Annotated in this window: 110 protein-coding genes, 1 tRNA gene and 8 pseudogenes (2 of these 119 running past the window's edge); 54 read left to right on the top strand and 65 right to left on the bottom strand. The window is 58.7% G+C overall.

Annotated elements, in window-relative coordinates; all coding sequences use genetic code 11:
- Positions 1–768: the 3' portion of a glutathione S-transferase C-terminal domain-containing protein gene (locus tag ACZ1HM_RS16380; RefSeq protein ID WP_472743727.1), read on the top strand. It extends 264 nt beyond the left edge of the window; only the last 768 of its 1,032 coding nucleotides appear in the window; its start codon lies off the left edge, out of view; its stop codon occupies positions 766–768.
- Between the two features lie 3 nt (positions 769–771).
- Here the strand turns inward: ACZ1HM_RS16380 and ACZ1HM_RS16375 are convergent, their stop codons facing one another.
- Positions 772–1,173: a GFA family protein gene (locus ACZ1HM_RS16375; protein WP_472743726.1), complete on the bottom strand. Its 402-nt coding sequence runs from the start codon at positions 1,171–1,173 to the stop codon at positions 772–774.
- Between the two features lie 57 nt (positions 1,174–1,230).
- Between ACZ1HM_RS16375 and ACZ1HM_RS16370 the strand changes: the two genes are divergently transcribed.
- On the top strand, positions 1,231–1,905 hold the full coding sequence (locus ACZ1HM_RS16370; RefSeq protein ID WP_472743725.1) for a DUF2461 domain-containing protein: 675 nt from the start codon (positions 1,231–1,233) through the stop codon (positions 1,903–1,905).
- Here ACZ1HM_RS16370 and nagA read toward each other — a convergent pair.
- The 3 genes from nagA to ACZ1HM_RS16355 are packed head-to-tail and all read right to left on the bottom strand — an operon-like array spanning position 1,891 to position 4,496.
- Entirely contained in the window at positions 1,891–3,045 is a 1,155-nt protein-coding gene (gene nagA, locus ACZ1HM_RS16365) for an N-acetylglucosamine-6-phosphate deacetylase (RefSeq protein WP_472743724.1), read from the bottom strand. The genes ACZ1HM_RS16370 and nagA overlap by 15 nt on opposite strands.
- Positions 3,042–3,914 (bottom strand): glucosamine kinase nucleotide-binding domain-containing protein, encoded by an 873-nt coding sequence (locus ACZ1HM_RS16360; RefSeq protein WP_472743723.1) that lies wholly within the window; start codon positions 3,912–3,914, stop codon positions 3,042–3,044. Before ACZ1HM_RS16360 ends, nagA begins: the two co-directional genes overlap by 4 nt.
- 54 nt (positions 3,915–3,968) lie before the next feature.
- A complete protein-coding gene (locus tag ACZ1HM_RS16355; RefSeq protein ID WP_472743722.1) occupies positions 3,969–4,496 on the bottom strand; it encodes a winged helix DNA-binding protein in 528 nt (175 codons plus the stop codon).
- 250 nt (positions 4,497–4,746) lie between these two features.
- Here ACZ1HM_RS16355 and ACZ1HM_RS16350 point away from each other — a divergent pair, with 250 nt between their 5' ends.
- Entirely contained in the window at positions 4,747–5,823 is a 1,077-nt protein-coding gene (locus tag ACZ1HM_RS16350; RefSeq protein WP_472743721.1) for a Hint domain-containing protein, read from the top strand.
- A gap of 58 nt (positions 5,824–5,881) precedes the next feature.
- Here ACZ1HM_RS16350 and ACZ1HM_RS16345 read toward each other — a convergent pair whose 3' ends face one another.
- Positions 5,882–6,451: a TlpA family protein disulfide reductase gene (locus ACZ1HM_RS16345; protein ID WP_472743720.1), complete on the bottom strand. Its 570-nt coding sequence runs from the start codon at positions 6,449–6,451 to the stop codon at positions 5,882–5,884.
- 22 nt (positions 6,452–6,473) lie between these two features.
- On the opposite strand from ACZ1HM_RS16345, the gene argH reads away from it, so the two are divergent.
- From argH to ACZ1HM_RS16320, 5 genes and pseudogenes are all read left to right on the top strand, one after another.
- Complete coding sequence (gene argH / locus ACZ1HM_RS16340) at positions 6,474–7,865, top strand: argininosuccinate lyase (RefSeq protein WP_472743719.1); 1,392 nt, start codon at positions 6,474–6,476, stop codon at positions 7,863–7,865.
- The gene (locus ACZ1HM_RS16335; protein WP_472743718.1) at positions 7,862–8,041 is read left to right on the top strand and encodes a hypothetical protein; all 180 of its coding nucleotides are present in this window, start codon (positions 7,862–7,864) and stop codon (positions 8,039–8,041) included. The genes argH and ACZ1HM_RS16335 overlap by 4 nt, the downstream gene beginning before the upstream one ends.
- Before the next feature lie 168 nt (positions 8,042–8,209).
- The gene (locus ACZ1HM_RS16330) at positions 8,210–8,527 is read left to right on the top strand and encodes a DUF2834 domain-containing protein (RefSeq protein ID WP_472743717.1); all 318 of its coding nucleotides are present in this window, start codon (positions 8,210–8,212) and stop codon (positions 8,525–8,527) included.
- A 32-nt stretch (positions 8,528–8,559) separates the two neighbouring features.
- On the top strand, positions 8,560–9,825 hold the full coding sequence (lysA, locus tag ACZ1HM_RS16325) for a diaminopimelate decarboxylase (RefSeq protein ID WP_472743716.1): 1,266 nt from the start codon (positions 8,560–8,562) through the stop codon (positions 9,823–9,825).
- A gap of 36 nt (positions 9,826–9,861) precedes the next feature.
- Positions 9,862–12,468 (top strand): annotated as a pseudogene (locus ACZ1HM_RS16320) (TIGR02302 family protein).
- 72 nt (positions 12,469–12,540) lie between these two features.
- Here the strand turns inward: ACZ1HM_RS16320 and ACZ1HM_RS16315 are convergent.
- Positions 12,541–13,395: a zinc-ribbon domain-containing protein gene (locus ACZ1HM_RS16315; protein WP_472743715.1), complete on the bottom strand. Its 855-nt coding sequence runs from the start codon at positions 13,393–13,395 to the stop codon at positions 12,541–12,543.
- A gap of 163 nt (positions 13,396–13,558) precedes the next feature.
- On the opposite strand from ACZ1HM_RS16315, the gene ACZ1HM_RS16310 reads away from it, so the two are divergent.
- From ACZ1HM_RS16310 to ACZ1HM_RS16290, 5 genes and pseudogenes are all read left to right on the top strand, one after another.
- Positions 13,559–14,236, top strand: a complete 678-nt coding sequence (locus ACZ1HM_RS16310; protein ID WP_472743714.1) for a cell division ATP-binding protein FtsE — start codon at positions 13,559–13,561, stop codon at positions 14,234–14,236.
- Positions 14,233–15,137 (top strand): annotated as a pseudogene (locus ACZ1HM_RS16305) (cell division protein FtsX). The gene ACZ1HM_RS16310 and the pseudogene ACZ1HM_RS16305 overlap by 4 nt, the downstream one beginning before the upstream one ends.
- The gene (locus ACZ1HM_RS16300; RefSeq protein ID WP_472743713.1) at positions 15,137–15,862 is read left to right on the top strand and encodes a lysophospholipid acyltransferase family protein; all 726 of its coding nucleotides are present in this window, start codon (positions 15,137–15,139) and stop codon (positions 15,860–15,862) included. The pseudogene ACZ1HM_RS16305 and the gene ACZ1HM_RS16300 overlap by 1 nt, the downstream one beginning before the upstream one ends.
- Complete coding sequence (locus tag ACZ1HM_RS16295) at positions 15,855–16,460, top strand: pyridoxamine 5'-phosphate oxidase family protein (RefSeq protein WP_472743712.1); 606 nt, start codon at positions 15,855–15,857, stop codon at positions 16,458–16,460. The genes ACZ1HM_RS16300 and ACZ1HM_RS16295 overlap by 8 nt, the downstream gene beginning before the upstream one ends.
- An 85-nt stretch (positions 16,461–16,545) precedes the next feature.
- Positions 16,546–17,589 (top strand): sterol desaturase family protein, encoded by a 1,044-nt coding sequence (locus ACZ1HM_RS16290; RefSeq protein ID WP_472743711.1) that lies wholly within the window; start codon positions 16,546–16,548, stop codon positions 17,587–17,589.
- A 2-nt stretch (positions 17,590–17,591) separates the two neighbouring features.
- Here the strand turns inward: ACZ1HM_RS16290 and lpdA are convergent.
- The 14 genes and pseudogenes from lpdA to ACZ1HM_RS16220 all read right to left on the bottom strand — a co-directional run bounded on the left by lpdA (position 17,592) and on the right by ACZ1HM_RS16220 (position 31,248).
- Positions 17,592–18,981: pseudogene (lpdA, locus tag ACZ1HM_RS16285) on the bottom strand (dihydrolipoyl dehydrogenase).
- 102 nt (positions 18,982–19,083) lie between these two features.
- Positions 19,084–19,470: an MAPEG family protein gene (locus ACZ1HM_RS16280; protein ID WP_472743710.1), complete on the bottom strand. Its 387-nt coding sequence runs from the start codon at positions 19,468–19,470 to the stop codon at positions 19,084–19,086.
- 50 nt (positions 19,471–19,520) lie between these two features.
- Positions 19,521–21,035, bottom strand: coding sequence for a 2-oxoglutarate dehydrogenase complex dihydrolipoyllysine-residue succinyltransferase (gene odhB, locus ACZ1HM_RS16275; protein WP_472743709.1), 1,515 nt, complete (start codon positions 21,033–21,035; stop codon positions 19,521–19,523).
- A complete protein-coding gene (locus ACZ1HM_RS16270; protein ID WP_472743708.1) occupies positions 21,032–23,998 on the bottom strand; it encodes a 2-oxoglutarate dehydrogenase E1 component in 2,967 nt (988 codons plus the stop codon). The genes odhB and ACZ1HM_RS16270 overlap by 4 nt, the downstream gene beginning before the upstream one ends.
- Positions 23,999–24,006: 8 nt before the next feature.
- Positions 24,007–24,486, bottom strand: coding sequence for a DUF805 domain-containing protein (locus ACZ1HM_RS16265; protein WP_472743707.1), 480 nt, complete (start codon positions 24,484–24,486; stop codon positions 24,007–24,009).
- Positions 24,487–24,534: 48 nt separating this feature from the next.
- Positions 24,535–25,422: a succinate--CoA ligase subunit alpha gene (sucD, locus tag ACZ1HM_RS16260; protein ID WP_472743706.1), complete on the bottom strand. Its 888-nt coding sequence runs from the start codon at positions 25,420–25,422 to the stop codon at positions 24,535–24,537.
- Between the two features lie 9 nt (positions 25,423–25,431).
- Positions 25,432–25,905 (bottom strand): succinyl-CoA synthetase subunit beta, encoded by a 474-nt coding sequence (locus tag ACZ1HM_RS16255; RefSeq protein ID WP_472743705.1) that lies wholly within the window; start codon positions 25,903–25,905, stop codon positions 25,432–25,434.
- 56 nt (positions 25,906–25,961) lie between these two features.
- Complete coding sequence (locus tag ACZ1HM_RS16250) at positions 25,962–26,492, bottom strand: hypothetical protein (RefSeq protein ID WP_472743704.1); 531 nt, start codon at positions 26,490–26,492, stop codon at positions 25,962–25,964.
- 100 nt (positions 26,493–26,592) lie between these two features.
- Positions 26,593–27,786 carry an ADP-forming succinate--CoA ligase subunit beta gene (gene sucC / locus ACZ1HM_RS16245; RefSeq protein ID WP_472743703.1) on the bottom strand — a complete coding sequence of 398 codons (1,194 nt, stop codon included), beginning with the start codon at positions 27,784–27,786 and terminating at the stop codon, positions 26,593–26,595.
- 241 nt (positions 27,787–28,027) lie between these two features.
- Positions 28,028–28,468: a universal stress protein gene (locus tag ACZ1HM_RS16240; protein WP_472743702.1), complete on the bottom strand. Its 441-nt coding sequence runs from the start codon at positions 28,466–28,468 to the stop codon at positions 28,028–28,030.
- A 114-nt stretch (positions 28,469–28,582) separates the two neighbouring features.
- Positions 28,583–29,614: a MaoC family dehydratase gene (locus ACZ1HM_RS16235; protein WP_472743701.1), complete on the bottom strand. Its 1,032-nt coding sequence runs from the start codon at positions 29,612–29,614 to the stop codon at positions 28,583–28,585.
- Positions 29,614–29,817: a DUF1737 domain-containing protein gene (locus ACZ1HM_RS16230; protein ID WP_472743700.1), complete on the bottom strand. Its 204-nt coding sequence runs from the start codon at positions 29,815–29,817 to the stop codon at positions 29,614–29,616. Before ACZ1HM_RS16230 ends, ACZ1HM_RS16235 begins: the two co-directional genes overlap by 1 nt.
- 11 nt (positions 29,818–29,828) lie before the next feature.
- A complete protein-coding gene (locus ACZ1HM_RS16225) occupies positions 29,829–30,386 on the bottom strand; it encodes an NnrU family protein (RefSeq protein ID WP_472743699.1) in 558 nt (185 codons plus the stop codon).
- A 1-nt stretch (position 30,387) separates the two neighbouring features.
- Positions 30,388–31,248 carry an HpcH/HpaI aldolase/citrate lyase family protein gene (locus ACZ1HM_RS16220; protein ID WP_472743698.1) on the bottom strand — a complete coding sequence of 287 codons (861 nt, stop codon included), beginning with the start codon at positions 31,246–31,248 and terminating at the stop codon, positions 30,388–30,390.
- A 317-nt stretch (positions 31,249–31,565) separates the two neighbouring features.
- Here ACZ1HM_RS16220 and ACZ1HM_RS16215 point away from each other — a divergent pair, with 317 nt between their 5' ends.
- Positions 31,566–31,895, top strand: coding sequence for a hypothetical protein (locus ACZ1HM_RS16215; RefSeq protein WP_472743697.1), 330 nt, complete (start codon positions 31,566–31,568; stop codon positions 31,893–31,895).
- Between the two features lie 90 nt (positions 31,896–31,985).
- Here ACZ1HM_RS16215 and ACZ1HM_RS16210 read toward each other — a convergent pair whose 3' ends face one another.
- On the bottom strand, positions 31,986–32,696 hold the full coding sequence (locus tag ACZ1HM_RS16210) for a sulfite exporter TauE/SafE family protein (RefSeq protein WP_472743696.1): 711 nt from the start codon (positions 32,694–32,696) through the stop codon (positions 31,986–31,988).
- Positions 32,697–32,903: 207 nt separating this feature from the next.
- Here ACZ1HM_RS16210 and mdh point away from each other — a divergent pair, with 207 nt between their 5' ends.
- The 11 genes and pseudogenes from mdh (at position 32,904) to ACZ1HM_RS16155 (ending at position 42,495) form a co-directional block, all read left to right on the top strand.
- Entirely contained in the window at positions 32,904–33,866 is a 963-nt protein-coding gene (mdh, locus tag ACZ1HM_RS16205) for a malate dehydrogenase (RefSeq protein ID WP_472743695.1), read from the top strand.
- A gap of 156 nt (positions 33,867–34,022) precedes the next feature.
- Positions 34,023–34,661 (top strand): DUF1194 domain-containing protein, encoded by a 639-nt coding sequence (locus ACZ1HM_RS16200; protein ID WP_472743694.1) that lies wholly within the window; start codon positions 34,023–34,025, stop codon positions 34,659–34,661.
- 190 nt (positions 34,662–34,851) lie between these two features.
- Positions 34,852–35,235 (top strand): succinate dehydrogenase, cytochrome b556 subunit, encoded by a 384-nt coding sequence (gene sdhC, locus ACZ1HM_RS16195; RefSeq protein ID WP_472743693.1) that lies wholly within the window; start codon positions 34,852–34,854, stop codon positions 35,233–35,235.
- A 10-nt stretch (positions 35,236–35,245) separates the two neighbouring features.
- Positions 35,246–35,620 carry a succinate dehydrogenase, hydrophobic membrane anchor protein gene (locus ACZ1HM_RS16190; protein WP_472743692.1) on the top strand — a complete coding sequence of 125 codons (375 nt, stop codon included), beginning with the start codon at positions 35,246–35,248 and terminating at the stop codon, positions 35,618–35,620.
- Positions 35,621–35,649: 29 nt separating this feature from the next.
- Positions 35,650–37,455, top strand: a complete 1,806-nt coding sequence (gene sdhA / locus ACZ1HM_RS16185; RefSeq protein WP_472743691.1) for a succinate dehydrogenase flavoprotein subunit — start codon at positions 35,650–35,652, stop codon at positions 37,453–37,455.
- Positions 37,455–37,907 carry a hypothetical protein gene (locus ACZ1HM_RS16180; RefSeq protein WP_472743690.1) on the top strand — a complete coding sequence of 151 codons (453 nt, stop codon included), beginning with the start codon at positions 37,455–37,457 and terminating at the stop codon, positions 37,905–37,907. Before sdhA ends, ACZ1HM_RS16180 begins: the two co-directional genes overlap by 1 nt.
- A 16-nt stretch (positions 37,908–37,923) precedes the next feature.
- Positions 37,924–38,250, top strand: a complete 327-nt coding sequence (locus ACZ1HM_RS16175; RefSeq protein WP_472743689.1) for a hypothetical protein — start codon at positions 37,924–37,926, stop codon at positions 38,248–38,250.
- A 36-nt stretch (positions 38,251–38,286) separates the two neighbouring features.
- Complete coding sequence (locus ACZ1HM_RS16170) at positions 38,287–39,060, top strand: FkbM family methyltransferase (protein WP_472743688.1); 774 nt, start codon at positions 38,287–38,289, stop codon at positions 39,058–39,060.
- A 41-nt stretch (positions 39,061–39,101) separates the two neighbouring features.
- The gene (locus ACZ1HM_RS16165; protein ID WP_472743687.1) at positions 39,102–39,881 is read left to right on the top strand and encodes a succinate dehydrogenase iron-sulfur subunit; all 780 of its coding nucleotides are present in this window, start codon (positions 39,102–39,104) and stop codon (positions 39,879–39,881) included.
- 110 nt (positions 39,882–39,991) lie between these two features.
- Positions 39,992–41,640 (top strand): annotated as a pseudogene (locus ACZ1HM_RS16160) (FAD-binding dehydrogenase).
- Between the two features lie 9 nt (positions 41,641–41,649).
- The gene (locus ACZ1HM_RS16155) at positions 41,650–42,495 is read left to right on the top strand and encodes an urea carboxylase-associated family protein (protein ID WP_472743686.1); all 846 of its coding nucleotides are present in this window, start codon (positions 41,650–41,652) and stop codon (positions 42,493–42,495) included.
- 6 nt (positions 42,496–42,501) lie between these two features.
- On the opposite strand, the gene deoD is transcribed toward ACZ1HM_RS16155, so the two are convergent.
- The 3 genes from deoD to ACZ1HM_RS16140 form a co-directional block, all read right to left on the bottom strand.
- A complete protein-coding gene (gene deoD / locus ACZ1HM_RS16150) occupies positions 42,502–43,206 on the bottom strand; it encodes a purine-nucleoside phosphorylase (protein WP_472743685.1) in 705 nt (234 codons plus the stop codon).
- A gap of 308 nt (positions 43,207–43,514) precedes the next feature.
- On the bottom strand, positions 43,515–43,859 hold the full coding sequence (locus tag ACZ1HM_RS16145; RefSeq protein ID WP_472743684.1) for an H-NS histone family protein: 345 nt from the start codon (positions 43,857–43,859) through the stop codon (positions 43,515–43,517).
- An 83-nt stretch (positions 43,860–43,942) separates the two neighbouring features.
- Positions 43,943–45,910 (bottom strand): methylmalonyl-CoA mutase family protein, encoded by a 1,968-nt coding sequence (locus ACZ1HM_RS16140; RefSeq protein ID WP_472743683.1) that lies wholly within the window; start codon positions 45,908–45,910, stop codon positions 43,943–43,945.
- 268 nt (positions 45,911–46,178) lie between these two features.
- Here ACZ1HM_RS16140 and ACZ1HM_RS16135 point away from each other — a divergent pair, with 268 nt between their 5' ends.
- From ACZ1HM_RS16135 to ACZ1HM_RS16105, 7 genes are all read left to right on the top strand, one after another.
- A complete protein-coding gene (locus ACZ1HM_RS16135) occupies positions 46,179–47,549 on the top strand; it encodes a 1-acyl-sn-glycerol-3-phosphate acyltransferase (RefSeq protein WP_472743682.1) in 1,371 nt (456 codons plus the stop codon).
- A 140-nt stretch (positions 47,550–47,689) separates the two neighbouring features.
- Positions 47,690–48,970 (top strand): crotonyl-CoA carboxylase/reductase, encoded by a 1,281-nt coding sequence (gene ccrA / locus ACZ1HM_RS16130; protein WP_472743681.1) that lies wholly within the window; start codon positions 47,690–47,692, stop codon positions 48,968–48,970.
- A 215-nt stretch (positions 48,971–49,185) separates the two neighbouring features.
- On the top strand, positions 49,186–49,392 hold the full coding sequence (locus ACZ1HM_RS16125) for a hypothetical protein (protein WP_472743680.1): 207 nt from the start codon (positions 49,186–49,188) through the stop codon (positions 49,390–49,392).
- The gene (locus ACZ1HM_RS16120; protein ID WP_472743679.1) at positions 49,340–50,059 is read left to right on the top strand and encodes a helix-turn-helix transcriptional regulator; all 720 of its coding nucleotides are present in this window, start codon (positions 49,340–49,342) and stop codon (positions 50,057–50,059) included. Before ACZ1HM_RS16125 ends, ACZ1HM_RS16120 begins: the two co-directional genes overlap by 53 nt.
- Before the next feature lie 194 nt (positions 50,060–50,253).
- Positions 50,254–50,889, top strand: a complete 636-nt coding sequence (locus tag ACZ1HM_RS16115) for an acyl-homoserine-lactone synthase (protein ID WP_472743678.1) — start codon at positions 50,254–50,256, stop codon at positions 50,887–50,889.
- Positions 50,890–51,042: 153 nt separating this feature from the next.
- Positions 51,043–52,578, top strand: coding sequence for an ATP-dependent DNA helicase (locus ACZ1HM_RS16110; RefSeq protein WP_472743677.1), 1,536 nt, complete (start codon positions 51,043–51,045; stop codon positions 52,576–52,578).
- Positions 52,575–53,273: an SDR family oxidoreductase gene (locus tag ACZ1HM_RS16105; RefSeq protein ID WP_472743676.1), complete on the top strand. Its 699-nt coding sequence runs from the start codon at positions 52,575–52,577 to the stop codon at positions 53,271–53,273. Before ACZ1HM_RS16110 ends, ACZ1HM_RS16105 begins: the two co-directional genes overlap by 4 nt.
- Positions 53,274–53,277: 4 nt before the next feature.
- On the opposite strand, the gene ACZ1HM_RS16100 is transcribed toward ACZ1HM_RS16105, so the two are convergent.
- The gene (locus ACZ1HM_RS16100; protein WP_472743675.1) at positions 53,278–54,030 is read right to left on the bottom strand and encodes a helix-turn-helix domain-containing protein; all 753 of its coding nucleotides are present in this window, start codon (positions 54,028–54,030) and stop codon (positions 53,278–53,280) included.
- A gap of 104 nt (positions 54,031–54,134) precedes the next feature.
- Between ACZ1HM_RS16100 and ACZ1HM_RS16095 the strand changes: the two genes are divergently transcribed.
- Positions 54,135–54,581, top strand: coding sequence for a hypothetical protein (locus tag ACZ1HM_RS16095; protein ID WP_472743674.1), 447 nt, complete (start codon positions 54,135–54,137; stop codon positions 54,579–54,581).
- Entirely contained in the window at positions 54,581–54,925 is a 345-nt protein-coding gene (locus ACZ1HM_RS16090) for a hypothetical protein (RefSeq protein WP_472743673.1), read from the top strand. Before ACZ1HM_RS16095 ends, ACZ1HM_RS16090 begins: the two co-directional genes overlap by 1 nt.
- A 10-nt stretch (positions 54,926–54,935) precedes the next feature.
- Here ACZ1HM_RS16090 and ACZ1HM_RS16085 read toward each other — a convergent pair whose 3' ends face one another.
- The 13 genes and pseudogenes from ACZ1HM_RS16085 to ACZ1HM_RS16025 all read right to left on the bottom strand — a co-directional run bounded on the left by ACZ1HM_RS16085 (position 54,936) and on the right by ACZ1HM_RS16025 (position 65,673).
- Positions 54,936–55,694, bottom strand: a complete 759-nt coding sequence (locus ACZ1HM_RS16085; RefSeq protein ID WP_472743672.1) for a TIGR02186 family protein — start codon at positions 55,692–55,694, stop codon at positions 54,936–54,938.
- Positions 55,694–56,608, bottom strand: a complete 915-nt coding sequence (locus tag ACZ1HM_RS16080; RefSeq protein WP_472743671.1) for a sulfite exporter TauE/SafE family protein — start codon at positions 56,606–56,608, stop codon at positions 55,694–55,696. Before ACZ1HM_RS16080 ends, ACZ1HM_RS16085 begins: the two co-directional genes overlap by 1 nt.
- 87 nt (positions 56,609–56,695) lie before the next feature.
- A pseudogene (locus ACZ1HM_RS16075) lies at positions 56,696–57,665 on the bottom strand (ABC transporter permease).
- Complete coding sequence (locus ACZ1HM_RS16070) at positions 57,665–58,774, bottom strand: ABC transporter permease (RefSeq protein ID WP_472743670.1); 1,110 nt, start codon at positions 58,772–58,774, stop codon at positions 57,665–57,667. The pseudogene ACZ1HM_RS16075 and the gene ACZ1HM_RS16070 overlap by 1 nt, the downstream one beginning before the upstream one ends.
- Before the next feature lie 141 nt (positions 58,775–58,915).
- A complete protein-coding gene (locus ACZ1HM_RS16065) occupies positions 58,916–60,502 on the bottom strand; it encodes an ABC transporter ATP-binding protein (RefSeq protein WP_472743669.1) in 1,587 nt (528 codons plus the stop codon).
- The gene (locus ACZ1HM_RS16060; protein ID WP_472743668.1) at positions 60,503–61,507 is read right to left on the bottom strand and encodes a BMP family lipoprotein; all 1,005 of its coding nucleotides are present in this window, start codon (positions 61,505–61,507) and stop codon (positions 60,503–60,505) included.
- A 132-nt stretch (positions 61,508–61,639) separates the two neighbouring features.
- Positions 61,640–62,071 carry a ribosomal protein S18-alanine N-acetyltransferase gene (gene rimI / locus ACZ1HM_RS16055; RefSeq protein ID WP_472743667.1) on the bottom strand — a complete coding sequence of 144 codons (432 nt, stop codon included), beginning with the start codon at positions 62,069–62,071 and terminating at the stop codon, positions 61,640–61,642.
- Positions 62,072–62,110: 39 nt separating this feature from the next.
- On the bottom strand, positions 62,111–62,734 hold the full coding sequence (gene tsaB, locus ACZ1HM_RS16050) for a tRNA (adenosine(37)-N6)-threonylcarbamoyltransferase complex dimerization subunit type 1 TsaB (RefSeq protein WP_472743666.1): 624 nt from the start codon (positions 62,732–62,734) through the stop codon (positions 62,111–62,113).
- Positions 62,731–63,021 (bottom strand): DUF6958 family protein, encoded by a 291-nt coding sequence (locus tag ACZ1HM_RS16045; protein ID WP_472743665.1) that lies wholly within the window; start codon positions 63,019–63,021, stop codon positions 62,731–62,733. The genes tsaB and ACZ1HM_RS16045 overlap by 4 nt, the downstream gene beginning before the upstream one ends.
- Before the next feature lie 121 nt (positions 63,022–63,142).
- A complete protein-coding gene (locus tag ACZ1HM_RS16040; protein WP_472743664.1) occupies positions 63,143–63,703 on the bottom strand; it encodes a NifU family protein in 561 nt (186 codons plus the stop codon).
- 104 nt (positions 63,704–63,807) lie between these two features.
- Positions 63,808–64,266 (bottom strand): universal stress protein, encoded by a 459-nt coding sequence (locus tag ACZ1HM_RS16035; protein WP_472743663.1) that lies wholly within the window; start codon positions 64,264–64,266, stop codon positions 63,808–63,810.
- A 292-nt stretch (positions 64,267–64,558) separates the two neighbouring features.
- Positions 64,559–65,432 (bottom strand): annotated as a pseudogene (locus tag ACZ1HM_RS16030) (branched-chain amino acid aminotransferase).
- A gap of 1 nt (position 65,433) precedes the next feature.
- Positions 65,434–65,673, bottom strand: a complete 240-nt coding sequence (locus ACZ1HM_RS16025) for a hypothetical protein (RefSeq protein WP_472743662.1) — start codon at positions 65,671–65,673, stop codon at positions 65,434–65,436.
- A 124-nt stretch (positions 65,674–65,797) separates the two neighbouring features.
- On the opposite strand from ACZ1HM_RS16025, the gene ACZ1HM_RS16020 reads away from it, so the two are divergent.
- Positions 65,798–66,499: a M48 family metallopeptidase gene (locus tag ACZ1HM_RS16020; RefSeq protein WP_472743661.1), complete on the top strand. Its 702-nt coding sequence runs from the start codon at positions 65,798–65,800 to the stop codon at positions 66,497–66,499.
- Between the two features lie 95 nt (positions 66,500–66,594).
- Here ACZ1HM_RS16020 and ACZ1HM_RS16015 read toward each other — a convergent pair whose 3' ends face one another.
- Entirely contained in the window at positions 66,595–66,882 is a 288-nt protein-coding gene (locus ACZ1HM_RS16015; RefSeq protein WP_472743660.1) for a CBU_0592 family membrane protein, read from the bottom strand.
- A 114-nt stretch (positions 66,883–66,996) separates the two neighbouring features.
- Here ACZ1HM_RS16015 and lfb1 point away from each other — a divergent pair, with 114 nt between their 5' ends.
- Positions 66,997–67,350 carry an LIC10280 family protein gene (lfb1, locus tag ACZ1HM_RS16010; protein WP_472743659.1) on the top strand — a complete coding sequence of 118 codons (354 nt, stop codon included), beginning with the start codon at positions 66,997–66,999 and terminating at the stop codon, positions 67,348–67,350.
- A 15-nt stretch (positions 67,351–67,365) separates the two neighbouring features.
- Positions 67,366–67,728, top strand: a complete 363-nt coding sequence (locus tag ACZ1HM_RS16005) for a YigZ family protein (protein ID WP_472744643.1) — start codon at positions 67,366–67,368, stop codon at positions 67,726–67,728.
- Here the strand turns inward: ACZ1HM_RS16005 and ACZ1HM_RS16000 are convergent.
- The 3 genes from ACZ1HM_RS16000 to rimO all read right to left on the bottom strand — a co-directional run bounded on the left by ACZ1HM_RS16000 (position 67,725) and on the right by rimO (position 70,196).
- Positions 67,725–68,099, bottom strand: coding sequence for a thiol-disulfide oxidoreductase DCC family protein (locus ACZ1HM_RS16000; protein WP_472743658.1), 375 nt, complete (start codon positions 68,097–68,099; stop codon positions 67,725–67,727). The genes ACZ1HM_RS16005 and ACZ1HM_RS16000 overlap by 4 nt on opposite strands.
- An 88-nt stretch (positions 68,100–68,187) precedes the next feature.
- Entirely contained in the window at positions 68,188–68,544 is a 357-nt protein-coding gene (locus tag ACZ1HM_RS15995) for a hypothetical protein (protein ID WP_472743657.1), read from the bottom strand.
- A 281-nt stretch (positions 68,545–68,825) separates the two neighbouring features.
- On the bottom strand, positions 68,826–70,196 hold the full coding sequence (rimO, locus tag ACZ1HM_RS15990; protein ID WP_472744642.1) for a 30S ribosomal protein S12 methylthiotransferase RimO: 1,371 nt from the start codon (positions 70,194–70,196) through the stop codon (positions 68,826–68,828).
- Between the two features lie 55 nt (positions 70,197–70,251).
- On the opposite strand from rimO, the gene ACZ1HM_RS15985 reads away from it, so the two are divergent.
- Both ACZ1HM_RS15985 and trpB read left to right on the top strand, forming a co-directional pair.
- Positions 70,252–72,189, top strand: a complete 1,938-nt coding sequence (locus ACZ1HM_RS15985; RefSeq protein WP_472743656.1) for an AsmA family protein — start codon at positions 70,252–70,254, stop codon at positions 72,187–72,189.
- 136 nt (positions 72,190–72,325) lie between these two features.
- Positions 72,326–73,558, top strand: a complete 1,233-nt coding sequence (trpB, locus tag ACZ1HM_RS15980) for a tryptophan synthase subunit beta (protein ID WP_472743655.1) — start codon at positions 72,326–72,328, stop codon at positions 73,556–73,558.
- A 230-nt stretch (positions 73,559–73,788) separates the two neighbouring features.
- Here trpB and ACZ1HM_RS15975 read toward each other — a convergent pair whose 3' ends face one another.
- The 4 genes from ACZ1HM_RS15975 to pth form a co-directional block, all read right to left on the bottom strand.
- A complete protein-coding gene (locus ACZ1HM_RS15975; RefSeq protein ID WP_472743654.1) occupies positions 73,789–74,157 on the bottom strand; it encodes a DUF2237 family protein in 369 nt (122 codons plus the stop codon).
- A 3-nt stretch (positions 74,158–74,160) separates the two neighbouring features.
- Positions 74,161–75,324 (bottom strand): serine hydrolase domain-containing protein, encoded by a 1,164-nt coding sequence (locus ACZ1HM_RS15970; RefSeq protein WP_472743653.1) that lies wholly within the window; start codon positions 75,322–75,324, stop codon positions 74,161–74,163.
- Positions 75,325–75,390: 66 nt separating this feature from the next.
- Positions 75,391–76,434, bottom strand: a complete 1,044-nt coding sequence (locus ACZ1HM_RS15965) for a DUF2332 domain-containing protein (protein ID WP_472743652.1) — start codon at positions 76,432–76,434, stop codon at positions 75,391–75,393.
- Positions 76,431–77,150 (bottom strand): aminoacyl-tRNA hydrolase, encoded by a 720-nt coding sequence (gene pth, locus ACZ1HM_RS15960; RefSeq protein WP_472743651.1) that lies wholly within the window; start codon positions 77,148–77,150, stop codon positions 76,431–76,433. Before pth ends, ACZ1HM_RS15965 begins: the two co-directional genes overlap by 4 nt.
- Positions 77,151–77,399: 249 nt before the next feature.
- Here pth and ACZ1HM_RS15955 point away from each other — a divergent pair, with 249 nt between their 5' ends.
- A complete protein-coding gene (locus ACZ1HM_RS15955) occupies positions 77,400–78,767 on the top strand; it encodes a DUF4214 domain-containing protein (protein ID WP_472743650.1) in 1,368 nt (455 codons plus the stop codon).
- Positions 78,768–78,843: 76 nt separating this feature from the next.
- Here ACZ1HM_RS15955 and ACZ1HM_RS15950 read toward each other — a convergent pair whose 3' ends face one another.
- Positions 78,844–79,491: a 50S ribosomal protein L25/general stress protein Ctc gene (locus ACZ1HM_RS15950; RefSeq protein ID WP_472743649.1), complete on the bottom strand. Its 648-nt coding sequence runs from the start codon at positions 79,489–79,491 to the stop codon at positions 78,844–78,846.
- A gap of 105 nt (positions 79,492–79,596) precedes the next feature.
- Between ACZ1HM_RS15950 and ACZ1HM_RS15945 the strand changes: the two genes are divergently transcribed.
- Positions 79,597–80,787 carry an MFS transporter gene (locus tag ACZ1HM_RS15945; protein ID WP_472743648.1) on the top strand — a complete coding sequence of 397 codons (1,191 nt, stop codon included), beginning with the start codon at positions 79,597–79,599 and terminating at the stop codon, positions 80,785–80,787.
- Here the strand turns inward: ACZ1HM_RS15945 and ACZ1HM_RS15940 are convergent.
- The 3 genes from ACZ1HM_RS15940 to ACZ1HM_RS15930 are packed head-to-tail and all read right to left on the bottom strand — an operon-like array spanning position 80,777 to position 82,578.
- Positions 80,777–80,998 (bottom strand): hypothetical protein, encoded by a 222-nt coding sequence (locus tag ACZ1HM_RS15940; RefSeq protein WP_472743647.1) that lies wholly within the window; start codon positions 80,996–80,998, stop codon positions 80,777–80,779. The two genes, ACZ1HM_RS15945 and ACZ1HM_RS15940, sit on opposite strands and share 11 nt — an antisense overlap.
- Positions 80,999–81,015: 17 nt before the next feature.
- Positions 81,016–81,387 carry a hypothetical protein gene (locus ACZ1HM_RS15935; protein WP_472743646.1) on the bottom strand — a complete coding sequence of 124 codons (372 nt, stop codon included), beginning with the start codon at positions 81,385–81,387 and terminating at the stop codon, positions 81,016–81,018.
- A 24-nt stretch (positions 81,388–81,411) separates the two neighbouring features.
- Positions 81,412–82,578, bottom strand: coding sequence for an alpha-hydroxy acid oxidase (locus tag ACZ1HM_RS15930; protein ID WP_472743645.1), 1,167 nt, complete (start codon positions 82,576–82,578; stop codon positions 81,412–81,414).
- Positions 82,579–82,724: 146 nt separating this feature from the next.
- Between ACZ1HM_RS15930 and ACZ1HM_RS15925 the strand changes: the two genes are divergently transcribed.
- Together ACZ1HM_RS15925 and ACZ1HM_RS15920 are read left to right on the top strand one after the other, a co-directional pair.
- A complete protein-coding gene (locus ACZ1HM_RS15925) occupies positions 82,725–83,837 on the top strand; it encodes an Acg family FMN-binding oxidoreductase (RefSeq protein ID WP_472743644.1) in 1,113 nt (370 codons plus the stop codon).
- Entirely contained in the window at positions 83,824–84,276 is a 453-nt protein-coding gene (locus tag ACZ1HM_RS15920) for a MarR family winged helix-turn-helix transcriptional regulator (protein WP_472743643.1), read from the top strand. The genes ACZ1HM_RS15925 and ACZ1HM_RS15920 overlap by 14 nt, the downstream gene beginning before the upstream one ends.
- Before the next feature lie 26 nt (positions 84,277–84,302).
- On the opposite strand, the gene trpA is transcribed toward ACZ1HM_RS15920, so the two are convergent.
- Positions 84,303–85,094, bottom strand: coding sequence for a tryptophan synthase subunit alpha (gene trpA, locus ACZ1HM_RS15915; RefSeq protein ID WP_472743642.1), 792 nt, complete (start codon positions 85,092–85,094; stop codon positions 84,303–84,305).
- 204 nt (positions 85,095–85,298) lie between these two features.
- Between trpA and ychF the strand changes: the two genes are divergently transcribed.
- Positions 85,299–86,396: a redox-regulated ATPase YchF gene (gene ychF / locus ACZ1HM_RS15910; protein ID WP_472743641.1), complete on the top strand. Its 1,098-nt coding sequence runs from the start codon at positions 85,299–85,301 to the stop codon at positions 86,394–86,396.
- A 35-nt stretch (positions 86,397–86,431) separates the two neighbouring features.
- On the opposite strand, the gene ACZ1HM_RS15905 is transcribed toward ychF, so the two are convergent.
- Positions 86,432–86,662, bottom strand: a complete 231-nt coding sequence (locus tag ACZ1HM_RS15905) for a hypothetical protein (RefSeq protein WP_472743640.1) — start codon at positions 86,660–86,662, stop codon at positions 86,432–86,434.
- A 278-nt stretch (positions 86,663–86,940) separates the two neighbouring features.
- Between ACZ1HM_RS15905 and ACZ1HM_RS15900 the strand changes: the two genes are divergently transcribed.
- The 9 genes from ACZ1HM_RS15900 (at position 86,941) to ACZ1HM_RS15860 (ending at position 95,836) form a co-directional block, all read left to right on the top strand.
- Positions 86,941–87,030: transfer RNA gene (locus ACZ1HM_RS15900), tRNA-Ser, on the top strand.
- A 206-nt stretch (positions 87,031–87,236) separates the two neighbouring features.
- A complete protein-coding gene (locus ACZ1HM_RS15895) occupies positions 87,237–88,268 on the top strand; it encodes a LacI family DNA-binding transcriptional regulator (RefSeq protein ID WP_472743639.1) in 1,032 nt (343 codons plus the stop codon).
- A 110-nt stretch (positions 88,269–88,378) separates the two neighbouring features.
- Entirely contained in the window at positions 88,379–89,662 is a 1,284-nt protein-coding gene (locus ACZ1HM_RS15890) for an ABC transporter substrate-binding protein (protein ID WP_472743638.1), read from the top strand.
- A 117-nt stretch (positions 89,663–89,779) separates the two neighbouring features.
- A complete protein-coding gene (locus ACZ1HM_RS15885) occupies positions 89,780–90,718 on the top strand; it encodes a carbohydrate ABC transporter permease (protein ID WP_472743637.1) in 939 nt (312 codons plus the stop codon).
- A gap of 3 nt (positions 90,719–90,721) precedes the next feature.
- Positions 90,722–91,555, top strand: a complete 834-nt coding sequence (locus ACZ1HM_RS15880) for a carbohydrate ABC transporter permease (protein ID WP_472743636.1) — start codon at positions 90,722–90,724, stop codon at positions 91,553–91,555.
- A gap of 10 nt (positions 91,556–91,565) precedes the next feature.
- Positions 91,566–92,570 carry an ABC transporter ATP-binding protein gene (locus ACZ1HM_RS15875; protein ID WP_472743635.1) on the top strand — a complete coding sequence of 335 codons (1,005 nt, stop codon included), beginning with the start codon at positions 91,566–91,568 and terminating at the stop codon, positions 92,568–92,570.
- Positions 92,567–93,334 (top strand): L-iditol 2-dehydrogenase, encoded by a 768-nt coding sequence (locus ACZ1HM_RS15870; protein ID WP_472743634.1) that lies wholly within the window; start codon positions 92,567–92,569, stop codon positions 93,332–93,334. Before ACZ1HM_RS15875 ends, ACZ1HM_RS15870 begins: the two co-directional genes overlap by 4 nt.
- On the top strand, positions 93,334–94,830 hold the full coding sequence (locus ACZ1HM_RS15865; RefSeq protein ID WP_472743633.1) for a mannitol dehydrogenase family protein: 1,497 nt from the start codon (positions 93,334–93,336) through the stop codon (positions 94,828–94,830). Before ACZ1HM_RS15870 ends, ACZ1HM_RS15865 begins: the two co-directional genes overlap by 1 nt.
- Positions 94,831–94,900: 70 nt before the next feature.
- On the top strand, positions 94,901–95,836 hold the full coding sequence (locus ACZ1HM_RS15860) for a carbohydrate kinase family protein (RefSeq protein WP_472743632.1): 936 nt from the start codon (positions 94,901–94,903) through the stop codon (positions 95,834–95,836).
- A 30-nt stretch (positions 95,837–95,866) separates the two neighbouring features.
- Here ACZ1HM_RS15860 and ACZ1HM_RS15855 read toward each other — a convergent pair.
- The 13 genes and pseudogenes from ACZ1HM_RS15855 to ACZ1HM_RS15795 form a co-directional block, all read right to left on the bottom strand.
- Positions 95,867–97,097, bottom strand: a pseudogene (locus ACZ1HM_RS15855) (aminopeptidase P family protein).
- 274 nt (positions 97,098–97,371) lie between these two features.
- The gene (locus ACZ1HM_RS15850; RefSeq protein WP_472743631.1) at positions 97,372–98,514 is read right to left on the bottom strand and encodes a Gfo/Idh/MocA family protein; all 1,143 of its coding nucleotides are present in this window, start codon (positions 98,512–98,514) and stop codon (positions 97,372–97,374) included.
- Positions 98,511–99,139 (bottom strand): annotated as a pseudogene (locus ACZ1HM_RS15845) (sugar phosphate isomerase/epimerase family protein); the annotation flags it as partial. The gene ACZ1HM_RS15850 and the pseudogene ACZ1HM_RS15845, both read right to left, overlap by 4 nt.
- A complete protein-coding gene (locus ACZ1HM_RS15840) occupies positions 99,140–99,931 on the bottom strand; it encodes a crotonase/enoyl-CoA hydratase family protein (RefSeq protein WP_472743630.1) in 792 nt (263 codons plus the stop codon).
- A gap of 180 nt (positions 99,932–100,111) precedes the next feature.
- The gene (gene mdoH, locus ACZ1HM_RS15835; RefSeq protein ID WP_472743629.1) at positions 100,112–101,479 is read right to left on the bottom strand and encodes a glucans biosynthesis glucosyltransferase MdoH; all 1,368 of its coding nucleotides are present in this window, start codon (positions 101,477–101,479) and stop codon (positions 100,112–100,114) included.
- On the bottom strand, positions 101,476–101,973 hold the full coding sequence (locus tag ACZ1HM_RS15830) for a hypothetical protein (protein WP_472743628.1): 498 nt from the start codon (positions 101,971–101,973) through the stop codon (positions 101,476–101,478). The genes mdoH and ACZ1HM_RS15830 overlap by 4 nt, the downstream gene beginning before the upstream one ends.
- The gene (locus ACZ1HM_RS15825; RefSeq protein WP_472743627.1) at positions 101,970–103,499 is read right to left on the bottom strand and encodes an OpgD/OpgG family glucan biosynthesis protein; all 1,530 of its coding nucleotides are present in this window, start codon (positions 103,497–103,499) and stop codon (positions 101,970–101,972) included. Before ACZ1HM_RS15825 ends, ACZ1HM_RS15830 begins: the two co-directional genes overlap by 4 nt.
- A complete protein-coding gene (locus tag ACZ1HM_RS15820) occupies positions 103,496–104,737 on the bottom strand; it encodes an OpgC family protein (protein ID WP_472743626.1) in 1,242 nt (413 codons plus the stop codon). The genes ACZ1HM_RS15825 and ACZ1HM_RS15820 overlap by 4 nt, the downstream gene beginning before the upstream one ends.
- A gap of 22 nt (positions 104,738–104,759) precedes the next feature.
- Entirely contained in the window at positions 104,760–106,109 is a 1,350-nt protein-coding gene (locus tag ACZ1HM_RS15815; RefSeq protein ID WP_472743625.1) for a tetratricopeptide repeat protein, read from the bottom strand.
- A gap of 176 nt (positions 106,110–106,285) precedes the next feature.
- A complete protein-coding gene (locus ACZ1HM_RS15810; RefSeq protein WP_472743624.1) occupies positions 106,286–107,494 on the bottom strand; it encodes a CaiB/BaiF CoA transferase family protein in 1,209 nt (402 codons plus the stop codon).
- A complete protein-coding gene (locus tag ACZ1HM_RS15805) occupies positions 107,481–109,097 on the bottom strand; it encodes a thiamine pyrophosphate-binding protein (RefSeq protein WP_472743623.1) in 1,617 nt (538 codons plus the stop codon). The genes ACZ1HM_RS15810 and ACZ1HM_RS15805 overlap by 14 nt, the downstream gene beginning before the upstream one ends.
- 208 nt (positions 109,098–109,305) lie before the next feature.
- Positions 109,306–109,881 carry a GcrA family cell cycle regulator gene (locus tag ACZ1HM_RS15800; RefSeq protein WP_472743622.1) on the bottom strand — a complete coding sequence of 192 codons (576 nt, stop codon included), beginning with the start codon at positions 109,879–109,881 and terminating at the stop codon, positions 109,306–109,308.
- Between the two features lie 99 nt (positions 109,882–109,980).
- Positions 109,981–110,883, bottom strand: a complete 903-nt coding sequence (locus tag ACZ1HM_RS15795) for a DMT family transporter (protein WP_472743621.1) — start codon at positions 110,881–110,883, stop codon at positions 109,981–109,983.
- 257 nt (positions 110,884–111,140) lie between these two features.
- Between ACZ1HM_RS15795 and ACZ1HM_RS15790 the strand changes: the two genes are divergently transcribed.
- Positions 111,141–111,673, top strand: the beginning of a protein-coding gene (locus ACZ1HM_RS15790; protein WP_472743620.1) for an acetylornithine transaminase. Its footprint extends 643 nt past the window's final position; the window shows 533 of its 1,176 coding nt (coding positions 1–533); the start codon lies at positions 111,141–111,143; the stop codon falls past the right edge of the window.

Here is a 111,673-nt window from a genome sequence, read left to right as displayed (position 1 = left end):
GATGGCCCCAACTTATGGGAATTTGCCCCGGCACGCATCGCCACGCTGACCAATGCGCCGCTGGCTGAGTGCACGGCAGAGACTGCGACGGGCAAAGGCCTGCGCCTGGTGCGCGACATCTACCGCGCGGAAGGGTCAGACGAGAAATCGGTGCCAGTGCTTTTTGACAAAAAGTCCATGCGCATCGTGACCAATGAAAGCGCCGAGATTGTGCGCATGTTGAACGCGCAAGCGGATGCCCTTGGATCAACCATACCTCAGCACGCGCGGCCTGATCTTTACCCCACTGGTTTGCGCGATGAGATTGATGAGCTGAACGCGCAGATCTACACCGCGATCAACAACGGGGCATATAAGGCGGGGTTTTCCTCTGATCAGCAGGTCTATGCCGCCGCCTATCGCGGGTACTTCGACATGCTTGATCGGTTGGAGCGGCTGCTGGCCTCTGATGGGCGCCCTTTTCTGACGGGCGACGGGTTTATTGAGGCTGATTTGCGTCTGTTTCCAACGCTTTACAGGCATGACCCTGTTTATTTTATGCGCATGAAGTTGAATGCCGCGCGGATTGTGGATTACCCCAGCCTTTGGGCTTGGCTTTGCCGGGTCTACGCGCTGCCTGGTGTCGCTGAAAGCGGCTCCCTTCTGCATTGCCGTCAGGGCTATTTCGGACGGTCGTGGAACGGCACGGTGCCTCTTGGGCCGGAAAAGCCGATGCTCTATCCCGATGCTTATTCTCATCCTGAATTGGCTCTTAAGAACGACCGCTAGACGCTACTCCTCGGCTGAGCCGGGGTGTTTGGGTAAATCATCAACTATGGTCAGCCAGGGCACCCGCTCTGCATAGTGGTAATGTGCTTCGGGCTTGAAGGTTGTGGGATCATCAAGGGTTGCGGCGTAAAGGTGCGTTTCATCCGGCCAAGCCGTGTTTTGATAGGTCAATTGTGTGCCGCAAGCCGCGCAAAACGACCGGCTTACCCGGCCGGCTGATGTGGTGATGCTGGCCAAATCGCCAGACCAGGTCATGCTATCGCGCAACACGCCTAAAAACGAGGTGACCGGAGAGGCGGTTGCCCGCCGACAGCTTTCGCAATGGCAATGCCCGGCCCAAAGTATGGGCGACGTACTTTCCCATCGCACCGCTCCACATAGGCATTTGCCGCTGAGTTGTTTCATGTGAATGCTCCTGCGCTATAGTTCTTATGGCACGCAAGATGCGGAAAGGAATGCAGTGTGGCAACCGACGGCTTTACCCAGATGATCGATGACAGCAACGCGTTCTTTGCTGAGCTGCGGCAAAACAACACCAAAGAATGGTTCGCGCCGCGCAAAGATCACTACACCGAAAACATCAAGAAACCGGCTGAATTCTTCTCTCAACTGCTGGCTGAGGATCTCAGCCGCATGGCGTCGTGTCCGATGAAGCCCAAGCTTTTTCGCATTTACCGCGACGTTCGGTTTTCCAAAGATAAGACGCCACTGAACGCGCATCTGCACATTTTGTGGTCCCCGGTGACGGAGAACCCTTTTGCGCCGTTCTATTTCTTTGGCTCAGAGCCGGGGGATATGTCCGTCGGGTTTGGTCTGCCCAGCATGAAAGGGGAAACTCTGACCCGGTTTCGTGCGTTTGTTGATAAATGGGGTGACCCGCTGGAAGCGGCGATTGAAGAGACGGGGATGGCTTTTTCAACCTGGGGGGCTGAGCCGCTTAAACGTGTGCCCAAACCCTATGCGCCGGATCACCCGCATGCTGAGATGCTCAAACGCAAGAGCATGATCTTGCATGCCAAGATGGATGAGGGTTGGCGAACGGCGGAAGGTGGATTGGTCAGCGCGGTGCGGGCTGAGTTTGCGCGGGCAGAGCCATTACGCGCGCTGTTGGCTGAGAAACTGTCAGCGGATGGTTGAGCGCGCGATCAATGTGCTGGCGCTTTGCACCTCGAAATCTGGTGTCAGATAGATCAAATCGTCCAGTTTTTCGGGCCAGCCCCCAGCCCCCATCGGGGTCTTCAGAAGTTGAGCGGGAATGGATGTCGCGCGCGCCAAGGCTTGGGCTGCGCTGTCACCGACGTCCTCCATCATGACCTGCAACGCCCGCGCCATGCTCAGATGCGCACCGGCCAACGTACCATCTGCCAAGGTCAGCTTGTCCTCTGAGCGTCGGATCTGGCGGTCATTTAAGGTGAACTCTGTGATGTCGGACCCTGCTGTGGCCATGGCATCGGTGACCAAAAATATCTGACCGGGCCCGCGTTTCGCGGCCAGCGCGGCGCGGATGGTGGCGGGGTGGACGTGGATGCCGTCGGCGATCAACCCGCATGAGACGGCCCGGCTGTCCAACGCGGCCCCCACGACACCGGGCGCGCGGCTGGTCAGAGGGCTCATCGCGTTGAAAAGATGCGTGCAAAACTGTGCACCGGCCTCAAAATAGGCGCAGGCCGTTTCGAAATCACTGTCGCTATGGCCCAAGGAAACACACACGCCTGCGGCGGCCAAGGTGCTGATCTGATCGCGCGTCACATTCTCGGGGGCGAGCGTCACCAGAAGATTTGGCAGCTGCCGTGCTGCCGTGAGCAGAGTGTTCAGATCATCGTCCGTCATGGCGCGGATCAAGGAACCTGCGTGGGCCCCTTTGCGCGCCGGATCCAGATGCGGGCCTTCCAGGTGCAGTCCGACGACACCCGGCACACCCGCTTCAATGGCCTTTGCAACCACCGCGATGGCGTTTTGGGTGGCTGTTGGTGTGTCCGTGATCAGCGTGGGCAGAAACGCGCGTGTCCCCAAGCCAGCATGTGCTTGGGACATGGTTCTTAGCGTATCGAGGCTTGGCCGGTCGTTAAACATAACCCCACCGCCGCCGTTGACCTGCAGGTCGACAAACCCAGGCATCAAAATGCCGCTGCTAAGCTCAATCGTAGCCGTCCCTGCTGGGATGTCGGGAGGGGCGATGATGCTGGGCTGATCCTCTGACACCAGAACCGCGCGCCCGCTTAGCAGCGTTTTTCCGTCAAAGACCTGCGCGCCTCGAAAGGCGACAGGGCGTTTCACAGCGCCGCCTTGGCGTGATCGGCGGCCATGGCAAAGGCCCCATCAAGAGCTGTGCCCTTGGGTGTGATCAGGTTGGCCGTGAACGCCGTGGGAAGGTATGGCGCGTAGTGGGGGCCGACCCCACCGGCAAGGGCGAGTGTGTCGCCCGCTTTCATGCCCAGCGTTCCAAGCCCTTTGGCCAGAAAATCCGCCCCTCCTTGCATCAGTTCAAGGGCGATGGGATCCCCTTTGTCTGCCGCTGGCACCACGTCGCGGGCCAATGGGGCGAAGTCGCCAGGTGCCGCCTCAGACGCAAAGTGGATTATGGCCACCAGGCCGTTCATGCGCTCCAGGATGGATTTGCTCAGCGGGGAATGTGCGCGCATGCCGTCTTCGGCCATCACGATCTCTTGCAACAACCGGCGCCCCAACCATGCGCCTGAGGCTTGGTCAGATAGATCAAAACCCCAGCCGCCCACGGTTGTCATCTGCAAAGCCTGCTGACGGGCAACAATGGTACCGGTGCCCAGAGCAATCACATAGCCGTCCTCAGCCCCCAAAGCCCCCCGAACCGAAGTGGCCCGATCGCCTGTCACCGTGGCGGCACCATAGGGCAGGGCCTGTGCGACAGTGGTCATTTCATCGGATGAATGCGCCCCGGCGACGCCGAAATGCGCAGTGATCTGCGTCAGCGGCGTATCTGAAAGGCCAGCATCGGCAAGTGCCGCACCAATCGCGCCGTTCAGATTGGCCAATGCGCCGTCAAAATCACTGTGCACGTTGCCCGGCCCGCCGCGCGCCTCGCCCAGGATGCCCCGGGCAAGGGTGCCCGCTGCGGCCCTGCAGCCGGTGCCACCCCCATCGGCGGCAACAATGACTTTATCGTTCATGTCTTTCATGGGCTCTGTATTAGCGACAGGGGATCGTGATGCACAGAGGGTTTGTTACAATGACGCGGCCGCGCGGCTGGCTTGGTCGTATTGTCCAGACATCGCCCGCAAACCGGCCGCGATTTCGCGCAGATCATCCCCGCTGGTGTCCATGCGGTTCAGACCGTCCAGAAAACAAGACTTGCGGATCTCGCGGTAAGCCTCGCACAGCGCGCTGCCCTCGGCTGAGGTTCTGTAAAACACTTCCTTGCCGCGCTTTTCGGCCTCCAGCAGTCCTGATTTCAGCAATTTGCGCAGGGCATAGTTCACTGTGTGAGTGTCTTCGATGTTCAGCAGAAAACAGATGTCCGCCAGCCGCTTTTCCCGCGAGCGGTGGTTGGTGTTGTGCAGCACCAGGATTTCAAGCGGCGTGAGGTCCGCATTGCCAGCCGCCGACATGCAGCGCGACATCCAGCGAGTGAACGCGTTGTAGGCAATGATCATGCCGTATTCGAGCTCTGACGCTTCCCAGCCTTCGCCCTCGGCAAGATGACGCGAAGAGACAATGCGGCGATTGGGAAGGGATTTAGGGCGATCAGACATCTAAAACTCCTTTGGAAGGGCCTTTGACGCTAGCAAAACGCAAGTGATTTGCAAGTAAAAGACGGCCCTGGGGCGCTGACGGCTGTCGTTGGGTAAATGCGGTCAGCCGCATATCCCTCTGCATTTGTTGCGTATTTCCCACAAGCATCACAATTTGGAGAAGCAGCAAAGATGAAACGAAAATGCACTTTGCGGGCGAATCCGGATTTGTTAACCTTTTCTAAAATAACAAAGGCAGGCAGAGCGGATAATGAAGACGGGCTATCGCGGCACGTTTGTCATCAGCTGGTCGCAGACAGAAATAGACGGTTTGGAAGCCGCCCCCGTACATTCGCTGAAGGTGGGGGCAGCATGGGCATGGCGCGGAGACGCCATCCGTGTGGACGGCCCAAATGATATTTTGCGATTGGATGAAGCGGACGGAGCTGAAAATCTTCGCAAAAGGGCGGCGCGTATGGTGCACCGCCTGGTGGGGGCGGCACTGGAACGTGAAGCCCCCAAGATGTCTGAAGCGGACAAAGAGGCGTTGGATGAGACGCCTTTGATGGACAACAGCTTTGTCATCACGGATGGCGGCACCAGCTATACAGTCACCTTGATTGAGGTTGGTGGCGGCAGCCAGCCCTTGCTGATGTTCCTTGACGAAATCCCACCCCGAGAGTGCGAGTTGTGGATCGTGCATCATACTTTGGGTGCCGCGCCACATGAGGCCCATGGCGTGGGCAGCGGCGGCGTGATCTGCTTTACGCCGGGCACGCGGATCATGACGCCCACTGGGCTGAGCTTGATCGAAGACTTGCGGGAAGGCGACCTGGTTCAAACCAAGGACAATGGCGCGCAGCCCGTGCGCTGGATCGGCAGCCGCCGGATGACCGGTGCCCGGCTTTTTGCGATGCCAAACTTGCGACCCGTGCGGATTAGCGCCGGACTTTTTGGGGCAGACCGCCCCGATGAGGACCTGATCGTCTCGCCGGAACATCGCATTCTGATCAAAGGCGCTGTTGCGCAGGATTTGTTCAACACACCCGAGGTGCTTGTCGCCGCAAAAGATCTGCTGAACGGCAGTTCGGTATCGATCGATCTAAAGCTGCGTGAGGTCACTTACGTGCATCTGCTGCTCGACCGGCACCAGGTGATGTGGGCCAATGGCGTGGAGACCGAGAGCTTTCATCCCGCGTCGGCGGCGTTAAGCACGCTGAGCGATGGCGATCGGCGCAGGTTGCTTGCCGCGCATCCTGAGTTGGAGTTTGATCCGCATACCTATGGCGGTTTTGCGCGGCGCAGCCTGTCGTCTTCTGAAGCGGCGATTTTGCAGCACGCGGCTTAAATTCCGTTAAAGGAATTTCGCCGGGCGATTTAGATTGTCCGGCCCCTATCGCAGCTGTTCAGCCTTCTGTGCGGCTGTCGATCAACGCTTTGACGATGGCCTTGGCGCTCTCGCTGTCCCACACCGCGTCACCACGCAGCCGCGCGATTTCGCGGCCCTCTGGATCAATCAGCACTGTGATGGGCAGGCCAAAGATCCCCATTTGTGCGGCCAGTTGTTGGCGCGGGTCTTGGTGGCGCGGCAGGCTGTCCACGCCGGCCTCTTTAAAGAACTTCTGGATGCCTTGGGGCGAATTCCGGCCCGTGGCGATGGTGACAACCTCGAAATGCGCGCCCCCGAATTCCTTTTGCAGGGTGTTGAGCTGGGGCATTTCCTTGCGGCAGGGGGCACACCAGGTGGCCCAGAAGTTCACCAGGATGTATTTGCCACGATAGTCTGCCAGCGTGCTGGTGCCTGCGTCATCCGCCAGATTGAAAGGGGCGTTTGACACCGCCTCAGGTGTGTCGTGGATGATCAGTTTCTTCATGTCGCCCGTGCGCAGGGGGGCGATGTCTGGCCCCGCAGCGGCTGCGATGTTTGCACCTGCCAGAAGGGCCGTATACATCAGGCCAAACACGAATTTTCTCATCTCATCCCTCCGAGGGTTTCTCATGACTGATCAGGCTTCCAACAAAATGTGGGGCGGACGCTTTGCCGCCGGTCCCGATGCGATCATGGAGGCAATTAATGCCTCGATCGGATTTGACCAACGTATGGCCGCCCAAGACATTGCTGGCAGCCGCGCGCACGCCGCGATGTTGGCCGCGACCGGTATCATTACTGATAAAGATGCCGAAGCCATCCGGGAAGGCTTGCTCACGATCTTGTCAGAGATCGAAGCGGGCGACTTTGCCTTTTCGACAGCCTTGGAAGACATTCACATGAATGTTGAGGCGCGGCTGAAAGAGATCATTGGCGCGCCTGCAGGCCGTCTGCACACGGGCCGGTCGCGGAATGATCAGGTGGCGACGGATTTCAAACTGTGGGTGCGCGACCAATTGGATGCCTTTGAGGGTGGTTTGCTGGCGCTGATTCAGGCGCTTCTGGGGCAGGCTGAAACCGGGGCGGATTGGGTCATGCCCGGCTTTACCCATTTGCAGACCGCGCAGCCGGTGACCTGGGGCCATCACATGATGGCCTATGTTGAGATGTTTGGCCGCGATCTGAGCCGGGTGCGCGATGCGCGGCGGCGGATGAATGAAAGCCCGCTTGGGGCTGCAGCCCTGGCGGGGACGTCATTCCCGATTGATCGGGACATGACCGCAAAGGCGCTGGGCTTTGACCGGCCTGCGGCGAATTCACTGGATGCGGTCAGCGACCGGGATTTTGCGTTGGAATTTCTATCCTGTGCCTCCATCTGTGCCATGCATTTGAGCCGGTTTGCAGAAGAGCTGGTGATATGGTCCTCCGCCCAGTTCCGCTTTGTCGCCCTGTCTGACCGGTTTTCGACCGGATCCAGCATCATGCCACAAAAGAAAAACCCCGATGCGGCTGAGCTGATCCGGGCCAAGGTGGGGCGCATCTTTGGGGCCAATACGGCGCTGATGATGGTGATGAAAGGCCTGCCGCTGACCTATTCCAAAGACATGCAGGAAGACAAAGAGCAGGTCTTTGATGCCGCAGACAACCTGATGCTGGCGCTGGCCGCCATGGAGGGCATGGTCCGCGATATGACCGGTCAGCAAGAAAACCTTGCCGCTGCAGCGGGCTCAGGTTTTTCCACCGCGACAGACTTGGCGGATTGGCTGGTGCGTGTGCTGGGGCTGCCCTTCCGCGATGCGCATCATATCACAGGCGCGCTTGTGGCCATGGCAGAAGGGCAGGGATGCGACCTGCCGGATTTGACCTTGGAGCAGATGCAATCGGTGCATGCTGAGATCACCCAAAGTGTATTCGATGTGTTGGGCGTGCAAAATTCGGTGAATTCGCGTATGTCTTACGGCGGTACGGCACCCGAACAGGTGCGTGCGCAAATCGCCCGTTGGAAAGAGGTTTTGGCATGAGAACGGCAATCCTTGTACTTTCGTTGTTGGCGGTGGCGGGCTGTGGTGCGGATGGTGAGCCGGTTCAGCCGACGCGGGATGCAACCATCACGCTCACGGATGCGGGCCTGTCTGGGACGGCCCGGTTAGGAATCACACAGGGGCCTCTTACCGTGTCCATTGGGGCGGGGCTGTGAGAGCGCTATTGCTGCTTGTTCTCATAGGCTTGACCGCCAGTTGCGGGCCGCCAAACTTGGACGGTGATCCGGCAGGGCGCTCAGATACGCGCCAGCAGCCTAGCAATTATCAACCTGGGGTCCATATCTCTGGTCACGCCAATGTCGGCGTGGTTCGGAGTTTCTGATATGTCGCCACTCAGACTGATCTACCTTGCCCTTGCGATCTGGGGGGCGATCCACCCGATGTATTATTTCATCTCTTGGTTTAACGAAAATGGCTATGACATCATGGCGATGGTGGATGCCTGGCATGTCAACACTGCGGGCAGTGGCTTGGTCTGGGATCTAACCATTGCGGCGGTGACGCTGACGGTTTGGATCATCGCCGAAGTTGCCGTGCGGCGGAATTGGACCGCGCTGATTGCCATTCCGGCCACGTTCTGTATTGGGGTGTCTTGCGGCCTGCCATTGTACCTCTTTCTGAGGTCTGCGCCTGTCCGCTAGGGCGGAATTGAGTTTTATTGGAAAGATGAAGCATGGACCATTTCCTTTATCGTGATGGCGCGCTTTTTGCTGAGGATGTCGCAATTTCTGAGATTGCCGCCGCGGTAGGGACGCCGTTCTATGTTTATTCCACGGCAACGCTGTTGCGGCATTTCCGGCTTTTTGATGAGGCGCTGGAGGGCATGGATCATTTGGTCTGTTATGCGATGAAGGCCAATTCCAACCAGGCGGTTTTGCAGACCCTGGCCCAGGCGGGCGCGGGCATGGATGTGGTGTCGGGTGGTGAGTATCGCCGTGCGCGGGCCGCGGGCGTGCCGGGTGAAAGGATTGTGTTTTCTGGCGTGGGCAAGACCCGCGACGAGATTCGCTTGGCCCTCGAAGGGGGGATCCGACAGTTTAATGTGGAGAGCGAGCCTGAGATGGCTGTGCTGGATGCCACGGCGCGGGAGATGGGCGTTGTCGCCCCGATCACCGTGCGGGTGAACCCGGATGTGGATGCCAAGACCCATGCCAAGATCGCGACAGGTAAGTCTGAGAATAAGTTTGGTATTCCGATTGCCCGGGCGCATGAGGTGTACCGCATGGCCTCTGAGATGGCCGGGCTGAAGGTGATTGGCATTGATGTGCACATCGGCTCTCAGCTCACTGATTTGGCCCCCTACGAATTGGCCTATCAAAAGGTTGCGGAGTTGACGCAAGCCTTGCGGGCAGAAGGGCATGAGATCACGCGGCTGGATTTGGGCGGTGGCTTGGGCATTCCTTATGAGCGGAGCAATGCCGATCCGCCATTGCCGTCGGATTATGGCGCGTTGGTCAAGCGTACCTTGGGGCATCTGGGGTGTGAGATTGAGATTGAACCGGGGCGGCTGATTGCGGGCAATGCGGGGCTGATGATCAGCGAAGTGATCTATGTGAAATCTGGTGAGGGGCGGGATTTTCTGATCTTGGATGGGGCGATGAACGATCTGATCCGCCCGGCCATGTATGACGCTCATCATGACATTGTGCCTGTGATTGAACCGTCCCCCGGGACAGAGATGCAGCCAATGGACATCGTGGGGCCGGTTTGCGAATCTGGCGATACCTTTGCCAAGCAGCGGCCCATGCCGCCCTTGCAGGCCGGTGATCTGGTCGCGTTCCGCTCAGCCGGGGCATACGGCGCGGTGATGAGCAGTGAATACAACTCTCGCCCGCTTATTCCGGAAGTTCTGGTGAAAGACGATCAATTTGCGGTTATTCGCGCACGTCCAACCTTTGACGAAATGATAAATCGCGATACCATCCCTGAGTGGCTTTGAGGCTATTGTGCCCAGGCCCCTGAGGGAGCACGGCACATGACCAGTTTCACCCCTAATGATTTGCGCAAAGGGATGGCTCAGCTGCGTTGGCCGTTGCGCTTGACCCGGTTGGGCATGTTGGCCGAACGCCTTGCACGCGCGCTGTGGCCGTTGATGACGGTTGTGTTGCTGGTTTTGGCGGCGTTGATGCTGGGGTTGCAGGACTGGGTCGCGATTGAGGCGGTGTGGGCCATTGCGGTGGCCGCCGTCCTGGCAGCAGGTGGGGCGCTGATTTATGCGCTCAGGCGTTTTCGCATCCCCTCACGCGGCGAGGTGCTGGCCCGATTGGATGCCAGTTTGCCAGGCCGTCCCATTCAGGCGCTGATGGATGATGCCGCGATCGGCGGCAGTGATGACGCGTCGATGGCCGTTTGGCGTGCGCATAAACAGCGTATGGCTGCCCGTGCCGCAGCGGCAAAGCCTGTGGCAGCTGATTTGCGTGTGTCAGATCGTGACCCTTATGCGTTGCGCTACGTGGCCGTGGTGGCCTTTGCGGTGGCGTTGCTTTTCGGGTCCATCTGGCGCGTGGGGTCGGTGGCGGGCATGGCACCGGGGGGGACGGTTTGGCCAATGGGCCCATCTGGGAAGGCTGGGCAGAGCCGCCGCGCTATACCGGCTTGCCGACCCTCTATTTGAATGACCAATCCGCCGGGACGCTTGATTTGCCCGAAGGTACGTTGATTACCCTGCGTTTTTACGGCGAAGTTGGGGCACTGACCCTGGCCGAGACCGTGTCTGGACGCACGGACAATGTGCCCGCAGCCTCTGATCCGGTACAGGATTTCACGGTTTTACAAGAAGGCCAGTTGGCCGTTGAAGGGCCGGGTGGGCGCGTCTGGGCCGTCACGGTGCGGCCAGATGATCCGCCACAGGTTGAGATTTTGGGCGCGCCAGAGGTTGCGGCCCTGGGTGAGATGCGCCTGCCTTTCGGAGCGCAGGATGACTATGGCGTTGAGGTGGGTGAGGCGCGGATCACCTTGGATCTCGCCTCAGTTGATCGCCGGTACGGCTTGGCGCTGGCCCCTGATCCGCGTGCGGAGATCACGGTTGCCTTGCCCACGCCCATTGCCGGCAACAGGCGGTCCTTTGAAGAAAACATGATTGAGGATTTCTCCAAGCATCCCTGGGCGAACCTGCCGGTGGTGTTGCAGTTAAATGTGCTCGACGCCGCTGAGCAAAGCGGCATGTCAGACCCGGTTGAGATGATGTTGCCGGGGCGGCGGTTTTTCAATCCTGCGGCGGCGGCCCTGATCGAAATGCGGCGCGACCTGTTGTGGTCTCGGGACAACGCTCCACGCATGGCACAGGTATTGCGGACGGTGGCCTACCGCGGGGAAGACATTTTGCGGAGTGAGACCAACAGCCTCAGGCTGCGTCAGTTGATTGGCCGCTTGGAACTGCGGGCGCGCTACGGCGTGGATGAGGAGTTCCAAAATGAGCTTGCGGAGGATCTTTGGGGGTTTGCGCTGGAGCTTGAAGAAGGCGTGTTGGCCGATGCCCTTGAGCGGTTGCGCCGTGCGCAAGAGCGGCTGCAAGAAGCGATGCGCAATGGGGCGTCGGATGAGGAAATCGCCGAGTTGATGGATGAATTGCGCCGCGCGACCGAGGAATATTTGCGCCAGTTGCAGCGTCAGCAAGCCCAGGAAAACGGAGAGCAGCGCAACCAAAACGAAGGCCAGCAGGGCCAAGACCAAGGCATGCAGATGACCCAGGATGATCTGCAGCGCATGATGGACCGTATCCAAGAGCTGATGGAGCAAGGCCGCATGGCCGAGGCTGCTGAGGCATTGCAGCAGTTGCAGGAAATGATGGAGAACATGCGCGTGACCGAAAGCCAGCAAGGCCAGGGTCAGCAGTCGGCGGGTGAACAGGCGATGGAAGGGCTGGCCGATACGCTGCGCGAACAGCAGGGACTAAGCGATCAGGCCTTCCGCGACCTGCAAGAGCAGTTCAATCCGGGCGCGCAAGCGGGCGAAAGCCAGGGCAATGAGGGCCGCAATGGTGGCGAGGGCCGCGGCCAAAGCCATGAGGGCCAAAATGGCCAGTGGTCAGGGCAGTGGCGACCAGCAGGGGGAAGGCCAGCAGGGCCAATCCGCTGAGGATAACATGGCAGAAGGTTTGGCCGACCGTCAGCAGGCGCTTCGTGATGAGCTTAGCCGCCAGCAGGGACGGTTGCCCGGTCAGGGCACGCCCGAAGGGGATGCCGCGCGCGATGCGCTGGACCGTGCCGGTCGCGCGATGGATCAGGCGGAGCAGGCCCTGCGCAATCAGGATTTGGCCGAAGCGATCGACAACCAGTCACAAGCGATGGAGGCCTTGCGCGAGGGGATGCGGTCCTTGGGTGAGGCGTTGGCGCAGGAACAGCAAAACCAGCAACCCGGACAGGGCAACGCGGAATCTGATCGGCGCGCTGACAACCGTGACCCCTTGGGCCGTGAGCAAGGCAGCAACGGCGCGAACAGCGGCGAAGGACCACTGGCGTTAGGCCAGAATGATGCCGGAAGGGCACGAGAGCTGCTGGATGAAATCCGTCGCCGTTCGGGTGAAACGGCCCGTCCTGAGGTGGAGCGGGATTACCTTAACCGGCTGCTTGATCGGTTTTGATGGCAAATGAGAATGAGGGTTAGGTGGCCACGGATAGGCCACGGCCCGCATACCGTGGAGCGATAAAACGCGTCAGCCCCCGGTCTGCGTTGCCATGTTGTCGAGCCAGCCCAGTAGGGCATTGACCTGCGTGGCCAAAGTAAGGCGCATGTTATCGACCCAGACCACATAGCTGTTCAGGAATGAATCCGCTTGGGGCACCGCCTGCGAGATGTCTGGCGCGAAAACGTAGATCAGTGACAAAACTGAGATGATGGCGAGCGTAAAGATGAACCCGCGCCGGAACCCGCCACGTTGTTTTTTGGCACCGCCCCCGGCCCCAAGTTCCGCCCGGGCATCCGCATCCACACCGCTTGGGCTGTTATCGCTGCGCAGGGTGGAGTTGATCTCTTCAATATCAGGCAAAAGCTCCCGCCGGGATGACATGGCGGCTGCTGTTGCGGCCGCCTCTGCGGCAGGCTCCGGTTCACCGCGCATGCGAGCCATGCGCCGCTTGGCATCCAGGGCGCGCTGTTCAGCTTCCTCTTCCGAAGGGCCTTTTGGCGGTGCGGGCGGCGGCGTTTCGTCTACCGTCTCAAGCCCCAAATCAGGCTGACTTTCTAGAACGTCGGCTTTGCGGCGCTGGCGGGCTTCAAATTCGGCCTCAGCCTCCTGTCGCAGGATGTCAGCCACGGCTGGATCAAGCTGGCGGCGTTCGGGTTCAGGTGCAGGCGGTGGGGCGGGCGGTGGCGGTGGTGCCACTTCTTCGTCGTCGGCAGGGGCCTCTGGGGCAAGCGTCAGATCGTCGGCTTCAACCGGTGAGTGATCCGGGTGATGCTGAAACCAGGTTTGTCCGCAATTTGAACACTGAACATCCCGTCCAGAGGTCGGAACGACCTCATCGGGCACTTCATACCGTGCGTCACAATTTGGGCAGGTCAGCCGCATATGGTATTTCGCCAATCATTAATCGCAAGATTTGCGCACTTTGCCCTAGCATATGGTCAACACGCGCGTGGGAAAAGTGCTATCTGATGACAAAGCGCGGAACTGCTGGATTGAATCCGCAGCGGTGCTGAGGCACAACAGGGCCAACAAGAAGGGTGCGTGTGTGATCGAGCTGGACAATGTGGCCTACAGCTATGGCGGCGGCGAATTGCTGTCGGACATTTCGCTTAAATTGGCACCGGGCTCGTTCCACTTTCTCACCGGGCCGTCCGGATCGGGCAAGACGACATTGATGAAACTGTGCTACGGCGCGCTGCTGCCAACCGCGGGGCATGTGCGTCTGTTTGAAGCGGATGTGCGCAGCTTTACCCGTGATGACATTGCCGTGGTGCGCAGGCGTGTGGGCGTGGTGCACCAGGATGTGCAGTTTCTGGACCATTTGTCAGTGACCGATAACGTCGCATTGCCGTTGACCGTATCGGGTCGCCATGCCGAAGCTGCCGGCAGTGATCTGACGGAATTGATGACCTGGGTGGGTCTGACTAACCGCGCCGATGCCATGCCGCCTGAGTTGTCGGGTGGTGAGCGCCAGCGCGCCGCATTGGCCCGTGCGGTGATCATGTCACCTGACGTCATCCTTGCAGATGAGCCGACGGGCAATATTGATTGGGAAATGTCGCAGCGGCTGCTGCGGTTGCTCATTGAGCTGAACAAGATGGGCAAAACTGTGCTGATCGCGACCCATGACTTAAGCCTGATACGCGCCACCAAAAGCCACGTGCAGGCCCGCGTGTTGCGGATTACCAACCGGCGCATTCAGCTGGCGGGAGCGGATCTGTGACCGGTGCGCTGGCGTCGCTTCGGGCCGTTTTCGTCAGTGACGGCTATTCTGACCGGGTGGTGCCGCCCTCGGGTTTTACCGCGCGCCTGACCGTATTGGCCGCCGCAGCGATGGCGTTTTTAGCAGTTTTTGCCATGGCGCTGTCTTTGGCGGCGGGCCGTTTGTCAGACCGTTGGGGCGAAGAGCTGGCGCGGTCGGCGACCATTCGGATTGTGGCCCCGCTGGATCAACGTGCGGCGCAAACTGACGCGGCCCTGCGGATCCTGGAAACCACGCGGGGCGTCGTCTCTGCCCGCGCGCTGAGTGATGCTGAACAGCAGGCCTTGCTGGCCCCGTGGTTTGGCGCAGAGCTTGCCCTGGACGCGCTGCCGGTTCCACGGCTGATCGAAGTGAATGAGACATCTGAGGGGATCGACGCGGCGGGGCTGCGGCTGAGGCTTGCGGCCGAAGTGCCGGGGGCGGTTCTGGATGATCACAGCCGTTGGCGCGAACCGCTGGTCAAAGCCGCCTCTCGGTTGCGGCTGTTGGGCTGGACGTCGCTGGTGTTGATCGCGGTCGCTGTGGCGGTGATGATCACCCTGGCGGCCCAAGCGGCCTTGGCGGCCAACGCTCAGGTGATTGCGGTGCTGCGCTTGGTGGGGGCCACGGATGACTATATCGCACAGGCCTTTGTGCGGCGCTTTCGCTGCGCGCGCTTTCTGGGGCGGCAAGCGGGACGTTGGTTGGATTGCTCGCTCTTGCGGCGTTGCCAGCGGCGTCGGATACGGGGGGCTTTTTGACGGGGCTTGGGTTACAAGGGCTGGATTGGTTTTGGCCCGTTTTCATACCGGTTTTGGCAGGTGTGGTCGCCTTTGTCGCCACTGCGGCGGCAGCGCGGCGCGCCTTGGGGGAGTTGGCGTGATGCTGCAGTGGATACGCTCCATCATCTATATCGTGCAGGCAACCGTGGCGATGCCGATATTTGGCTTGTTGTTTGCGCCATGGGCCATGTTTTCAAAAACGGGGGCCTACACTGCCTGCCGCAGCTATGCGGCCTGGTGCATGTGGAGTGCCAGATGGCTGATCGGTCTGCGCTGCGAAGTGCGCGGTGAGGTGCCAACAGGAGAAGTGTTGGTGGCAGCCAAACACCAGTCTTTCCTGGATATCATGATGATTTTCCACATCCTGCCACGGGCGAAGTTCATCATGAAGAAACAGATCCTGTGGACCCCCGTGATTGGCCAATACACCAAGCGGATGCAGATGATTTCGGTTGATCGCGGCAAACGGGGACAGGCGATCACCAAGATGATGGAAGACGTTCAGTCGGGCCGTGTCGACCCTGGACAGATCGTGATTTATTCCCAAGGCACGCGCGTGGCCCCCGGGGCCAAGGTCCCCTACAAGGTGGGCACCGCTGTGCTCTATGAACAGCTTGGTCAGCCTTGCGTGCCTGTTGCGACCAATGCCGGCTATTTCTGGCCGCGTCGCGGGCTTTACCGTCGTCCGGGGTTGGCCGTGGTGGAGTTTTTGTCCCCCATTGCGCCGGGGTTGCGAAAGGATGCTTTCATGGCGCAGTTGGAAGAAACGGTTGAGACGGCTTCTGACAAGCTGTTGGTCGAAGCAGGCTGGCGGCCAGATGCGTAAGATCCAAGATATTCCGGCGCTAGAGGCGCTTTACGGCACGCCCGGCACGCCTGCGCTTCGGAAAGTGGCGCAGCAGATGACCCCGCTGTATCGCAAATGGATCATGTCCTCTAAGCTTTGTGTGCTCAGCACCGTGGGCCCTTTGGGCACGGATGGCAGCCCGCGGGGGGATGATGGCCCCGTGGTGCTGGAGCTTGATACCAAAACCCTCGCCATGCCCGACTGGCGCGGCAACAATCGTTTGGACAGTCTGCGCAATATCGTTGAGGACGGGCGCGTGTCGCTCATGTTCATCGTGCCGGGATCGAACAATGTTGTCCGTCTGAACGGGACCGCCTTTTTGACCGATGATGCCGATCTGCGGGGGCGGTTCGAAAAGAAGGGGCGCCAGCCCGCGACGGTGATCGTCATCACCATCGCCGAGATCTATACCCAATGCGCCCGCGCGCTGATGCGGTCCGGCACCTGGGCGGGCGTTGATGAAAGCGCGGGCCTGCCATCAGCAGGCGAAATCCTGGCCGAGATGACCAGCGGTGAAGAGTGCGGCGAGGCCTATGACAAGGCTTGGGCACCTCGTGCAGCCAAGACGATGTGGTAACACGCCGCTAAAAACTGTCGGTTCGACTAAATCTCGCCACTTTTGACCCTTAATTCAGGATCAAAAGAGCAGCGAGGGAACCGGAATGCAGACAGGTTATGAGTTTCTAGACCGTTTTATTGAGAACGCGCGCGAGGTGATGCTGTATCCGTTCGACGCGGATCAACGCATCTATGTGACCTATTTGGCGACATCCGCGATCATCGCCTTTGTCATTTACCAGATTGCGCGACGGCGCGGGGAAGAGACCGAAGGCAGCTTTTTGCGCTTTCTGTTCCCTAAACGGGTGTGGAGCCATCCGTCAGCATGGCTCGACCTGCGGTATTTCTTTTTTCACCGGATCACGGGGCATTTTCTGGTGATGCTGGCCGGTGGTGGCACAAGCGTGCTGATCTACCGTTGGATAACTGGCATTGAAAATCCGGTCGCTTTGGCCGCGGACAACATTCTGCCCCCAGTGAGCGAGTTGGGGATCTCAGTGATCTTCATGTGCGTTTCGCTGGTCGTGATCGACTTTATCGCTTGGCTGGCCCACTATCTTCAGCATAAGTCGGTGTTCTTGTGGCAGTTTCACAAGGTGCACCACAGCGCCGAGGTGATGCATCCGGTCTCCAATTTCCGCGAACACCCCGTTGATAACTTGCTTTATGTCGTGATGACGGGTGTAGGTTATGGCGCGATCTTTGGCATCGCGACGAACTGGGTGGGCTTCACCCCAAGCGTGCCAAGCCTGTTGGGCGTGCCAATCTTCCATCTGCTGTTTAACGTGGCCGGGTACAATTTGCGGCATTCGCACATCTGGCTGCGCTGGCCGGGAAAGCTGTCGATGGTGTTTCCTTCACCGGCCCACCACCATGTGCATCACAGCTGCCATCCTGATCACATCGACAAGAACTTTGCCTTCATGCTGCCGGTCTGGGACGTGATTTTCAGAACCTACCACATGCCGGACGATAATCGGGATGTGAAGTTTGGCATCGGCAAAGAAGATAAGGGTGAATTTACCAGTTGCGCGCGGCTCTACTGGGTGCCTGTGCGCGACGCTTACCGGGTGGTGAAACGTCGGTTGGTCAAGAAAAAGGCCACGCCCCAGAAAGAGGCGCGGCCATCGCAAATTCCTGCTGAGTAGCGCTACATGTGGATCGGCCCATCGCCACAGGCAAGGGCCGCTTCACGCACCGCCTCAGAGTAGGTCGGATGCGCATGGCAGGTCATTGCCAGATCCTGGGCTGAGGCACCAAACTCCATCGCCACGCAGACCTCATGGATCAGATCACCCGCCGATGGGCCGATGATGTGGCACCCTAAAATGCGGTCAGTCTCCTGATCCGCCAGGATTTTCACAAAGCCATCAGCGGCAAAGTTTGCCTTTGCCCGGCCGTTCCCCATGAAGGAGAACTTGCCGACCTTGTAGGCGCGCCCGGCCTCTTTCAAAGACGCTTCGGTTTCGCCTACGTTGGCCACCTCAGGATGCGTGTAGATCACGCACTGGGATCACGCCGTAGTTCACATGCCCGTGCTGACCGGCAATGACCTCAGCCGCGGCCATGCCTTCGTCTTCTGCCTTGTGGGCGAGCATCGGGCCTTCGATCACGTCCCCAATGGCATAGATGCCCGGCACGGACGTCCGCCACTGCGCGTCAACTGCGATCTGGCCCCGTTCGGTCATCTTGATGCCAAGCGCGTCGTGGCCCAGGCCATCATGGAATGGTTTGCGCCCTGTGGCGACCAGCACCACATCGGCATCCAGCACATGTTCGCTGTCGTCTTTGCGCAGCTTGTAATGCACCTTGGCTTTCGTTTTGGTTGCTTCGGTCTTTTGGACGGCCGCCCCCATGATAAAGTTCAGGCCTTGCTTTTTGAGTGTGCGCTGGAAGGTTTTTTGAACCTCCGGATCCATGCCGGGAGTGATCACGTCAAGGAATTCGACCACAGTGACCTCAGCGCCCAGCCGGGCATATACGCTGCCCAGCTCAAGCCCGATCACACCCGCGCCGATGACGACCATCTTCTTTGGGACTTTGCCAAGCTCCAATGCACCGGTTGAGGTGACAACGACCTTTTCGTCCACTTCAACGCCGGGCAAAGACGACGGCTCAGAGCCGGTTGCGATGATGATGCTCTTGGCGTCGTGCACCTCATCGCCGACCTTGACCTTGCCAGCCTCAGGGATGGAGCCCCACCCCTTGAGCCAGTCGATCTTGTTCTTTTTGAACAGAAACTCGATGCCGCTGGTGTTGCTTTCGATGGTTTTGCCTTTGTAGGTCAGCATCTGCTTCCAATCCACGGAAGGCGATTTGCCCTTAAGACCCATTTCAGCGAAGTTATGTTCGGCCTCATGCAGCATGTGACTGGCATGCAAAAGCGCCTTGGACGGGATACAGCCGACGTTCAAGCAGGTGCCGCCCAAGGTGTCGCGCCCTTCGACGCAGGCGGTTTTCAGGCCAAGCTGTGCACAGCGGATGGCGGCGACATAACCGCCGGGGCCGGAGCCGATCACAATGACATCATAGCTGGACATGGCAGTCTCCTTTGGAGCGATTTTTCATGTTGAGAGAACGGTAGGGGGCGCTGCCCCGCGGCGCAAGCGCCGCCCCCCGGAATTGTAATTGGAAAGATGAAGTCACCAAAGCGGGAGCGTCATCAGGGCCAAACCGGCCAAAGACACGAACCAGGCGATGGACCGCACAAGCGGCAAGCCGGAGGCGTAGCAGGGCACATAGGCGACGCGGGCCCAGAAATAGAGCGCGGCACCCATGGCCGTCGTCTCAGTTCCTAGCCCCGTGATGGCCAAGATCGCCGCCAGCGCAACGAAGGCTGGCAGAGTTTCAACGTAGTTGCGCAAAGCCCGCTGCACCCGTCCTGCAATAACGCTTTGGTCGCGTGCGTCGTCTTGGGGGCCAAGCGCCCAACCGATGCCTTTGGACAGGTCCGACAGGGTGGCCTGTATCAGGCAGTGCGCAACCAGCAGCACTGCGGCATAAAACAGATAGGTAAGTTCGGCGGGCATTACATCGTCTCCTGCAGTGGGTCAGGCAAGGGGCCTGACCCAAGCGTGATTTAGATATCCATCAACAGACGGCGTGGATCTTCCATCATCTCTTTGACGCGTACCAGGAAGGTCACAGCGCCCTTGCCGTCGATCAAACGGTGATCATAGCTGAGCGAGATGTACATCATGGGCCGGATCACGACCTCACCGTTCAGGGCCACGGGGCGGTCCTGGATCTTGGCCAGGCCAAGGATGCCGGACTGTGGCGGGTTGAGGATCGGCGCGGTCATGAGTGAGCCGTAAACACCGCCATTGGAGATGGTGAAAGTGCCGCCGGTCATGTCGCCCATGGTCAGCTTGCCATCGCGGGCTTTCTTGCCCGGGCGGCCCACCTCTTTCTCGATCTCAGCGAAGGACATGCTGTCGGCGTCTTTGATCACGGGCACCACGAGGCCCGTTGGTGTGCCTGCGGCCATACCCATGTGCACGTAGTTTTTGTAGATCACATCGGTGCCGTCGATTTCGGCATTCACCTCGGGGATCTCTTTCAGAGCGTGGCAGCAGGCCTTGGTGAAGAAGGACATAAAGCCCATGCGCACGCCGTGCTTCTTTTCGAAATCAGCCTTATAGGCGTTACGGATGGCCATCACCTCTGTCATGTCGACCTCATTAAAGGTCGTCAGGATGGCAGCGGTGTTCTGCGCCTCTTTCAGGCGGCGGGCCATGGTTTGTTTCAGGCGTGTCATGCGCACACGTTCTTCGCGGGCCGCATCATCTGCGGCAGAAGGCGCGCGTGCGGCGGGTGCTGCGGCAGCTGCGGGGGCGGCGCTGGTGCCTGCGGCGATGGCTTTGGCGACATCCTCTTTCATCACGCGGCCATCGCGGCCTGTGCCAGTGACCTGATCGGCACTCAATCCGGCCTCGGCCATCGCTTTCTTCGCGGAAGGTGCGTTTTCAACGTCCTTGCCAGATGACGTGGCAGTGGGGGCCGCTGCAGGGGCTGGGGCGCTTGCTGCTGGGGCCGCTACGGCTCCGGCACCTGAGGCGATGACGGCAAGTTTGCCGTTGGCCTCAACTGTGCTGCCTTCGGGGGCGATGATTTCTGTCAATGTGCCTGCCGCAGGGGAGGGCACTTCAACCGAGACCTTATCTGTCTCCAGCTCACAAAGCATTTCGTCCTGCGCCACGCTGTCGCCGACGGCCTTGAACCAGGTCGAAACGGTGGCCTCTGTTACGCTTTCGCCCAAGGTTGGGACCATGACATCCACAGCGCTGCCTGAGGATGCCGCCGGGGCTTCAGCAGCAGCGGCGGCTGGGGCTGGATCATCTGCTGGGGCGGCAGCGCTTGCACCTTCGGTGATGTTGGCCAAAAGCGCGTTGACGCCCACGGTTTCCCCTTCGCCAGCCACGATATCAGCCAGCGTGCCAGCGACCGGGCTGGGGACCTCAACTGTTACCTTGTCTGTTTCCAACTCACAGAGCATTTCATCCACCGCGACGCTGTCGCCGGGTTTCTTGAACCATGTTGCAACTGTCGCTTCCGTTACGGATTCGCCCAAAGTGGGGACGCGTACTTCAGTCATTTCTTTGATCCTTTGAGTGTCAGCGCATCATTCACGAGGGCTGCTTGTTGGGCTTTGTGGGCTGAGGCAAGGCCCGTCGCAGGTGAGGCGGCGGCGGCGCGCCCTGCATAGGTGGGCCTTGTGTATTTGGCTTTGATCCGGGTCAGAACCCATTCGATGTTAGGCTCAATAAACGACCACGCCCCCTGGTTTTTGGGCTCTTCCTGGCACCAGACCATTTCCGCGTTTTTGAACCGCTCCAGTTCCTTCACGGCGGATTGGGCCGGGAAGGGATAGAACTGCTCAAACCGCATCAGATAGATGTCGTCGATGCCGCGGGCGTCGCGTTCTTCCAGCAGATCAAAGTAGACCTTGCCTGAGCACATCACCACGCGCTTGATCTTATCATCGGCGACCAGCTTGGTGTCGGAGTTGCCGTGTTGTGCGTCATCCCACAGCACCCGGTGAAAGGAGGAACCTGTGGTGAACTCATCGGCGGTGCTGACGGCCAACTTGTGGCGCAAGAGCGATTTGGGCGTCATCAACATCAGCGGTTTGCGGTAGCTGCGGTGCAGCTGGCGGCGCAGGATGTGGAAGTAGTTCGCAGGCGTCGTGCAATTGGCAACGATCCAGTTATCGCCGCCACACATGGTCAGGAAACGTTCCAGACGTGCTGAGGAGTGCTCAGGCCCCTGTCCCTCAAACCCATGCGGCATCAGGCAAACGAGGCCTGACATACGCAGCCATTTGCTTTCGCCTGAGCTGATGAATTGGTCGAACATGATTTGCGCGCCATTGGCAAAATCGCCAAACTGGGCTTCCCAAAGCGTCAGCGCGTTTGGCTCCGCCAGTGAATAGCCGTACTCAAACCCAAGCACCGCATATTCTGACAGCATTGAGTCGATCACTTCGTACTCAGCCTGACCTTCGCGGATGTGGTTCAGAGGGTAATAACGCTCTTCTGTTTCCTGGTTCACGATACCTGAGTGGCGCTGTGAGAAGGTGCCGCGGGTCGAATCTTGTCCCGCCAGGCGCACTTTGTACCCTTCGGTCAGCAATGAGCCAAAAGCGAGCGCCTCAGCCGTGGCCCAGTCAAAGCCTTTGCCGTCGGCCAGCATCTTTGACTTTGCATCCAAAAGACGCCCCACCGTTTTGTGCAGCGGGAACCCTTCGGGCACGGTGACAAGGGCCTTGCCGACCTCAGCCAGCGTTTCCTCTTTGATCGCGGTCTGGCCGCGTTGATATTTTTCTTGCTGCGTGTCCAAGCCGGACCATTTGCCATCCAGCCAATCGGCTTTGTTGGGGCGGTATTCTTTGCCGGCCTCAAACTCATCGTTCATGCGCTTTTGGAAGTCGGCCTTCATGTCCTCAATCTCGCCCTCAGGCACCAGACCGTCTTTGACCAAACGTTCAGAATAAAGGCTGAGCGTTGTTTTGTGGCCTTTGATCTTTTTGTACATGACCGGGTTGGTAAACATCGGCTCGTCGCCTTCGTTATGGCCAAACCGGCGGTAGCAGATCAGGTCGATGACCACATCTTTGCGGAACTTCTGACGGAATTCCGTGGCCACACGGGCGGCGTGCACCACCGCCTCGGGGTCATCCCCGTTGACGTGGAAGATCGGCGCTTCGACCACCAAGGCGTTATCCGTGGGATAGGGCGAAGAGCGCGAGAAATGCGGCGCGGTGGTAAAGCCGATTTGGTTGTTCACCACGATGTGCATCGTGCCGCCCGCCTTGTGGCCCTTCAGACCAGAGAGCGCGAAGCATTCCGCCACCACGCCTTGTCCGGCAAAGGCCGCATCGCCATGCAGCAACAGCGGCATGACAGATGTTCGGGTATCATCGTTAAGCTGATCTTGCTTGGCACGGGCCTTGCCCAGCACCACGGGGTTCACTGCCTCTAGGTGGGAAGGGTTGGCCGTCAGCGACAGGTGCACAGAGTTGCCATCAAAATCGCGGTCAGAGGAGGCCCCAAGGTGGTATTTCACGTCACCAGAGCCATCGACATCCTCAGGTTTAAAGCTGCCGCCTTGGAATTCGTTAAAGATCGCTTTGTAGGGCTTCTGCATCACATTCGCGAGCACAGAGAGGCGGCCCCGGTGGGGCATGCCGATCACGATCTCTTTCAGCCCCAACTGGCCGCCACGTTTGATGATCTGTTCCATCGCGGGCACAAGGCTTTCGCCGCCATCAAGGCCGAAACGCTTGGTGCCCATGTATTTTACGTGCAAGAACTTCTCAAAGCCTTCGGCCTCAACCAATTTGGACAGGATCGCTTTGCGCCCGTTCTTGGTGAAAGCGATCTCTTTGCCGTAGCCTTCGATGCGTTCTTTCAGCCAACCGGCTTCTTCTGGGTTGGAAATATGCATGTATTGCAGGGCAAAAGTGCCGCAATAGGTGGCTTTGACGATCTGAACGATCTGCTTCATCGTCGCCACTTCGAGGCCCAGAACATTGTCGATAAAGATCGGGCGATCCATGTCGGCATCCGTAAACCCGTAGGCTTTCGGATCAAGTTCGGGGTAGTCGCCCATGTCGCGCATGCCCAGCGGATCCAGATCAGCGGCCAGATGCCCCCGGATGCGGTAGGCGCGGATCAGCATCAAGGCGCGGATGGAATCCAGGACGGCTTGTTTGATTTGATCATCGCTGACCTCAACGCCTTTTTCGGCGGCTTTGGCTTTGATTTTATCGCCTGCGGCGTTTTCCTCCACCGGCTCCGGCCAAATGCCGGTCAGTGCGCCCATCGTGTCCCCAGTGGGTGACGGTGGCCAATCACGCCGCGCCCAAGACGGGCCAGCCGCTTCGGCTTCGACCGCGGCACGCTCATCGCCCATCGCTTTGAAAAACACGTGCCAGGCTTCATCCACCGCCGACGGATCAGAGGCATATTTGGCGTAGAGTTGTTCAAGATAGGCCGCATTATCCCCTTCCATGAACGAGGACGCGTGGAAGTGATCGTTGGTGGGTTGTTCTGTCATTATGTCACCTATGTGAGCAGGCGTTTGGGATTAGGCAGAAGCGCCTGGGGTGGGCCGTAGGCGTTTGGCCCGGGATCGCTGGGGCGGGTGAGCCACCAGATATAGAGAAGAAACACTGCCAGGCTGATCAGGCTGAGAATGCCGCCGAAGGCCATCGCACCAAAGCTTGGCAATTGTCCGCTGGCCATCGCTTCTTCGCTTGGCATGTCGGGGGACAGCAACGTGCTGATCAAACTCAGCGCAAAGGGAATGGCGATGTACCATCCGGGGCGGCCTGTATCCTGAAGCCGTCGCCAGCCAACGGCAAGCGACGGGCAAAGGATGGCAAGAGAAAACACCAAGGCCAGGGGCCACCAGATCAACTGCGTTACAACAGACCCGATCACGATGGCCAAAACGAACCACCAATATTCGGAGCGCGCGGCACGGCCTTGGAAACTTGCGTATTTCTGGGTCAGGCAGGTGCGAACGGCTGTTTGAAAGTCCATGCTATCCTCTGTCTTAGTCATAGGCCGGCGCGAGGGCCGGCCAGTTGGTTATCCTTTTGCGATCGCTTCTTGCACCGCCTCGCCCAAGGTGGCTGGGCTGTCTGCCACGACGATGCCGGCACTGCGCATGGCTTCGATCTTGTCCTCAGCACCGCCTTTGCCGCCTGCAACAATCGCACCGGCATGGCCCATGCGACGTCCGGGAGGCGCGGTGCGTCCGGCAATGAAGCCCGCTGTTGGCTTCCAGCGGCCCTTTTTCTTTTCATCTGCGAGGAATTGTGCGGCTTCTTCCTCGGCGGAGCCGCCGATTTCACCAATCATGATGATGGATTGCGTTTCGTCGTCGGCCAGGAACATCTCCAAGACATCAATATGCTCGGTCCCTTTGATCGGGTCACCGCCGATGCCCACGGCAGAAGACTGGCCATAGCCCAGATCAGAGGTCTGCTTGACCGCTTCATAAGTCAGCGTGCCGGATCGGGATACAACACCGCAAGAGCCACGTTTGTGGATGTGGCCCGGCATGATCCCGATCTTGCAGGCGTCTGGTGTGATCACGCCAGGGCAGTTGGGGCCGATGAGGCGGCTTGTGGAGCTTTCCAGCGCGCGCTGGACGCGCATCATGTCAAGCACGGGGATGCCTTCGGTGATGCAAACAATCAGAGGCATTTCAGCGTCAATGGCTTCAAGGATCGAATCCGCCGCGAAGGGGGGCGGGACATAGATCACAGAGGCATTGGCTTCGGTCACGTGCATGGCTTCGTGCACGGAGTTGAAGACAGGCAGGTCAAGGTGCGTTTGGCCGCCTTTGCCGGGTGTCACGCCGCCGACCATCTTGGTGCCATAGGCGATGGCTTGTTCTGTGTGAAAGGTGCCTTGGGAGCCGGTCAGGCCCTGGCAGATCACCTTGGTGTTTTCGTCTACAAGTACAGCCATGTCTGTCCCTCAGTTATTGTCGTTGGTGGGCGTCAGCCGCTCCACCAGCATGAAAGTTTCGGTGCCCTGTGCGGTTTGGCGGGTCCCCACATGGACGATGGCGGTGCGGCGCGGGTTCAGTTGGCGCGCTGCAAGAAGGGTTGTGCCGCTGTGTGCTGCAAAGGATGCAGGCAGGGCGGCGGGGGTGGTGATCCCTTCGCTGTCGAGTGCGGCCTGTGCGGCTGTGGTCGCGCGTGCCGCGTAATCGCCAGCAAAGGCGATTTCGCAACGGCGATCCGTTCCGGCTGTTACCGCGCGCTTTTGGGCGGGCGATGGCGCAGCACTTGAGAAAGGATCAAGGTCATAAAAATCATACCGCGCGCCGCTAAGCGCGAAGGTCTGGCGCGCCTTTTCGGCGGTCATGAAAGGGGAGAAGCAGTTTTGTGCAAATAGTTCGATGGCCGCACGCGCGGTCGCCTTCTCGCCACCAGCATGTGCGGGCATGCTCCACATTGATGCCAAGCAAATCACCATCCCCAGGTGTTTTAGAAAACGGCGCATCATTCCGAGGTCCCCCGGAAGACCAGTGCGGAATAGACGAAAACGCCACCGTCCGCTTTGCGTTCCGTCGCGATAATCGCAGCACCGCCGTCATTAACGGCCCATCCGCGTTCGATATGCCGCGACAGCTGACGCGGCTCAACAGATCTGGCGTTAGGAAATTCGCTTGCCACGAACCGCTCAAACCGCTCCGTTTGACCGCTGCGCGCTTTTGCTCGCACCAAGCAATTGCCGGGGCCTACGGCAACCAGTGGGCGCGCATCATCGACAACATAGGCGCGTCTTTTTGCATCGCGCCAATTCGGGATGGGGACATATCCCGCCCGGCGAAGTTTGGGTTCAATCGCTGCGCGACCGGAACTGCCACCTAGGCAAAACGTCTTGAATGCCCGCACAAAGGCCGCAGGGCTGCTGCGTGGCACCTTGTTCCATTCCCGCATATTGGCAAGCTCAGCTTGATCGGCCCCAATATTTTCGGTCGTGCAGGCGGCCACGCCAAGGGCCAGCGCTGCGAGGGTCGATGTGGCCATGCCAACAGATCGACCCGCCCTTTGCCTAGGGGCGCAAAAGACCGTGACGCAGGTGCCAAAGGCTGGCGAGGAATGAACGCTTCAGCGCAGCTCATGGCGTTTAGCCCTTCACAGCCTTCACGATTTTCTGTGCGCCGTCTTTCAGATCATCCGCGGCGATCACGTCCAGACCGGAGTTGTTGATGATGTCCTTGCCCTGCTGCACGTTGGTGCCTTCCAGGCGGACGACCAATGGCACTTTCAGGCCCACTTCTTTCACCGCAGCCACCACGCCTTCCGCGATCACGTCGCAGCGCATGATGCCGCCGAAGATGTTCACCAAGATGCCTTTGACGTTGTCGTCAGAGGTGATGATCTTGAACGCCTCGGTCACCTTTTCCTTGGTCGCACCGCCGCCCACGTCGAGGAAGTTGGCAGGTTCCGCGCCGTAAAGCTTGATGATGTCCATGGTGGCCATCGCCAGGCCCGCACCGTTCACCATGCAGCCGATTTCACCATCCAAAGCGATGTAGTTGAGGTCATATTTGGATGCCTCAAGCTCTTTGGGGTCTTCTTCTGTGGTATCGCGCAGCTCAGCGATGTCAGCATGGCGGTAGATCGCATTGCCGTCAAACGCGACTTTGGCGTCGAGCACTTTCAAATCGCCGCCATCGGTGACGATCAGCGGATTGATCTCCAGCATCTCCATGTCTTTTTCCATGAAGGCTTTGTAGAGCAGCCCCATCAGGCCCACGCATTGCTTGACCTGTTTGCCTTCAAGGCCAAGCGCAAAGGCGATGCGCCGACCGTGGAAGGCCTGATAGCCGGTCGCTGGATCAACAGAGAAGCTCAGGATTTTTTCCGGTGTGCTCGCCGCGACCTCTTCGATGTCCATGCCGCCTTCGGTGGAGCAGACGAAAGACACGCGGGATGTTTGGCGATCAACCAACAAGGCTAGGTAAAGCTCTGTTTCGATGCCGGAGCCGTCTTCGATGTAGATGCGGTTCACTTGCTTGCCGACAGGGCCAGTCTGGTGGGTCACCAGGGTGCGGCCCAGCATTTTCTTGGCTTCCTCAGACGCTTCTTCAACAGATTTGGCAAGGCGCACACCACCAGCGTCGCCTGCATCGGCTTCCTTGAACTTGCCCTTGCCGCGCCCACCTGCGTGGATCTGCGCTTTGACCACCCACAATGGGCCATCAAGCTCGCCTGCGGCGGCCTTGGCATCTTCTGCCTTAAGCACAACGCGGCCATCAGAGACAGGGGCGCCAAAACTGCGCAAAAGGGCTTTCGCCTGGTATTCGTGGATGTTCATGGAAAACGGTCCCGCTATGGTTCAAGTCACCGGTGGCTGGCCGGTGAGTCTTATCTTGATGCCAACAGTTCCCCATGAAGAATCATAAAGCTAGTCAAAAGCGACATTTGTGATCACACTTGAAAAACGTGTGATCACAAATTTATGTTTTTTAACTGATTTGAGCGTGTTGGCCTGTTGGTCAAGCCTCAAAACCATTCAAATCGGATCAGATTTCTTCGCGTTTGGGCAATTTGTTCGGTCATACCACGGTTAAACAGGCGCATTGCGCCTCATGTGCGACGGCTTGGCTGACGGACCCCAACGCAAAAGCCCCGATGGCACCAAGCCCGCGCCGGCCCATCACAATCAGGTCTGCATCAATCTTGTTTGCCGTCGATAAGATCACGTTCGCAGGCAGGCCTTTGCCAAGGTGCACCTCAGTGATCTCTACCCCAAGCGCTTTGGCCTCAGATGTCGCCTGCTCGGTCACGAATTGCCCAGCTTGTGCGATCTCATCCTGTGTTGGCGGAGTGCCGATCTGGCTGACGAAAGATCCAATGACAATGGGGGGCGTATCCATTTGCGGGATGTGTACCAGGTGCAGGTGCGATGCACCTTTCTCAACCATCGTTGCAACGGCCTTCAAGGCGTTTTGCGCGTGATCGGAACCGTCATAGGCCAAAAGGATTGTCTTAAACATATCTCCACCTCCAATATTGGGATGACCCAACACTAAAGGTTGCAGGCAGTGGGGGCCTTGACCGGCGTCAAGGCCGTGCTTTGCAGTGCGTGGTAGGATACGGGGGGACGTGCGTCAGAGGGGCATCAGCGCCCAATAATCCAAGTCCAGCAGAACTTCGGGCAGGTATTTGCCATCCTCGCCGCGCAAGGCAAAAGGCGTTGTTCCCTTTGTTGCAACAAGTCGGAGACGAATGGCACCGACGCCGGGGGCGTTGGTTTCTGCTTTGTCCAGAACTTCAGACCAGGCGCGCACCGTGTCGCCAGACAGACAGGGGTTCGCATGTGCACCACCGTTCAGCCCCACGACCATCTGCGCATTGGCCAACCCGTTGAACGACAGCGTCCGCGCCATTGAGATGACGTGACCGCCATAGATCAACCGCGTGCCATCTGGCCGGGCAGAGGTATCAAAATGCACTTTGGCGGTGTTCTGCCAAAGCCGGGTGGCCATCATATGTTCGGCTTCTTCTATAGTGACGCCATCAACGTGGTCGATGGTCTCGCCGACCGAATAGTCTCCCCAGCGGTGGGTTTCACCGGCCAGCGTGAAATCGTAATTGGTGAAATCCAGACCTTGCGGAATGACAAGTTCAGATGCTTCAACCGCCTTGGGCAGGTCGGGCACCACCGTATCAGGGGCCGGGGCATCCAGATCGCGTTTGCGCACCATCACCCAACGGACGTATTCCAGCACCGCTTCGTCCCGCTGGTTCAGACCGGTTGTCCGGACATAGACCACACCCGTTTTGCCATTAGAGTTCTGCTTAAGGCCGATCACTTCGGATTGGCTGCGCAGCGTGTCACCGGGCCAAACCGGAGCCAACCAACGCCCTTGCGCGTAGCCAAGGTTTGCGACCGCATTCAGTGAGACGTCCGGCACGGTTTTGCCAAAGACGATATGAAACGCGACCATGTCATCAAGCGGGCTGCTTGGCAGACCACAGGCCTGGGCAAACTGATCTGAGGAGTAGAGCGCATGCCGTGCGGGATAGAGCATGTGGTAAAGCGCGCGTTCACCCAAGTTAACGGTCCGTGGCACGGCGTGATGGATGGTTTCACCAACAGCGTAATCTTCGAAAAAGCGTCCAGGGTTCGTTTTGGCCATCAGTGCTCTCCCAGTTTTGTGTCAGGCGTGTAGGTGCCTGGGACCTCTTTTGTGACGGCCTGACCACAGCGCATGATGCCGGCGGCATGATCCCAGGTTTGCGTCGGCGCGCCGTAAAGCTCCCATCCCTTGTTCAAAGCGTCAGTGACCTTGTGGCAGAATGCTGAGGTGTCTTCTTCGGATAAGAAGCGATAAAGTTTCATGGTCGCAGTTCCTAGGACGGGAAGGGCCAGACGCCGAGCCACGTGTGAATGCCGGTGACGATGGCCACCAAAACGACGGTGATCACGGCAAGACGGATGTAGGTAGGTGCGCCCGCCGGGGCAGGGGCCACCCATTGAGGTTCGGCACGGTTGATCAGGATGACGGTCACAACGGCCCAGCCCAAAAGCCCACCAAAGAGCAGGATAGAGGCCACATCACCGTTGACCAGCAAATGTGCAAGGGCCCATATTTTGAAGCCCAACAGTTGTGGATGGCGGGTCTTATACGCTGGCCAGGCTTTGGCCCCCTTGGCCGCGGATGACCCGTAAACCCAAAACGCGAGGATCATCAGCAGGTTATTGACGTGGATCATAAAGCTGGGCGGTGTCCAGACAGGAATGAACGCGGCTGCACGGTAGCCAAGAACCATCAACACGACGCTGCCAATCAGCAATACCGCAACAAGACCTTTGCCGGGATCGCCCAGTTTGCCGCGCGCGTCTGGCGCAAAGCGTTTGAACCAATGGGCAAGGCACCAGATCAGCAGGCCAAGGATCAGCAGTGTCATATCAGTTCCCTCCGTTCATCGCGGCAATGGCATCCAGTTTGGCCAGTGTTTCGCGTGCCGTTTCTACATGCAGGTTTTCGACGATCTTGCCATCGACAACCGCAACGCCCTGACCTGCGGCCTCAACTTCTTCCAGGGCGGCGATTTGGCGGCGGGCCAGGTCGATCTCAGCGTCCGAGGGGGAGAAGGCCGTGTTCGCGACATCCAGCTGCGCGGGATGGATCAGTGTTTTGCCGTCAAAGCCCATGTCGCGGCCCTGATCACACTCCAGCTTGAGGCCTTCGTCGTCTTTGAAGGCGTTATACACCCCGTCAATGATGACACAGCCGTTGGCCTTTGCCGCCAAGACGCAATGCCCAAGCCCCGCCATCAAAGGCAGGCGATCGGGACGAAAGCGGGTTTGCAGGTCTTTGGCCAGGTCATTTGTGCCCATCACCATACCCTCCAGCCGCGGATGTGCTGCGATGGCGGCGGCGTTCAACATGCCCGCTGGGGTCTCCATCATCGCCCACAAGGGTTTGCCATTTGTAAGCGCCGCTACGGCGTCCAAGTCGGCTGGGCTGTTTACCTTGGGCAGCAAAATCGCGTCTGCTGCCGTATCTGCGGCGGCGATGGCATCTTGGCGGCCCCATTCGGTGTCCAGCCCGTTGATGCGGATGACGCGGTAGCGTCCGCCGTACCCGCCTTCGGCCAAAGCCTCAGCCAAGGTGCCACGCGCGGTCTCTTTTTCGTCAGGCGTTACGGCGTCTTCCAGGTCAAAGATGACCGCGTCACACGCCAGCGTTCTGGCCTTATCAAGCGCGCGGGGCTTGGAGCCGGGGATATAGAGGACAGACCGGAGCGGGCGGGACAGTTTTGGCATGGCTGGCTTTCGGCGTTAGATAGTTGCGCGCAAAGGGCCATTAATTTCGAAAAAGTTCAAGCTCAATTGCGCCGCAGTGCAGCACGTTGCAAAAAACCTGCGGGTATCGGACGCAACGTTAATCACTCCTTCAACCCTCATGCACAATCTTTGCCTATCGCATGCCTATGGGGAGAGCCGCCTTGGCCATTTGGTTTGAGCGGGTTGTTTAGGCAGTGCCAGTCAATGGAATATCACGGCTGCGCAGGTCCCGCCGGGAAAACCCGGAGCTGGTCCGAGGACGTCAGGACGCAGCCTTCAGAACGAAGGCAAGAGACATGAACAAACGCATGAAACTGTTTAACCTTGGCGTGCTGACTGCGGCTGCCGCCCTTTATCTGCTGTCTACCTCTGACATCGCCGCGCAAAGCCGAAATTGCGCGCCCCGAGATGCTGTGGTTGAACGTTTGGCCGAAGGCTATGGCGAAACACGTCAATCGGTGGGGCTTGGGGCCAACAACGCTGTGGTCGAAACCTTTGCCTCCGCCGAAACGGGCAGCTGGACCATCACGGTCACCATGCCTGGCGGGCTGACCTGTCTGGTGGCCTCTGGGCAATCTTATGAGAGCGTGAAGGAGGCTAAGCCCGCCAAGGGGAGTGATGCCTAGCGTGGCAATGCACTCCATAAAACGCGCAGCCCTGCCAGACACTTCTGATGTCAGGCAGGGCCCAATTTGCCGAGTATCTTCAGGGCGGTGCTAGGTCAGCCCATCCCAGATTAGCTTGCCACCGGTCACCAGCAGCAGGACATATGTGAGCGCAAAGAACAGCTGTTCTGGGACCAGGCGGTGCGCTTTTACACCCAGCCAGGTCCCCAAGAGGGCAAAGGGTGCCAAGGCGATGTTGGCAATGAAAGTCTGCGCCGTAAACATGCCCAAAGCAGCGTAGGGAAAGAACTTGGCGATGTTCAGCACCCAAAACAGCAAGACCGTGCTGGCCTGATACTCGGTCTTGTTCAGGCCCTTACTAAGCAGGAATACCGCAGCCGGGGGGCCGCCTGCATGGCTGACAAAGGTGGTAAAACCGGTGATCACCCCAAACCCAAGCCCGGCCCAATCCGGCATTTTCTTTTGGCCCAACTGCAAAAGCCCGGATTTCAAAGCCAGTTGCCAGATTACAAACCCCACCGCGATCCCGCCGATCAGCAGCCGGAACACATCGGGCGAGGCGACTTGGTACAGCATTGCCCCCGCCACAACACCCGGTAGCCCGCCTAACACCAACAAAGTGACATCCGGCGTGCTCCATTTGCGCCAATAGGGTTTGAGAGAGCTGACGTCGATCAGCATCAGCAAGGGCAACATCACGCCCAACGCCAGACCAGGCTCCACCACCAGCGCAAGAATCGTCGCGGATGCAAAGGCTGCCCCCGACCCAAAGCCCGCTTTTGAAATGCCGGCAAAGATCACTGCTGGCCCAGCAACCAGGAAAAGAAAAGATCAAGGGTCAGCAATTTGAGGGGCCTTTAAGGGCTAAGTGCAAGCGGTGACACCAGTTTAAGGGCTTTGATGTCACTGCCTAGACGAAAGGTTAATGTTGCAGCGCAGCATCCTGCCTTGCGAGCAGAGGTGCATTTCGCTATCCCGGCGCAAACATCATCTATCGGAGATATACCTATGGCCAGACCCAAAATCGCGTTGATCGGTGCGGGACAGATCGGCGGCACGCTGGCGCATCTTGCAGCTCTTAAGGAACTTGGCGACGTCGTTTTGTTCGATATCGCGGAAGGCATCCCAGAAGGCAAAGCGCTGGACATCGCGGAATCTGGACCAGCGGGCAAGTTTGATGCCACGCTTTCCGGCACCCAGGATTATGCGGACATTGCTGGCGCAGACGTTTGCATCGTCACCGCTGGTGTCGCCCGCAAACCGGGGATGAGCCGCGACGATCTGTTGGGCATCAACCTGAAAGTCATGAAATCCGTTGGCGAAGGCATCGCGGCCCACGCCCCGGATGCCTTTGTGATCTGCATCACCAACCCGCTGGATGCGATGGTTTGGGCGCTGCGTGAATTCTCAGGCCTGCCGCATGAAAAAGTTTGCGGCATGGCTGGCGTACTTGATTCTGCACGGTTCCGCCATTTCCTGGCGACCGAATTCAACGTTTCCATGAAAGACGTCACAGCCTTCGTGCTGGGCGGGCATGGCGATACGATGGTGCCGCTGGTGCGCTATTCCACAGTTGGTGGTATCCCGCTCCCGGATCTGGTGGAAATGGGCTGGACCTCACAGGAAAAGCTCGACGCGATTGTGCAGCGTACCCGTGACGGCGGCGCTGAGATCGTTGGTCTGCTAAAAACCGGCTCTGCGTTTTATGCGCCTGCGACCTCTGCGATTGAGATGGCGGAAAGCTATCTGAAAGACCAAAAGCGTGTGCTGCCTTGCGCGGCTTATGTGGACGGCGCTTACGGGCTGAAAGGCTTTTATGTCGGCGTGCCAACGGTGATTGGTGCAGGCGGTGTTGAGCGTGTCGTCGAGATTTCGATGAACAAGGACGAACAGGCCATGTTCGACAATTCCGTCAATGCTGTGAAAGGCTTGGTTGAGGCCTGCAAAGGTATCGACGAAACACTCGCCTAAGCGGCTAGAGACTTTCTGACAAAGGCGCGTCATGATGTGGCGCGCCTTTTCTTATGGCCGGGTCCATTTCAGTGGCTGAGGCAATTGTGAGATGCATGATCACACTGCCGTCGCTAAGCTGGAACCATGCGATGTCTTTTTCTTAGTATTCTCCTGATGCTGTCCCGCCCCGTTCTGGCCTGTGATTTGGCCTTGGTGCTTGCGGTTGATGTTTCCGGTTCAGTGGACGGGCAAGAATATCGCACGCAAATGGATGGGCTGGCCACCGCGCTGCGCGACGGGATTGTGCAGGATGCGCTGGTTGATGCAGCCGCGCAGGTTTCGCTGGTGCAATGGACGGGCGCGTCGCGTCAGGCGCAAACCATTGCCTGGACGGCTGTGAACAGCATCGCCGATGTTGAGGGATTGGCGCAGCGGATTGAGGATGACCCGCGCAAATGGCGCAACTTTTCCACCGCGATTGGTGAGGCGGTTGAACTGTCAGCGGGGTTGTTTGCCCAGGTCCCGCAATGCCGCCGCAAAGTAATCGATGTCTCTGGGGATGGCATTTCCAACGAAGGGATTGAACCGCGTGATGTGCTGGGGGCCTTGAAACAACAGGGCATTGTGGTGAACGCGCTAGCGATTGAAACGGATGAGACGGACCTGACCGCATATTTCTTTGAAAACCTAATCGTCGGGGAGGGGGCGTTTGTGATCACTGCAAACGGCTTTGAAGACTATCCAGAGCAAATCCGGCGAAAGCTGCAGCGTGAAACAACCCGTCAATTGAGTCGTTTTGAACACAGCAGATGAATTTGTGATCACAGTGACAAACTGTGTGATCACTAAATGACCTTGCTGGTTAAATATCAGCTAAATGCGCTTGGTTTTTGCAAAAAAGCCTGCGGCATATTTGCTCGGAGGCGTGACATGGGCCAGTTTTCTGGTAAATATCGCGACAGCCAACTATTGAAATACTAGCCACACGCGAAGGACCCGTCCGATGGCCGATGTCAATCGGGGCGCGCGCCCCCTCTCTCCGCACCTGCAAATCTACAGACCGCAATTGACCTCCATGTCCTCCATTCTGGTGAGGATCACGGGGATTGGCTGTTTGCTGCCGTCGGCTTTGATTGTTTGGTGGTTCCTTGCCGCAGCAACATCGCCAGAGGCGTTCGCGGGGATCGACGGGTTTATGCGCAGCTGGTTTGGCGATCTGGTGATGTTCGCCTCTGTCTGGGGCATCACCTATCACATGCTGGGGCGTCTGCGGCACGTGATCTGGGATTTTGGCCACTGCCTGGATGTTCAAACGTCTGAAAAGCTGGCTTTGGGAATGTTCGGGGTCTCAACCGTCGCCGCCCTCTTCGTCGCCATCGCGTTTTAAGGAGCATCCCATGCAGAGATTTCTGACAGACCGCAAACGCGCAAATGGCCTGGGTTCAGGCCGGCAGGGCACCCACCACCATTGGCAGATGATGGTGACATCCATCCTGCTGGTGATCCTGGTGCCCGCCTTCATTATTACCTTCGCGATTGGGCTGGGGGGCACGCATGGTGACGTTGTGACCTACTACAGCAAACCCTTGCCTGCGCTTATTGCGATCCTGACCATCGCTGTCGTGATCTTTCATTTGATGAATGAAACGCTGGTCGCGGTTGAGGATTACGTACACGGGCTGGCGGGCAAGCTGACAATCGTTGGCGTCAGCGCCGTGAGCTATACACTTATTGTCGCGGGGATTTTCGCTGTCGCGAAAATCGCACTTTAACCGCATCTGCCACTAGGAAAGGTTCTCAGATGGCTGCATACGATTATGAAACCCACGAATACGACGTTGTTGTTGTAGGCGCGGGCGGCGCGGGCCTTCGGGCGACGCTCGGCATGGCGGAGCAGGGCTTTCGCACGGCTTGTATCTCCAAGGTTTTCCCGACCCGTTCGCATACGGTCGCAGCCCAAGGGGGCATTGCGGCATCGCTGAGCAACATGGGCCCCGACAACTGGCAGTGGCACATGTATGACACTGTGAAAGGGTCTGACTGGTTGGGGGATACCGATGCGATGGAATACCTCGCACGGGAGGCTCCGAAAGCGGTTTACGAGCTTGAGCACTATGGCGTGCCCTTTAGCCGGACGGAAGAGGGCAAGATTTATCAGCGGCCCTTTGGCGGGCACACCACCGAATTTGGCGAAGGCCCCCCGGTGCAGCGGACCTGCGCGGCGGCTGACCGGACCGGCCACGCGATTTTGCACACGCTTTACGGCCAATCGCTGAAGAACAACGCTGAGTTCTATATTGAATACTTCGCGATTGACCTGATCATGTCTGAGGATGGCGTCTGCCAAGGCGTGCTGTGCTGGAAGCTGGACGACGGCACCATGCATCTTTTCTCTGCTAAAATGGTTGTGCTGGCGACGGGCGGCTATGGCCGGGCCTATTTCTCGGCCACGTCTGCGCATACCTGCACGGGCGATGGCGGCGGGATGACGGCCCGGGCGGGCCTGCCACTGCAGGATATGGAGTTTGTGCAATTCCACCCCACCGGCATCTATGGCGCGGGCTGTTTGATCACCGAAGGCGCGCGCGGGGAAGGCGGGTATCTTACCAACTCCGAGGGCGAGCGTTTCATGGAGCGCTATGCGCCAACCTACAAGGATCTCGCGTCGCGCGACGTGGTATCGCGCTGCATGACCATGGAGATCCGCGAAGGCCGCGGTGTGGGCGAAAACGGGGATCACATCCACCTGCACCTCAACCACCTGCCGCCAGAAACGCTGGACCTGCGTCTGCCAGGTATCTCCGAATCCGCACGCATCTTTGCTGGCGTGGACCTGACCAAAGAGCCGATCCCAGTGTTGCCTACCGTGCACTACAACATGGGCGGTATCCCCACGAACTATTGGGGTGAGGTGCTGGCACCGACGAAAGACAACCCTGACAACGTGTCGCCTGGTCTGATGGCTGTGGGTGAAGCGGGCTGTGCATCAGTGCACGGGGCCAATCGGCTTGGCTCGAACTCTCTCATTGACCTTGTGGTCTTTGGCCGCGCGGCAGCGATCCGCGCAAAAGAGGTTGTCGATGCCGATGCCCCGGTTCCAACGCCGAACCAACGGTCGGTTGAGGCGGCGTTCAGCCGGTTTGACGGGCTGCGCTATGCCAAGGGCCACGTGCCAACAGCTGATTTGCGGTTGGAAATGCAGAAAACCATGCAGGCAGATGCCGCAGTTTTCCGCACGGACAAAACCTTGGAAGAGGGCCGTCAGAAGATGGAAGGCGTGTCAGAAAAGATGTCCGACCTGCATGTGACGGACAAGTCGCTGGTTTGGAACTCTGACCTGATGGAGACATTGGAGCTGACCAACCTGATGCCCAACGCTGTGGCCACCATCACCGCAGCGGCGGCCCGCAAGGAAAGCCGTGGTGCCCATGCGCATGAAGATTACCCAGACCGCGATGATGAAAACTGGCGCAAGCACAGCCTGATCTGGTTCAAAGGCAATGAGGCATCTTTGGGTTTACGGGGCGTGCATCTGAAACCGCTGACGAGCCACAATGAGGGCGGGATCGATCTGAAAAAGATCGCCCCGAAAGCGCGGGTTTACTGATGCGGGTGGTAAGTAAAGCACTTGGTATCTCGGCTGCTGTGGCTCTGTTGGCCTTTGCCGCCCCCCTAGCTGCGCAAACCAAACCTTCGGCTGAGGCGCAGCGGCAAGCAATCTTTGCCTGCAAAAACGCGGCAGGCATTGGCGGGAACGCACAGCTGCGGACCTCCTGGGTTCAGGGGCAGGGCACAACCATTCAGATCCAGCCCTTTGATCAGGTAACCGCTGGCGCTGCAGCGCAGATCAATGCCTGCGCGGCGCGCTCACTTGGCCTGCCTGCACCTGAAGGGATGGTGGCCACGAACGCGGTTGCCGATCACGCACATGGTGGCACGATCACGGGTGTGGGTGTGCCCCGCGGGACGATGAACCTATCGGTGCCGACATGCCCGCCAAACTACGTTGGCATGTTTCGCGGCACATTGTTCTGCATGAACGGAAAGGTCGTTCGGTAACGGACGGGCAGGCTTTATGCGCCTCTTGGCAACGCTTTCATTGCTGCTGCTTGCGTCATGCGCCACGGTCGAACAGGCCGTGGACAATACTGCGCGTCAGGGGGCCAAGGGCGTTGTAACTGAAACGCTGGCCACACGGTTCCCGCAGGTCCCGAAAGAGCTGATCACGCCTTTCACCGATTGCATCATCGACAACGCGGACGCAGGTGAAATTGGCACCTTTGCGAAAGCCGCCGTTGTTGGCGTGGATGACGAAACGGTTGCTACTGTGCGCACTGTGCTGGCCCGGCCTGAAACCATCAGCTGCCTGCAAAGCAAAGCTGTGGCAACGGGGTTGATCTAGGCGATGTATCAGGTGACCTCACAGGGCGATATTAGCATGACTACGGACGCGTTGCGGGCCGTTTTCAAAACCGCCGACCAAGCGGCGCGCCAGCAGCTGGTGCCGATCCTACCCCCTGAGGTGGTCGAATTTGCCGGGGTCAAAATGTACGTCGATCCCCGCGACAATTACACAGACCGCATGATCTGGCGTGATGGCCTGCCGCCTGAAATTAAATCGCTGACGGCGCTGACCGAGCTTGTTCAAGACCGCAACGCGTTCATTCTTGATATCGGGGCCAACACCGGCGTCTTTGCTGTCCCCCTTGCACTGGCAGCGGGGAAAGGAAGCCGGGTGATTGCCTTTGAACCCGCGCCTGAAATGATTGGCCGTCTGGGGCATAACATTCGCTTGAACAACCTGGGCGAAGTGGTTCGGATCGAAGGATGTGCCCTTGGGGACAAAGCGGGAGAGGCCCTGCTGAATTTCCGCAAGCGTAACTACGGCCAGGCCTCCTTGTTGCCGATCAAACCGGGTATTCGCGACGGTGGCACACTGGTGCCCGTGCGGCCCCTGTTGGATTTCATCGGTGAAGCGGAGGGGCACGACGTTGCCATCCTGAAAATTGACGTTGAAGGGGCCGAGCCCGCCGTGCTGGGCCCGCTGTTGGCGCAGAACGCATGGTTGCCCGATGCGATGCTGGTGGAAACGGACCATTCAGATGCATGGGAAAGTGATCTGGTGGGGCAGATCAAGGAATTGGGCTTTGAGGTGACACTTGAAGCAGAACAAAACACGCTGTTCGTCCGCAAGGACGCGGCATTTGGATAAGATAACCGGGCAAGCCTCTGCCCAGAGATAGGAGACGCCACATGGTTCAGCTGACACTGCCAAAGAACTCCCGGATGACCAAGGGCAAGACCTGGCCGCGCCCGGAGGGTGCGACCAATGTGAAAGAATTCCAGATCTACCGCTGGTCGCCGGATGATGACGCAAATCCGGCGATCGACACGTATTTCGTCGATATGGATACCTGCGGGCCAATGATTTTGGACGCGCTCATCAAGATCAAGAATGAGATTGACCCTACGCTTACGTTCCGGCGCTCCTGCCGCGAAGGCATTTGTGGGTCTTGCGCAATGAACATTGACGGGATCAACACCCTGGCGTGCACCTACGGCGTGGCCGAGGTGAACGGCGCTGTGAAAATCTACCCACTGCCGCATATGCCAGTGGTCAAAGATCTGATCCCGGACCTTACGCATTTCTACGCCCAACACGCCAGCATCCAACCCTGGTTGGAGACGGAAACACCTGAGCCTGCGAAAGAGTGGAAGCAGTCCATTGAGGATCGTGAAAAGTTGGACGGGCTTTATGAGTGCATCATGTGCGCATGCTGTTCCACGTCCTGCCCCAGCTATTGGTGGAACGGTGATCGGTATCTTGGGCCAGCAGCGCTTTTGCATGCTTACCGTTGGATCATCGATTCACGTGATGAAGCCACAGGGGAGCGGTTGGATAACCTCGAAGACCCCTTCAAGCTTTATCGGTGTCACACCATCATGAACTGCGCCAAGACTTGCCCCAAGGGTCTGAACCCAGCGGCAGCGATTGCGAAGATCAAAAAACTGATGGTGGAACGGACGGTCTAAGACCCTTCCTTTCCTGATTTTCTGAACGCCGTGCACCTTTGGTGACACGGCGTTTTTCTCGACAACCCCAGAGGCTTGGCGATAGTCTGGCCCAAGCCAAGGGGACAGTAATGACAGATTTCAAAGCAGACGTAATTGTTGTGGGGGCGGGGCTTGCCGGGATGGTGGCGGCCCACGAAGCGGTGCTGCGGGGACGCAAGGTGCTTTTGTTGGATCAAGAGGCACCGCAGTCCTTAGGAGGGCAGGCGTTTTGGTCGCTTGGCGGCTTGTTCATGGTGAACTCACCTGAGCAGCAGCGCATGGGGATCAAGGACAGTCGAGAACTGGCGTTGAACGATTGGATGGGCTCGGCCCAGTTTGACCGGCCTGAGGATGCCAACCCCCGGCTTTATGCTGAACAGTTCATTGACTGGGCCGCAGGTGGCATGCGCCGTTGGTGTTTCAGCCTTGGCATGCGCTGGTTCCCTGTTGTGGGCTGGGCGGAACGCGGTGGCGAACAGGCCCACGGGCATGGCAATTCAGTCCCGCGGTTTCACATCACCTGGGGCACAGGCACCGGCGTTGTGAAACCCTTTGCCGATCTGATGGTCAAACACGCCGCCGAAGGCAAAATGAAGCTGGCCTTTCGCCACCGAGTAACGGAGCTGGTTACCACAAACGGTGCTGTCACGGGGGCCAGAGGCGATATTCTGGAAGCCAGTACCGCGCTGCGGGGGAAAGCACCTCTCGGGTCGTGACGGGATCTTTTGAGGTGGGAGGCGAAGCCGTTGTGCTGACCACGGGTGGCATTGGCGGCAACCATGAGATGGTGCGCAAGCATTGGCCGACGGGCAGGCTTGGCGCTGTGCCAGACAAGATGGTCGCCGGTGTGCCGGATTACGTGGACGGCAAAATGCACGGGATTGCCGCCAAGGCGGGCGCGGGGCTGATCAACGAAGATCGCATGTGGCATTATTGCGAAGGCGTGCAAAACTGGAACCCGATCTGGCCCAACCACGGCATTCGTATTCTGCCGGGACCATCCTCCATGTGGTTTGACGCCAAGGGCGACAGGATGGAGGCCCCGAACCTGCCGGGCTTTGACACGCTGAAATCGCTTAAGCGTATCCTGTCAGCGGGCGGGCATTCTTGGTTCATCCTGACCCAGAAGATCATCGAAAAGGAATTTGCCCTGTCGGGATCAGAACAGAACCCTGACCTGACCGAAGGCAAATGGATCGACGTCATCAAAGAGCGGCTTGGCAGCAAAGGTGCGACCCGCGCTGTTGAGGCCTTTAAGGAGAACGGTGAGGATTTTGTCGTTGCCGATGATCTGGAAAGCCTAGTTGCTGGCATGAACAAGATCACCCCAGATCAGCCATTAGATCTGGAGCATATCCGCAGCCAAATCCGCGCCCGTGACTTGCAGATCAAAAACCCGTTTTCAAAAGATGCGCAAGTTACCGCAATACGCGGGGCACGCAGCTATCGCGGGGATCGTTTGATCCGCACGGCCAAGCCGCATGAGTTCCTGAACAAGTCGAATGGGCCTTTGATTGCGGTGCGGCTGAATGTGCTGACCCGCAAATCGCTGGGTGGGTTGCACACGGATATTCAGGGCCGGGTGCTGACCCCAGGCGGCGACGTGCTGCCCGGGCTTTTTGCTGCTGGCGAGGTGTGCGGCTTTGGCGGCGGTGGCTATCACGGGTACAACGCCTTGGAAGGCACATTCCTTGGCGGGTGTTTGTTCTCTGGCCGGCTGGCCGGTCAAAACGCGTAGGATCCCCAGATGGTAGACACCCCAAAAGACGCAGACGCGCGCCGTGCGATCCGCCCGGTCATTTGCTATCCGCCCGAAACCCTGCCGCCTGCGCCCATGGCGCTATATGCCGAGGCGCGCGCCGACATGGAGAAAACCGATGAGGTGCTTGTTCCACCGCGGGATGCACGGTGTTTTGAGGTGCCAGCCGGGCATTTCTTTCGGATCACTTCTGTGCAGGGTTCCCAAGTTGGGGATCTGAACCTGTGGAATGCGGATGACCTGAAGGAGCGGTTCTATTCCGGTAAAACCCGCGCATTGCACGGCACGCACATCACCACCGGCCAGCGGATGTGGAGCAGCTTTCCCGGCATGCGCGCGATGGCGACGCTGACGCACGACAGCCTTGGTTGGTACGGCATCGACGCCTTTGGCGGTTCGGTCCATGACGTGATTGGCACGCGGTGCGATCCCTATACCCACAACCTGCTGAAGGGAGGGCAGTATCATTATTGCTGCCACTCCAACCTGACACGCGCTTTGGCAGATCACACAGGCATGCCCCTGCTTGAGGCTGAGCCGCATGTCCATGATGTTTTGAACGTCTTTATGTGCACTGGGTTCACGCGGGATACGGGGCAGTATTTCATGAAGGCCAGCCCCGTCAGGCCCGGCGACACGCTGGAGTTTTTTGCTGAAATGAACCTGCTGGGCGGCCTAAGTGCGTGTCCCGGCGGCGATTGCTCGGCGGAGCATTCCTCAGATCAGGCGCAGTGTTATCCTTTGTTGGTTGAGGTTTTCAAACCTTCCATGGATGTGCTGGCCCAAAGGGGCGAGAACCCTCTGAACGGATATGACAGAAGCCACGGCCGGTAACAGGGTTTACGCAAAAGCGGCTTCAAGCGCGATTTCGACCATGTCACCAAAACTGCGTTCGCGGTCTTCGGAAGGCAATGCCTCACCTGTTTGCAGATGGTCCGACACCGTCAGAACCGCCAGGGCGCGCCGTCCATGCCGCGCAGCTAGCGTGTAAAGCTCAGCCGCTTCCATTTCGACACCCAAGATGCCGTGGCGTACCATCTGTTCATCCAGATCCGGGCGTTCAGCATAAAATACGTCTGAGGAATAGATGCCGCCCACATGCGTCTTGCAGTCTTTCGCCTCAGCCGCCGCAACAGCGGCGCGCAGCAGGGACCAATCGGCACAGGGTGCGAAATTCAGCTCTTTCAGAATACCGGTGGAGGGCGATGTGATCGTGCTCGCTGTCATCGCGATGATGACATCACGAATGCCGACATGGGCCTGCATCCCGCCACAAGACCCGATGCGGATCAGCGTTTGTGCGTCATACGCGGTGATCAATTCATTTGCGTAGATCGACAAAGAGGGCATGCCCATGCCCGATCCGTGAATGGTGACCCGGTTGCCTTTCCAGGTGCCGGTAAAGCCCAGCATGCCGCGTACCTCGTTGACCAACTTGGCGTCTGTGAGAAACGTCTCGGCTGCCCACTTTGCGCGATAAGGATCGCCAGGCATCAAAACGGTTTCGGCGATGTCACCAGGTTTGGCACCGATGTGAACAGTCATAAAGGCCTCCTATTGTTCCTGCTCTTATAGCGCAGATACTTGGTGCCGAACACTGATCTCAGCAAAGAAAGATCATCCCCCGCCCGCAATCTGATGGGGTGAAAGGAGATAGGGCAAGGCCTGCCACCGCAACAAAAAAAGGGGAAACGAATGTTTCCCCTTCATTACATTTCAATTTACCAGAGCGGGACTTGTTATCCAAATCTACACGCCATTGGTGAAATTAGAATCGCAACTCAGTTGTTTTGATTTGAAAATTGGAGCGTTAGCGTTTTGCCAATCCCACACAAATCTAAGCTGAGTGGTAATTAGATTGCCATTGAGTCTGGGGATTTCCCACTTTCAACCGCTGCGCGATACCAATTCGGCTGCCGCCCTTTTCCCGTCCACGTTTGGCTTGGATCTGCTGGATTGGCGAAACGCGGTTTTGCTTTGGGGCCCGGCGCTTTTGCCTTTTTTCTTGGTGCTTTAGCAACGGCCTTTTGTTCTTCGGCCAAATCTTCCAGAGAAAAGCCAAATTCCGCGGCTGCTTTTTCCGCTGCCTTTTTGGCCTGGCGCCGATCCCGCGCTTGCACACTGGCAAGTGCCTTTTTCACATCCTTAAGATGTTTTTCCAACTCTTTACGCGACATAGATTTCAAATCGATCGACATCATTTTCTCCTGTCTCGTGATTTCAATACGAGACAGTGGTTAATGAATTAGAAACGAAGTTGAAATGATCTTTTTGTAACCGTCTATTCGGCGGCCACGGCGGCAGGGTCCGCCAGTGTTACAATATCCTGCATGATCATGTTCAATTCAAAATCCTTGGGCGTATAGACGCGGGACACGCCCATTGCCTTCAGCCTGGCTGCATCATCATCGGGAATAATGCCGCCTACAATGACAGGAATATGACCCATTCCGGCCTCCCGCATTTGTGCCATCAAATCCTCAACAAGCGGGATATGAGAGCCTGACAGAATGGAAAGCCCCACAACATGCGCTTCGTCATTTCGAGCTGCTTCAACAATTTCAGAGGGCGTGAGACGGATGCCTTCATAGGCGATATCCATGCCGCAATCCCGTGCGCGCACGGCAATTTGCTCAGCTCCATTTGAATGACCATCCAAGCCCGGTTTGCCGACAAGGAATTTCAGCCGGCGCCCCAATTTGTCGCTGACTGCATCCACGGCGCTGCGCAAATCATCCAGCCCTTCGGTTTTGTTGGATTGGCCTTTGGCCACACCAGTTGGCCCGCGGTATTCGCCGTGCACGGCCCGCATCTGCGCGGCCCATTCGCCGGTTGTCACACCCGCCTTTGCCGCAGCAACTGAGGCTGGCATGATATTGCGTCCCTCCGCTGCGGCTGCGCGCAGGTCGGCCAGGGCAGCTTTGACGGCGGCGTCGTCCCGATCTGCGCGCCAGGCGTTCAGGCGGTCGATTTGTTCAGCCTCAACCGCTGGGTCGACAACCATGATGCCACCATCGCCGGTCATCAGGGGCGAAGGTTCACCCTGCTGCCATTTGTTCACGCCCACCACGACGGTTTCACCCGCTTCAATTCGGCCAAGGCGATCCGAATTGCTCTCAACCAGGCGGCCTTTCATGTAATCAATTGCTGAAATTGCGCCGCCCATGTCATCAAGCAACGCCAATTCAGCGCGCGCACCGTCTTTCAACTCTTCGACTTTGCGATCGACAGCTGGGTTGCCCTCAAACAGATCGTCGAATTCCAAAAGGTCGGTTTCATAGGCCAGGATTTGCTGCATCCGCATCGACCACTGCTGGTCCCATGGGCGCGGCAGGCCAAGCGCTTCGTTCCAGGCGGGCAATTGCACCGCGCGGGCGCGGGCCTTTTTGCTGAGTGTCACGGCCAGCATTTCGATTAGAATACGGTAGACGTTGTTTTCGGGCTGCTGTTCAGTCAGCCCCAAAGAATTCACCTGAACGCCATAGCGGAAACGGCGGTATTTCGGATTTTCCACGCCATAGCGCGTTTCAAGAATTTCATCCCACAAATCGACGAAGGCGCGCATTTTGCACATTTCAGTGACAAAGCGGATACCGGCGTTCACGAAAAACGAAATGCGGCCTGCCAATGCCGGGAAATCCTCTTCGGGGACCCGAGGTTTGAGGGCATCCAGCACCGCTGTCGCTGTTGCCAAAGCGAAAGCAAGCTCCTGTTCAGGTGTCGCGCCAGCCTCTTGCAGGTGATAGGAACACACGTTCATCGGGTTCCACTTTGGCACGTTGGTGTAGCAGTATTCGGCCACATCAGCGATCATTTTTAGCGACGGGGCAGGGGGACAAATATAGGTGCCGCGGGACAGGTATTCTTTGATCAGATCATTCTGCACGGTGCCCTGCAGCTTGGATACATCGGCACCTTGCTCTTCTGCCACAGCGATATAGAGCGACAAAAGCCAGGGGGCTGTCGCATTGATCGTCATAGAGGTGTTCATTTGCTCAAGGGGGATGTCATCAAAAAGCGTGCGCATGTCGCCCAGATGGCTGACGGGCACACCCACTTTGCCAACCTCGCCCCGTGACAACACATGATCGCTGTCATAGCCCGTCTGCGTCGGCAGATCGAATGCTACAGAAAGACCCGTCTGCCCCTTGGCCAGGTTCGAACGGTAAAGCGCGTTGGAGGCTTTCGCGGTGGAGTGCCCGGCATAGGTGCGGATCAGCCACGGACGGTCTTTGGTTTGCTCGGTCATCAGGCGCTCCTTGAATCATTCAGCAACATTCTTGCGTTGATGGCTACATATGAGACATTTTCTGATAATGTCAATTCGCCGCGTCGCAGCATCATGCGGGGGCAGTGCAGCAAGTTCAAGCGATGAGCGAAGCGTTTAGGAACGAGAGTGGGCGGCGGTCCATTGCGACTTGAAAAGCCTGAGAGCGCTTTGATCCGCTTGAGGGTTTGAGCCTTGCCGCGATATTGTCCTTGACGCCCGCCTGAACAAGACGGCAAGGGAAAGGTTCATGACGCAGACGGTTGAACTTCCCCTTTGGCTTTTTGTGCTGATTGTCCTTTTTGCGGCAGTCACAGCGCTGAGCCATTTTTTGCTGCCTTCGGTTCGTTGGTTTTTCCGTAGAAGGCTGGAACGTGCGGTAAAGCGGTTGAACACCCGGCTGAAGCGTCCGATTGAGCCTTTCAAGCTGGCCAGACGCTATGACATGATCCAACGTCTGCTGTATGACCCCGAAGTGACGGCAGAGATTGTCAATTACGCTCAGGAAAACGGGGTGCCAGAAAACGTCGCTTTTGAAAAAGCGCGCGTTTACGCCCGCGAGATTGTGCCAAGCTTTTCAGCCTTCGCCTATTTCAGTTTCGCCATACGGCTGACCCGGCTATTGGCGACATCGGTTTACCGGATTGAGGCGTCAGATAAGAACAGCGAGATTTTCGATTCAATTCCAAAAGACGCGACAGTGGTTTTTGTGATGAACCACCGCTCAAACATGGACTACGTTTTGGTCACCTATCTGGCGGCGCGGGATTCCGCCCTGTCTTATGCGGTTGGTGAATGGGCGCGGGTCTGGCCGCTCAGCTGGTTGATTAAGTCGCTGGGTGCTTACTTTATTCGCCGCCGGTCGCGCGGCGCGCTCTACCGCAAGGTGCTGGCGCGGTATGTTCAGTTGGCCACCGCAGGAGGTGTCAATCAGGCGTTTTATCCCGAAGGCGGGCTTAGCCTGACGGGCAAGCTGCAAATGCCCAAAATGGGGCTGATGTCCTATCTGGTCGAAGGGTTTGACCCAGCCGGTCCGCGAGACGTGGTGTTTGTGCCGGTGGCCATCAATTATGACCGTGTCCTGGAAGATCGGGTGCTGATTGCCGCGAATAAGCGTGGCGATCGCCGGTTTGGCGCGCGCATTACCGTGATTGTCGGGTTCATCCTGCGCAAGCTTTGGCAACGGCTGACCCGGCAAGAGACACGGTTTGGCACGGCAGCGGTCGCTTTCGGTGAGCCCCTATCCCTAAGGGAGGCGGGCCAGTGCAGCGCATCTGAGACGCTGTTGCAGGATCTGATGGGGCGGATCGAAAACGTGATGCCGGTTCCGATCGTGCCCCTGATCGCGCAAGCGTTTTTGAAAAACCCTGAGCTGTCTCAAGATGATCTGCTGGGGCAAGTGCGCGCGCTGTTGATGAGCGTGCCGGAAGCCAACCGCGTTGTTGACCCAACAGATCTGGAGATGGCGCTGTCACGCGCGCTTAAAGAGTTGCAGCATCGCGCGTTGGTCCAAGAGGACGGCAAGATGTGGCGCATGGCGCAAGACCAGGAGCATATGTTCGTCTTCTACGCAAACTCCGTAATGCACTTGCTGCCCGAGGTTTCTGCGCCAGCAAAGTAATTTTCTGCACTCGCTCGGTCATAAAATTACAAAATCACGCGTTCAGAGGTTGCTTTGTTGCGTAATGCCCCATATTTCACCCTGCAAGCGGGGCGATTCTGCGTCGCGGCACGAAACACTGATCAACACAGGAGGCCGGAATGGCACTTGATTCATCCATCGCCCATTACGACGCACCGCAGAAAGACCTTTACGAGGTTGGTGAAATGCCACCCATGGGCCATGTGCCAAAGCAGATGTACGCTTGGGCCATCCGTCGTGAACGCCACGGTGAGCCAAACACAGCCATGCTGCAAGAGGTGGTCGATGTGCCTGAGCTGGACAGCCAGGATGTTCTTGTCCTCGTGATGGCGGCGGGTGTGAACTACAACGGTGTTTGGGCCGCTCTGGGTCAGCCGATCAGCCCCTTTGACGGGCACAAGCAGCCCTATCACATTGCAGGTTCTGATGCCTCTGGGATCGTTTGGGCCGTTGGGGACAAGGTCACGCGCTGGAAGGTTGGCGATGAAGTGGTCATCCACTGCAACCAAGACGATGGCGATGATGAAGAATGCAACGGCGGCGATCCGATGTATTCCCCCTCTCAGCGGATCTGGGGTTATGAGACACCTGATGGGTCTTTCAGCCAGTTCACACGCGTTCAGTCCCAGCAGCTGATGCCCCGTCCCAAGCACCTGACCTGGGAAGAAGCGGCTTGCTATACCCTGACGCTCGCCACGGCGTACCGGATGCTCTTTGGGCATGAACCACATGACCTGAAGCCTGGTCAGAACGTTCTGGTGTGGGGCGCCTCTGGCGGCTTGGGTTCTTATGCCATCCAGCTGATTAACACCGCGGGGGCAAACGCCATCGGTGTGATCTCGGACGAGAGCAAGCGCGACTTTGTGATGGATCTGGGTGCCAAAGGCGTTTTGAACCGCAAAGACTTTAACTGCTGGGGTCAGCTGCCCACGGTCAACACGCCGGAATATGCAGAATGGTTTAAAGAAGCCCGCAAGTTCGGCAAGGCCATCTGGGACATCACCGGTAAGGGCAACAACGTCGACATGGTCTTTGAACACCCCGGCGAAAGCACGTTCCCTGTCTCCACGTTCGTGGTGAAAAAGGGCGGGATGGTTGTGATCTGCGCTGGTACCACCGGGTTCAACTGTACGTTTGACGTGCGCTACATGTGGATGCACCAGAAGCGTTTGCAGGGCAGCCACTTTGCGCACCTCAAGCAGGCCGCTTCTGCCAACAAGCTGATGCTGGAGCGCCGTCTTGATCCGTGCATGTCTGAGGTCTTTACCTGGAACGACCTGCCCGAAGCGCACATGAAGATGATGCGCAACGAGCATAAGCCGGGCAACATGTCGGTCTTGGTGCAATCACCAACGACAGGCCTGCGCACGTTGGAAGACGCACTGGACGCGCGGAAGTAAGGCTTCCAGCGCCAGAAACGCGAAACATTTGCCCCGCGAATCGGATGCCGGTTCGCGGGGTTTTCTTTGCGCCAAACGCTGCCCAATCATTTCAATACGTTGAAAACCTGGGCCTCACCATTTCTGGGGAGGGGGATTCAGCGAATTTATTGCAAAAGTAAACACATGTTATGGTTGTGTTAATGCTCTGTTAACTTTTTGGAGGCGAGGCTGGAATGCGAAGTGATTGGATTTTGGATGTGCTCGCTGATCTGAAGGCGTATGCGCTGTCTGCCGATATGCAGGTTCTGGCCGAGCAGTTGGACGACACGGCGCTTGTTGCTTTGTCAGAGATCGCATCCCGTGAGCAGAGGATGCAAACGCAGCCCCATGGGACAAAGCCGCCAACTGGAGAGCATCCTGAGGAACTTGGCGCACGCTGACACGCTTGACGGCCTGCAGCGCGCAACAGAAGCGCTGTGCTCAGAACTGAAGATTGATCACATCGCCTACCACTGGGTAGATTCCGCCGGGGATCAATACGGCTGCGGCACCTATTCGCTGGCCTGGCAGAAACGCTATATCGCGCAAGACTATCAGCGCATTGATCCGGTTGTTCTTGGGTGTTTTCAAAGGTTTCACCCTGTTGACTGGAAAGAGCTTGATTGGTCGTCCAAAGCGGCCCGCGCCTTTCAGGCAGAGGCGCTTACCTACGGCATCGGCAACCAGGGTTTCTCCATCCCGGTGCGCGGGCCAAACGGGCAGTTTGCGCTGTTTACCGCAAACCACAGCTGTGATGATGCGGCCTGGGCGGCCTTCATCGAACGCTACCGGCATGAGCTTTTGTTGATTGCGCACTACCTCAACGAAAAAGCATTAGAGCTTGAGCCCAGCCGCACCCCTGATCTGGCGCAATCCCTCTCGCCCAGAGAGGTGGATGCGATGACCCTGCTCGCCATCGGATACAGCCGCGCACAGGTGGCCGATAAACTGTCCATCTCAGAGCATACTGTGCGGGTCTATATCGAAAGCGCACGGTTCAAGCTGGGGGCGCTAAACACAACCCATGCGGTTGCACGCGCGCTCAGCCGGGGGCTGATCGTTGTCTGAAAGGTCCCTTGAACGCCAGTGTTTTGATCGCTGGAGGCAGGCAGCGTTTCGCGCCGCCTCTTGGCATTCAAACAGTGCCCACAGGCCAACTCAGCCGTTCAGCGTTGCGTGGGCAACGCCTTTGACCGCGCGCCAAGGCAAAGCTGAGTAAACCTTTCACAAATACCCCATCCTGACCTTTTTCGGAGTTTGCTATGCTGCGTTTTTTGTACGCTGACCAACTGCACCACTATCCAAAACTTGCCCGGTCCATGTTCCGCGACCGCGCTGACCAATTCAAAACCCGCCTGGGATGGGCCGTTCAGGTCGACGCGACGGGCGAAGAGCGTGATCGCTATGACAGCCTGAACCCGCTTTACGTCATCTGGGAAAACCCCGATGGGTCGCACGGCGGATCTATGCGATTTTTGCCAACGACTGGCCCCGTTATGGTGAACGATCACTTCGCAGATCTGACTACGGGCCCCATTCGCAGTCCGCTGATCTGGGAATGCACGCGCTTTTGTCTCCAACGCGGGGCGGGTGCACATGTGGCGGCGGGCCTGATGCTGGGCGGTGGGCGCGTGATGCAGGGGTTTGGGATCAAACACTTTGTTGGCGTGTTTGATGCCCGGATGATCCGCATCTACCGCTTAACCGGAGCCTCGCCCGAGGTTTTGGGCACCAAGGGCAAAGGCCGTGCTGCGGTTTCGGTGGGTCTTTGGGATTTCTCCGAAGAGGCGCAGACCCAACTTGCTTTGCGTGCAGGTGTTACAGTTCGGGGTGCGCAGATGTGGTTTGATGACGCCTTTGGGCGCAGCTGTCCGGAACCTTTGGCCAAATCTGCTTAAGGCGATCTGCATTTGCTTTCTTGCTGGCAACATCACGCAACCCTCTGAAATGGCGAACGTCTGATAGGGTTGCGTGACACATGTCTGTTGAAAATGACCTTGGTTCTATGCAAACCCGCTGGCCCCTTTGGCACTGCTTGCGTAGACAGGGGCATGACCACAGCGCTCACTTATTCAGACGATCAAGCGGCAGCCTTTGACGGCGTGACCGAGTTGCTGCGCAGCGCGGGCATTGATCTGAACGACAGCCTGCTGATGCCGCCTCCGGGCAGCACGGATCAGGTGATGGCCATCACGGGCAAGGCGGGGTCGGGCAAGACACTTCTTCTGGCCGAACTCTACAAAGCGCTTGAAGAAGCTGGTGTTGAGGTGGTGTCGGGCGATTACGAAAGCCGGAAACGCAAAGACAAACGCACCCTCGCCATTCTGGCCCCCACCAACAAAGCAGCAAGCGTTTTGCGCCTGCGCGGGGTGCCTGCAACGACGATCCACCGCATTCTTTATACGCCGGTCTATGACCCCGAATATGAGCGTATCGCCGAATGGTTGGCAGGCTCAGGTGAGCGGCCAGAGGTCGAGGGGCTAACAGATCAGGCGCTCGACCGCGCCGCTGCGTTTTATGCCACCAACAAATCCATTCCCGGCGCGCTTGCAGCAGCGGGGTTGCGTGGGTCCGATTTTATCACCGGTTGGAAACGGCGCGAAGAACCGCTGGACATCGGTTTTGTTGATGAAGCGTCCATGCTGGATGACAAGCAATACGAAGATCTGCGCGAGATCTTTCCAACCCTTCTGTTGTTTGGTGATCCCGCCCAGCTTGCGCCGGTCAACCAATCTGGCGCGATGGTTTTTGACAAGTTGCCGGAAAAGCGGGTGATGCATCTGAACCGGATTTACCGGCAAGAGGCGGACAACCCGATCCTTGATCTGGCCCATGCGTTGGCTGATCCCAGCCTTGCGTTCGAAGACTTTGAGCGCATGATCGAAGACAAGGCGCGCCAGGATGAGCGTGTTGTTTGGGGCCAGCGGGTGGAGGTGGACCTGATGGCCCGGTCCCCTGTCCTGGTCTGGCGCAACGCCACACGCATTCGTCTCATCAACGCCTTTCGCAGCGTGCATGGCGCGCCCGAAGACGCGCTTCTGGCAGGTGAGCCGCTGATCTGCGACGGGATTGAGCTGCCGCTGAAGCACCGCAAGAAACGTCTTGATCTGGAAGCGCGGGGGCTGATCAAAGGCGCGCAAGTCATCTTTTTGGGGGACGGACGCAAACCGGGGTTCAGCCGGTTGCACGTCATGGGGGCCGAAGACCCGCGCGTCTCAGCCGCTTCCATCGTGAAAATTGAAAAGCCGGACGAAGAAGAACCCTTCATCCCCTTTGCAGCCCGAATGGGGGCTACGTTTTTGCATGGGGCTGCGGTGACCATTCATAAGGCGCAAGGGTCGCAGTGGGATACCGTGCAGGTTTTCGCACCTGATCTTTATGCAGCCGCCCGGATGGGGCGGACAGAAGCCGGGCAGCCTTTGTGGAAACGGCTGGCCTATGTGGCCATCACGCGCGCGCAGGACCGGCTGATTTGGGTGATCCGCAACAGGCTGTCCAAACCTTCGGGGCCATTGGCCGTGGATGATCTGCGCAGTGTGCCCGCCGCCCCTCTTACCCTTGATCCAACGACGGAGGACATTCAATGACATCTGCCATTATCACCGGCGCAAGCTCGGGCATTGGGCGGGCCGTGGCCGAGCTGTTTTTGGCCGAAGGCTGGCGTGTGGGCCTGATCGCACGGCGCAAAGACCGTCTGGAGGAGATGGCCGCAGCGCACCAGAACGCGGTGGCCTTGCCCGCAGACGTCACCGATGCCGCCGCACTTGAGGCCGCGTTCGACAGCTTTGGCCAGGTTGATGTGCTTTTTAACAACGCAGGCATGTTTGGCCCTGCCGCTCCAATTGACGAAATCGCAGTTGCGGAGTGGGAACAGGTGATGATGGTCAACCTACATGGCATGTTTCTGGCCGCCCGTCTGGCCTTTGCTGCGATGCGCAAACAAGGAAGCGGCGGGCGTATCATCAACAACGGCTCCATTTCCGCCCATACCCCCAGGCCCGGGTCCGTCTGCTATACCACGACAAAACACGCGATCACCGGTATGACCAAATCTCTGTCCCTGGATGGTAGGCCTTTTGATATTGCCTGCGGGCAGATCGACATTGGCAATGCAGAAACGGACATGGTTGCCAATCTGAAAAAGCTGGCACCTCAGACGGAAACGATGGGGGTTGAAAACGCTGCAAATGCCGTACTGCACATGGCCAAACTACCGCTTGAGGCCAATGTTCAGTTTATGACCGTCATGGCAACCAAGATGCCCTACATCGGGCGCGGATGATCAGTTAGCTTTTGGCTATCGCTTCAAAGGCTGCCGCTGTTGGATCATCCATCGGGTAATAAAGCTCAATCTTCAGGTCATCGAGGGTCAGGTCCTCGGGTGTTCCAAACTGGGCGATGGTGGCAAACATCGACAGACGCATCTCTCCCTGGCGCAATATGGTCGGAATGACGGGCTGTGCTGGATTGGCGGCGGCCCCTTCAACGGCTGAAAGCTTGGCCACAGCCTCATCCAGATTTGCCACACCGCCCTGTGCTGCGCTTTCAGAGCGCAAGCGCGCGGCTGCGTGATGCGCCACCTGCGGCCAGTTCTCCACGATATCTTCCAACCGGCCTGACAAAAGCAGGTCAATCATGCTGTCACCCACCTGCATGCCCAAACCGGCAAAGAGCCGTTCCGCCGTAACATTGACCTGTTCAATCCGCCACATCCGGTCCAGAGCCAGACCGGGGTAGGGCATATGCTGGGTCAGCATCCGGTCCACTGCTTGCCTGATCGGGCGCATGTCCGCGTCAGACCAGTTCCGCTCTCCGTAGCGCGCGGCAAAGCCTGCTTGGGTCAGCATTTGGTTGTGCGCATCAAGTGGCAGACGCAAGGCGGCACCCAAACGCATCACCATGTCCCGGCTGGGCCGTGCCCGGCCTGTTTCAAGAAAGGACAGATGCCTGCCAGAGATGTCCGCCTCAAGCGCAAGGTCCAACTGGCTGTAGCGCCGCGCCTGCCGCCAGGATTTGAGGGTTTGGGAAAATTCCACCATGCCGATCCTTATCATGAAATGGGCAGTGTTTCACTTACCTCTGAGGTAATTGATTGCATGACAGACCTCGGGCTAAGCCGCTGGCATTGGGCTTGGAGAATAAGATGTCGACACATGCAACACATAAGTTCTGGCTGAAGATCTCAGCGCTTGTCATTGGCGGCTTTGGCCCGATCCTGACACTTGGGACCATGCCCATGTTCAACGAACCCGCGCGCTGGGGCCTTGATGTGCTGACCTGGCCAATTGATGGGTTTCCCTCATATCAAGCGCCAGAGATGTGGTTTCTGTCTGCTCTGACGGGCGGATTTTTGGTTGGGTGGGGCGTGATGGTTTGGTGCCTTTCCCTTTGGGTATATGACGCTGCACCAGAGGCTGTCCGCCGGACCCTGATGATCAGCGGCTTGTGCTGGTTCACGTTCGATAGTTTCGGCTCCATCGCATCAGGTCATTGGCCAAACGCACTTTGGAATGTGTTGTTCCTGCTTTTTGCGATTGGCCCAATGTGGTGGCCTGCCACACCTGAAACAGCGCAAAAAGGAGACTGCTGATGTCACAGTTTCGCGTCCTACTCATCGGCCTGACAGCGGTGATTTTTTTAATGACACTTGCCGCCGTTGTGACCGAAGGGATCAACCTGGTGACACCTTTCCTCAGCCCAATCTTTGCGCTGAGTTGGCAAGGGCAGTTCAATGTGGACTTTGCCTGCTATCTGATCCTGTCAGGGGTCTGGATGGCCTGGCGGGGCGGGTTCTCGCGTGCCAGCACCACCCTTGGTATTGCCATGCCGGCACTGGGTATGCTGTTTTTCGCGCCCTACCTGATATATTTGATCGCGCAGAGCGGAGGGGACGTGAAAAGCGTATTGCTTGGGGTGCACGCGCCGGACGCGTAAGCGCGCAGGCTTAGCGGCGGAAGGCGCTGAACACGGCAGAGGCGCTCCAGCCCGCAGCGATTGCGATGGCCAGGGACATCAAGCCGTAAAGGAAGGCATTTTCACGCGACAGTGTGAACAACCAGCGCTCCAGTCCCACTTTGCGGACGTAGATGCTGGTTTCATACATGGATACCACTTCCCCCCCGCGTGTGAGGAAAATGCGGGTGTCATAGTCACCTTCGGTCAATGCGGCAGGCAGCTCAATCGCGGTGCGAAACAGAGTTTGTTCGTCAACGCTGACGGTGCCTTCGTTCAACTGGTACTGACCGGCATCTTTCTTGATGCGGATCAGCGCCTCAGTAAAGCTTTCGCTGTCGCTGATGTTCATCGGCGCGCCGATGGAGCGGATGGCCTGCGGTATTGAAATCTCATGCCGCTGATCTTCGGTCTCAGTAAGGGCCAGCCCAAGGACGGTGCTGCTGGATACCGCATAAAAACTTGGGGCGGCATCAACTTCAACCGCATCGGTGTTCACCCAGATGCCAAAGCGTTTTTCTTTGCGCCGCACCATCACAGGCTCTGACGGGCCCGCCACGGTGACAATCACCTGCAAGCGGGGGTCATCGGGGATTTCCTGTTCCCTTTTGACCGCGCCAAAAATCAGGATCTCAGATCCGTCAAAGCTGGTATCAATTGACACCTGATCGCTGGACATGCCCAGCACGATGTCTTCGGCCAGGGCAGGCAGGGCAAGCAATGCTGTCAGAACAAAGGCCAGCGCGCGCATCAGTGACCCCCCGCCGCACCAAGCGAATAAAGCTCAGCCGGTTGCAACAGCAGATCAAGCGCCAGCTTGCCGCAGACGGCAAGTACCATGATTGCCAGCAGGATGCGCAATTGCTCTGCCTTCATCTTGACCCCGATCCGTGTGCCCACCTGGGCACCGATCACACCGCCCACCAAAAGCAGCACCGCCAGAACCACGTCCACCGTATAGTTAGTGGTGGCGTGCAACATGGTGGTGAAGGCTGTCACGAAAATGATCTGGAAGAGAGAGGTGCCAACAACAACCTTGGTAGGCATGCCCAAAAGGTAGATCATCGCAGGCACCATGATAAAGCCGCCGCCCACACCCATGATCGCCGCAAGGATGCCAACCGTGATGCCCACCAGAACCGGCGGGATCACTGAAATATAAAGGCCCGACACCCGAAAGCGCATCTTGAAGGGCAGGCCGTGGATCCAGTTGTGCTTTTTGCGCTTGGGGGCGGCACCCTTTTTAGTGTTCCGTATCGCCCGCAGCGATTCCATGAACATCAGGCCGCCGATCACGCCCAGAAAGACCACATAGCAAAGCCGCACCAGCAAATCGACCTGGCCCAAAGCTTTGAGATAGTTGAACACCACAACGCCCAGGGCGGCCCCGATCAGCCCCCCTATGAGCAGCACGGTGCCCATTCGGAGATCCACCGTCTTTCTCTTAAAATGCGCCAAAACCCCTGAAAAAGAGGAGGCAACGATCTGGTTTGCTTCGGTTGCAACAGCGACAGCAGGTGGGATGCCGATGAAGAACAAAAGCGGCGTCATAAGAAAGCCGCCGCCGACGCCGAACATGCCTGAAAGCACGCCCACAAGCCCGCCAAGGCCCAAAAGCAAAAAGGCATTAACCGAAACTTCAGCGATGGGGAGGTAGATCTGCATGGCCTCCCTTATCTTGGCCGAAAGGCCAAATCAACGCTCTATGCGGCTTTGCAGCATTTAGGACCGATTTAGCCCTAAAATCTGGACCTATCTTTCTTTGACATAAGCCTCGCCGCCCGCGCGGGGTGGGATGGCTTTGCCGACAAACCCTGCCAGGATGATCACGGTCATCACATAAGGCAGCGCACCCAGCAGCTGACCTTGGATCTTCATGCCGACGATGGCTTCAATCACGTCAGGCCGCGTCTCCAACGCGCCAAAGAGACCAAAAAGCAAGGTGGCCCAGAGCGCATACCAGGGCCGCCATTTGGCAAATATCAAAGCAGCCAGCGCGATAAAGCCACGCCCCGCCGACATGTCTTTTACAAAGCCCGCCTGCAATGCGGTGGACAGGTATGCCCCAGCAATCCCGCATAGCACACCGCAAATCGCCACCGCCGCATAGCGCAGACCCACAACAGAGACCCCTGCGGTGTCCACCGCAGCGGGGTTTTCGCCGACCGCACGCAGGCGCAGACCAAAGCGCGTGCGGTAGAGCAACCACCATGTCAGCGGCACGGCGGCCAAAGCCATATAGACCAAGATCGAGTGGCCTGAAATCAGCTCACTGTACAACGGGCCGATGAAGGGCACATCGGCTATCGCCTCGGCCCCCGGTAGGGTAATGCCCTCAAACCGTGCGCCGCCCACTAATGAGGGTGTGCGCCCGCCTTGTTGGAACCAGTCTTGCGCGATCAGAACTGTCATGCCCGCCGCAAGAAAGTTGATTGCCACGCCGGAGATCAGCTGGTTGCCGCGAAAGGTGATGGAGGCGACGCCATGCAGTGCGCTGAGCGCCATGGAGGCCCCGATGCCCGCCAGCAGCCCCACCCAGACCGATCCGCTGACCGCGGCAATCGCAGCAGAGAAAAAGGCCGCCGCCAGCATCTTGCCTTCCAGGCCAATGTCGAAAATGCCCGCGCGTTCACTAAAAAGCCCGGCCAGGCAGGCCAGTAGGAGCGGTGTTGCCAGACGTACAGTCGAGATCCAGCAGTTGGATGAGCGTCATGTAGTCCATTATTCAGCTGGCCCCGCTTGCTTGCGCCGCCGGGCGGCCAGGAAAATCCGCTCCAGCGGCATGCGGACCATGTTATCAAGCGCGCCGGTGAACAGGATCACGAGGGCCTGAATGACCACGATGAGCTCACGTGGGATCGACGTCCAAAGCGCAAGCTCGGCGCCGCCTTGGTAGAGAAAGCCAAACAGCAGTGCGGCGATGAAGACACCCAAGGGGTGGGATCGGCCCATCAGAGCCACGGCGATGCCGATAAAGCCTGCGCCCTCGGTGGCGTTCAGCACCAGCCGTTCAGCTTCACCCATCACGTTGTTGATGGCCATCATGCCCGCCAGCGCGCCAGAGATGATCATTGCGATCATGGTGATTTTCACAGGCGAAATGCCCGCATATTTGGCCGCTGATTCCGAATGGCCATAGGCGCGGATTTCATACCCCAGACGGGTTCGCCAGATCAGCACCCAAAGGCCGACGCAGGCCAGCATGGCCACCAGTAGCGATACATTGGCCGGTGCCGCCTTGGAAAAGGCGATGCCGAAGGGGGCCAGAAGATCATGCAGGGTTGGCAGATGGGTTGCCTCTGGAAAGGGGGCTGTTGAGGGATCCATGCTGCCTGCGGGGCGCAGTTGGTTGACCAGCACGTAGTTTAGCAGGGCCGCTGCGATAAAGTTGAACATGATCGTTGTGATCACGATGTGGCTGCCCCGTTTGGCCTGCAGATAGGCGGGGATCGCGGCCCAGGCAGCGCCAAAGAGTGCTGCAATCACCGCCACACCAACCAGCGCCACTGTCCAATGGGGCCAGGGGATAAAGAGACAGGCCAACGCCACGCCGAGGCCCCCCAACATCGCCTGACCTTCGCCACCAATGTTAAAAAGCCGTGCGTGAAAGGCGATGGCGACCGCCAAACCGGTGAACATAAAGTTTGTGGCGTAATAGAGCGTATAGCCCCAGCCATAGGTTGACCCCAGCGCGCCGGTGACCATCAGGTTGACCGCCGCCACCGGATCTTCGCCGATGGCGAGGATCACCAGCGCCGAAATGATCGCGGCAAGGATCAGAGAAATGAGCGGCACGAGGATGACCTCGGCCCATTTGGGCATCACATCCATGGCGCGGCCTCATGCGTTGCGTGCAAACCCGAAGCCGCCGCGTGTGCTGACAGGTCTGGACCGGGGGTTTCACACCCCCGGACCCCTGTGGAGGTGTAGTGGAAAGATGAAGCCCGTAGCCTGCCGTGCCGTTGACGCATCTTACGCTTCCTCACTGGAGGGGGTGTCGGTGATGCCTGCCATCAGCAGCCCCAGTTCTTTTTCGTCGGTTTGATCGGGTTGGCGTTCGCCCATGATCCGGCCGTCAAACATCACGGCGACCCGATCGGAGAGGGCCAGAATTTCCTCTAGCTCAACAGAGACCAGCAGGATCGCTTTGCCCTGATCGCGCAGGGCCACGATTTGCTGGTGGATGAACTCAATTGCGCCGATGTCCACGCCGCGGGTGGGCTGGCCGATCAGCAGCAGGTCTGGGTTGCGCTCAATCTCACGCGCGAGAACGATCTTTTGCTGGTTGCCGCCTGAGAAATTCTTGGCCGCAAGTTTGGGATTGGGCGGACGGACGTCAAAACGGCCCATCTTGTCGGCGGTGTCTTCGCGGATGGCGGCGTTGTTCAGCAACAGGCCCGACCGGTAGGCCGGGTCATGGTGATAGCCGAAGGCGGTGTTTTCCCAGGCCATGTAATCCATGATCAGGCCTTCGCGCTGGCGGTCTTCTGGCACATGGGCGATGCCACGGTTGCGCCGCGACTGGCCGTCAGACAATCGGCCCGTCAGATCCAGAGGCTGGCCGTTCAGGGTGACCTGCCCGGTGCCATCGGCATAGCCGCCCAACAATTCGAGAAGTTCGGATTGGCCGTTGCCTGCCACGCCCGCGATGCCGACGATTTCGCCAGCGCGCACGTTCAGGTCAATGCCGCGCAGCCGTTCAACTCCTTTGTCGTCGATGACTTTGAGGCCCTTGACGTCCAAAATGACATCGCCGGGTGTGGCGGGTTTTTTGTCGACGCGCAGCAGCACCTTGCGGCCCACCATTAGCTCAGCCAACTCGGGTGGTGAGGTTTCTGCCGTTTTCACGGTCGCCGTCATCTCGCCCCGGCGCATCACGCTGACGGTGTCGGTGGTTTCCATGATCTCGCGCAGTTTGTGGGTGATCAGGATGATTGTTTTGCCTTCAGAGCGCAGGCGCCCCAGGATGCGAAAGAGCTGATCGGCCTCAGCAGGGGTCAGCACGCCAGTGGGTTCATCCAGAATCAGGATATCGGCTTGGCGGTAGAGCGCTTTGAGGATCTCCACCCTTTGTTGCATGCCGACGCCGATGTCCTGGACCAGGGCATCGGGATCCACGTTCAGACCGTAATCATCGGCCAGCTCAATCAAAGAACGGCGGGCTTTGGCAAGCGAGGTGTTCAGCTGCCAGCCGTCTTCGGCCCCGAGGATGATGTTTTCGAGGACGGTAAAATTCTCAACCAGTTTGAAGTGCTGGAACACCATGCCAATGCCAGCGGCAATGGCGGCTTGGCTGTCTGGGATCTCGGTTCGGGTGCCGTTGATCCAGATCTCGCCTTTGTCGGCTTTGTAAAAGCCATAGAGGATCGACATCAGTGTCGATTTGCCCGCGCCGTTTTCGCCGATGATCCCGTGGATCGTGCCGGGCATGACGCGGATGGATATGTCTTTATTGGCCTGCACCGGGCCGAAGGCCTTGGAGATGCCTTTCAGTTCAATGGCAGGCGCAGGAGAAGGAGCGGCAGTGGCCTGCCGCTCCGTTGTCGTTTGATCGCTCACTTAGAAGTCCAGCGCTGGGCAGCTGTCGTTTGCGTAATAAGCCACCACTTCGATGTCGCCCGCGATGATTTTGCTGCGGGCCTCTTCAACGGCTGCTTTCATGTCATCGCTGACAAGTGGCGCGTTGTTTTCATCAAACGCCACGCCCACACCGTCTTCGGCCAGGCCGAGGACTTGGCCAACGCCGGTTTCGATCTCTGTACCCGCTTTCATGGAGTTATAGACGGCCACGTCCACACGCTTGAGCATGGATGTCAGAACCTTGCCGGGGTGCAGGTAGTTCTGGTTGCTGTCCACGCCGATGGACAGGATGCCTTCATCAGCGGCTGTTTGCAGAACGCCCACGCCTGTGCCACCCGCGGCGGCATAGACAACGTCAGCACCTTGGCTGATCTGCGCTTTGGTCAGCTCAGAACCCTTTACGGGGTCATTCCAGGCAGATGGCGTTGTGCCGGTCATGTTGGCAATCACTTCTACATCCGGGTTCACCGCCTTGGCCCCCTGGGCATAGCCGCAGCCAAAGTGCCGGATCAGGGGGATGTCCATGCCGCCGATAAAGCCGACCTTGCCGGTCTCGGACTTCATCGCCGCCATCATGCCCACAAGGTAGGAGCCTTCGTGTTCCTGGAACGAAATCATACGCACGTTCGCGGGGATCTCAGGCAGGAAGCCGTCAATGTTGACGAATTTGGTGTCAGGATAGTCTGCCGCAACAGACTGAACCGGTGTTGCCATCGCAAAACCCATGGTGACGATCGGGTTGTTGCCCGCTTCGGCAAAGCGGCGCAGGGCCTGTTCGCGCTGGGCTTCGGATTGCAGCTCAATTTCGCGGTACGTGCTGCCGGTCTCTTCGGCCCAGCGTGTCGCACCGTTGTGAGCCGCTTCGTTGAACGATTTGTCGAATTTGCCGCCAAGGTCAAAAATCAGCGCAGGTTCGGCCAATGCGGCACCGGCGCTGAGTGCAACAGCGGCAGCTGCGCCCAAGAATTTTGTCATAAGGGTCATGCGTGTCTCCCAGGTTTTCAGTTTGTTGCAGGGCGGCAGTGCCGGACCCTGAGGGTTAATCAGACCTAAGTAAGTGGCCAGGGCAGGGGGGCGGTCAATAGCTATTTCGACCAAAAGTACAATTCGGTTCCTCTACGCGGCGGCCACTGCAATCCTCATCAGAACTGCGTCAGGTGATGCTGCATTTTTGCGCGTATAATAGGCTTTGCGCAAGCCTACTTCCTCAAACCCGATGGAATGGTAGAGCGCAATTGCCGCGTGGTTATCGCTTGCCACTTCCAGAAACGCCGCGTCACAGGCCGGGGTGAGGCTGGCAAGCCAGGTTGTGAGCAGCTGTCTTGCGATCCCTTGGCGTTGGTGGGCGGGGTCAACCGCCAGGGTCAGCAGCTCTGATTCTCCTGCGACCGTGCGGACCAGCGCAAAACCATGTGCCGCGCTGAAGGCCGTGACATGAGGGCTTTGTAACAGCTCAGCAAACTCATCCGCTGTCCAGGGGCGCTCTTGGGTGAAGGCTGCTTGGTGCAGATGGGCCATGATCTGTGGCGTCATGGTGTGCGGCGTCATGCCAGGATTTTAGGGGGCGTGTCGCGGCCCGGGGCAGCATCAGGCGCTTTGGCATAGAGCGGGGCGGGGGGTGTCCATGTCATGGCCCTCAGCCCTTTTCCAGGCGGCGATGCGGACAAGATGGGCGGCCAGGTTCGGGGGTTGGGCGCGCGCAGGCGTTGCATCAAGCGCGCGGGCCAAATCACCGGCAGCAAAGCCGCTGATCACAAGACCGCTCTGTTTCAGCTTTGCCGGAGGGGCGGCGGGATCGATGATATCGGGCGCGCTGGTGGGCCGACCATGGGAAAAGGTCTGAATGAACGCGGCTCCACGGGGGGCTGCGACGCTGACCAGCTCATGGGCGCAGGCGGTTATTTGGTCATGGGTGCGGGCCAGATCGAACGACGACACCGGCACCGCCGGGATGCCCAAGCCCAACGCCAGGCCCCTGGCCGCCGAGACAGAGATGCGGATGCCCGTAAAATTGCCTGGCCCCACCCCTACTGCAATCGCTTCAAGTTGGGCGTAGCTGATGCCGGATTTGGCCAAAACCTCTTCACACAGCCCCATGATGCGTTCGGCCTGGCCTTTGGCCATCTCTTCGACCTGAGCAGCGCGCACTGCGCCATCTGCAAAAACAGCGGCGGCGCAATGGGGGCCGGAGGTGTCAAAGCCAAGGATCATGTGAGGAAGAATTTCAGCGGCTTGGTCTGGGTGCGACCCATCTCGCCCCGCGCTTCAAGATCCAGTTGCACCGTCTTGGACCACCAGCCCGCAGTTTTGCCCTCAGGGAACAGATTTTGGGGCAGGTGGGGGAGTGCGGCGTCTTTCATGTCGGACTGGGTCATCCCGTCTGATCCTGCGAGCCCTTTTAACAGGGCCGCTTTCATCGCGTTGTATTTCGCCGCATCAACCTGCCCGCGATAATCGGGGTGATTCACGTTGCGCACTTCGATCATGTCCTTTGCCATGCCACATCCTGCGTGTTGCGGGCCCTTAGGCATCATGTGGCAAATGCCCGCGCGCCTCAAGCCTGGCGACCGGCCTGGGCCAAAGCGCATCGGGTGATTTTGCTGCCCAAGGGGCTACGGATCAGGCGACGGGGCGTACTTCTACGACCTCAGGGATGTAATGGCGCAGCAGGTTTTCGATGCCCATTTTGAGGGTCAGGGTAGAGGACGGGCATCCCGCGCAGGCCCCTTGCATGTGCAGATAGACCACGCCGCGATCAAAGCCGTGAAAGGTGATGTCGCCGCCATCCTGGGCCACCGCAGGGCGCACCCGGCTGTCGAGCAGTTCCTTGATTTGGCCCACGATTTCACCATCTTCGCCGGTATGCTCTGCGTGGCCTGAGGTGGCTTGATGCTCTTCGCCCATGACCGGTTGACCGGACTGGTAATGCTCCATGATCGCACCCAGCAGGGCGGGTTTGATGTGATCCCATTCAACGGCGTCGGCTTTTGTGACGGTAACGAAGTCAGTGCCAAAAAACACGCCCGTCACGCCCTCAACAGCAAAAAGCCGCGTGGCAAGCGGCGAGCCGCCAGCGGTATCTGGGGTTGGGAAGTCTGCGGTTCCCATGTCCAAAACCGCCTGACCGGGCAGGAATTTCAGCGTTGCTGGGTTTGGTGTGGATTCCGTTTGAATGAACATGGCCCGTCCTTTGGTTGCTGAGGAGGATATGAGAACGCATCCGCCAAACTACAAGTCTTGGAATCATTCTAAAGCGCAATCGCCCGCGCGTCCAGCGTCCCGGCTTAGGTAATCGCGTCCAGACGTTCTTTGCTCAGATCGCCCGGCACCACTGTGATCGGTACAGAGAGCGTTCCGGCACTGCGGGTCAATTTGGTGACCAGCGGCCCAGGCCCTTTCTTCGCATCCGATGAGGCACCCAGCACCAGCACGCCAATTTCGGGATCGTCTGAGATTTGTGCGATGATCTCATTTTCCGGCACGCCTTCGCGGATTACCAATTCAGGATCGACGCCTTGTTTGTCGCGCATCCATTTGGCGAAGACCTCAAAATGCACTTCAATGCGTTCCCGCGCCTCTTCGCGCATGATGTCGCCGACACCAATCCAATGGTTGAATTCTTCCGGCGGAATGACGGCCAGCACCTCAACCCCGCCGCCCGTGTGATTGGCCCTAAGTGCTGCAAAGCGCATCGCATTCAGGCATTCGGTGCTGTCATCCAGGACAACGAGGAACTTGCGCATTTTGGTTTCTCCCTTGGGGGCCAATCATGACGGTTGCGCGGAACCCGCGCAATCGCAAACTGTGGATTTCTGTTGTGATGTCGTGGGGCGCTGCTGGCTCACCAAAACCAAAGCTGGCTTCAAACCCGCCGTCGCACTGGCCCTGTCTGACAGGCGGCCTGCCAATTCCCAAGACAAATGGCCGTCTCCCGCAAGCGGGTCCCTCGGCAATTTATCTTGGCAATTGGCCGTCCCCCTGTCTGCCTGGACCCGCGCAACGGCGGCTCCGAAACCAAAGTTGGCAGGGGCAGGATCAGGTGGTTGCGGCCCAGTCCCAATACATTTCCCGCACGCGCCGTGTGACCGGGTTTGCGTTGGCCCCGATTTCATAGGTGGTGTCATCAAAGGCGGCGACGGGGGTGACTTTCATCATGTTGCCGGACAAGAAAACTTCGTCTGCGGCGTGGAAATCATCAAAGGACAGCACGCATTCATGCACTTTCAGCCCTTCTGCGGCCATGTTGATCATATGCCTTTCACGGGTGATGCCCGCCAAGAAGGTGCCGTTGGGGATGGGGGTAAAAACCTCACCGTCTTTGACCATAAAGACATTGGCCGAGGCGCTTTCGGCCACATTGCCCATGGCGTCGGCCACCAGTGCATTGCCGAACCCCTTTTGCACTGGCTTCAACCATCATCCGGGCGTTGTTGGGATAGAGACAACCCGCTTTGGCGTTGACCACGTTGTCCTCTAACACGGGGCGGCGAAAGCGGGTGCGGGTCAGCGTGGTCGCCGCTTCTGGTGGGGCCATCGGGATCTCTTCGAGGCTGACGGCAAAGCCGGTGGCCCCTTCGCGCGGCACGATGCCCAGTTCATCGCCTGCCAGAGCCCAATACATCGGACGGATATAAACCGGCTGGTCCTTTGCGTAGCTTTCCAGCCCTTCGCGGATGATCTCAATCATCTGGGACGTTTCGACCGTGGGCGTGATCATCAGCGCCTCGGCAGAGCGGTTGATGCGCGCGCAATGCTTGTCGAGGTCAGGCGACAGGCCATCAAAGAGCCGCGCGCCATCGAAAACGGTGGTGCCCAGCCAGGATCCGTGATCTGCGGCGCGCATGATCATCTGATCTGCGTTGTGCCATTGGCCTTCGTAATAGGTTTTGATGTTCGTGCCGGTGGCCATATCAGTCCTCTTTTGCCGCACTGCGGTAGATGCCTTCGGGTAGGTTCAGCGCCGCCGTCAGATCGCGCAGCTGTTCCGGGGACAGGGTGATTTTGGCCACGCTGTCGGTGCGGGGGTCCCATTGCTCAAAGGTGATTTCGGTGTCGAAGGCATGCACGGTGACGTCTTCGCGCAGGGGGGTAGAGCCTTCGTCGACAAGGGTGATGACAGAGGCGTCAAATTCATGCTCGATGGTAAACATGGACCAACTGTCAGCGTTTCGGCAAAGGTTTGCAAGGGGCTTGCACAATCCTGCGTGAACTGGCTGGTCCTGCGGGGGCGGCGTGATATCATATGTCTAGGTTTTACCTGTGAGGACCTTACTGATGTTGAAGAAAACGATCATTGTGAGCCTTGCCGCGCTGGGGTTGGCCGCCTGTGATGTGGCCCCCGCGGGCCAGGCCCCGGCCAGTGCACCGGCGGGGCCCACGCTCAGCGCGACTGAAGCTGCGCGCAGTTTTGTGCGGGTGGTGAACCTGGTGGAGCCGGTGGCCGAGCGTGAGTGCCGGGCGCGCACGCAGGGGGTGGATTGCGATTTCAACATCGTCGTGGATGACCGGCCTAACCAGCCGCCCAACGCTTTTCAGACGCTGGATAAGAACGGCCGCCCCATCGTCGCCTTTACGCTGGCGTTGATCGAAGATGCGCGTAACGAGGATGAGCTGGCCTTTGTGCTGGGCCATGAGGCGGCGCACCACATCGCGGGTCACATCCCCCGCCAACAGCAAAATGCCGTGGCAGGGGCGGTGATCTTTGCAGGGCTTGCCACATTGTCAGGTGGGGGCAGTGACGCGGTGCGCACCGCTCAGCGTTTGGGGGCGCAGGTGGGCGCGCGGACCTATTCGAAAGAGTTCGAACTGGAAGCCGACGCCCTGGGCACGGTGATTGCCAGCCGGGCCGGATACGACCCGCTGGTGGGGGCGGAGTTCTTTAACCGCATCCCCGATCCTGGCGATAAGTTCCTGGGCACCCATCCGCCCAACGCAGAGCGCATTGCCACCGTGCGCAGAACGGCAGCTGGCCTTTAGAGCGCAATGCGCCTGACATGAAAGGCAGCGCAGATCCGGCGTGAAACCTCTGATTTCAGGCCGGGATGTCAGTATTGGGAGTGCCCAAACCTGCGCTAGCCCTGCTGCGGTGCCTTTGATTTCACCGGGCGTACCAGGTTCAGCGTAATCCCGATTAAGGACATGCAGACCCAGAAAAGCTGAATGAGCGCGGAGGCCAGGTTGAAGCTTGCCGTGAGGCCAATCAACACGCAGCTTGAGGCCGAGAGGTTGAGCATGAAATAGGCCAGCGAACGGCCCTCCAAAACCCGCAGGGTCAGCATCGAATAGGCGGTCACGTAGAGGAAGAAACCCACGACGCCGATAAATTCGGCGGCGCTATAGGCCGTATCAAAATAGGTCATTGCTGTGTTCCGAAATATGGAAGTTAAAAAGGTCTTCTAAAATACAGTCAGACTACACCACTGGCCGAAGTCGGGCAATGCCGGTATTCCTTACTCAGGGAAAATACTGGGAGGATGACCATGGGTCTGGGCAAGACAGTCTTGGCGGGAATTTGCGTCTGGTTTTGGATGGTCACGGCCCTTTGGGCACAGGTGGCTGACATCAGCGGCGTCTACCGGGCAGAAGGGCGCAACCCCGATGGCTCAGCCTATGCCGGAACAGCTGTGATCAACGCGGTGGGGGCCACGGTTCAAATTGATTGGACCGTTGGCAATCAGCGGTATTCCGGTGCGGGGGTGCGCGATGGTCAGGTTGTGGTGGTGAACTGGGGCCAACCGGCCCCTGTGATCTATGTCGTGATGTCGAATGGCGATCTTTATGGCACCTGGGAAAACGGCACCGCGCTTGAGCGGTTGGTGCGGCAGTAGAGCGTGACTGCAGATTTGGTGAAATTGGGTCAGGTGCTCAGCGACCGGGGCTCAAAATATGCGGTATCTGGCGCCGTTGTGGGCGCGCGCGCTGACGTGGATGCGGTGCTTAAGGCGCTCAAACGCGACAAAGCCTATGCCAAGGCCACGCACAACACCTGGGGCGTGCTGCTGCCTGATGGCACACCGCTGAAAGGCGACGATGGGGAGAGTGGCGCAGGCATGGTGATCTTGCGGATGTTGGAACGGGCAGGGCTGCAGGGACATGTGGTGATTGTAACGCGCTGGTACGGGGGTAAGCACCTGGGCGGCGATCGCTTTCGGCACGTCCAGACCTGCGTCAGCACCTATTTGGACAGACAAGGCCTGAGCGCTTAACCTTCCCGCGCGATACGGCGGAGGTGCAAGCGGTAAAGCAGCGGCGCTGCGAGATAGTCGTATCCAAAGCAGGCGATCCAGTGAATGCCTGGCAGTGAGATCAGTCGCGCCAGCCAGCGGGTTTGCGGGATGTCCTTCCAAAGGATGATGAATGCGGGGATGCCCGCATAGACCTGACCGCCCTTGCGCACATGCAACCGTTTGGCGGCCTCATCTGCTGTGATGCCCCAAGCCGCCAGGGCTGCTGGGTTTGTGCAATCATCATAGCGAATGGGCAGGTCAGCGGCGTCGCTTAGGCGTGCGTAATGGTCAACCTCCCGGCTGCAGATCGGGCAGGACGCGTTGTAAAGGACTTTTGTTTCATCACTCATAAGGGGGAGATAAGCGCAAAACGGGGCGTTGCCACCAGACAGTGCCGTGCTGCGGCGAAAGAGCACAAGTGTGCCCAGGGTAGCAAAGTTAACGCGGCTTGTTGCTGTCGATCCACCGGGACATCAGTGCACGGTCGCGAAAACACTCTGGCGGGACCTGGCCACGCTTAAGCTTGGCGATACGTTCGGCAAAGGCCACCTGCTTGGACGACGGGTAGCTGCCAAAGCGCCCCTGCGGCGCCGGTGTTTTGTGTGCGTCGATCCATTTGGACAGGGCGGTTCGGTCGCGGGTGATCCCTTCGGGCAACTTGGTGCCGTGGCGCTGGGCTAAGCTGTTGGCATAAGCGATCTGCTTTTCGCTGGCGGGGGTTACGGGTGCTTCTGCAACAGGTGCTGCGCCATGGGCTGGCGAAAAGAGGCCAGGAAAGGTGGGTTGGAAGGACATGCTGTGTTCTCCTCTTAACGGTTGATTAAGAAATAGAACATAACATGAACAAATGCAAGGTTTGGACGAAAATCAGTTATTTTGGCCCGGTAGAATGCGGGGATTTGCGAGCGGTGGCTTTGGTCTGTTGCTGAGGGTTTTGGGATTCATTTACTGGCGGCTTGGGCTGCACGATCCTGGGGCCGCCCGCTTGCGAACGACCATTTCGGGCCGCGCCGTGCTTGGCACGCGCGGGGGATCAGGCGGATATGGCGCAGAACATCTTCAGAGGGCAGGACCGTTTAAACCAGTCGCCCCCACAGATCGTATTCCCCGGCCTCATCGACCTCGACAGTCACCAAATCGCCGACAGTCAGGTTCTCAAACCCCTCATCCACAAAGAGATTGCCGTCGATCTCAGGGGCATCTGATTTCGTGCGGCATGTGGCGGCCTCATCGTCGATCTCATCCACGATCACCTCCAGCTTTTGGCCGACTTTCGCGGCCAGTTTGGCCTCCGAAATCGCCTGTGCTTTGGCCATAAAACGGTCCCAGCGGTCCTGTTTTATCTCAGCCGGCACATGATCAGGCAAAGCATTGGAGCGCGCGCCCTCCACGTTTTCATATTGAAAACACCCAACCCGGTCCAACTGCGCTTCGTCCATCCAGTCAAGCAACGTCTGAAACTCTGCCTCGGTCTCTCCTGGATAGCCTACAATGAAAGTCGAGCGCAGGGTGATATCAGGACAGACATCGCGCCAGGCGGCAATCTCATCCAGAGTACGGGATGCTGCGGCTGGGCGGGCCATCCGCTTGAGCGTGTCGGGATGGGCATGTTGGAACGGAATATCGAGATAGGGCAACACCAACCCCTCCGCCATCAGGGGGATCAACTGGCGCACATGCGGATAGGGGTAGACGTAATGCAACCGAACCCAGGCCCCCAGACCGCCCAGGTCACGCGCCAGGTCTGTGATATGCGCCCGGTGGCCGCGATCCTGAGCATGTTTGATATCGACGCCGTAGGCAGAGGTGTCTTGTGAAATCACCAGCAGCTCTTTGACGCCATTCTCCACCAACCGCTCCGCTTCACGCATGATCGCATGGGCAGGCCGCGATTGCAGGCGGCCCCGCATATCCGGGATGATGCAGAACTTGCACTTGTGGTTACAGCCCTCTGAGATTTTCAGATAGCTGTAATGGCGTGGCGTTAGCGAAACCTGTTGCGCGGGCAGAAGATCAACAAAGGGGTCAGGGGCCGGTGGCACGGCGTCATGCACCGCATCAAGCACCTGTTCATATTGGTGCGGCCCGGTGACCGCCAATATGTTGGGATGGTTTTCGCGGATGTAATCCGGCTCTGCCCCCAAACACCCGGTGACAATGACGCGCCCATTTTCGGTTAGAGCTTCCCCAATCGCATCCAGGCTTTCGGCCTTGGCGGAATCCAAAAACCCGCAGGTGTTCACAATCACCGCGTCCGCGCCTGCATAATCAGGCGACACGCCGTAGCCTTCTGCGCGCAGGCGGGTCAGGATGCGTTCGCTGTCGACCAGGGCTTTGGGGCAGCCCAAAGACACCATACCGATGGTGGGTTGGCCGGGGCGTGCGGGATCGGTGATTTTTGCGGCAGGCGCTAAATCGGGGCGCAGATTTGGTGGGTTTGTGCTCATGCCTCGGCTATAGTGGAAGCCAAGCGGCTGCGAAAGCCCGTCAGAGGAGAGCGTGATGAAGTGGATCTTGCGGATCATTGGTGTGGTGATGTTGATCGCCGTGGTGGCGGTTGTGGGCGTCTTGATGCTCCCCGCAGACCGGATTGCCCAGATCGCGACCGATCAGCTGAGTAAATTTACCGGGCGCAACGTCAGCGTCAGCGGCGACGTGTCGATGACCTTTTGGCCAGTGTTAGGCGTGCGCGCCGAAGGCCTGGAAGTTGGCAATGCCGATTGGGCCAAAGAAAGCGCGATGCTGAGCACGGCACAAGCGGCCATCGGTGTGGATGCCTCTGCGCTCTTGCGGGGTGAGATCCGCATCACCAACATTGAGGCGCAAAGCCCCACCATCCGTCTGGAAAGCCGCGCAGATGGGCGGGCCAGTTGGCAATTCACCGATGCCACGGGCGAGGCGCAGATAGAAACCGAAACAACGGCGGCGCGCAGCCCGCAAGCGGTGACGATTGAGCGGTTGGTGATCACGGATGCCAGGCTGATTTATGATGCCGAAGGTGCGGATCTGGTCAGCTATGGCGGAGTGGATCTGACCCTTGATTGGCCCGACCCGGCCGGGGCCGCCGGGATCAAAGCGGCCGTGACCCCAGCGGGGGAACGGGTGCGGCTGGACGCACAGATCGAAAAGTTTGCGGGCTTTTTGGGCGGAGACGTCCAGCCTGTGGACGTCACGCTTGAGGCTGGCGGGGGGCGCTTGGCCCTGGCGGGGCGCGCGTCGCTGCAAGGGGCCGTGGCGGGAGCATTGTCCTTGGACATGCCTAATACATCGGGCTTTCTAAGCGCGTTGGGATTGGGCGGTGTCGCGCTGCCCAAAGGTCTGGGCCGCAGTGCTACGGTCACCACGGAACTGACGCTGACGCCGGATCGCAAGTTGGCATTGCGCGCGTTGACGGCCGATCTGGGCGGCAACCGCCTGACCGGGGCTGCGGACATTGATCTGAATGGTGTCCCGCAGGTGAACGCGCAGCTCAATGCGGGCGCGCTTGATCTTAGGGTCCTGACAAATGCGGCCGAGGGCGGGGACACAGGCGAACAATCCATCGGGGCGGGCTGGCCCCGCGATGCGATTGATGCCTCCGGCCTTGCGGCCTTCAACGGCGGTATCTCACTGCGCGCCGACAGCATTGATCTGGGCGCGTTGAAATTGGGCGCGACCCGCACGCTGCTGAGCAATGACCGCTCTCGCATGGTGTTCGAGTTGCGTGAAGTTGCAGGCTACGGCGGGCAATTCACGGGTGAGTTTGTGATGAACAACCGCAGTGGCCTGTCCGTTGGCGGCAAGCTGCGCGCGCGCGGGGTTCAGATGCAACCGCTCTTGGGCGATCTGGCGGATCTTACGCGGTTCAGTGGGCAGGGCGATGCAGAAGTGGCTTTCCTGGGAGTTGGGCAAAGCGTGGATGCGATCATGCGCTCCCTGTCGGGATCGGGTGCGGTAAATGTGGGGCGGGGGGCCATAGAAGGCATCGATCTGGATAACCTGCTGGGCAATTTTGACAGTCAGGGCGGCACAACTGTGTTTGATGCCTTGTCGGCGACGTTTGAAATGCAAAGCGGCGTGCTGCGCAACGAAGACCTGGCGATGCTCTTGCCGAACTTTGATGCACGCGGTGCCGGTCAGGTGAACCTGGGGGCGCAGACCATCGACTATACGGTCACGCCGAAGGCGCTGCGCGTGAACCAAGGGCGCGGGTTGGCCGTGCCGGTGCGAATTGTTGGGCCCTGGGCAGATCCCAAGATCTCAGCTGATGTGCAGGCGGCGATTGATCTGAATTTCCGCGAAGAAAAAGAACGCGCGGAGGAACGGGTGAAGCAAAAGGTTGAGCAAAAGCTGGAAGAAGAGCTGGGCGTGGTGCGCGAAGAGGGGCAATCGGTTGAGGATGCGGTCAAGGACCGGGTAGAGGACAAGCTAAAAGAGGAGCTGTTTAAGCTCTTTGACTAGAGAGGGTGGGCGATTTCTTGCAAGAAATCGGCACGAAGGCTTTGAAGCCTTCGCCACGGACTTTTTAGAAAGTCCGCCTTCCACCTGCCGCGCCCCTGCGCTACACGTCTGATCTGATCCACAGGGGAGACGGCGCATGGCCAACGATCTTTTCAACAGTTTCATGACAGGCCCGGATGAAAACGGACGCTTCGGGGATTTTGGCGGGCGTTTCGTGTCCGAAACCCTGATGCCGCTCATTCTTGAGCTGGAAGAGCAGTATGAGAAGGCCAAGACCGACGAAAGCTTCTGGGCCGAGATGAACGACCTATGGACGCATTACGTGGGCCGGCCAAGCCCGCTTTATTATGCGGAGCGGCTGACAGAGCATCTGGGCGGTGCCAAGGTTTATATGAAGCGCGATGAGCTGAACCACACGGGCGCGCACAAGATCAACAACGTGTTGGGACAGATCATTCTGGCCCGCCGTATGGGCAAGAAACGCATCATTGCGGAAACCGGTGCGGGCCAACATGGCGTGGCCACCGCAACGGTCTGTGCCAAATTCGGTTTGAAATGCGTGGTCTATATGGGCGCACATGACGTGGAACGTCAGGCCCCTAACGTGTTCCGCATGCGCCTTTTGGGCGCTGAGATCGTACCTGTGACATCAGGCCGCGGCACTTTGAAAGATGCGATGAACGACGCGCTGCGGGACTGGGTCACCAATGTGCGCGACACTTTCTATTGCATCGGGACCGTGGCTGGTCCGCACCCGTATCCGGCAATGGTGCGCGATTTCCAAAGCATCATCGGCAAAGAGGTTCGCACGCAAATGGAGGCCGCCGAGGGCCGGCTGCCGGACACAGTGATCGCCGCGATTGGCGGCGGCTCCAACGCGATGGGCCTTTTCTATCCGTTCCTTGACGACAAAGAGGTTGGGATCATCGGGGTAGAGGCCGGTGGCAAAGGTGTGAACGACAAGATGGAGCATTGTGCCTCGCTTACCGGGGGGCGTCCTGGTGTGTTGCATGGCAACCGGACGTATCTGTTGCAGGACGACGATGGGCAGATCCTGGAAGGGTTCTCCATTTCAGCGGGTCTGGACTATCCCGGGATCGGGCCTGAGCATGCCTGGCTGCATGACATTGGCCGCGCAGAATATGTGTCGATCACCGACAAAGAGGCTTTGGCAGCGTTCCAGCTGTGTTGTGAGCAAGAAGGCATCATTCCGGCCCTGGAGCCAAGCCACGCTTTGGCCCATGTCATGAAGATTGCCCCGGACCTGCCCAAAGATCACATCATTTGCATGAACATGTGTGGTCGCGGCGACAAGGATATCTTCACCGTGGCCCGCGCGCTGGGCTTTGAGATGGGTGAGTTTGCCTGATCTTTTGAGCAGGGCGTCTATCTGAATGTCAAAAAAGCCGGGGTCTGCGGCCCCGGCTTTCGTTTGTCTAAAGCAAGTCCGTATATCCGCGCGACAAACCGGAGCCGCATTTTAAGGCTTCAGGGAGTTATGCGGTGTCTTCGCCCAAGAGCGCTTCACGTCCCTCAAAGAACGCTGTTTTGCCGCATCACACGGGCGCCTCGGACACGCGCGCCCGGCCATCGTTGACCCTAAAGTGCGTGCGCTTTCAGGATGTCCAGCGGCACCACGTCCAGCGCGCGTTTGTGTGTGGCCTCTAGGTGCACTTTCGGCGCGCATCCCTCATCTGCGGCTTGCAGAAACCTTCCCGCACACAGGCACCACGGATCGCCTGGATTGAGCCCGGCGAAATTGAATTCAGGCCGCGGCGTGCTGAGATCATTGCCGACATATTTGGAGTAGGCTAGAAACTCTGCCGTCATCACCGCACAGACCGTGTGGCTGCCCTGATCGGCCGCGCATGTGTTGCAATGGCCATCGCGAAAGAAGCCTGTCACAGGATCGGTGCCACACAGGGCCAGCGGCCCTTCTAGCACATTCACGCTTTCATCTGGTTCCATAGCTCACAAACTCTCAGCAATTTGGCGGAAGATGTCGATGTTTTGCTGCGATACGCCCTTTTCGCGGAATTTGCGATCGGCGGCGTTGGTGGCAATCACGACGTCTCTGTTGCTGTCGATATAGATGTATTGGCCGTAAATGCCACGGGCCAGATAGACCCCAGGTGCGGCCCCTTGCGGGATCCACCACTGATATCCATAGCCGATTTTCCCCTCCGCTGTGGGGGCGGTGGGCGCGGTAGAGGCGGCGACCCAATCAGCGGGCACAATCTGCTGACCTTGCCAGGTGCCCCCTTGCAGGAACATCTGCCCAAAGCGTGCATAATCGCGCGTTGTCATGTTCAAACCGCCCAGCACAAAGGCGGTGCCGACGCCGTCGGCCAGGTAGTAGGGCGTATGCTCCAACCCCAAGGGGGCGATGATCTTCTCGCTCAGAAGATCGGCGATGGCGCGTCCGGTCGCCCCTCGCACGACCATGCCAATGACATGGGTGTCGATTGAGACGTATTTCCATTCCGCCCCCGGCGCGGCAAAGGTTTCGGTCAGCCCAGCAGCAAAGTTGTCCATCTCACCGCCCAGGGCCAGAACACGGCCCATGCGGTTGATGTCAGATTTGGGATCCAGATAGTCTTCGTCAAAGACCACGCCGCTGGCCATCTGCATCACGTTCTTCAGGGTGGCCCCATCGTAGGCGGTGCCTTTCAAAAGCGGCGCATATTGCGTCACCTGATCATCGAGAGAGGCGATGATACCTTCCTCAAGCAAGATCCCGACAAGCGCCGAGAGATAGCTTTTGGCAACCGACCAACTGATGCGCTTGTCGTCGGGGCCGGTGCCAAGAAAGTAATTTTCATAGACGATACTCCCCTCTTTCATCACCAACAGTGCTGTGACCTGCCGGTCTATGGTCCATTGTTCAACCGACGGGGGCAGGGTGGTTTCCGGCCCGTAGGGCAGCTCGCTGGTGGGGCCATTGCCACGGGAGACCGGAACGGACAGGAATGCGGCGTCCATGTTGGAGAAATTCGCAACGATCTTTTCTGCGCTGAAAAGTGAGTTTACGGCCAGCAGGCGGGTAATTTCCTCGCGCTTCCAAAGCCCCACGCAGACGGCCAGCACGGCGAGTGCCAACAAGATCCGACCCAGCCATTTTCCAAATGTGCGCATCTCTGCCCCCCTCCTGCTATCCCGCCAGTCAAACACATGCCCGCGCGAGGGGCCAGCACGGTATGCCTAACTCGGCCCCTGCCATTTGATCCAACGGCCATGAAAATCAGCCCGACCAAGGTGCAATGTTATATCCCCAGGCCAGAGCCTGAGTATAAGTGCGGCCCCGCCTTTGGCGGGGGTGTCGGCATCCGCTTCCATAGACAGCCAGGCCAGCGGCCGGTTCGGCGTGGCCTGCGCGCCCGCTGCCTTAATCAGGGCGGTGCCCCGTGATTGCGCCGCCTTGGGGAAATATTGCCATGCCACGGTGTGTTGGATCAGGTGTAGATGACCCTGCGGAGCGCTGGCCAGCCGGGGCGCAAGCCAATCAATGGCATCCCCTTGGACTGGTGGCTCTGATACGATGGAGGCCGCGGCACGGGTCATGCTGAGCCGCTGGGGTTGATCCGGCCAAAGATAGGCCATCATGCGCAACAGGTGATCTGGGCGGCTTGGGTCCAGCGGCGTCAGATCAACACCTGCGCGTGAGGCGATCTGCGGCGAGGTACCTGGCGGGCGCGGCCCATCCCAATTGGGGGTGAAAACCACCGCAGGAATATCATGCCCCAAGCGTCCGCCGTCGATCTCCAGGGCATAGTGATCCCACATCATGTTCAGACCGCCGCTGGCCCCAAGCTCTGACAGGTGAATGGGTAAATCGAAATGTGCGACAGCCACCCGGGCGCCGGCGATCAAAGCAGCTGAGCGGCGCACTTCGTTGGTTTGGGGCGGGCTTTTGGTCCATTCCAGCAGAAAGCCTTCATGGCTTTGCAGCGCCTTAAGGACTGCCGCTGTCAAAGCGCCGTCAGAGGCCTCATGCGGCGGGTAAACTGCGGCGAGGTCGGGAGCTGCGTTGTTCAAGACAAGCGCATGTAATCCTGCGGCCACTCGCAGCGGCAGAGAATGGCCAGATGGCCCAACATCACCGGTGAAGGACGCAAGGTGCGCGCCAAGTGCGCTTTGCTGGGGCCAATGCGCGGCCAGCAAAGTCAGCAGGCGGCCCATAAAGGGCGACCCCATGCTTGCGCAGGCTTTTGCTTGGTCGGTAAAGGCCGCCTGAAGCGGTGTCACCTGAACCGTTCCATCAGCTTTTGCAGCGGTGATTTGGTGGCCTCCTCGGCCTCAGCCGGAGGTGGGGCGCTTTGGGGGGCGGAGTTTTGCGGCGCGGTGGCAGCCTTTTTGGCCCCCGCCGGTCCTTTTTTGCCGGTACCAGAGCGTGGCGGGTTCACCCGCATGGCCACGGCATTAAGGAACTTGGCCGTGTCATCAGCGGCCAGATGCGCCGCCCCGTCTCCGATGCCGCGCAGTACGTTATCAAGCCATTCTTCATCGGCTTTCGGAAAATCGCGCAGCACATAGCCGGGCACCGCATCCTTGTGGCCAGGATGGCCCACGCCCAGACGCACGCGGTCATAATGCGGACCGATGTGCGCGTGGATGGAACGCAATCCGTTGTGACCGGCATGGCCGCCCCCGGATTTGCATTTCACCTTGCCAGGTGCCAGATCAATTTCATCATGCAGCACGATGATGTCGGTGCTGTCCAGTTTGTAAAACCGCATCGCCGCCTGCACCGATTGACCAGAGTTATTCATGAAGGTTTCAGGCTTGAGCAGCACCGCACGCTCAGAGCCGAAACGCCCCTCGCTGACGCTGCCTTGATGTTTGGATTTCCACCCGCCAAAGCCGTGGTCCAAGGCGATCTGATCCAGCGCCATAAAGCCGATATTATGACGGTTGCGGGCATATTTTGCCCCCGGATTTCCAAGGCCGACGATGAGTTTCATGTGAGTATCCTGCGCCATCTGAGCATACTCTAAGCCCCTGCTGGCCGAAAGGGAATGCGCCCAAGCCCGCGGGGAATTGCCGATTGCGCCGGTTGTGAAACGCTAAGATTGCAAAGGCGGCACTTTTTCGGCCCAATCCATCCAAACACCATATTATCGCCGCAGTTTTCTGCTTTTGGGCAGAGCAATAAGTGTAAAGACCCGGCTGAACCTGGGCTGGCAGCGTAACAAACAAGAGTTGGATATCCAGTGACGACGTACACCCTTCCCGCCTATGTCATTGCGGCGGATGATAATTTTATCCCGAACAACGCATTTACCTCTGAGATGGTATTTGTGGCACCCAACAGTGCGCCCACCTTTAGCTATGATGTGATCCGCACGGAGTCCTTTGATGGTCTGGGCGATACGAATGTTGTGTCATTGAACCAAACAATCGTGTCCAAGACCGTCGATAACGGCGCGCTTGTGATCCCTGACAGCAATTACCATGCGGTCTTTGAGATCACATGGGGCGGTGGAAACCGCAGCATCGTCATGGTGGCATCTGCAGATTTTGGCGCACGGGTTGGGATCGTCCTGGATGGTGATCCGTTCCCCGCCATTGGAACGCTGGAGGAATATTATGCTTGGGTCGATAGCTATGAAAGCCTTACACCCGTTTCCAGTGGCCCCTTTGCGCCGGGTCAAAGCATCAACTTCTCAACCTTTCCAGGCGTGGCCCTGTCAGAAAGCAGCCTGACCATTGGCACACCTGACGATGACCGCTTGGAAGGCGGGCCCGGCGATGATGCCTTTGATGGTCTGGGTGGCGTGGATACGGCCTTTTTCGAAGGGGATCAGAACAACTACACGCTTGAAATTTCGCGCGGCGGCTTTGTGATCGAAGATCACCGCCCCGGCGGGCAGGGCCGCGATACGCTGGCAAATGTCGAATTCCTTGATTTTGGCAATGAGATCCCGCTGCTAGGTGGCCAGCCGCTTGAATTGGCAACCTATGATGGGGCGCTGAACCTGGGTGCGGGTGATTTCAACCAGATCATTGAGCTTTATATCGCCTACTTTGACCGCGCACCAGATGCGGTTGGATTGCTGTTCTGGGCCAATGCCTTCTCTGATGGGTTGTCGCTTGATGGTATGGCTGCGCTCTTTACCCCGCAGCCTGAGACGCAAGCGGCCTATCCTGCAGGCACCACGAATGAGACCTTCGTGACCACGATCTACAACAACGTCTTTGGCCGTGCGCCGGATCAGGAAGGGTTTGATTTCTGGGTTGGACAGCTGAACGCAGGTGCGGCACGTGATGTGTTCATCCTTGAGATCCTGCGCGGCGCGCGCACGGACATTGATCCGTCCTTTGGTCAGGCTGTGATTGATCAGCAGCTGGCTGACCGCGCGTATCTTGATAACAAGACCGACATCGGCACCTATTTCTCAATCACCCGGGGCATGTCGGACGTGACCAATGCGTCAAACGTGATGGACCTGTTTGACGGATCCGCTGGCAGTGTGTCAGCGGCAGTGAGTGCCACAGACCAGTTCTATGCAGATGCGCAGGCCGCGAGCGGTGGCGAATTCTTGATGCCCTTGATTGGCGTTTTGGACAGCCCGTTCTGAGCCCGCCCTCAGAGACGCAAAAGGGGTCGCCAATGGCGACCCCTTTTCTTTTTGTAGTCCCGGTAGAGGGGGCAGATTAATCTGCGGCAGCCTCGGCTGCGGCTTCTTCGCCTTCGCCCTCTTCGCCGTCGTCATCGTTGGACTGAGAGGCCAGCGCAGATGGCGCGGACAGCTGTGCAATCACAAAGTCACGGTCGATGGTTGGCTTGGCACCGGCTGGCAGAGCCACGTCAGAGATGGTCAGGTTGTCGCCCACGTCCATAGAGGACACGTCGATAACCAGGCTCTCAGGGATGTCTGCCGCGGTCACAACCAGCTCAACTTCGGGACGTACCAGGGTCAGCACGCCGCCTTTGCGCAGGCCGGGGCTGTTTTCTTCGCCGGTGACGTCCACGTTGATGAAGAGGTTCACCTTTGTGGTGCGACGCAGACGCATGAAGTCCACGTGCGTTGGCAGGTCTTTGACAACGTGACGCTGCACATCGCGGCAGATCACGCGCACGTCTTCGTGGCCTTCGACCTGCATGTTGAACAGGGTGGATTTAAACCGGCCCTTACGCAGCATTGTCAGCAGTTTGTTAAAGGGGATGTTGATCGGCAGCGGGTCTTTGTCGCCACCAAAAATGATCCCAGGAACCATGCCATCACGGCGTGCCTGACGAGCGGCGCCCTTGCCTGTCCCCGTCCGTTCCTCGGCTTGAAGATTTGGAATCTCTCCGGCCATTGTAATTCTCCAATTGGTTAGGGCGGGAATCCTCCAAGGCTGTATTCCCGCGTGAAGCCGTGCCTATAGACGGCTTTGGCCCATGTGAAAAGGGCAAATCTGCCCTTGTGGCTTGGCAAGGATGGGCTGTCGTGTCACATCCGCGCCATGGGGCTGCGACACGACCTTTATCTTGCCAGAAAACCGCTGATGGGCTTTGTCGCCATTGGTGCGGCTTGGTCGGTCTATTTCGCCCAGATGCCAGTGATCAAGGCGCAGGTTGGTGCCTCAGACGGCGCTTACGGGATCGCGTTTCTATTCGCCTCCATCGGGGCGTTGGCCGCGATGTGGATGGCCCCGCTTAGCCGCCGGCTGGCAGGGGGCTATGCGATGCCCCTGGCCATTTTGGGCGTTGGTTTGGGCATGATGGGGGCGGGGGTTTCGGCCAATATAGCGGTGCTGGTCTTTGCCATGCTCTTGACCTCCATGGGGTCGGGCGTGATTGACGTGCTGGTGAATGCGCGCGTCTCAGAGGTGGAAGAAGACACCGGGCGCACGTTGATGAGCCTTACCCATGCTGTTTATTCCTTTGCCTATGCAGGGGCGGCGCTGGTGACCGGCGCGTTGCGCACCGCGGCGCTAAGCCCCGCGATCATTATGGCAATGATGCTGTGCGTTCTGGTGGTCTTGGCGGTACTGTCCTTTGACAAGCCGCCGCAGGTCGTTGAGGCGCAGACGACAGGGGCAAACCAGATGCCCCTGTTTGTGGTGATCTTGGCGGGCGTGGTTTTATGCGCCGCGATCTTTGCGGAATCCGCGACAGAGGGGTGGTCCGCCCTGCATCTGGAACGCACCTTGGGCGGCTCGCCTGCTGAGGGGGCGTTGGGCCCGGCGCTGTTGGGGTTGGCGATGGGCATAGGGCGTATGATGGGCCATGTGGCCGTCAAATATGTCAAAGACACCACGCTGATGATCGCGGCGACCCTTGTTGCGGCCTTCGGCGTGGTGCTGGCCGGGGTGGCTCCCAACGTTAGTTTGGCGCTTGCGGGCTTTGCGGTGGCGGGGTTTGGGATCTCGGTTGTCTTCCCGCTGGCCATCGCCTTGGTCGGTCGCGTGGTTGCACCCCAGGCGCGGATGGCGGCGATTAGCCGGGCTTCTGTTATCGGCTCCAGCGCGTTCATCTTTGGGCCGCCCTTGATGGGGCTTGTGTCCGAAGGGGCGGGGCTGCGTGCTGCGTTTTATATGGTGGCGGGGATCTTGGCGCTGGTGGCCTTGATCCTCATCCCCATGCTGGCTGGACGCGCGGTCAGGTGCTGAGGTGTCCGCCCGCGGCTAAGATCTGGTCATAAAGCGCAAAGTCTTCAGCCCGCGCTTGGCGCAAAGCGGCCAAAACACCATCGCTCAGCGGGGCGTCGCGCGGCGGAGAGATGTTGCGCGCCTCAATCTCTACCGGTGTTTCAAGACGTTCAGACAGGAAGAGCAAGAAGTCTTCCATGTGCTCATATGCAAAAAGGTGATCGACCTGCACCTCGCCCGCGCCATTGGTCAGAAAGCTGAACTGCCGCCCAATCTGGGCACGTTTCGGAGGGTCTCAGAGATCACCTCTTGCACAAAGTCATCAAAGCTTAAGTCGCTGGTGCTGGTCTCTGTGCCGTTCAGACGCTCTTGGCTGCGGTATTTATACCAGCTGCGCAGCTGCGCCACTGGTTCGCGCATAACCGCAACCGATGCGGGGCGCACGCCAAAGGTGTCTTCAAGAAACGGTGCAACCTTGTTGGCATAGCGCGCGGCGGTGATGTGCTTGCGGTTTTTGGAGAATATGATCTCGGCCCGCCCGCGCAACGCCATCTCAACCGCAGTTGTCCCGGTTTTCGGGGTGGCAAGAAAAGCAAGGCTATGGCGCAAGAAGACTAACATGCGCCAAGCTGTAGCAGGGGGACGCTAGGCTTGCCAGCGTCCGCCGAAGTCATCCGGGATCAGCAGGTTATGTCGGCCCAGATTGTTCACATTGGTCTCACCGCAAAGCGCCATGGTTGTATCGAGCTCTTTTTGAATCACGTCGAGCGCGGTTTCGACGCCCTGCTGGCCCATAGCCCCCAAACCGTACACATAGGCGCGGCCAATCATGGTGCCCTTGGCTCCCAGCGCCAGCGCTTTCAGCACGTCCTGCCCAGAGCGGATGCCACTGTCTAGATGGACCTCAATCTTGTCGCCCACAGCGTCCAGAATGGCGGGCAGCATGCTGATTGAACTCATTGCGCCATCCAGCTGACGGCCGCCGTGGTTGGACACCACAATGGCATCTGCCCCCACTTTGAGCGCCATTTTCGCGTCTTCGGCATCCAGAATACCTTTGAGAATGACCTTGCCGCCCCATTGCTCTTTGAGCTTTTCGATCTTCTTCCAGTCCAGCGTCAGATCAAACTGTTCCGCCGTCCATGCACCCAGGCTGGACGCGTCCGAGATACCGTGAACGTGACCCACGATGTTGCCAAACTCCCGCCGCTTGGCGCTGAGCATTTCAATGCCCCAGGCCCATTTGGTCATCAGATTGGCGATGGTGCTGGGCGTCAGTTTGGGCGGAGCTGAGAGCCCGTTTTTAAGGTCTTTGTGCCGCTGGCCGAGGATTTGCAGATCAAGCGTGATTACCAATGCTGAGCAATTCGCGTCCTTGGCACGTTGAATGAGCCGGCTGATGTAGTCAGCATCGCGCATGGTATAGAGCTGGAACCAAAACGGTGCTTTGGTCGCCTCCGCTATGTCTTCAATGGAATTGATGGACATGGTGGACAGGGTGTAGGGCACGCCAAACTTCAGCGCGGCCTTGGCTGCTTTAATCTCACCATCCGCGCGTTGCATACCGGTCAGCCCCACGGGGGCCAGCGCCACGGGCATGGCCACATCCTGACCGATCATCTGCGACGCGGTGCTGCGTCCTGACATATCCACGGCCACACGCTGGCGCAGGCGGAGCTTGTCAAAGTCGGATGAGTTTTCGCGAAAGGTCTGTTCCGTCCAGCTGCCAGATTCGCAGTAGTCATAGAACATGCGCGGCACGCGCCGCTGATAAATACGCTTGAGATCTTCGATGTTTGTGATGACGGGCATGGCTATTTTCCGTAATTGGTCACCTTTGCTTACCAATGGGGTGAAGAAATATCAAATCAAAGATCAGTTTTTGCGGATTCAGCATTGATTGGTGCGATATTGTACTATATCAGATAGTGCAATATCGTACCAAATTGGAGAAACCCATGACCCTTTCCCGTCGCAAAGCCCTATCCCTTATTGGTGGGGGCACCATCTTGGCCGCGTCTGCGGCTGCTGCTGGCTTCGCCACGACACGTACACCTCATGACGCCATCGCCCCATGGGGGCTGGCCGGTGGTTATGACGACCCGCGCAAGAATGCGCTTAGCTACGCGCTTTTGGCCCCAAACCCGCACAACCTGCAGCCGTGGAAGGTTGAGTTGGTCGGTGAGGATGAAGTGGTTTTGCACCGCGACTTGGCGCGCCGCCTGCCTGAGACTGATCCCTTTGACCGCCAGATTTTCATCGGTCTGGGCTGCTTTGTTGAGCAGATGGTGCTGGCCGCGGGCGCGGAAGGATATGCCGTTGACCTCACTCTGTTCCCTGAAGGCGAAGCGGGCCCTTTTGCGCATGCGCGTTTCACTAAGGGCGGACAGGCTGACCCGTTGGCACAGCACATGATGGCGCGGGGGTCTTGCAAAGAACCGTTCGAAGATCGGCCCGTCCCCGCAACATTGGCCAATGAATTGGAGCTTAGCGCCGACATCCATACCGATGCCGATATGGTGCAGGCCCTGCGCGATCTCACCTTTGATGCGTGGTTGGTCGAAACCCTGACCCCGCACACCATGAAAGAAAGCGTTGATTTGATGCGGATGGGCAAGAGAGAGATCAACGCAACCCCGGACGGCATTGATCTGGGTGGGGCATTTCTGGAAAGCCTCATGGTCGCGGGGGTGCTGAGCCGTGAGGCGATATCGGATCCTGAAAGCATCGCGTTCCAGCAGGGAGCCGTGACCTACAAAGAGATGTTGTCAGCCACGCCTGCCTATGCGGTTCTGACCTCAGCCACCAACACCCGCGTGGATCAGATCGAAACGGGCCGCCGCTGGTTGCGGTTGAACCTGACCACCACGCGCATGGGGCTTTCGTTGCACCCTGTTTCGCAAGCCTTGCAGGAATACCCAGAGATGTCAGAGCTTTATACAAAGGCACATCGCATGTTGGCCCCGGACGGACATACGGTTCAAATGCTCGGACGGCTGGGGTATGGTCCGCAGACGTCGCGCACCCCGCGCTGGCCTTTGGAGGCGAAACTGACCCGTGGCACAGTCTGACCCACGCTTGCTGTTTGAAGTATTCAAAGAGATCGGCATCATCGAACAACTCAGCCGCGCTCAGCTTGAGGCGCGGCTGCCCGATGGTTTGATCGCGCCGCATTTTGCGGTGATCAACCACCTGATCAACCGGGGCGACGGGGCCGTGCCGATTGATATGGCCCGCGCGTTCCAGGTGCCCAAAACATCTATGACACATACGCTCAAAGGGCTGGCTGCTGGCGGCTATGTGGAACTGCGGGCCAATCCGCAGGATGGTCGGTCAAAAACGGTGTGGCTGACAGATAAGGGCCGCAAAATGCGCGAAGACACGATATCCCAGCTGGCGCCTGCGTTTGGTACGATGGTCCAAAAGCTTAATGTGGCTGAGATTACTGAGATGCTGCCGACGCTGGTGCGCCTGCGCGAATACATGGATGCCGCGCGGGACGCGCAATAGGGCCTCGCTCTGATCCGCCGCAGATGTTAGGCCGCGTGCGCCCCATCAGACAGCGTTTTGACAAAGGCCAGCACATCGCTGACGCTGTCGCCCTTGCCGATCCGCGACACGATGGCCGAGCCTACGACAACGCCGTCGGCTACCTCTGCGATCGCTTTGGATTTATCGGGTGTGTTGACGCCAAAGCCCACAACAACGGGCAATCCGCTGGCGCTTTGAATGCGCGCAACCTCGGGGGCGACTTCGCTTGCGTTGGCCTCAGCCGCGCCGGTGATGCCGGTGATGGAGACGTAATAGACAAAACCCGAGGTGTTCTGCGCCACCCGCGGCAAACGTTTGTCATCAGTCGTTGGGGTGGCCAGACGGATAAAGTTCAGACCTGCGTTCTGCGTCGGAATGCACAATTCGGCGTCTTCTTCGGGTGGCAAATCCACAACGATCAGCCCGTCAATGCCCGCTGCTGCTGCCGCTTTGAGAAACGCGTCAACGCCCATTGAGTAGATCGGGTTGTAATAGCCCATCAAGACAATTGGCGTGGTGTCATCCTCTTGGCGAAAGGCTGCCGCCATGTCCAAGGTCTTTTGCAATGTCATGCCGCCGTCCAGTGCGCGCTGCCCTGCCAACTGGATCGTTGGGCCGTCAGCCATCGGATCGGTAAAGGGCAGGCCCAGCTCAATAACGTCAACACCTGCGGCTGGCAGTCCCTTCATAACCTCAAGGGAGGTGTCATAGCTGGGATCACCCGCCATGATGTAGGAAACAAAAGCCTTCTTTCCTTTGGCCTTCAAATCAGCAAATTTCGCATCAATCCGGGTCATGGCGGCACCTTTCGCATGTCTAGCCGTTGTGCAATGCCGAAACCCCGCCCGGAAATCAATGCAGATTTGACGATCAACCGCTCAGAATGGCCGCAGTTTGTGGGATTTTCTGTGGTGGCGCGGGGCATCCGGTCCCCGCACCCTTGCGCGCTGTGACAACAGCCCCTAGGAGAGCGCCAGCATCCGAACAGGAAGGACAGTATCATGGGCTTCAAGATGGGAATTGTGGGTCTGCCAAATGTTGGCAAATCGACCCTCTTTAACGCGCTTACCCGGACGGCGGCGGCGCAAGCGGCGAACTTTCCTTTTTGTACCATCGAACCCAACGTGGGCGAAGTGGCGGTTCCAGATGCGCGGCTGAACCAGCTGGCTGAGATCGCAAACTCCAAACAAATCATCCCGACGCGGATGACCTTTGTGGACATCGCCGGCCTTGTGAAAGGGGCTTCCAAAGGGGAGGGGCTGGGCAACCAGTTCTTGGCCAACATCCGCGAAGTGGACGCCATTGCCCATGTGCTGCGGTGTTTTGAGGATGGAGACGTCACCCATGTGGAAGGCCGGGTTGATCCAGTGGCAGACGCCGAAACCATTGAGACTGAGTTGATGCTGGCCGACATCGAAAGCATCGACAAACGCCTGCAGAACATCGTGCGCAAAGTGCGCGGTGGTGACAAGGAAGCGGTGCAGCAAGAGCGGCTGATGAATATGGCGCTTGCGGCTCTCGAAGAAGGCAAGCCCGCCCGCGTGGTCGAGGTGGACAAAGAAGACGCCAAAGCCTGGCGGATGCTGCAACTGCTGACCACCAAGCCAGTTTTGTATGTCTGTAACGTTGGCGAGGCCGAGGCCGCAGATGGAAATGACTTTTCAGCAAAGGTTGCCGAGATGGCCGCCGCGCAGGGCAATGCCCATGTCATTATCTCAGCGCAGATCGAAGAAGAAATCAGCCAGCTTGAAGATGATGAAGCGGAAATGTTCCTCGAAGAGATGGGGCTGAAAGAAGCCGGTCTTGATCGGTTGATCCGCGCGGGATACGAGCTTTTGCATCTCGAAACCTACTTTACGGTCGGCCCCAAAGAGGCCCGCGCCTGGACCATCAAGTCCGGCACGTCCGCGCCAAAGGCGGCGGGGGTCATCCACGGTGATTTTGAAAAGGGCTTTATCCGCGCCGAGACCATCGCATTTGATGATTACGTGAGTTTGGGCGGAGAGGCACCTGCCAAAGAGGCGGGCAAAATGCGCGCTGAAGGCAAAGGGTACGTCGTCAAGGACGGTGACGTTTTGCACTTCCTTTTCAACACGTAAGCCCCGGCAGGCCAAAGCCCGCCGGAGCCTGGTTTTTAGCGGCTGTCGTTGTAAGGCCCGACGCCGTAAGGGTTGGCGTAGGGGTAGGATGAGGCCGTGCCCTCATCGTTCTTTGTGGACAAAGCAACTGGTGTTGCGGCAGGCGCCTCGGCTGAGGCTTGGGAGGTGCCTGTGTCCAGACGCAGATCATTGTACCGGTCGGATTTGTCCGCCAGTGCTGCAGTGGCCAAAGCGGCGGCGAGGCTGGTTGCAAAAAGAACTCTCATTTTGGATCCTTTCCTAAAGGGCGTGCGGGTCTGATGCCCGGTGTCTTGATGGACTTTAAGTGGGGGTGATGGCCGCCCCTCTCAACGCACAAGTGTTCACTGCTGCGTGTTGGTTTGAGAGGCTGCGTGACGGGGGTTGCAACATCGCTGCCTGATGTGCGGGCCTTGCGTGCTCTTGCAGCTCTCAGGCCGGTGATTTCAGCGCAGCATCCGAAAATCCCGCCAGCCCCGGATTTTTGGCCTTGTGATTGAGGGGGAACCCTTGTAGACGGGTCAGCGGAGACGTGGCCGAGTGGTCGAAGGCGCTCCCCTGCTAAGGGAGTAGGCGGGAAACCGTCTCGAGGGTTCGAATCCCTTCGTCTCCGCCACCAAACTTTCCTTTATCTTGCCCAGTCACCCGCCCCCAGGGCGACGCGATCTCATGGTATCCCCAGCATACCCCACGACGCGCTGCCTGCTTACCTCTTACCGTTCAAATCCACCCAATTTCCAAAATTGACGCGCCGGGCTTTTAATTTGTCGCGCGCAAAGTATGGTGCTGCCTACGCTTTGCTAAGTTGGGAGCCTGGACGCCATGGCCAACCATAAAATCAGGAACATGGAGGACTTTGCTGCCGTCATTGGTATCTCGCGTCCGACGGTGTCAAAATACTTCAACGACCCCAGCAGCGTGCGCAAATCGACGCGAGCCAAGATCCAGGCCGCGTTGGAGCAATATGATTACCGGCCCAATATCTATGCCGTGAACCAAAACAGGCGGCAGACCAAAAACATCGGTTTGGTCGTGCCGTACCTGACCGATCCCTTTTTTGCAGCCATCGCGCGGATCATTGAAGGGCTTATTCTGGAGGCCGGCTTTACCCCCTTGTTGCTCAGCTCTCATGCCGGGCCGGAGCAGGAGGTTTCCAACCTCGAAAATCTGCGCGCCATCAAACCTGCGGGTGTTTTGCTGGCCCCTTTGGGGCGGGCCTCACGGGTGGAGGCGGTGGCGGAGTTTGCAGAGCACATCCCAACGGTTCTCTTTGATGCAAACATTGATGGGGTGGGGGAGGCTTTCTTTGGCTCGGATAACGGTCAAAGCGTCGGCTTGATTGTCGAATATCTGTGCCGCTCAGGCGAGGCACCGACGTTTTTTGAAATGCAGCACCCGGTCAACCCCAATGCTTACAAGCGTCGTGTGGCCTATGAACAGGCGATGAAACGTCTGGGCCATGAACCGACGTTTGTGCGTGTTGAAGGCAATGGGTGGGATTTTGAACAGATCGGCTTTCAAGAGGGCGGTCGCGCCATTGCCGAAGGCCGGTTGCCCAGCAAGACGGTCCTTTGTTCAAACGACCGACTGGCGATTGGTTTGCTGTCTGCGGCCTATGAAGCGGGTGTACGGGTCGGGATTGAGCCTGGTGACCAGATGCGGATTGCCGGACATGATGACCACCCCTTTGCGCGCTACACCTGCCCAAGCCTGACGACGATCTCGCAGGATTATACCTCCATCGGGAAACGCAGCGTTGATACGATTCTGAGCATCATTGACAGTGGAGAGCGCCTGAAACAGCGCGATATCTCTATGTTTGAGGGGCGGTTGGTGATGAGGCGATCCGCGTAAGAATATGAAAAGATTTAGATAATCGAAAAAACTTTACGCGGGATAAATTTTAATTGACTGCGGGACTACTTGACGCCTAACCTATCGCCAGCATCACATCAGGGAGGAAAATGATGTCTCTTAAGAATGCTTTGTTTGGCGCAACGGCGCTGACAGTGGCGACCGTTGGTGTCAGCCAAGCCCAAGAGTTGACCATCGCGATTGTGAACAATGGCCACATGATCAACATGCAAAAAGTTGCAGAAGCCTACACTGCGGAAACCGGCGTAAAGCTGAACTGGGTTTCTCTGGAAGAAGGCGTTCTGCGTGAGCAGGTGACATCTGACACTGCAACAGGTGGCGGCCAGTATGACGTCATCAACATCGGCATGCAGGAAGCGCCTATTTGGGGTGCCGCAGGCTGGATCGAGCCGCTTGAGTTCGGCGCAGATTACGATATGAACGACATCCTGCCCGCGATCCGCGCAGGCCTGTCCCATGAGGGCACCATGTATGCCGCACCGTTCTACGGCGAAAGCTCCATGGTTATGTACCGCAAGGATCTGACCGATGCCGCCGGCGTTAGCATCGCGGACAACGACAGCTGGGACAACATCAAGGCCGCAGCGGCTGCGATGCATGACCCAGACAACGGCGTTTACGGTGCCTGCCTGCGCGGTAAGCCAGGTTGGGGTGACAACATGGCGTTTATCACGACCATGGTGAACTCTTTCGGTGGCGCATGGTTTGACGCTGACTACAAGCCAACCATCGACAGCGACGAATGGCGCGCTGCCATCAACTTCTACGTTGATCTGCTGGGCAACTACGGCCCTCCAGGTTCCGAAGGTAACTCCTTCAACGAGATCCTGGCCCTGTATAACGAAGGCAAATGCGGCATGTGGATCGACGCCACAATCGCGGCGTCTTTCTTGGAAGTTGACGGCGTGGCTTACGCGCAGTCTCCGAATGCAGGCAACCCAGTGGGTGCAAACTGGCTGTGGGCTTGGGCGATGGCCGTGCCTTCTGGCACAGAAAACACCGATGAGGCGAAAGCATTCATCGAGTGGGCAACATCCAAAGACTATGTTCAGGCCGTGGCAAACCACCCTGAATTCGGATGGGGTTCTGTCCCAACTGGTCAGCGCGCGTCCACTTACGGCTTTGATGAATTCAAAGCAGTGGCAAGCTTTGCTGAAGCGGAAATGGCCGCCATCAACTCTGCGGCACCAGAAGCCACAGATCTGAAGCCATATGTTGGCGTTCAGTTTGCAGCGATCCCTGAGTTCCCTGAGGTTGGCTCAGCTGTTGCTCAGGAAATGGCAGCGGCGCTGTCTGGTGCAAAGTCCGTTGATGACGCTCTGGCGGCCTCTCAGGCTGCGGCAGAAGCCATCATGGAAGAAGCAGGCTACTAAGCCTATACCTTCCGGGTTCGGCCTTTGGGCCGAACCCACCCCAACCCCATCCAACCATTTGAACCTTGATCGAAGCGAGGCATAACGGAGCAGTCCGTTTGCGCGAAGGATAAGCTTATGTCTAACCGACGTCTTCCCCGCCTACTGCAATCACCTGCTGTGATATTGCTGCTGATCTGGATGCTGATCCCGCTTGGGATGACCCTTTATTTCTCGTTCATCCGCTACGTGCTCAATAACCTGCGGCGCCCTGAGTGGACGCAGCCCAGCCTGAGCAATTGGCGCGGCTTCGGGAACTACGAATTCGTTCTGAACAACAAGGACTTCTTGTTCGCGATCCAAAACAGCTTGGTCATTGTCTGCTCCATTCTGTTTCTGACCGTCATCTTGGGTGTTCTCATTGCGGTCTTGATCAACAAGACGTTCCCGGGACGCGGCATTGTCCGGGTGCTGCTGATCTCACCCTTCTTTGTGATGCCTGCGGTGAACGCGGTTCTTTGGATCAACATGATCCTCGACCCGGTCCTGGGCCTGCAAGGGCTGGCCGTTGCGGGTGTGAACTCGCTCATCGACACGCTGCAGACCGCGCCGATCGTCGGTTCGTTCTTTTCGCTCTGGCCTGAGATTGAGCCGATTTCTTTCCGCGCCACACAGACCTCAGCCATCGCCGTGATCATCATGGTCACCTGGCAGTGGACGCCCTTTGCGGTGCTGATTTTCATGACCTCTTTGCAGTCGGAAGATCAGCAGCAAAAAGAGGCCGCCATTCTGGATGGTGCAAGTGTCTGGTCGCAGTTTCGCTTTCTGACCTTGCCGCACCTGGGCCGCCCCATCGCAATTGTGGTGATGATCCAGGCGATTTTTCATCTGTCTCTTTATGCCGAGATTGAGATCGTCAGCCGCGGCAATGGTAACAAAAACCTGCCCTACCTCATTGGTGAATTCGCCAACAACAACATTGGCGCAGCCAGCGCCACCGGCATCTTCGCCGTAATCCTTGCCAATATCGTCGCCATCTTCCTGCTGCGGATGATCGGCAAAACCTTGATGGAGTGACCCATGGCTATTGTTGCACAATCCTCCAAGAGCGGCCGCATCAGTCGGGCAACCTTTGCCTGGATCGTCGCGCTGCTGTTTTTCTTCCCGATCTTCTGGATGGTCCTGACCAGCTTTAAGACGGACGCGGATGCGGTGAAGCCTGAGTTCTTGTTTTTCTTCACGCCGACGCTCGAAAATTACGCCAATATGACTGAGAACTACGACTATTGGCGCTTTGCGACGAATTCGGTTGTGACGTCTGTTTTCGCCACTTTCTTTGCGCTCGCTGTTGGTATCCCTTGCGCCTACGCAATGGCGTTCAACCCCAGCCGTGGCACCAAAGACGTGCTGATGTGGATGTTGTCGACCAAAATGCTGCCCGCTGCAGCTGTGCTTTATCCGATGACTTTTCTGACCAAAAGCTTGGGGATTTTTGATACCCACTTTGTTGTGATCCTGGTGCTGATGCTGATTAACCTGCCGATCGTGGTCTGGATGCTGTTCACCTACTTCAAGGAAATTCCCAAAGAGATCATTGAAGCGGGCCAAATGGATGGCGTCACCACCTGGGGCGAGATCCGTGAAATCCTGATCCCGCTGGCGTGGGGGGGGATCGCGTCAACCGCGCTGCTTTGTTTCATCTTCTGCTGGAACGAAGCCTATTGGACGGTGCGACTGACCACGACGGACGCTGCAACTCTTTCAAAACTCATCGAAGGCAACCGGGCCCCCGAAGGACTGTTCTTTGGCCGCCTCTCTGCCGTCTCCGCCGCCGCCGTTGGCCCGATCATCGTGCTGGGCTGGTTCTGCCAAAAACAGCTGGTCCAAGGTCTGACCTTTGGCGCAGTAAAGTAAGGAAACCCTCATGGGACAAATCGTACTTAGCAATGTGACCAAGAGTTTCGGTGAAACGCAGGTCATTCCGCCGCTGGATTTGACCATCGAAGATGGCGAATTCGCAGTCTTCGTCGGCCCGTCTGGCTGTGGTAAATCCACGCTGCTGCGTTTGATCGCGGGGTTGGAGGAAACCTCCTCGGGTCAGATCATCATTGATGGCGAAGACGTCACGGAAGTGTCACCGTCCAAACGGGGCCTGGCGATGGTCTTTCAGACCTACGCGCTTTACCCGCATATGACGGTGCGCAAGAATATCGCCTTTCCGATGCGCATGGCAGGGCTCAGCGAGGCTGAGCAAGAAAAGCGCATCATGGCGGCGGCTGAAAGCCTGAACCTGGTGGACTACCTTGATCGCAAACCCGCGCAACTGTCGGGTGGTCAGCGTCAGCGGGTTGCCATTGGCCGGGCCATTGTGCGCGATCCTTCGGCGTTCTTGTTTGACGAACCGCTGTCCAATCTGGATGCGGCACTGCGCGTCGGCATGCGTATTGAGATCACCGAGATGCACGCGCGCATGAAGACCACGATGATCTACGTCACGCACGATCAGGTCGAAGCCATGACAATGGCGGACAAAATCGTGGTGCTGCAAGCCGGTGTGATTGAGCAGGTCGGCTCCCCGCTTGAGCTGTACCGCGCGCCACGCAATTTGTTTGTGGCCGGGTTTATCGGATCGCCAAAGATGAACTTCATTGAGGGCGAAGAGGCGGCAAAACACGATGCTCACACCATCGGTATCCGTCCTGAACACATCGATGTGGTGGAAAAGGATGGCACCTGGACCGGCACCGTCGGCGTGGCTGAGCATCTGGGGTCAGACACGTTCTTTCACATCCATGAAACCGGCCTTGCAGAAACGCTGACCGTACGTGCGGTGGGCGATATTGCCCTGCGCCATGGGGACACCATTCATCTCAATCCACGGACAGAGGAAATGCACCGCTTTGACGCAGAAGGACTGCGGATCGCGTGACGCGACTGGCCGGAAAAACTGCGCTGATTACAGGGGGCGCGCGCGGCATTGGCTTGAGCTTTGCCAAGCGCTTTCAGCAAGAAGGCGCGCAGGTTGCGATTGGTGACATCGACGCTGACCGGGTGTCGGAGGCCGCGCGCGCCATCGGCGCGCATGGTGTGGTCATGGACGTCACCCGGCAAGACAGCATTGATGCCGCAGTTGAGGGTGTGGCGCGCGCTTTGGGCGGTATCGACATCCTTATCAACAATGCGGCCCTGTTCACCGCCGCCCCGATTACGGACATCGACCGCGACGATTTCCAGCGGATTTTTGCGGTTAATGTGTCTGGCACTTTGTTCACGTTACAAGCCGTGGCCCGCCACATGATTGAACGGGGCATCAAGGGAAAGATCATCAACATGGCCTCTCAGGCTGGGCGCCGGGGTGAGCCGTTGGTGGCCGTTTACTGCGCAAGCAAGGCTGCGGTGATCAGCCTGACGCAAAGCGCGGGTTTGAATCTGATTGCGCATGGGATCAACGTGAACGCCATTTCACCCGGTGTGGTGGACGGCGAGCACTGGGATGGGGTCGATGCGTTCTTTGCCAAGTACGAAGGCAAAGCGCCGGGCCAGAAAAAGGCCGAGGTGGGCCAAGCCGTGCCATTTGGCCGGATGGGAACAGCAGAAGACCTGACAGGCATGGCCGTTTTTTTGGCCAGCAATGACGCCGATTACGTGGTGGCGCAAACCTACAATGTCGATGGTGGGCAATGGATGAGTTGATGAAAGATCGTAGTACAGCCCTTGAAACCGTGCCGTTAAGCAACGCCACTCTTGATGCCTTGCCTGCGGGTGTTTTGGTGCCGACCTATGACCGCGCCTCCATTACCCCGGGGATTGTGCATATCGGGTTAGGCAATTTCCACCGCGCGCATCAGGCGTGGTATCTGCACCGCCTTATGCAGCAGGGGGAGGGGCTGGATTGGGGCATCATCGGTGCAGGCGTCCGGCCTTACGACGAAGAACAACGCCTCAAGCTGGCCGCGCAGGATTATTTGACCACGCTGATTGAGCTTGATCCCTCAGGCACCTCGGCTGAGGTCATCGGCTCCATTATCGGCTATGTGCCGGTGCAAGAGGGGCATCGGGCGCTGATCCAGCAGATGGCGGATCCGGCCATTCGGATCGTGTCGCTCACGGTGACCGAAGGGGGCTATTACCTTGATCTTGCCACCAAGGTCTTTGATCCGACTGCCGAAGACATTCAGTATGATAGCGCGCATCTTGATCGGCCCCGGACCGCTTTTGGGGCGATCCTGGCCGCTTTGAAGGCGCGGCGTGATGCGGGCGTTGTCCCGTTTACGTGCCAAAGCTGCGATAACCTGCCCGGCAACGGGGACATCCTGCGCAGCGTCCTTGTGGGCCTGGCTCAGCTGGTTGATCCAGACTTTGCCCGTTGGGTCGATGAGAACGTCTGTTTCCCTAACTCCATGGTGGATTGCATCGTGCCTGCCACCGGTCCTGATGAGCTGGCGTTGGTGCACAGCCTTGGTCTTGAAGATCAGGCCCCCGTCACCCATGAGAATTTCCGCCAATGGGTGATGGAAGATGCCTTCAGCGCAGGCCGCCCCCCATGGGAAGCCGTGGGGGCCACCATTGCACAAGACGTGCATTGTTATGAGGCGATGAAACTGCGCATCTTGAACGGTGGCCACCAGATCATTGTTGCACCGGCTGAGCTTTTGGGGCTGACGACCATTTCAGAGACCATGCGCACCCCGTTGATCCGTCAGTTCTTTCGCAAGATCGTGCTGAATGAGATCGCGCCGCATGTGCCCGCTGTCCCGCATATGTCACCTGAAGGTTATGTCGATCTGCTGGACCAGCGCTTTTCCAATCCAGCTATTCACGACACCGTTCGGCGCGTCGCATTTGATGGTGCCTCACGGCATTCAGGCGCTGTGTTGCCGGTGATCCGTGATGCGATTGCCAGCGGTGGCGCGCTGGATGGCTTGGCGCTGTCCCAGGCGTTGTGGGCGCATATGTGTGCAGGCATTCGCCAGGACGGGAGCGAGATTGAGCCCAATGATCCGATCTGGGATGCGCTGACGGATATCGCAAAGCGCGCCCGAAATGCGCCTGAGGTCTGGCTGGCGCAGGATCATCTTTATGGCGTGATTGCCCAGGATTCAGGGTTTGCGGCGCATTTTGCGAAATGGCACCGGTTGATCAGCGCCGAAGGGGTGAGTGCTGCGCTGGCTGCTTATGTGGAAACGTGAGCGGCTGGTTTATGCCTGAGCTGCCGGATGCCAGCCCGGCGTTTGCAGATCAACAAAGAGGGCTTTTGCCATGATCCTGTGCTGCGGTGAAGCGCTGATCGATATGATCCCAAAGCCCACAAGTCTGGGCCGCGATGGATATGTACCCCATTCCGGCGGGGCCGTCTTTAACACGGCAATCGGTCTTGGCAGGCTGGGCGAAGACGCCGCTTTGTTCACGGGCATTTCCACGGATCAATTCGGCGATCAGCTGATGCAGGATCTGCAGGCAAGTCAGGTGAACACGGCTTATGTCCACCGGGCGGATCGCCCTTCAACCCTTGCGTTTGTGCATCTGACCGATGGCCATGCGCAGTATTCCTTCTTTGATGAGAACACGGCAGGGCGGCTTTTGCAGCCCGATGATTTGCCGCAATTGCGAGCCGATGTCAGGGCGCTCTTTTTTGGCGGTATCAGCCTGGTTTGTGAGCCCGCCGCCGATACCTACCGCGCCTTAGCTGAGCGGGAACAGGCCCAGCGGGTCATCATGTTGGACCCCAACATCCGAACGAGCTTTATCCAGGATGCGGCAAGGTATCGCCAACGCTTGGACCGGCTGCTGAGCTGCGCTGATATTGTGAAGCTTTCGGATGAGGATCTGGATTATATCGTGCCGAACGGCGCAGATATCGCGGACAAGGCCGCCGCAATACAGGCCTATGGGGCGTCTGTTGTGATCGTGACAAAGGGATCGCAAGGGGCGTTTGCGCGTCTGAAAAACGGCGATTGCCTTGAGGTTGCAAGCACGCATGTCAAAGTCGCGGATACCGTCGGTGCGGGGGATACGTTCAATGCAGGCATCCTGTGTCAGCTGAACCGTTCAGGCGTCTTGGACAAAGACCGCATTAGTGCGCTCGCCCCCGAGACCTTGAAGGAGGCAATGTCCTTTGCTGCCAAAGTTGCAGGCGTCACCGTTTCGCGTGCCGGTGCCAACCCGCCGTGGCAAGAAGAACTGGGATCGGCCTAGCCCGCGCAACGGCGGGCCAGGCCCACAGGTTTATCCTACGACGTTGTGGTCAGGGCCGTAGGGGAAGCCGGTGATGTTTTCATTGCCATCCTCGGTGATGACAAGGATGTCATGCTCACGGTAACCGCCAGCACCAGGCTTGCCTTCGGGGATGGTCAGCATCGGTTCCATTGAGATGACCATGCCGGGTTCCAGCACGGTGTCGATATCTTCGCGCAGCTCAAGGCCTGCTTCACGTCCGTAGTAGTGGCTAAGCACGCCGAAAGAATGCCCGTAGCCAAAGGTGCGGTATTGCAGCAGATCGCGTTCAGCAAAGAAATCGTTGATCTTATGCGTGACTTCAGCACAGGAAACACCGGGCTTGAGCAGGCTCATGCCGTATTCATGTGCGGCGACATTCGCCTCCCAGATCTGTAGGCTGGCATCATCCACGGTTTCCACAAAGAGCGTGCGTTCAAGCGCGGTGTAATACCCGCTGATCATCGGGAAGGTGTTCAGGCTCAGAATATCGCCGCGTTCCAGAACGCGCCCCGTTACGGGGTTGTGTGCGCCATCGGTGTTGATGCCGGATTGGAACCAAACCCAAGTGTCGCGGTATTCGGCGTCGGGGAACCGGCGCGCGATCTCAAGCTCCATCGCGTCGCGGCCCGCCATGGCCACGTCTATTTCACGGACGCCTGCCTTGATCGCGTCGCGGATGGCATAGCCGCCCACATCTGCGGTAGCCGCGCCCGCGCGGATCAGTTCGATTTCAGCAGGCGATTTGTGAAACCGCTGCGCCATGGTGGCGGCGGCCACGTCCACCTTGCTGGCAGGGGTCAGGAAGCTATCCAAAAGCTGCATCTGCGCGATGGACAGGTGATCCCCTTCAAAGCCGATTACTTTGCCCTGGCCGGTCACGGACAGGATCGCCCGCCAGTAGTTGTTTCGCTGCCAATCGGTGTAGGTGATGTTATCGCCGTAGCACCGCCGCCAGGGCTGTGCTGCGTCAATGCCCGCGCTGAATGTCACGGTATCTGTTTGTGTGACAACCTGCGCATAGGGCCGTCCGAAAGCGCAATACAGAAAGCCTGAATAATACGACACATTATGCATTGAGGTCAGCACACAGGCGTCAATGCCCTTGTCTCGCCATGATCGCACGCAGGCCAGCCAGCCGTGCCTCGTATTCGGCATCAGCAAAGGGCAGAACCTTTTCGCCTTGGTGAAAACGGTAGAAATCTGGGCGCGCAAGCCCGTTGATGTTGGATGCTCCGTCCATCGGTACACTCCTGTTCGCGCCGCGTAGCTTGGATGAGGAGTGCCCATATCGCTCGGATGCACTTGTCCTCCCCGCAAAGCGGCAAAGCAAGATCCCGGCGTTCAGGATGGGTGGTTGGGGATATTCCTACCTCAGTGGGTAAGTGGCGACGCCATCGCCTATCCCTGACGTTCCTTTAGTCTGAAAGCGGTCCGCAAATCAAGAGTGTTGCGACAGGGGACTGGCCCGCGGGCGAGTGTCCAAACTCCTGTGCTGCATCCCACAATGGCCCGCGTTAAAGGCCCACCCACTGCCCGTCTGCTTGGCTGGAGCGCAGTGCCGCGTCGATAAATTCCATACCGCGCACACCATCCGCTATGCCGGGGATATGCGGCGGCGCTGCGGTATCGGGCGATAACAAACAATCGGCAATGTCTTGGTAGAGCGCGCCAAAGCCTTCAAGATAGCCTTCGGGATGGCCAGAGGGCAGGCGCGCTTTGACCAGCGGCCCAGGCTGAAATCCATCGCCATTTCGGGTGAGCCTTTGGGCAGGCTGCCCCAGCGGGGCATAGTGCAGCGCATTGGGGTTTTCCTGCGACCAGGTCAGCCCGCCTTTTTCGCCATAGATCCTCAGCCGCAGTCCATTTTCTTCGCCCACCGCAACTTGCGAGCACCAAAGCGCGCCGCGCGCGCCGTCGGGATAGCGCAGCAGAATGTGGGCGTTGTCATCCAGCATGCGGCCTGCCCCGAAGCTGTGCAAATCTGCGCTAAGGGCAGTGGCCTGCAAACCGCTGACGTAGCCCGCCAGATGGAAGGCATGGGTGCCAATGTCGCCGATAGAGCCGCCCCCGCCGGACCGTTTTGGGTCCGTGCGCCATTCCGCCTGCTTTAGCCCCCGCTGCTCGACCGGGCTGGCCAACCATCCTTGGGCATATTCCACCTGAATGACCCGGATCGCGCCCAGATCCCCTTTTGCAACCATCTGGCGGGCCTGCCGGATCATCGGGTAGGCGCTGTAGTTGTAGGTGACGAAAAACCGTGTGCGGTTCTCTTCCCAGGCGGTTTTGGCAATTGCTGCAAGGCGGCGGGCGTCTTCCAGATCTGAGGTCAGGGGCTTGTCACAGATGACATGGATGCCCCGGCGCAAAAACTCGCGTGCCACTGGATAATGCATGTGGTTGGGCGTCACGATGGAGACCGCATCAATCCCGTCCGGGCGCGCGGCCTCGCGCTCTGCCATCAGGCGGAAATCTCCATAGGCGCGATCGGTGTCTACGCCCAAGGCTTTGGCCGACGCCTCAGACTTGGCCGCGGTGGAGGAAAACGCACCGGCCACCAATGAAAAACGATCATCAAGGCGGCTGGCGATGCGGTGGACTTCTCCGATGAAAGCACCTTCGCCCCCGCCCACTTGGCCCAGTTTTAACTTGCCGCTCATGACAGCCCCAACCTTTTCCGTTTCGCCTCGGCGCTTGCAAAATCATCAAACGCATGGCGCGTCACGCGGATCATGTGCCGGTTTACAAATTCTGACCCTTCCCGCGCGCCGTCCCCGGCATGTTTCATGGCGCACTCCCATTCCACAACGGCCCAGCCGTCAATATCATATTGCGCCAGCTTTGAGAAAACGGCACCAAAATCCACATAACCATCGCCCAAAGACCGAAAGCCGCCCGCGCGGTCGACGCAGGATGGGTAGCCGCCGTAGACACATTGCTGCCCCTTGGGCCGGAACTCAGCATCTTTTACATGAAACATACCGACGCGTTCGTGATAGATGTCGAGATTGGCGAGGTAATCCAACGCCTGCAGCACATAGTTGCTGTGGTCATAGATCATTCGGGCGCGGGGGTGTGTATCGACCTGCTCCAGAAACATTTCATTGCTGATACCGCCATGCAGGTCTTCGCCAGAGTGGATCTTATAACAGATGTCCACGCCGTTTCTTCTGCGTGATCCAGGATGGGGTGCTAACCGGCCGCAAGCTCATCAAACGCGGTCTCAACCAGGCCAGCGGGCTGTTGTGGCCAAGGATAGATATAGGGCCAGGCCAACGCGCCAGATCAAAGATCGCTGAAGTCTCCGCCCCGGCCCTTGCCCCCTGCAAAACGTGCAGCCCCTTCGACACCTGTGGTGACCTCTTTGCTGCTGCCCTGCCATTCCTGCCGCAAGGCGTCCTGTAGGGGCAGCCCATGCTGGGCCCGGGCTGAGGCGCGATCTGCGCGCAGACAGCTTTGTGGGAAGCGGCAGATGTCCTGGGCTAGCGCTTCGGCCCGCGTGCGGGCGTTCCCTTCGGGCACGACGTATTCGCACAAACCGATGCGCAAGGCTTCTTCTGCGTCAACACGGCGTCCCGTCAGGATAAGATCCATGGCCCGGCCTTCGCCTACCAGCCGGGGCAGGCGTACAGTGCCGCCGTCGATCAGCGGAATACCCCAACGGCGGCAGTAGACCCCCATGAACGCGGTTTCCTCCATCACCCGGATATCGCACCAGAGCGCCAGTTCCATGCCGCCCGCCACGGCAGGCCCTGCGATGGCGGCGATCACAGGTTTTGACAGCTCCAACCGGCTTGGCCCCATAGGCGCTATCGGGGGTGCGCCGGACGTTGGAAAGTCATAAATCCCAAGCGCGTCAGCTCCTGAAAGGCTGGCTGCGTGTTTCAAATCCCAGCCCGCGCAAAACGCACCCCCTTCGCCCCAAAACACGGCCACGCGCGCGCTGTCATCCTGATCAAAGGCGCTGAACGCGTCAAAGAGCGCCGTGGCATGTTCGGGGTCCATCGCGTTTCGTGCCTCTGGGCGCGAATGGATGATGGTCCACACGTGACCTTCTTTTTCGATGCGCACTGTCATGTCTGCCCCTTCTCCTGCGGTTGCATGTTAGATTTCGATGCCATCGGAGGATGCCTTTTTAAGCTCCGCCGCGACAGGGGAAGTCTGACACAGGGTCAAGGGTTAGGGAGTCCTTGGGGAAAGCCCGCAGGATAGAGGCGCGGTGGCACCCTTACCTCAAATCACGCTCTGGCGGCCGGATCACTCGGCAGGAACGTTCTGGATCAGCTGAGATTTCACTTTGGCCCGCGCGGCCTTGGCCCGGCGCACGATGGCGGGTTCGCGCAGGGTGTTGGGGCTGGCCATCGCCTTGGGCGCATGGGCCGTCACGTTCCACGCCGACAGCGCAGAAAGCGGCACGGCAAGCAACAGGCTGGCTGCGATGGGAAGCAGCCACAAGGACACAAGACCAAAGAGAAGCCCTGCACCGATCAAGAGCCCCAGAGCTGTTTCCATCCAGTGGAATTTCAGCAGTGTCAGCCCCCCATAGCGCTGCACATCGCGCCGTTGCGGGGCCCGGGGTTCTGTCCGGGTGAAGAGGGCAAAGGCCACCGCCTTGGTCTGTTGGATCATCATGATCGGGGCATAGGCGATCGAGAGCAGCACTTCGGTCAAAACAGAGACCAGAAAGGCGCGCCGCCCACCAAAGACCTGTGTTGCCGCAGGGGTGGCGGCGATGATCAACGCACTGGCGAGTTTTGGCGTCAACAGCATCGCGTACATGATCACCAGGAACACCGCGCTGTCGATATGGCTCATGGCGGGGGGCCAATCGGGGAAGAGGGGGTTTGCCTCATTAAAATAGCGGATCACGTTTGTTTCAGCGTCTTTGCCCAAGAGCGACCAGATGATCAGCAAAGCAAACCAGGCGGGTGACAGCAGATAAGCCATTGCGCCATGAAAGAGGTGAAAGCGTGAGACAGGGTGAAACCCCTTGGTGCCCAGCAGACGCAGGTGTTGCAGATTGCCCCGACACCAGCGGCGGTCCCTAAGCGTGTAGTCGATGAGCGTGCCGGGTGTTTCTTCGAAGCTGCCCGCAACGCGGGGCAGGAACCGCACGCGCCAGCCTGCGCGCCGCAAAAGCCCTGCCTCGACGAAATCGTGGCTGAGGATCAGATCATCGCGGCCCCGCGCTGTTAAATGCGGCAGGCCTGCGCTTTCTGCGAAGGCACGTGTGCGGATGATCGCGTTGTGACCCCAATAGTTGCCTTCACTACGGGACCAAAGCGCAAGGCCTTCGGCCAAAAGCCAGCCGTAAGCGATGTTGGAGAACTGCTGGAGCCGGGCAAAAAGCGTCTGCGCCCCGATCAGCATGGGAAAGCTCTGGATTAGCCCCGCATCAGCATCCGCGGAAAGCTCAGAGGCCAAGCGCTCAATCGCGCGTCCCGACATCAGGCTGTCTGCATCCAGGACCAACATGGCCTCGTACCTGGCACCCCACCCGGTGATCCAATCGACCAGGTTGCCAACCTTTTTGTCTGTGTTCTGTGCCCGGCGACGGTAGTGAACCGGAAACGGGGCCACCGCCTGCAGGCGTTTGAACGCGGCCCATTCCTGTGCCGCAATCACGTCGTCTGTCGTGTCGGACAGAACGAAAAGGGTATAGCGATGCGGGCCGGGGCGCCCTCAAGATCCTCCAGCATTGCGGCTGCGTTGCCAAAGACATCCCAAGGCACTTCGTTGTAGATGGGGACAAGCAAAGCCACGTCGAGCGGGTCAACGGTTTCGGGGGCACGGCTTTGCGCCTTTTGCCGGGCCAGCAGCCCCGCGATTGCGACACCCACAGTGCTGACCGACAGGGTGATCCACACGAAGGTGGCACCGATCATGCTGAGCAAGACCCATTCAAGCCAGGTCATGCCGGCACCCGAAAGCCAGCCATAGATGCCATACATCAACAGCGCAGTGCCAATCAGCGCGGGGCCAAAGACACCAAGCCGCCAGAACGTCGGTTTAGACCGCCCAGTTTCTGCAGGGCGGCGGGCAGGGGCCATCGCAAAATCCTGCGGCTCCATTTTCAAGGGCGTGCGCGGTGGCATGGAGGAGGATGGCTGATGCATCATGTGGCGGTCCACCGATAAAGCCAGACCTCGCTCAAAGCCTCGCCGCCCAGACGCAGCTGCGCGCGAAACTCGGCATAGCGTTCGCCCTCATCCATGAAGGTGAAGGCCAGGCGGGGACCGCCGGTTTCCGGGTTGCGCTGCACGATACCTGGAGTGACGCTGCCTTTCGACGAGCGAACAAGGATCTCAATCTCGCTCAGGTCCTCGGGCACGTTTGGGCCATCTGCAAAGTCAATCGCGATGATCTGGCCGCCCTCTGGCCTGCCGCCCATCGCGGTGTTGAGCACTTTGACAGGGACGTCGGCAGTGGCGGCGACCGGGTCTGCACCCCAATGGAGCGTATAGCTCATCTGATGTGAGCCGCCCGCCGGGATCGCATCAGAGGGGCGCCAATAGCTGACGATGTTGTCATAGATCTCAAGATCCGCAGGGATTTCGACCAGGGTAACAGAGCCCCGCCCCCAATCTTCGCCCGGAGTGATCCAGACGGCGGGGCGGTTATGATAAAGCGCCTCCAGGTCGTTGAAATCAGAGAAGTTACGCTTGCGCTGGCACAGGCCAAACCCGCGCGGGTTGTTGTCTGAAAAGGCGCTGATTTGCAGGGTGGTGGGATTGGCCAGAGGCCGCCAGATCACCTCGCCCGCGCCGTTGTGTATCAGCAAGCCGTCACTGTCATGAACTGCCGGGCGGAAATCAGAGAACCGCTGGCGCATCGTGTCATCAAAGAGGAACATCGACGTCAGCGGCGCGATGCCCACATGGGTCATCTCAACCCGCGCGAAAAGCGTGGCAGACACCTGCATTTCCAGCACGGGGCCGTGGGTGATCTCAAACCGGTAGGCTCCGGTGCAAGAGGGGCTGTCGAGCAGGGCGTGCAGCACAACCTTGTTGCTGCCTACCTTGGGTGTCTCCAGCCAAAAGGCGGTGAAATCGGGGAATTCTTCGCCCATCGGATCGCCGGTCTTGAGCGCAAGGCCCCGCGCCGAGAGGCCATAGATTTCGCCGGTGCCAATGCCCCGGAAATAGCTGGCGCCCTGAAAGACCGCGTATTCCTGAAAGATACCTGGCTTTTCCAACTCGGCCCGCAGCCGTAGACCGGAATAGCCCAGCGTGCTGTCAATCTCGACTTTGGGGAATTTGTCGGTGGTGTCAAAGACGGCCATGTCAAAGGCCAGCGGGCGCGCGGTTGCGCCCTCGACCACGTTGATTTCCACGGGCTGCGGGAAATAGAGCCCTGGCGGAAAGACATCAACCCTTTGCGGGGTGTCTGACCCTTCCCAAAGCGCATTGCGACTGTCGAACCAAATCTTGCGGTATTCGTCGTAGCTTAGATCACGCCAACTTTCGGGGATGAGCGGGCGGGGGGCATAGGGGTTTGCTGCCAGTGCGCGGGCACGGTTGAGAACGGTCTCATCCGTGAAAGGCGTGGCCTCATCGCTCAGGGTCAGCCCTGGCTCTTCGGCCAGCACCGCCGTGGGCACCGCGGCAAGGGCCGCGAGCGATTTTAGCACATCGCGGCGGATCATGGCTTGACCCGCCAGGGCTGTGATTTGAACCAGCCCGCCCCGTAGGCCACCGCGACCAGCACGGCGCAGCCAAAGAGGTTGATCACAATCGTTGTCCCCCAATCGCGGCCGTATACATCCATCAAAAAGCCGAGGAACCGTGCGGTGAACATGGAAACCACAAAGACCGCAAGGCTTTGCTGGCCGACCTTCAGGATCACCGCCAACGCGCGTTCCCAGCCGCGCGACAGCGCGCCAGCACCTGAGGGCAGCAAATTGCCGCCTTTGTCGCCCGCCAGCACCCAAGCGATATAGGCCAGCGCCAGGAACTGGACGTAGCGCAGGATGCCAAAGTCGGACTTGTCAATCAGCGGGCGGTAGTCGGCGCGCCAGTCGCGGGCCCATTCAAAGCCAAATTCACGCACCCCGATGCTGGACAAGGGGACATTCGCCAGCACCAGTACAATGGCGATGGCCATGAGCACCACGCTCACTGGGGGTTTGGGCAACCAGCCCCGCATAAAGGCGAAGCCGGTGAAAAAGATCAGCTGCCAGCCGAAGGGGTTGAAGAACCAGGTGCGGTCGGTCCAAGGCTCTGCCGGGAATTCAAAGTGCAGATGGCCCAGGCCGAACTGATCCAACAGCGCGGTTTGCCCCATGATCCAGACGCCAATGACAAAACCAGCGACCAGCCGCAGGTCAATGCGTGCAAGCCACATGACAATGGGCATCATCAGCAGGACAATCATATACATTGGCAGAATGTCGAAATAATTCGGCACCCAGCGCAATGTCATGAAGCTGAGCAGCATGTTGGAATTGTCCCATTTGTCGCTTTCGACAAAGATCATCCAGAGGTTCAGCTGACCCCAGTAATTGCGGCCCGTGATCTGCAGATCCGTCAGGAACACGCAAAGCGCCAGCGTGGCAAAGAAGAGCCCAACATGCGCCCAATAGACCTGCCAGACCCGGAACAGAATGCGCGCTGTGCCCAAAAGCCAGCCCGCGCGGGCAAAAGCCCCGCCAAAGGCGATGGCCGAGGCCATGCCAGAGCAGAATACAAAGATCTCTGTCGCATCAGAGAACCCCCAGCGAGCGGGGATCCAGAGCGTGAATTTATTGCCAGGCGTATGGGCAAAAAGGATGATGAACATCGCAAGGCCGCGAAAGAAGTCCAACCGCAAATCCCGCACGCGCGGTGCCGCCTGTGCGGCGGCCACGGCGGGCGATGGAGCGGCAGTTGCGTCAGCGAATGTCATGTCAGCACCGGTATCCGCGGGTTTATTGCGCGGGGATGCGCCGGGCGCGTGAGATTTGTTCGAACCTTGTGGCGGCAAAACGATCTTCCTTGCCCGCCCGCAGGGCCAGGCGTTCCATCAGAACTGTTTCAGCTGCGTCGAAATGGCCCGCGCGCAGGCCAGCGTCAATGGTCATCCGTTCAAAAACATCGCGCTGGGCGTGGCTGCCGCCGATGGTTTGCATCTTGGGGCGGGCGGCTGTGAGATCCGCGAAGGCCTCAGAATAGCGGCCTTCGGCGAAGGCATTCAGGCCTGCCAGTGCGGCAACGCCGGGATCGGCCACGCGGTCAGCCATGTCGCCGGTTTGGGCGGCATCGCGGGCGAAACGGGCGGTCATCTCCTGCGCCGCGGCCCCTTTGGCGGCCCCCGCCAGCGCCAGTTGATAGTGCAGATCGGCAAAGACCACACAGCCATCGTCAATGCGGTTTTCGGCAAGCGCGCCCAGCTCATTCCAGCGGTCGCCCACGTCATAATCCTCTAGCTCCAGCCGCATCAGCAAAGAGGTGGCATTGGCGATGTCACGGTAATCGTCGGTTTTGTCAGCGCGGATTTGGCTGTCATAAAGGTCAAGCGCCACATCCGCTTCGCCCCGGTCCAGGTGCAACAGCGCCTTGTGCCACCAGACATGGTAGCGAAAGTTGTTGGAGCCGTCCCAGGCCGCTTTGTGATCCTCAATCAGCGTGATGCCTGCCGTGGGTTCAGACCGCATGTCGTGGACATGGGCCACCGCGTGCAGCCCCCAGGCGTCATCGCGCACCAGCGTCAGACCCGCGCGCCCCGCCAATTCAGCCAGTTCATATTCGCCGGTTTCTTCCAGACAAAAGGCATAGCAGCCCATCAGATAACCGCGCAGCGGATGATCGGGGCCATGGGCAGGCAGCACGCGCTCAATCGAGGCACGCATGCCTTTGGCATCGCCCAGAATGAACCGGATGGCATGGCTGGCCTTAGCGGAAAGCGTGTCTTCTGGGTGGGCGTCCAACACCTGTTCCAGGGCCGCTACGGCACCGGTCGGGCTGTCCGACAGCCATTGATCCAGCGCTTTGACCCAGCCTTGCTCGCGCCCTGAAAGATGGGCCTGACCTGCAGCGGTATGGGCTGCGGTGCGCGCGTCTTCGGCGACCTGCCACATCTCAGCCCGGCCCATCATCAACGAAAATAGCCCGCGTGCCGCGTGACCCATGGCAAACCCCGGTTCAGCTTCCAGCACAGCGCCCAAGTGTTGCGGCGTTGCAGTGCCGTGGGCCAAGAAGGCTCGGATCATGCTGTTCCAGCTTTCTACGGTCTCAGACTTTGCCAGGTTCACTGGTGCGTTGCAGATATCAGTTTTCATTAAAGGCCTCACGGATCACGCTTACTCACTCCACAGCTACGCGGTTTCGCAGCGTCACAGAACGACAAAGGCACATGCCACACGCCAACGTGAAGGGGCGCGCCGCTTTCGTGAGCATTTGTGTCAGAAGCTGCCGATTCTGCGCGGAAATTTGCGCACTTCAGATCAATTAAGCGTTAACTTTTGCCCGATGTTTCAGGCTTTGGTCCCCATGTTTCAAGCACCTCTTGGGTGTCCTGGCCAAAGCGGGGCGGTGCACGATCGTACCTGATGGGGGTGGCTGAGAATTTGAGCGGATTGCCCAACAGACGCAGACTGCCTTCCCCGGCGGTCCTCTGCTCTATCTCTATCACCGCACCGCGCGCTCGGGCCTGATCAGAGGTCAGCGCCTCCTCGATGGTGTTGATGGGGCCGCAGGGCACTTTGACCGCCTGCAGCTTGTCCAGCAGCTCTGCCTTGGCAAAGGTCGCAATCACAGGGCGGAGGATATCTGTTAGGGTTTCCCTATTCTCCAACCGCCCTTGGTTTGTGACAAATCGCGCATCCGCACTCAGATCAGGCCGCCCGATCACATCTGCAAAACGCGCAAATTGTGCGTCATTGCCAACCGCCAGAATGAAATGCCCATCGCGCGTGGCAAAAGCATCATAGGGCACGATGTTGGGGTGCGCGTTGCCATGCCGTGCAGGTTGGGTGCCAGAGGTCAGGTAGTTTGTGCCTTGATTGACAAGCCAGGCCATCGACGCGTCCACCAAAGCCAGATCGATATGTTGACCTTCGCCGGTTTGGTCGCGGTGCCGCAGGGCGGCCAGGATGCCGATGGTGGCATACATCCCGCACATCACGTCAGCGATGCCCACGCCCACCTTCATCGGGGCACCATCTGGCGCGCCCGTGATCGACATAACGCCGCCAAACCCCTGTGCCATGATGTCATAACCGGGCTGATCGCGGTTGGGGCCGGTTTGTCCAAATCCAGAAATGGAACAATAGACAAGCGCGGGGTGCGCGGCACAGAGCGTTGCATGATCCAGCCCGTATTTCTTCAGCCCACCCGGTTTGAAATTCTCAATCACGATGTCTGCACGGGCGGCCAGATGGCGCAAGATACGCTGGCCTTCGTCGGTGGCGATATCAACGCTGAGGGAACGTTTGTTGCGATTGGCCGACATGAAATAGGCCGACAGGTCCGTGGGGTTTCCGCCCGCGTCCAACGCATAGTCCGGCCCCCATCCGCGCGTGTCATCCCCCCCGGTTTTGGGGTTTTCCACCTTGATAACGGTGGCCCCCAAATCCCCCAAAAGCTGTGTGCATGTGGGCCCGGCAAGAATGCGCGACAGATCAAGGACAAAAAGCCCGTCCAACGCGCCCTTAGATGCGGCCATCATAGGCCCCTCGTTCGATCACGGCTGCGATCACGGTGAAGGCATTGGCCTGCATGGCGTCTTGCAGCGCGCCTGCCAAGGCATCGCGGTCGCGCACGGTAACGCCGTTGCCACCAAAAGCGCGCCCCATCGCGGCATAGTCATGCTCAAGGAAATCCACGCCTGCGTTGGTCAGCTGGCGTTCGCGTTGCTTTTTCTCAATCAGGGCAAGAGAGGCATCCACAAAGACCACAAAAATCGGCGCGATTTTTAGCTCAGCCGCTGTTGCCAACTCTCCTGCGACCATCAAAAACCCTGCGTCCCCTGAGAAAGACACCACTGTGCGTTCGGGGGCGGCCAGCTTGGCCCCCATCGCCATCGGCACCGCGCAGCCCATGGTGCAAAGGGCCGAGGATTGCATCAATTCGCGCGGCGCGTGGCATTCCCACATTTGGCTCAGCAAAATGCGATGCGCACCGCTGTCGGCTGAGGCCAGGCTGCCCCGTGGCAAGACCTGTCTGCAGGTGTCGATAATGGCCGCAGGCCCCCAGTCTTCAGTGGTGGGAAAGGAGTGGGCCAGTGCGGTCTGTGCGGCTGCGATCTCCCCCTCGGGCCAGGTGTCTTGTGGGGTGAGCCCATCGCTCAGCGCGGCAAGCGTCGCGGCGCAGTCTGTGACAAAGTTCAGCGTGGATTGGTGCATATAATGGTGGTTTGGGGCGGCGGTGATGTCGATCACGTTCTGCGTGCCGGGATGCCAGACGTCGCGCCAGCCTGGGCGCATCTCAATCGGGTCGTATCCCACGCAGAGGATCAGATCAGCGCTTTGCACAAAAGGCACCAGGGTTTTGTCCGCCAAGGGGGAGAGCCCCGCGCCGCCCAAAGATAACGCGTGATCTTCGGGAAAGACCCCCTTGGCCTTGTAACTGGTGATCACTGGGACGTTGTGGTGTGCGGCAAAACGGGTCACAGCGTCCTCAGCCTGTTGGTTCATTGCGTCCACGCCCACAATCATCACGGGGCGGCGGGCAGAGGCGAGCCAATCGCGTGCCGTGGCCAGATCCGCACCGAAAGGGGCGGTCGTGCTTGCCGCCGCACGCGGCGGGGGTGCCATGGCGGTGACAGCTGTGTTTGCGACGGCGATAGGGACATCAATGTGCACAGGGCCCCATCGGCCTTCCGTTGCGATTGCCACGGCCTTGTCGGCGATCACGTGTGCTGCATCGGCGGTCAGGGTAAAGCTTGCCTTGGTGATCGGGCGAAAGACGGCCTGCTGATCGACAACCTGATGCGTGTAGGTCTGCGTCTCTCCGGCGTCCATGCAGCCTGCCAGCACGATCAGCGGAACCTGGTCTTGCAAAGCATTGGCGACGGTGTTCACGCCATTGAGCGTGCCGGGGCCGATGGTGCCCACCAAAATCGCCGGTGCCAGATCACGGTGATGAACGCCTTCGGCGATAAAACCAGCTGCGTTTTCGTGTTTAGCCAGGATGAACTGAATGCCCGCCTTTTCCAGCGCGTCGATGAGGGTCAGAACCTCGCCCCCTGGCATGCCGAACGCCGTTCGACATCCTGCTGCGTAAAGTCGGCGGGCCAAAGCGTCAGCAGCACGGATGGTATCGGACATGAAGCAACCTTTCGCAGGGGGTACGAGGGGGTTGAAACATGGGCAGGGGGCAGAGGCAACTCACTGTTGTGTTGGGTTTGTTGCAAGGGGGGCGGCGTTGTGAAAAACGCCGCGCAAATTACTTTCAGCAATTTGGGTCTCGCAAAGGATTGCTGCCTTGCGCTGGCCTTTTGCAAAAGGCCGGCTCAAACTCTTTAAAGAGTTTGTTTCACCGCCGCCGATCGCGCCGCGAAGACATCGGCTGGAACGCCACGCCTACATGCGCCTCACAATAGGGTTTGCCCTGTTGAACAGGCAGGCCGCAAAACCAAAAATCCTCGGTTGCTGGATCACCCACGGGCCATTTGCACGTCCGCTCGGTCAGTTCCATCAGTGTAATTTTCTTGGCCTTCTTCTCAACCTCATTCACCTTGGCCAAAGCCTCAGGCGAAATCTCATTCGCAGAAGGCTGCGGCGGTAAAGGCTGTCCGGCTGGGATGATCTGCTTGCGCGCAGGCAGGGTGGACTTGGGCGGCGCTGCCGCTTCTGTCTTCATCTCAACAGGTTCTGCCTTGGGTGCAGCTTTGGGCTTTGCCTCTGCCTTGGGGGCCGGTTTGGCCTTGGGCTTGGCATCAGATTTTGCTGACGATCCGCTTGTCGCACGGTTGGACAGACCAAGGCGATGTACCTTGCCAATCACCGCGTTGCGGGTCACGCCGCCCAATTCCTTGGCAATCTGGCTGGCCGATTGGCCTTCGCCCCACATACGCTTCAGTGTTTCTACGCGGTCTTCGGTCCAGGACATCGTTGGTCTTTCTTGATTAAAAAGCGGCCACCAGGGCCGCCTTATCTCGCACACCGTCCTATACTAAACTTCTCACGCCTGACCGCAAGGGAGGAAGCGTCAGTCTGACGTGGTAGCGGGCGGTGCTTTCAGCCGCGCCTCGCGAAACGCCAGCAGGGCGGCCCCTGCCACGATGATGCTAGCCCCCAACCAGGTGATGGTATCGGGCTGCACGCCGTAGAAAAGCCCGTCATAAAGGGCTGCAAAGATCAACGTGCCATAGCTGAATGGGGCCACAAAGCTCGCGTCGGCCCGGGCCATGCCATTGACGAAAAACGCCTGTGCTGTTGCCATGCAAAGCCCCAGGCCCGCCAACAGACCCCATTGCGCAGGCGTGGGCATCTGCCAAACGGGCAGCACCGCAAGGCTTGCGATCAGCAGACCCAAGGCATTGTTGTAAAATAAGATCTGAATAGGGTTTTCCCGACCTGCGAGTTTTTTGATGAAAATCAGTTCCATCCCCATGATCAGCGCCGCCCCCAGCGCCAGCAACGCTGCGGGCTGAAAGCTCTCTGGTGTTGGCCGCAGCAGGATCAATGCCCCCGAAAACGCCAACACAGCCGCGGACCACCGGACGCGTCCCACCTTTTCACCCAGCAAGGGAATGGCCAGGATCATCGCAAACACGGGGTTGAGAAAGGAAATCGCCGTTGCATCCGCCAGCGGGATATATGCCACAGAGGCAAACATCAGCGTGACACCCGCCCAGCCAAAGCTGGTCCGGCCCAGGTGCAGCCCCCAGTTGGGTCGCGTCAGCTTGGGGCGCATGATCGCGACGGCGGTTGCAATGGCGCAAAAGGCAAACAAAAAACGTCCGTGGCTGATCTGCAGGGGATGCAACGCAGGGCCATAAGCTTCCGATCCCAGCGCCTTGGCCATCAGAGTGGTTGCCGCGATGAACGCCGTGGCCGATCCGATCAATCCCGCGGCAAGCGCGTTGTTCTGAGCTTTGGCCTGATACATGGGCCCGCTATGCGCCCATCCACGCCCCGCTGCAAGGGCACAAAGGGGCTAGGCAAGCGCGGATTTTGCCCCTATCAGCGGACCCATGATCACGTTGACACATACCACGTTGCGACGACGCCAAGGGTGAACCTTCTTGCGTGACCTGCATGCGCCAGGTCAGATCCCGGTGCAGTGCACCATCTCCAAACCCACTTGACCAGACGTGCCGCCCATGGCCATTTGCGCCTTTAGCGGCCCAAAATAAGGATGATCCAATGATCTCTTCCGTTCTGCCGACCTATTCCCGGGCACCTTTGAGCTTTGTCTCAGGTGCTGGTTCCTGGCTGACTGAGGCTGACGGGCGACGTTTTCTGGACTTAGGCGCAGGCATTGCGGTGAACGCGCTGGGCCATGCCCACCCCAAGCTGGTGGAAGCGCTGACGGCCCAGGCGGGCGCGCTTTGGCACACCTCCAACCTCTATCAAATCCCACAGCAACAGGCGTTGGCGGATAAATTGGTTGATAACAGCTTTGCCGATACGGTGTTCTTCACCAACTCAGGCACCGAAAGCTGCGAGCTGGCTGTGAAAATGGCGCGAAAATACTTCTACGATCAGGATCAGCCTGAGCGGGTTGAGATCATCACCTTCGATGGCTCTTTTCACGGTCGGTCTTCTGCAGGAATCGCCGCCGCAGGATCTGAAAAAATGACCAAGGGCTTTGGCCCCTTGCTGCCGGGATTTGTGCATCTGCCCTTTGGCGATCATGAGGCGCTCAACGCGGCGATCACGGACAAAACCTGCGCCAT

The sequence above is a fragment of the Sulfitobacter sp. GN1-4 genome (assembly GCF_055693825.1).
Note: the sequence above shows the minus strand (reverse complement) of the source record. Positions and strands in the feature narration are given on the sequence as shown.

Bases quoted from the DNA above. Each gene is read 5' to 3' on its own strand.
- ACZ1HM_RS16170 (WP_472743688.1), top strand. From the start codon at position 38,287: ATGACTACGGACGCGTTGCGGGCCGTTTTCAAAACCGCCGACCAAGCG.
- ccrA (WP_472743681.1), top strand. From the start codon at position 47,690: ATGGCACTTGATTCATCCATCGCCCATTACGACGCACCGCAGAAAGAC.
- ACZ1HM_RS16330 (WP_472743717.1), top strand. From the start codon at position 8,210: ATGTCGCCACTCAGACTGATCTACCTTGCCCTTGCGATCTGGGGGGCG.
- rimI (WP_472743667.1), bottom strand. From the start codon at position 62,071: ATGACGCCGCACACCATGACGCCACAGATCATGGCCCATCTGCACCAA.
- ACZ1HM_RS16280 (WP_472743710.1), bottom strand. From the start codon at position 19,470: ATGCCCGCCGAACTTACCTATCTGTTTTATGCCGCAGTGCTGCTGGTT.
- sdhA (WP_472743691.1), top strand. From the start codon at position 35,650: ATGGCTGCATACGATTATGAAACCCACGAATACGACGTTGTTGTTGTA.
- ACZ1HM_RS16090 (WP_472743673.1), top strand. From the start codon at position 54,581: ATGTCACAGTTTCGCGTCCTACTCATCGGCCTGACAGCGGTGATTTTT.
- ACZ1HM_RS15890 (WP_472743638.1), top strand. From the start codon at position 88,379: ATGATGTCTCTTAAGAATGCTTTGTTTGGCGCAACGGCGCTGACAGTG.
- ACZ1HM_RS16225 (WP_472743699.1), bottom strand. From the start codon at position 30,386: ATGACACTGCTGATCCTTGGCCTGCTGATCTGGTGCCTTGCCCATTGG.
- ACZ1HM_RS16045 (WP_472743665.1), bottom strand. From the start codon at position 63,021: ATGGCAAAGGACATGATCGAAGTGCGCAACGTGAATCACCCCGATTAT.
- mdh (WP_472743695.1), top strand. From the start codon at position 32,904: ATGGCCAGACCCAAAATCGCGTTGATCGGTGCGGGACAGATCGGCGGC.
- ACZ1HM_RS16145 (WP_472743684.1), bottom strand. From the start codon at position 43,859: ATGTCGATCGATTTGAAATCTATGTCGCGTAAAGAGTTGGAAAAACAT.
- ACZ1HM_RS15995 (WP_472743657.1), bottom strand. From the start codon at position 68,544: ATGTCCTTCCAACCCACCTTTCCTGGCCTCTTTTCGCCAGCCCATGGC.
- trpB (WP_472743655.1), top strand. From the start codon at position 72,326: ATGGCCAACGATCTTTTCAACAGTTTCATGACAGGCCCGGATGAAAAC.
- ACZ1HM_RS15985 (WP_472743656.1), top strand. From the start codon at position 70,252: ATGAAGTGGATCTTGCGGATCATTGGTGTGGTGATGTTGATCGCCGTG.
- ACZ1HM_RS16180 (WP_472743690.1), top strand. From the start codon at position 37,455: ATGCGGGTGGTAAGTAAAGCACTTGGTATCTCGGCTGCTGTGGCTCTG.
- ACZ1HM_RS16155 (WP_472743686.1), top strand. From the start codon at position 41,650: ATGGTAGACACCCCAAAAGACGCAGACGCGCGCCGTGCGATCCGCCCG.
- rimO (WP_472744642.1), bottom strand. From the start codon at position 70,196: ATGAGCACAAACCCACCAAATCTGCGCCCCGATTTAGCGCCTGCCGCA.
- ACZ1HM_RS16360 (WP_472743723.1), bottom strand. From the start codon at position 3,914: ATGAACGATAAAGTCATTGTTGCCGCCGATGGGGGTGGCACCGGCTGC.
- ACZ1HM_RS16135 (WP_472743682.1), top strand. From the start codon at position 46,179: ATGACGCAGACGGTTGAACTTCCCCTTTGGCTTTTTGTGCTGATTGTC.
- ACZ1HM_RS16345 (WP_472743720.1), bottom strand. From the start codon at position 6,451: ATGAGAAAATTCGTGTTTGGCCTGATGTATACGGCCCTTCTGGCAGGT.
- ACZ1HM_RS16240 (WP_472743702.1), bottom strand. From the start codon at position 28,468: ATGTTTAAGACAATCCTTTTGGCCTATGACGGTTCCGATCACGCGCAA.
- ACZ1HM_RS15840 (WP_472743630.1), bottom strand. From the start codon at position 99,931: ATGACAGTGCGCATCGAAAAAGAAGGTCACGTGTGGACCATCATCCAT.
- ACZ1HM_RS16290 (WP_472743711.1), top strand. From the start codon at position 16,546: ATGCAGACAGGTTATGAGTTTCTAGACCGTTTTATTGAGAACGCGCGC.
- ACZ1HM_RS15905 (WP_472743640.1), bottom strand. From the start codon at position 86,662: ATGAGAGTTCTTTTTGCAACCAGCCTCGCCGCCGCTTTGGCCACTGCA.
- odhB (WP_472743709.1), bottom strand. From the start codon at position 21,035: ATGACTGAAGTACGCGTCCCCACTTTGGGCGAATCCGTAACGGAAGCG.
- ACZ1HM_RS16165 (WP_472743687.1), top strand. From the start codon at position 39,102: ATGGTTCAGCTGACACTGCCAAAGAACTCCCGGATGACCAAGGGCAAG.
- tsaB (WP_472743666.1), bottom strand. From the start codon at position 62,734: ATGATCCTTGGCTTTGACACCTCCGGCCCCCATTGCGCCGCCGCTGTT.
- ACZ1HM_RS15895 (WP_472743639.1), top strand. From the start codon at position 87,237: ATGGCCAACCATAAAATCAGGAACATGGAGGACTTTGCTGCCGTCATT.
- ACZ1HM_RS16000 (WP_472743658.1), bottom strand. From the start codon at position 68,099: ATGAGTGATGAAACAAAAGTCCTTTACAACGCGTCCTGCCCGATCTGC.
- ACZ1HM_RS15810 (WP_472743624.1), bottom strand. From the start codon at position 107,494: ATGGCCGCATCTAAGGGCGCGTTGGACGGGCTTTTTGTCCTTGATCTG.
- sdhC (WP_472743693.1), top strand. From the start codon at position 34,852: ATGGCCGATGTCAATCGGGGCGCGCGCCCCCTCTCTCCGCACCTGCAA.
- ACZ1HM_RS15820 (WP_472743626.1), bottom strand. From the start codon at position 104,737: ATGACATTCGCTGACGCAACTGCCGCTCCATCGCCCGCCGTGGCCGCC.
- ychF (WP_472743641.1), top strand. From the start codon at position 85,299: ATGGGCTTCAAGATGGGAATTGTGGGTCTGCCAAATGTTGGCAAATCG.
- ACZ1HM_RS16270 (WP_472743708.1), bottom strand. From the start codon at position 23,998: ATGACAGAACAACCCACCAACGATCACTTCCACGCGTCCTCGTTCATG.
- ACZ1HM_RS15930 (WP_472743645.1), bottom strand. From the start codon at position 82,578: ATGCCCGTCATCACAAACATCGAAGATCTCAAGCGTATTTATCAGCGG.
- ACZ1HM_RS16100 (WP_472743675.1), bottom strand. From the start codon at position 54,030: ATGGTGGAATTTTCCCAAACCCTCAAATCCTGGCGGCAGGCGCGGCGC.
- ACZ1HM_RS15860 (WP_472743632.1), top strand. From the start codon at position 94,901: ATGATCCTGTGCTGCGGTGAAGCGCTGATCGATATGATCCCAAAGCCC.
- ACZ1HM_RS16040 (WP_472743664.1), bottom strand. From the start codon at position 63,703: ATGTTCATTCAAACGGAATCCACACCAAACCCAGCAACGCTGAAATTC.
- ACZ1HM_RS15795 (WP_472743621.1), bottom strand. From the start codon at position 110,883: ATGTATCAGGCCAAAGCTCAGAACAACGCGCTTGCCGCGGGATTGATC.
- ACZ1HM_RS15970 (WP_472743653.1), bottom strand. From the start codon at position 75,324: ATGCGCACATTTGGAAAATGGCTGGGTCGGATCTTGTTGGCACTCGCC.
- ACZ1HM_RS15925 (WP_472743644.1), top strand. From the start codon at position 82,725: ATGACCCTTTCCCGTCGCAAAGCCCTATCCCTTATTGGTGGGGGCACC.
- ACZ1HM_RS16355 (WP_472743722.1), bottom strand. From the start codon at position 4,496: ATGTCTGATCGCCCTAAATCCCTTCCCAATCGCCGCATTGTCTCTTCG.
- ACZ1HM_RS16295 (WP_472743712.1), top strand. From the start codon at position 15,855: ATGCGTAAGATCCAAGATATTCCGGCGCTAGAGGCGCTTTACGGCACG.
- ACZ1HM_RS16110 (WP_472743677.1), top strand. From the start codon at position 51,043: ATGACCACAGCGCTCACTTATTCAGACGATCAAGCGGCAGCCTTTGAC.
- ACZ1HM_RS15830 (WP_472743628.1), bottom strand. From the start codon at position 101,973: ATGATGCATCAGCCATCCTCCTCCATGCCACCGCGCACGCCCTTGAAA.
- ACZ1HM_RS16215 (WP_472743697.1), top strand. From the start codon at position 31,566: ATGAACAAACGCATGAAACTGTTTAACCTTGGCGTGCTGACTGCGGCT.
- pth (WP_472743651.1), bottom strand. From the start codon at position 77,150: ATGAAACTCATCGTCGGCCTTGGAAATCCGGGGGCAAAATATGCCCGC.
- ACZ1HM_RS16105 (WP_472743676.1), top strand. From the start codon at position 52,575: ATGACATCTGCCATTATCACCGGCGCAAGCTCGGGCATTGGGCGGGCC.
- ACZ1HM_RS16125 (WP_472743680.1), top strand. From the start codon at position 49,186: ATGCGAAGTGATTGGATTTTGGATGTGCTCGCTGATCTGAAGGCGTAT.
- sucC (WP_472743703.1), bottom strand. From the start codon at position 27,786: ATGAACATCCACGAATACCAGGCGAAAGCCCTTTTGCGCAGTTTTGGC.
- ACZ1HM_RS16220 (WP_472743698.1), bottom strand. From the start codon at position 31,248: ATGCCAAAACTGTCCCGCCCGCTCCGGTCTGTCCTCTATATCCCCGGC.
- ACZ1HM_RS16020 (WP_472743661.1), top strand. From the start codon at position 65,798: ATGTTGAAGAAAACGATCATTGTGAGCCTTGCCGCGCTGGGGTTGGCC.
- ACZ1HM_RS16175 (WP_472743689.1), top strand. From the start codon at position 37,924: ATGCGCCTCTTGGCAACGCTTTCATTGCTGCTGCTTGCGTCATGCGCC.
- lfb1 (WP_472743659.1), top strand. From the start codon at position 66,997: ATGACCATGGGTCTGGGCAAGACAGTCTTGGCGGGAATTTGCGTCTGG.
- ACZ1HM_RS15950 (WP_472743649.1), bottom strand. From the start codon at position 79,491: ATGGCCGGAGAGATTCCAAATCTTCAAGCCGAGGAACGGACGGGGACA.
- ACZ1HM_RS16265 (WP_472743707.1), bottom strand. From the start codon at position 24,486: ATGGACTTTCAAACAGCCGTTCGCACCTGCCTGACCCAGAAATACGCA.
- ACZ1HM_RS16315 (WP_472743715.1), bottom strand. From the start codon at position 13,395: ATGCGGCTGACCTGCCCAAATTGTGACGCACGGTATGAAGTGCCCGAT.
- ACZ1HM_RS16250 (WP_472743704.1), bottom strand. From the start codon at position 26,492: ATGGCCACATCGACCCTCGCAGCGCTGGCCCTTGGCGTGGCCGCCTGC.
- trpA (WP_472743642.1), bottom strand. From the start codon at position 85,094: ATGACCCGGATTGATGCGAAATTTGCTGATTTGAAGGCCAAAGGAAAG.
- ACZ1HM_RS16095 (WP_472743674.1), top strand. From the start codon at position 54,135: ATGTCGACACATGCAACACATAAGTTCTGGCTGAAGATCTCAGCGCTT.
- deoD (WP_472743685.1), bottom strand. From the start codon at position 43,206: ATGACTGTTCACATCGGTGCCAAACCTGGTGACATCGCCGAAACCGTT.
- ACZ1HM_RS16200 (WP_472743694.1), top strand. From the start codon at position 34,023: ATGCTGTCCCGCCCCGTTCTGGCCTGTGATTTGGCCTTGGTGCTTGCG.
- ACZ1HM_RS15935 (WP_472743646.1), bottom strand. From the start codon at position 81,387: ATGTTAGTCTTCTTGCGCCATAGCCTTGCTTTTCTTGCCACCCCGAAA.
- ACZ1HM_RS16015 (WP_472743660.1), bottom strand. From the start codon at position 66,882: ATGACCTATTTTGATACGGCCTATAGCGCCGCCGAATTTATCGGCGTC.
- ACZ1HM_RS16115 (WP_472743678.1), top strand. From the start codon at position 50,254: ATGCTGCGTTTTTTGTACGCTGACCAACTGCACCACTATCCAAAACTT.
- ACZ1HM_RS16085 (WP_472743672.1), bottom strand. From the start codon at position 55,694: ATGCGCGCGCTGGCCTTTGTTCTGACAGCATTGCTTGCCCTGCCTGCC.
- ACZ1HM_RS16375 (WP_472743726.1), bottom strand. From the start codon at position 1,173: ATGAAACAACTCAGCGGCAAATGCCTATGTGGAGCGGTGCGATGGGAA.
- ACZ1HM_RS15885 (WP_472743637.1), top strand. From the start codon at position 89,780: ATGTCTAACCGACGTCTTCCCCGCCTACTGCAATCACCTGCTGTGATA.
- ACZ1HM_RS16070 (WP_472743670.1), bottom strand. From the start codon at position 58,774: ATGGATGTGATGCCCAAATGGGCCGAGGTCATCCTCGTGCCGCTCATT.
- ACZ1HM_RS15975 (WP_472743654.1), bottom strand. From the start codon at position 74,157: ATGGAACCAGATGAAAGCGTGAATGTGCTAGAAGGGCCGCTGGCCCTG.
- ACZ1HM_RS15865 (WP_472743633.1), top strand. From the start codon at position 93,334: ATGAAAGATCGTAGTACAGCCCTTGAAACCGTGCCGTTAAGCAACGCC.
- lysA (WP_472743716.1), top strand. From the start codon at position 8,560: ATGGACCATTTCCTTTATCGTGATGGCGCGCTTTTTGCTGAGGATGTC.
- ACZ1HM_RS16035 (WP_472743663.1), bottom strand. From the start codon at position 64,266: ATGCGCAAGTTCCTCGTTGTCCTGGATGACAGCACCGAATGCCTGAAT.
- ACZ1HM_RS15880 (WP_472743636.1), top strand. From the start codon at position 90,722: ATGGCTATTGTTGCACAATCCTCCAAGAGCGGCCGCATCAGTCGGGCA.
- sucD (WP_472743706.1), bottom strand. From the start codon at position 25,422: ATGGCTGTACTTGTAGACGAAAACACCAAGGTGATCTGCCAGGGCCTG.
- ACZ1HM_RS16080 (WP_472743671.1), bottom strand. From the start codon at position 56,608: ATGCAGATCTACCTCCCCATCGCTGAAGTTTCGGTTAATGCCTTTTTG.
- ACZ1HM_RS15815 (WP_472743625.1), bottom strand. From the start codon at position 106,109: ATGAAAACTGATATCTGCAACGCACCAGTGAACCTGGCAAAGTCTGAG.
- ACZ1HM_RS16255 (WP_472743705.1), bottom strand. From the start codon at position 25,905: ATGCCCGCACATGCTGGTGGCGAGAAGGCGACCGCGCGTGCGGCCATC.
- argH (WP_472743719.1), top strand. From the start codon at position 6,474: ATGACTGATCAGGCTTCCAACAAAATGTGGGGCGGACGCTTTGCCGCC.
- ACZ1HM_RS16025 (WP_472743662.1), bottom strand. From the start codon at position 65,673: ATGTTTACCATCGAGCATGAATTTGACGCCTCTGTCATCACCCTTGTC.
- ACZ1HM_RS16230 (WP_472743700.1), bottom strand. From the start codon at position 29,817: ATGAAACTTTATCGCTTCTTATCCGAAGAAGACACCTCAGCATTCTGC.
- ACZ1HM_RS16140 (WP_472743683.1), bottom strand. From the start codon at position 45,910: ATGACCGAGCAAACCAAAGACCGTCCGTGGCTGATCCGCACCTATGCC.
- ACZ1HM_RS16300 (WP_472743713.1), top strand. From the start codon at position 15,137: ATGCTGCAGTGGATACGCTCCATCATCTATATCGTGCAGGCAACCGTG.
- ACZ1HM_RS16120 (WP_472743679.1), top strand. From the start codon at position 49,340: ATGGGACAAAGCCGCCAACTGGAGAGCATCCTGAGGAACTTGGCGCAC.
- ACZ1HM_RS16350 (WP_472743721.1), top strand. From the start codon at position 4,747: ATGAAGACGGGCTATCGCGGCACGTTTGTCATCAGCTGGTCGCAGACA.
- ACZ1HM_RS15805 (WP_472743623.1), bottom strand. From the start codon at position 109,097: ATGTCCGATACCATCCGTGCTGCTGACGCTTTGGCCCGCCGACTTTAC.
- ACZ1HM_RS16190 (WP_472743692.1), top strand. From the start codon at position 35,246: ATGCAGAGATTTCTGACAGACCGCAAACGCGCAAATGGCCTGGGTTCA.
- ACZ1HM_RS15850 (WP_472743631.1), bottom strand. From the start codon at position 98,514: ATGAGCGGCAAGTTAAAACTGGGCCAAGTGGGCGGGGGCGAAGGTGCT.
- ACZ1HM_RS16235 (WP_472743701.1), bottom strand. From the start codon at position 29,614: ATGGCCAAAACGAACCCTGGACGCTTTTTCGAAGATTACGCTGTTGGT.
- ACZ1HM_RS16335 (WP_472743718.1), top strand. From the start codon at position 7,862: ATGAGAACGGCAATCCTTGTACTTTCGTTGTTGGCGGTGGCGGGCTGT.
- ACZ1HM_RS16060 (WP_472743668.1), bottom strand. From the start codon at position 61,507: ATGACCCTTATGACAAAATTCTTGGGCGCAGCTGCCGCTGTTGCACTC.
- ACZ1HM_RS15875 (WP_472743635.1), top strand. From the start codon at position 91,566: ATGGGACAAATCGTACTTAGCAATGTGACCAAGAGTTTCGGTGAAACG.
- ACZ1HM_RS15800 (WP_472743622.1), bottom strand. From the start codon at position 109,881: ATGTCCTGGACCGAAGACCGCGTAGAAACACTGAAGCGTATGTGGGGC.
- ACZ1HM_RS15825 (WP_472743627.1), bottom strand. From the start codon at position 103,499: ATGATCCGCCGCGATGTGCTAAAATCGCTCGCGGCCCTTGCCGCGGTG.